Origin of the sequence: Lactococcus sp. bn62 (assembly GCF_029492705.2) — a bacterium.
Lineage (GTDB): Bacteria > Bacillota > Bacilli > Lactobacillales > Streptococcaceae > Lactococcus > Lactococcus petauri.
The window spans coordinates 457,910-573,252 of sequence record NZ_CP120417.1 but is presented as its reverse complement, the minus strand read 5'-3'; the positions used below and the strand labels follow the sequence as shown (position 1 = coordinate 573,252).

Annotated in this window: 111 protein-coding genes, 2 tRNA genes and 1 pseudogene (1 of these 114 cut by a window edge); 20 read left to right on the top strand and 94 right to left on the bottom strand. The window is 38.2% G+C overall.

Annotated features, from left to right (window positions below):
• Nucleotides 1–39 precede the first annotated feature (39 nt).
• From P3G65_RS03180 to P3G65_RS03145, 8 genes are all read right to left on the bottom strand, one after another.
• Nucleotides 40–2,250 (bottom strand): DNA internalization-related competence protein ComEC/Rec2, encoded by a 2,211-nt coding sequence (locus P3G65_RS03180; protein ID WP_019292095.1) that lies wholly within the window; start codon nt 2,248–2,250, stop codon nt 40–42.
• A 19-nt stretch (nt 2,251–2,269) separates the two neighbouring features.
• On the bottom strand, nt 2,270–2,914 hold the full coding sequence (locus tag P3G65_RS03175; RefSeq protein ID WP_019292096.1) for a helix-hairpin-helix domain-containing protein: 645 nt from the start codon (nt 2,912–2,914) through the stop codon (nt 2,270–2,272).
• Between the two features lie 57 nt (nt 2,915–2,971).
• The gene (locus P3G65_RS03170; protein WP_019292097.1) at nt 2,972–4,147 is read right to left on the bottom strand and encodes an SLC13 family permease; all 1,176 of its coding nucleotides are present in this window, start codon (nt 4,145–4,147) and stop codon (nt 2,972–2,974) included.
• A 164-nt stretch (nt 4,148–4,311) separates the two neighbouring features.
• Nucleotides 4,312–5,868 carry an ABC-F family ATP-binding cassette domain-containing protein gene (locus P3G65_RS03165; RefSeq protein ID WP_019292098.1) on the bottom strand — a complete coding sequence of 519 codons (1,557 nt, stop codon included), beginning with the start codon at nt 5,866–5,868 and terminating at the stop codon, nt 4,312–4,314.
• Nucleotides 5,869–6,014: 146 nt separating this feature from the next.
• Nucleotides 6,015–6,659: a CPBP family intramembrane glutamic endopeptidase gene (locus tag P3G65_RS03160; RefSeq protein ID WP_019292099.1), complete on the bottom strand. Its 645-nt coding sequence runs from the start codon at nt 6,657–6,659 to the stop codon at nt 6,015–6,017.
• A 669-nt stretch (nt 6,660–7,328) separates the two neighbouring features.
• Nucleotides 7,329–7,402 (bottom strand) — tRNA-Ile (locus P3G65_RS03155).
• Nucleotides 7,403–7,695: 293 nt separating this feature from the next.
• On the bottom strand, nt 7,696–7,806 hold the full coding sequence (locus P3G65_RS03150) for a hypothetical protein (RefSeq protein ID WP_207781255.1): 111 nt from the start codon (nt 7,804–7,806) through the stop codon (nt 7,696–7,698).
• A 335-nt stretch (nt 7,807–8,141) separates the two neighbouring features.
• Nucleotides 8,142–8,333 (bottom strand): hypothetical protein, encoded by a 192-nt coding sequence (locus tag P3G65_RS03145; RefSeq protein WP_014024875.1) that lies wholly within the window; start codon nt 8,331–8,333, stop codon nt 8,142–8,144.
• 405 nt (nt 8,334–8,738) lie between these two features.
• On the opposite strand from P3G65_RS03145, the gene P3G65_RS03140 reads away from it, so the two are divergent.
• Nucleotides 8,739–8,984, top strand: coding sequence for a hypothetical protein (locus P3G65_RS03140; RefSeq protein WP_019292100.1), 246 nt, complete (start codon nt 8,739–8,741; stop codon nt 8,982–8,984).
• Between the two features lie 225 nt (nt 8,985–9,209).
• Here the strand turns inward: P3G65_RS03140 and P3G65_RS03135 are convergent, their stop codons facing one another.
• Nucleotides 9,210–9,341 carry a hypothetical protein gene (locus tag P3G65_RS03135; protein WP_306723672.1) on the bottom strand — a complete coding sequence of 44 codons (132 nt, stop codon included), beginning with the start codon at nt 9,339–9,341 and terminating at the stop codon, nt 9,210–9,212.
• Between the two features lie 173 nt (nt 9,342–9,514).
• Between P3G65_RS03135 and P3G65_RS03130 the strand changes: the two are divergent.
• Nucleotides 9,515–10,672, top strand: a pseudogene (locus tag P3G65_RS03130) (IS3 family transposase).
• Nucleotides 10,673–10,682: 10 nt separating this feature from the next.
• Here the strand turns inward: P3G65_RS03130 and P3G65_RS03125 are convergent.
• The 14 genes from P3G65_RS03125 to P3G65_RS03060 all read right to left on the bottom strand — a co-directional run bounded on the left by P3G65_RS03125 (nt 10,683) and on the right by P3G65_RS03060 (nt 16,895).
• Entirely contained in the window at nt 10,683–10,814 is a 132-nt protein-coding gene (locus tag P3G65_RS03125; RefSeq protein ID WP_284071327.1) for a hypothetical protein, read from the bottom strand.
• Nucleotides 10,815–10,936: 122 nt separating this feature from the next.
• Nucleotides 10,937–11,176: a DUF1031 family protein gene (locus P3G65_RS03120; RefSeq protein ID WP_019292860.1), complete on the bottom strand. Its 240-nt coding sequence runs from the start codon at nt 11,174–11,176 to the stop codon at nt 10,937–10,939.
• The gene (locus P3G65_RS03115; RefSeq protein WP_014024918.1) at nt 11,163–11,567 is read right to left on the bottom strand and encodes a RusA family crossover junction endodeoxyribonuclease; all 405 of its coding nucleotides are present in this window, start codon (nt 11,565–11,567) and stop codon (nt 11,163–11,165) included. Before P3G65_RS03115 ends, P3G65_RS03120 begins: the two co-directional genes overlap by 14 nt.
• Entirely contained in the window at nt 11,564–11,713 is a 150-nt protein-coding gene (locus P3G65_RS03110) for a hypothetical protein (RefSeq protein WP_019291315.1), read from the bottom strand. The genes P3G65_RS03115 and P3G65_RS03110 overlap by 4 nt, the downstream gene beginning before the upstream one ends.
• Nucleotides 11,714–11,715: 2 nt before the next feature.
• Entirely contained in the window at nt 11,716–12,441 is a 726-nt protein-coding gene (locus P3G65_RS03105; RefSeq protein WP_019291316.1) for a hypothetical protein, read from the bottom strand.
• Nucleotides 12,438–13,235, bottom strand: a complete 798-nt coding sequence (locus P3G65_RS03100) for a phage replisome organiser protein (RefSeq protein ID WP_270322052.1) — start codon at nt 13,233–13,235, stop codon at nt 12,438–12,440. Before P3G65_RS03100 ends, P3G65_RS03105 begins: the two co-directional genes overlap by 4 nt.
• Nucleotides 13,235–13,465, bottom strand: coding sequence for a helix-turn-helix domain-containing protein (locus tag P3G65_RS03095; protein ID WP_019292833.1), 231 nt, complete (start codon nt 13,463–13,465; stop codon nt 13,235–13,237). Before P3G65_RS03095 ends, P3G65_RS03100 begins: the two co-directional genes overlap by 1 nt.
• A gap of 99 nt (nt 13,466–13,564) precedes the next feature.
• Entirely contained in the window at nt 13,565–14,071 is a 507-nt protein-coding gene (locus tag P3G65_RS03090) for a single-stranded DNA-binding protein (protein ID WP_019292834.1), read from the bottom strand.
• The gene (locus tag P3G65_RS03085) at nt 14,071–14,787 is read right to left on the bottom strand and encodes an AAA family ATPase (RefSeq protein WP_014024924.1); all 717 of its coding nucleotides are present in this window, start codon (nt 14,785–14,787) and stop codon (nt 14,071–14,073) included. The genes P3G65_RS03090 and P3G65_RS03085 overlap by 1 nt, the downstream gene beginning before the upstream one ends.
• Nucleotides 14,788–14,789: 2 nt before the next feature.
• Nucleotides 14,790–15,278, bottom strand: coding sequence for a siphovirus Gp157 family protein (locus P3G65_RS03080; protein WP_284071326.1), 489 nt, complete (start codon nt 15,276–15,278; stop codon nt 14,790–14,792).
• Nucleotides 15,279–15,357: 79 nt separating this feature from the next.
• Nucleotides 15,358–15,555, bottom strand: a complete 198-nt coding sequence (locus tag P3G65_RS03075) for a hypothetical protein (protein WP_019292836.1) — start codon at nt 15,553–15,555, stop codon at nt 15,358–15,360.
• Nucleotides 15,556–15,564: 9 nt separating this feature from the next.
• The gene (locus P3G65_RS03070) at nt 15,565–15,825 is read right to left on the bottom strand and encodes a hypothetical protein (protein ID WP_019292837.1); all 261 of its coding nucleotides are present in this window, start codon (nt 15,823–15,825) and stop codon (nt 15,565–15,567) included.
• A 13-nt stretch (nt 15,826–15,838) separates the two neighbouring features.
• Nucleotides 15,839–16,600, bottom strand: a complete 762-nt coding sequence (locus P3G65_RS03065) for a BRO family protein (RefSeq protein ID WP_019292838.1) — start codon at nt 16,598–16,600, stop codon at nt 15,839–15,841.
• 64 nt (nt 16,601–16,664) lie between these two features.
• On the bottom strand, nt 16,665–16,895 hold the full coding sequence (locus tag P3G65_RS03060; RefSeq protein ID WP_019292839.1) for a hypothetical protein: 231 nt from the start codon (nt 16,893–16,895) through the stop codon (nt 16,665–16,667).
• A 153-nt stretch (nt 16,896–17,048) separates the two neighbouring features.
• On the opposite strand from P3G65_RS03060, the gene P3G65_RS03055 reads away from it, so the two are divergent.
• The 5 genes from P3G65_RS03055 (at nt 17,049) to P3G65_RS03035 (ending at nt 21,109) form a co-directional block, all read left to right on the top strand.
• Nucleotides 17,049–17,501, top strand: coding sequence for an alkylphosphonate ABC transporter permease (locus P3G65_RS03055; RefSeq protein WP_270324536.1), 453 nt, complete (start codon nt 17,049–17,051; stop codon nt 17,499–17,501).
• Between the two features lie 388 nt (nt 17,502–17,889).
• Entirely contained in the window at nt 17,890–18,243 is a 354-nt protein-coding gene (locus tag P3G65_RS03050) for an XRE family transcriptional regulator (protein WP_019292841.1), read from the top strand.
• 94 nt (nt 18,244–18,337) lie between these two features.
• The gene (locus tag P3G65_RS03045) at nt 18,338–18,844 is read left to right on the top strand and encodes a hypothetical protein (protein WP_284071325.1); all 507 of its coding nucleotides are present in this window, start codon (nt 18,338–18,340) and stop codon (nt 18,842–18,844) included.
• Nucleotides 18,845–18,892: 48 nt separating this feature from the next.
• Entirely contained in the window at nt 18,893–19,846 is a 954-nt protein-coding gene (locus tag P3G65_RS03040; protein WP_258272472.1) for a hypothetical protein, read from the top strand.
• Between the two features lie 123 nt (nt 19,847–19,969).
• Nucleotides 19,970–21,109: a site-specific integrase gene (locus tag P3G65_RS03035; RefSeq protein ID WP_019292401.1), complete on the top strand. Its 1,140-nt coding sequence runs from the start codon at nt 19,970–19,972 to the stop codon at nt 21,107–21,109.
• 167 nt (nt 21,110–21,276) lie between these two features.
• Here P3G65_RS03035 and sufB read toward each other — a convergent pair whose 3' ends face one another.
• From sufB to P3G65_RS03000, 7 genes are all read right to left on the bottom strand, one after another.
• Entirely contained in the window at nt 21,277–22,674 is a 1,398-nt protein-coding gene (sufB, locus tag P3G65_RS03030) for a Fe-S cluster assembly protein SufB (protein ID WP_004259194.1), read from the bottom strand.
• Between the two features lie 24 nt (nt 22,675–22,698).
• Nucleotides 22,699–23,154 (bottom strand): Fe-S cluster assembly sulfur transfer protein SufU, encoded by a 456-nt coding sequence (gene sufU / locus P3G65_RS03025; protein WP_019292403.1) that lies wholly within the window; start codon nt 23,152–23,154, stop codon nt 22,699–22,701.
• Nucleotides 23,155–23,177: 23 nt separating this feature from the next.
• Nucleotides 23,178–24,389: a cysteine desulfurase gene (locus P3G65_RS03020; protein WP_284071324.1), complete on the bottom strand. Its 1,212-nt coding sequence runs from the start codon at nt 24,387–24,389 to the stop codon at nt 23,178–23,180.
• A complete protein-coding gene (gene sufD / locus P3G65_RS03015; RefSeq protein WP_284071323.1) occupies nt 24,389–25,645 on the bottom strand; it encodes a Fe-S cluster assembly protein SufD in 1,257 nt (418 codons plus the stop codon). Before sufD ends, P3G65_RS03020 begins: the two co-directional genes overlap by 1 nt.
• Before the next feature lie 71 nt (nt 25,646–25,716).
• Nucleotides 25,717–26,487, bottom strand: coding sequence for a Fe-S cluster assembly ATPase SufC (gene sufC, locus P3G65_RS03010; RefSeq protein ID WP_019292406.1), 771 nt, complete (start codon nt 26,485–26,487; stop codon nt 25,717–25,719).
• Nucleotides 26,488–26,564: 77 nt separating this feature from the next.
• Complete coding sequence (locus P3G65_RS03005; RefSeq protein WP_019292407.1) at nt 26,565–27,821, bottom strand: glycosyltransferase family 4 protein; 1,257 nt, start codon at nt 27,819–27,821, stop codon at nt 26,565–26,567.
• A gap of 3 nt (nt 27,822–27,824) precedes the next feature.
• On the bottom strand, nt 27,825–28,508 hold the full coding sequence (locus P3G65_RS03000) for an adaptor protein MecA (RefSeq protein ID WP_019292408.1): 684 nt from the start codon (nt 28,506–28,508) through the stop codon (nt 27,825–27,827).
• Nucleotides 28,509–28,754: 246 nt separating this feature from the next.
• On the opposite strand from P3G65_RS03000, the gene P3G65_RS02995 reads away from it, so the two are divergent.
• Nucleotides 28,755–29,663 (top strand): diacylglycerol kinase family protein, encoded by a 909-nt coding sequence (locus P3G65_RS02995; protein WP_019292409.1) that lies wholly within the window; start codon nt 28,755–28,757, stop codon nt 29,661–29,663.
• A 92-nt stretch (nt 29,664–29,755) separates the two neighbouring features.
• On the opposite strand, the gene rpoC is transcribed toward P3G65_RS02995, so the two are convergent.
• The 7 genes from rpoC to P3G65_RS02960 form a co-directional block, all read right to left on the bottom strand.
• Nucleotides 29,756–33,403, bottom strand: a complete 3,648-nt coding sequence (gene rpoC, locus P3G65_RS02990) for a DNA-directed RNA polymerase subunit beta' (protein ID WP_019292410.1) — start codon at nt 33,401–33,403, stop codon at nt 29,756–29,758.
• 319 nt (nt 33,404–33,722) lie between these two features.
• Complete coding sequence (gene rpoB / locus P3G65_RS02985) at nt 33,723–37,313, bottom strand: DNA-directed RNA polymerase subunit beta (protein ID WP_019292411.1); 3,591 nt, start codon at nt 37,311–37,313, stop codon at nt 33,723–33,725.
• 283 nt (nt 37,314–37,596) lie between these two features.
• Nucleotides 37,597–37,908 carry an MGMT family protein gene (locus P3G65_RS02980; RefSeq protein WP_019292412.1) on the bottom strand — a complete coding sequence of 104 codons (312 nt, stop codon included), beginning with the start codon at nt 37,906–37,908 and terminating at the stop codon, nt 37,597–37,599.
• Entirely contained in the window at nt 37,902–39,785 is a 1,884-nt protein-coding gene (locus P3G65_RS02975; RefSeq protein ID WP_019292413.1) for a M13-type metalloendopeptidase, read from the bottom strand. The genes P3G65_RS02980 and P3G65_RS02975 overlap by 7 nt, the downstream gene beginning before the upstream one ends.
• Nucleotides 39,786–39,881: 96 nt before the next feature.
• Nucleotides 39,882–41,600, bottom strand: coding sequence for a polysaccharide biosynthesis protein (locus P3G65_RS02970; RefSeq protein WP_019292414.1), 1,719 nt, complete (start codon nt 41,598–41,600; stop codon nt 39,882–39,884).
• Between the two features lie 113 nt (nt 41,601–41,713).
• On the bottom strand, nt 41,714–42,268 hold the full coding sequence (locus P3G65_RS02965) for a hypothetical protein (RefSeq protein ID WP_019292415.1): 555 nt from the start codon (nt 42,266–42,268) through the stop codon (nt 41,714–41,716).
• Between the two features lie 8 nt (nt 42,269–42,276).
• Nucleotides 42,277–42,777, bottom strand: coding sequence for a hypothetical protein (locus P3G65_RS02960; protein WP_019292416.1), 501 nt, complete (start codon nt 42,775–42,777; stop codon nt 42,277–42,279).
• Nucleotides 42,778–43,058: 281 nt separating this feature from the next.
• Here P3G65_RS02960 and P3G65_RS02955 point away from each other — a divergent pair, with 281 nt between their 5' ends.
• Nucleotides 43,059–43,937: a helix-turn-helix domain-containing protein gene (locus P3G65_RS02955; RefSeq protein ID WP_019292417.1), complete on the top strand. Its 879-nt coding sequence runs from the start codon at nt 43,059–43,061 to the stop codon at nt 43,935–43,937.
• Nucleotides 43,938–44,130: 193 nt separating this feature from the next.
• Nucleotides 44,131–45,582: a UDP-N-acetylmuramoyl-L-alanyl-D-glutamate--L-lysine ligase gene (locus P3G65_RS02950; RefSeq protein ID WP_019292418.1), complete on the top strand. Its 1,452-nt coding sequence runs from the start codon at nt 44,131–44,133 to the stop codon at nt 45,580–45,582.
• 61 nt (nt 45,583–45,643) lie between these two features.
• Here P3G65_RS02950 and yjeM read toward each other — a convergent pair whose 3' ends face one another.
• The 8 genes from yjeM to P3G65_RS02910 form a co-directional block, all read right to left on the bottom strand.
• The gene (yjeM, locus tag P3G65_RS02945) at nt 45,644–47,245 is read right to left on the bottom strand and encodes a glutamate/gamma-aminobutyrate family transporter YjeM (protein ID WP_019292419.1); all 1,602 of its coding nucleotides are present in this window, start codon (nt 47,243–47,245) and stop codon (nt 45,644–45,646) included.
• 341 nt (nt 47,246–47,586) lie between these two features.
• Nucleotides 47,587–48,828 carry a peptidase T gene (gene pepT / locus P3G65_RS02940; RefSeq protein WP_019292420.1) on the bottom strand — a complete coding sequence of 414 codons (1,242 nt, stop codon included), beginning with the start codon at nt 48,826–48,828 and terminating at the stop codon, nt 47,587–47,589.
• A 2-nt stretch (nt 48,829–48,830) separates the two neighbouring features.
• Nucleotides 48,831–49,595 carry a DUF1803 domain-containing protein gene (locus P3G65_RS02935; protein ID WP_019292421.1) on the bottom strand — a complete coding sequence of 255 codons (765 nt, stop codon included), beginning with the start codon at nt 49,593–49,595 and terminating at the stop codon, nt 48,831–48,833.
• Complete coding sequence (locus tag P3G65_RS02930) at nt 49,595–50,539, bottom strand: manganese-dependent inorganic pyrophosphatase (RefSeq protein WP_014024319.1); 945 nt, start codon at nt 50,537–50,539, stop codon at nt 49,595–49,597. The genes P3G65_RS02935 and P3G65_RS02930 overlap by 1 nt, the downstream gene beginning before the upstream one ends.
• A gap of 145 nt (nt 50,540–50,684) precedes the next feature.
• Nucleotides 50,685–51,479 carry a pyruvate formate-lyase-activating protein gene (pflA, locus tag P3G65_RS02925; protein ID WP_019292422.1) on the bottom strand — a complete coding sequence of 265 codons (795 nt, stop codon included), beginning with the start codon at nt 51,477–51,479 and terminating at the stop codon, nt 50,685–50,687.
• A gap of 66 nt (nt 51,480–51,545) precedes the next feature.
• Nucleotides 51,546–53,006: a DHA2 family efflux MFS transporter permease subunit gene (locus P3G65_RS02920; protein ID WP_019292423.1), complete on the bottom strand. Its 1,461-nt coding sequence runs from the start codon at nt 53,004–53,006 to the stop codon at nt 51,546–51,548.
• A gap of 112 nt (nt 53,007–53,118) precedes the next feature.
• Complete coding sequence (locus P3G65_RS02915; RefSeq protein ID WP_004259258.1) at nt 53,119–54,447, bottom strand: hemolysin family protein; 1,329 nt, start codon at nt 54,445–54,447, stop codon at nt 53,119–53,121.
• Nucleotides 54,448–54,492: 45 nt separating this feature from the next.
• On the bottom strand, nt 54,493–55,614 hold the full coding sequence (locus P3G65_RS02910; RefSeq protein WP_019292424.1) for an AI-2E family transporter: 1,122 nt from the start codon (nt 55,612–55,614) through the stop codon (nt 54,493–54,495).
• A gap of 109 nt (nt 55,615–55,723) precedes the next feature.
• Here P3G65_RS02910 and P3G65_RS02905 point away from each other — a divergent pair, with 109 nt between their 5' ends.
• On the top strand, nt 55,724–56,170 hold the full coding sequence (locus tag P3G65_RS02905; protein WP_019292425.1) for a GNAT family N-acetyltransferase: 447 nt from the start codon (nt 55,724–55,726) through the stop codon (nt 56,168–56,170).
• 97 nt (nt 56,171–56,267) lie between these two features.
• On the opposite strand, the gene P3G65_RS02900 is transcribed toward P3G65_RS02905, so the two are convergent.
• The 4 genes from P3G65_RS02900 to P3G65_RS02885 form a co-directional block, all read right to left on the bottom strand.
• Nucleotides 56,268–56,849: a uracil-DNA glycosylase family protein gene (locus P3G65_RS02900; RefSeq protein ID WP_019292426.1), complete on the bottom strand. Its 582-nt coding sequence runs from the start codon at nt 56,847–56,849 to the stop codon at nt 56,268–56,270.
• On the bottom strand, nt 56,850–57,740 hold the full coding sequence (gene rsmA, locus P3G65_RS02895) for a 16S rRNA (adenine(1518)-N(6)/adenine(1519)-N(6))-dimethyltransferase RsmA (protein ID WP_029343519.1): 891 nt from the start codon (nt 57,738–57,740) through the stop codon (nt 56,850–56,852).
• A 174-nt stretch (nt 57,741–57,914) separates the two neighbouring features.
• Nucleotides 57,915–58,790, bottom strand: a complete 876-nt coding sequence (scrK, locus tag P3G65_RS02890) for a fructokinase ScrK (protein WP_029346182.1) — start codon at nt 58,788–58,790, stop codon at nt 57,915–57,917.
• 16 nt (nt 58,791–58,806) lie between these two features.
• Nucleotides 58,807–60,744: a sucrose-specific PTS transporter subunit IIBC gene (locus tag P3G65_RS02885; RefSeq protein ID WP_019292429.1), complete on the bottom strand. Its 1,938-nt coding sequence runs from the start codon at nt 60,742–60,744 to the stop codon at nt 58,807–58,809.
• Between the two features lie 182 nt (nt 60,745–60,926).
• On the opposite strand from P3G65_RS02885, the gene P3G65_RS02880 reads away from it, so the two are divergent.
• Nucleotides 60,927–62,342 (top strand): sucrose-6-phosphate hydrolase, encoded by a 1,416-nt coding sequence (locus tag P3G65_RS02880; protein ID WP_284071322.1) that lies wholly within the window; start codon nt 60,927–60,929, stop codon nt 62,340–62,342.
• A complete protein-coding gene (locus P3G65_RS02875) occupies nt 62,342–63,313 on the top strand; it encodes a LacI family DNA-binding transcriptional regulator (protein WP_284071362.1) in 972 nt (323 codons plus the stop codon). Before P3G65_RS02880 ends, P3G65_RS02875 begins: the two co-directional genes overlap by 1 nt.
• Before the next feature lie 57 nt (nt 63,314–63,370).
• On the opposite strand, the gene P3G65_RS02870 is transcribed toward P3G65_RS02875, so the two are convergent.
• The 7 genes from P3G65_RS02870 to P3G65_RS02840 all read right to left on the bottom strand — a co-directional run bounded on the left by P3G65_RS02870 (nt 63,371) and on the right by P3G65_RS02840 (nt 68,032).
• Nucleotides 63,371–64,141 carry an ABC transporter permease gene (locus P3G65_RS02870; RefSeq protein ID WP_019292654.1) on the bottom strand — a complete coding sequence of 257 codons (771 nt, stop codon included), beginning with the start codon at nt 64,139–64,141 and terminating at the stop codon, nt 63,371–63,373.
• Nucleotides 64,134–65,057, bottom strand: coding sequence for an ABC transporter ATP-binding protein (locus tag P3G65_RS02865; RefSeq protein WP_284071321.1), 924 nt, complete (start codon nt 65,055–65,057; stop codon nt 64,134–64,136). The genes P3G65_RS02870 and P3G65_RS02865 overlap by 8 nt, the downstream gene beginning before the upstream one ends.
• Nucleotides 65,054–65,599, bottom strand: coding sequence for a ribonuclease M5 (rnmV, locus tag P3G65_RS02860; RefSeq protein ID WP_019292656.1), 546 nt, complete (start codon nt 65,597–65,599; stop codon nt 65,054–65,056). The genes P3G65_RS02865 and rnmV overlap by 4 nt, the downstream gene beginning before the upstream one ends.
• Nucleotides 65,596–66,369 carry a TatD family hydrolase gene (locus P3G65_RS02855; protein WP_019292657.1) on the bottom strand — a complete coding sequence of 258 codons (774 nt, stop codon included), beginning with the start codon at nt 66,367–66,369 and terminating at the stop codon, nt 65,596–65,598. The genes rnmV and P3G65_RS02855 overlap by 4 nt, the downstream gene beginning before the upstream one ends.
• A gap of 135 nt (nt 66,370–66,504) precedes the next feature.
• Entirely contained in the window at nt 66,505–66,903 is a 399-nt protein-coding gene (gene spx, locus P3G65_RS02850; protein ID WP_003134024.1) for a transcriptional regulator Spx, read from the bottom strand.
• A 161-nt stretch (nt 66,904–67,064) separates the two neighbouring features.
• On the bottom strand, nt 67,065–67,595 hold the full coding sequence (locus P3G65_RS02845) for a hypothetical protein (protein WP_019292658.1): 531 nt from the start codon (nt 67,593–67,595) through the stop codon (nt 67,065–67,067).
• A gap of 59 nt (nt 67,596–67,654) precedes the next feature.
• Complete coding sequence (locus tag P3G65_RS02840) at nt 67,655–68,032, bottom strand: VOC family protein (RefSeq protein WP_019292659.1); 378 nt, start codon at nt 68,030–68,032, stop codon at nt 67,655–67,657.
• 179 nt (nt 68,033–68,211) lie between these two features.
• Between P3G65_RS02840 and P3G65_RS02835 the strand changes: the two genes are divergently transcribed.
• Entirely contained in the window at nt 68,212–68,811 is a 600-nt protein-coding gene (locus tag P3G65_RS02835; RefSeq protein WP_003134020.1) for an ATP-dependent Clp protease proteolytic subunit, read from the top strand.
• A 45-nt stretch (nt 68,812–68,856) separates the two neighbouring features.
• Here P3G65_RS02835 and P3G65_RS02830 read toward each other — a convergent pair whose 3' ends face one another.
• The 28 genes from P3G65_RS02830 to P3G65_RS02695 form a co-directional block, all read right to left on the bottom strand.
• Nucleotides 68,857–72,276, bottom strand: a complete 3,420-nt coding sequence (locus tag P3G65_RS02830; protein ID WP_019292660.1) for a pyruvate carboxylase — start codon at nt 72,274–72,276, stop codon at nt 68,857–68,859.
• 316 nt (nt 72,277–72,592) lie between these two features.
• Entirely contained in the window at nt 72,593–73,816 is a 1,224-nt protein-coding gene (locus P3G65_RS02825; RefSeq protein WP_019294148.1) for an FtsW/RodA/SpoVE family cell cycle protein, read from the bottom strand.
• 132 nt (nt 73,817–73,948) lie between these two features.
• Nucleotides 73,949–74,095 carry a 50S ribosomal protein L33 gene (gene rpmG / locus P3G65_RS02820; protein ID WP_014024306.1) on the bottom strand — a complete coding sequence of 49 codons (147 nt, stop codon included), beginning with the start codon at nt 74,093–74,095 and terminating at the stop codon, nt 73,949–73,951.
• Entirely contained in the window at nt 74,092–75,282 is a 1,191-nt protein-coding gene (locus P3G65_RS02815; RefSeq protein WP_195917663.1) for a multidrug efflux MFS transporter, read from the bottom strand. Before P3G65_RS02815 ends, rpmG begins: the two co-directional genes overlap by 4 nt.
• A gap of 46 nt (nt 75,283–75,328) precedes the next feature.
• Nucleotides 75,329–75,934 (bottom strand): dephospho-CoA kinase, encoded by a 606-nt coding sequence (coaE, locus tag P3G65_RS02810; RefSeq protein ID WP_019292663.1) that lies wholly within the window; start codon nt 75,932–75,934, stop codon nt 75,329–75,331.
• 237 nt (nt 75,935–76,171) lie between these two features.
• Nucleotides 76,172–78,505: a formate C-acetyltransferase gene (pflB, locus tag P3G65_RS02805; RefSeq protein ID WP_019292664.1), complete on the bottom strand. Its 2,334-nt coding sequence runs from the start codon at nt 78,503–78,505 to the stop codon at nt 76,172–76,174.
• Between the two features lie 247 nt (nt 78,506–78,752).
• Complete coding sequence (gene hpf, locus P3G65_RS02800) at nt 78,753–79,310, bottom strand: ribosome hibernation-promoting factor, HPF/YfiA family (RefSeq protein WP_003134010.1); 558 nt, start codon at nt 79,308–79,310, stop codon at nt 78,753–78,755.
• Between the two features lie 122 nt (nt 79,311–79,432).
• The gene (locus P3G65_RS02795; protein ID WP_029343521.1) at nt 79,433–81,883 is read right to left on the bottom strand and encodes an ATP-dependent Clp protease ATP-binding subunit; all 2,451 of its coding nucleotides are present in this window, start codon (nt 81,881–81,883) and stop codon (nt 79,433–79,435) included.
• A complete protein-coding gene (locus tag P3G65_RS02790; RefSeq protein ID WP_019292666.1) occupies nt 81,873–82,325 on the bottom strand; it encodes a CtsR family transcriptional regulator in 453 nt (150 codons plus the stop codon). Before P3G65_RS02790 ends, P3G65_RS02795 begins: the two co-directional genes overlap by 11 nt.
• A gap of 119 nt (nt 82,326–82,444) precedes the next feature.
• Nucleotides 82,445–82,918 (bottom strand): transcription elongation factor GreA, encoded by a 474-nt coding sequence (gene greA / locus P3G65_RS02785; protein ID WP_019292667.1) that lies wholly within the window; start codon nt 82,916–82,918, stop codon nt 82,445–82,447.
• Nucleotides 82,919–82,942: 24 nt separating this feature from the next.
• On the bottom strand, nt 82,943–84,658 hold the full coding sequence (gene mltG, locus P3G65_RS02780; RefSeq protein WP_019335936.1) for an endolytic transglycosylase MltG: 1,716 nt from the start codon (nt 84,656–84,658) through the stop codon (nt 82,943–82,945).
• Nucleotides 84,659–84,763: 105 nt separating this feature from the next.
• Nucleotides 84,764–85,324 carry a DNA-directed RNA polymerase subunit delta gene (gene rpoE / locus P3G65_RS02775; RefSeq protein WP_003134001.1) on the bottom strand — a complete coding sequence of 187 codons (561 nt, stop codon included), beginning with the start codon at nt 85,322–85,324 and terminating at the stop codon, nt 84,764–84,766.
• A gap of 125 nt (nt 85,325–85,449) precedes the next feature.
• A complete protein-coding gene (locus P3G65_RS02770; RefSeq protein ID WP_003134000.1) occupies nt 85,450–85,962 on the bottom strand; it encodes an adenine phosphoribosyltransferase in 513 nt (170 codons plus the stop codon).
• Nucleotides 85,952–88,186, bottom strand: coding sequence for a single-stranded-DNA-specific exonuclease RecJ (recJ, locus tag P3G65_RS02765; protein WP_284071320.1), 2,235 nt, complete (start codon nt 88,184–88,186; stop codon nt 85,952–85,954). The genes P3G65_RS02770 and recJ overlap by 11 nt, the downstream gene beginning before the upstream one ends.
• Before the next feature lie 32 nt (nt 88,187–88,218).
• Nucleotides 88,219–88,866, bottom strand: a complete 648-nt coding sequence (locus P3G65_RS02760) for an SDR family oxidoreductase (protein ID WP_019335938.1) — start codon at nt 88,864–88,866, stop codon at nt 88,219–88,221.
• Nucleotides 88,847–89,779 carry a ribonuclease Z gene (gene rnz, locus P3G65_RS02755; RefSeq protein WP_195917660.1) on the bottom strand — a complete coding sequence of 311 codons (933 nt, stop codon included), beginning with the start codon at nt 89,777–89,779 and terminating at the stop codon, nt 88,847–88,849. The genes P3G65_RS02760 and rnz overlap by 20 nt, the downstream gene beginning before the upstream one ends.
• A gap of 186 nt (nt 89,780–89,965) precedes the next feature.
• A tRNA-Arg gene (locus tag P3G65_RS02750) sits at nt 89,966–90,037 on the bottom strand.
• 51 nt (nt 90,038–90,088) lie between these two features.
• Nucleotides 90,089–90,778 carry an HAD family hydrolase gene (locus tag P3G65_RS02745; RefSeq protein WP_019292623.1) on the bottom strand — a complete coding sequence of 230 codons (690 nt, stop codon included), beginning with the start codon at nt 90,776–90,778 and terminating at the stop codon, nt 90,089–90,091.
• A gap of 97 nt (nt 90,779–90,875) precedes the next feature.
• Nucleotides 90,876–91,796 carry an NAD-dependent epimerase/dehydratase family protein gene (locus tag P3G65_RS02740; protein WP_019292624.1) on the bottom strand — a complete coding sequence of 307 codons (921 nt, stop codon included), beginning with the start codon at nt 91,794–91,796 and terminating at the stop codon, nt 90,876–90,878.
• The gene (locus P3G65_RS02735; RefSeq protein ID WP_019292625.1) at nt 91,796–92,473 is read right to left on the bottom strand and encodes a type 1 glutamine amidotransferase domain-containing protein; all 678 of its coding nucleotides are present in this window, start codon (nt 92,471–92,473) and stop codon (nt 91,796–91,798) included. Before P3G65_RS02735 ends, P3G65_RS02740 begins: the two co-directional genes overlap by 1 nt.
• The gene (locus P3G65_RS02730; RefSeq protein ID WP_019292626.1) at nt 92,470–92,802 is read right to left on the bottom strand and encodes a helix-turn-helix transcriptional regulator; all 333 of its coding nucleotides are present in this window, start codon (nt 92,800–92,802) and stop codon (nt 92,470–92,472) included. Before P3G65_RS02730 ends, P3G65_RS02735 begins: the two co-directional genes overlap by 4 nt.
• A 155-nt stretch (nt 92,803–92,957) precedes the next feature.
• On the bottom strand, nt 92,958–94,241 hold the full coding sequence (gene tig / locus P3G65_RS02725; RefSeq protein WP_019292627.1) for a trigger factor: 1,284 nt from the start codon (nt 94,239–94,241) through the stop codon (nt 92,958–92,960).
• A 153-nt stretch (nt 94,242–94,394) separates the two neighbouring features.
• Complete coding sequence (locus tag P3G65_RS02720) at nt 94,395–94,580, bottom strand: DNA-directed RNA polymerase subunit beta (RefSeq protein ID WP_019292628.1); 186 nt, start codon at nt 94,578–94,580, stop codon at nt 94,395–94,397.
• On the bottom strand, nt 94,573–95,856 hold the full coding sequence (gene murA / locus P3G65_RS02715; protein ID WP_019292629.1) for a UDP-N-acetylglucosamine 1-carboxyvinyltransferase: 1,284 nt from the start codon (nt 95,854–95,856) through the stop codon (nt 94,573–94,575). The genes P3G65_RS02720 and murA overlap by 8 nt, the downstream gene beginning before the upstream one ends.
• 72 nt (nt 95,857–95,928) lie before the next feature.
• Nucleotides 95,929–96,717 carry an inositol monophosphatase family protein gene (locus tag P3G65_RS02710; RefSeq protein ID WP_019292630.1) on the bottom strand — a complete coding sequence of 263 codons (789 nt, stop codon included), beginning with the start codon at nt 96,715–96,717 and terminating at the stop codon, nt 95,929–95,931.
• Nucleotides 96,683–96,964 carry a UPF0223 family protein gene (locus P3G65_RS02705; protein ID WP_019292631.1) on the bottom strand — a complete coding sequence of 94 codons (282 nt, stop codon included), beginning with the start codon at nt 96,962–96,964 and terminating at the stop codon, nt 96,683–96,685. Before P3G65_RS02705 ends, P3G65_RS02710 begins: the two co-directional genes overlap by 35 nt.
• A gap of 23 nt (nt 96,965–96,987) precedes the next feature.
• The gene (gene spx, locus P3G65_RS02700; RefSeq protein ID WP_003133982.1) at nt 96,988–97,380 is read right to left on the bottom strand and encodes a transcriptional regulator Spx; all 393 of its coding nucleotides are present in this window, start codon (nt 97,378–97,380) and stop codon (nt 96,988–96,990) included.
• Nucleotides 97,381–97,516: 136 nt separating this feature from the next.
• Nucleotides 97,517–98,044, bottom strand: a complete 528-nt coding sequence (locus tag P3G65_RS02695) for an SLOG family protein (protein ID WP_029343522.1) — start codon at nt 98,042–98,044, stop codon at nt 97,517–97,519.
• Between the two features lie 271 nt (nt 98,045–98,315).
• Between P3G65_RS02695 and recU the strand changes: the two genes are divergently transcribed.
• Genes recU through P3G65_RS02680 form a run of 3 tightly spaced genes read left to right on the top strand, consistent with a single transcriptional unit; the run spans nt 98,316 to nt 101,712 of the window.
• The gene (recU, locus tag P3G65_RS02690; protein WP_019292633.1) at nt 98,316–98,966 is read left to right on the top strand and encodes a Holliday junction resolvase RecU; all 651 of its coding nucleotides are present in this window, start codon (nt 98,316–98,318) and stop codon (nt 98,964–98,966) included.
• 31 nt (nt 98,967–98,997) lie between these two features.
• Complete coding sequence (locus P3G65_RS02685; RefSeq protein WP_019292634.1) at nt 98,998–101,082, top strand: transglycosylase domain-containing protein; 2,085 nt, start codon at nt 98,998–99,000, stop codon at nt 101,080–101,082.
• 3 nt (nt 101,083–101,085) lie between these two features.
• A complete protein-coding gene (locus P3G65_RS02680; protein WP_019292635.1) occupies nt 101,086–101,712 on the top strand; it encodes an MBL fold metallo-hydrolase in 627 nt (208 codons plus the stop codon).
• Nucleotides 101,713–101,809: 97 nt separating this feature from the next.
• On the opposite strand, the gene P3G65_RS02675 is transcribed toward P3G65_RS02680, so the two are convergent.
• A complete protein-coding gene (locus P3G65_RS02675; protein ID WP_019292636.1) occupies nt 101,810–102,739 on the bottom strand; it encodes a glucosaminidase domain-containing protein in 930 nt (309 codons plus the stop codon).
• Nucleotides 102,740–102,923: 184 nt separating this feature from the next.
• On the opposite strand from P3G65_RS02675, the gene cysK reads away from it, so the two are divergent.
• Nucleotides 102,924–103,844, top strand: coding sequence for a cysteine synthase A (cysK, locus tag P3G65_RS02670; protein WP_019292637.1), 921 nt, complete (start codon nt 102,924–102,926; stop codon nt 103,842–103,844).
• A 111-nt stretch (nt 103,845–103,955) separates the two neighbouring features.
• On the opposite strand, the gene P3G65_RS02665 is transcribed toward cysK, so the two are convergent.
• The 5 genes from P3G65_RS02665 to P3G65_RS02645 form a co-directional block, all read right to left on the bottom strand.
• A complete protein-coding gene (locus P3G65_RS02665; RefSeq protein ID WP_029343523.1) occupies nt 103,956–105,101 on the bottom strand; it encodes a cysteine desulfurase family protein in 1,146 nt (381 codons plus the stop codon).
• Between the two features lie 243 nt (nt 105,102–105,344).
• Nucleotides 105,345–105,620 (bottom strand): HU family DNA-binding protein, encoded by a 276-nt coding sequence (locus tag P3G65_RS02660; RefSeq protein ID WP_003133973.1) that lies wholly within the window; start codon nt 105,618–105,620, stop codon nt 105,345–105,347.
• A gap of 117 nt (nt 105,621–105,737) precedes the next feature.
• Nucleotides 105,738–106,322: a YpmS family protein gene (locus P3G65_RS02655; protein WP_019292639.1), complete on the bottom strand. Its 585-nt coding sequence runs from the start codon at nt 106,320–106,322 to the stop codon at nt 105,738–105,740.
• Nucleotides 106,312–107,136 (bottom strand): SGNH/GDSL hydrolase family protein, encoded by an 825-nt coding sequence (locus P3G65_RS02650; RefSeq protein WP_029343524.1) that lies wholly within the window; start codon nt 107,134–107,136, stop codon nt 106,312–106,314. Before P3G65_RS02650 ends, P3G65_RS02655 begins: the two co-directional genes overlap by 11 nt.
• Nucleotides 107,129–107,965, bottom strand: a complete 837-nt coding sequence (locus P3G65_RS02645) for a DegV family protein (protein WP_019292641.1) — start codon at nt 107,963–107,965, stop codon at nt 107,129–107,131. Before P3G65_RS02645 ends, P3G65_RS02650 begins: the two co-directional genes overlap by 8 nt.
• Nucleotides 107,966–108,132: 167 nt before the next feature.
• On the opposite strand from P3G65_RS02645, the gene P3G65_RS02640 reads away from it, so the two are divergent.
• Nucleotides 108,133–108,786, top strand: a complete 654-nt coding sequence (locus tag P3G65_RS02640; RefSeq protein WP_019292642.1) for a hemolysin III family protein — start codon at nt 108,133–108,135, stop codon at nt 108,784–108,786.
• 9 nt (nt 108,787–108,795) lie between these two features.
• Here P3G65_RS02640 and P3G65_RS02635 read toward each other — a convergent pair whose 3' ends face one another.
• Nucleotides 108,796–111,912, bottom strand: a complete 3,117-nt coding sequence (locus tag P3G65_RS02635; RefSeq protein WP_019292643.1) for a DNA polymerase III subunit alpha — start codon at nt 111,910–111,912, stop codon at nt 108,796–108,798.
• Nucleotides 111,913–112,018: 106 nt separating this feature from the next.
• Between P3G65_RS02635 and P3G65_RS02630 the strand changes: the two genes are divergently transcribed.
• Nucleotides 112,019–112,195, top strand: a complete 177-nt coding sequence (locus tag P3G65_RS02630; protein WP_017369403.1) for a DUF2929 family protein — start codon at nt 112,019–112,021, stop codon at nt 112,193–112,195.
• 36 nt (nt 112,196–112,231) lie between these two features.
• Here P3G65_RS02630 and P3G65_RS02625 read toward each other — a convergent pair whose 3' ends face one another.
• The 3 genes from P3G65_RS02625 to P3G65_RS02615 all read right to left on the bottom strand — a co-directional run.
• On the bottom strand, nt 112,232–112,849 hold the full coding sequence (locus P3G65_RS02625; RefSeq protein ID WP_019292644.1) for a sugar O-acetyltransferase: 618 nt from the start codon (nt 112,847–112,849) through the stop codon (nt 112,232–112,234).
• Between the two features lie 105 nt (nt 112,850–112,954).
• Nucleotides 112,955–114,559, bottom strand: coding sequence for a CTP synthase (locus P3G65_RS02620; RefSeq protein ID WP_019292645.1), 1,605 nt, complete (start codon nt 114,557–114,559; stop codon nt 112,955–112,957).
• 484 nt (nt 114,560–115,043) lie between these two features.
• A protein-coding gene (locus P3G65_RS02615) for a TIGR01440 family protein (protein ID WP_019292646.1) crosses the window boundary here: on the bottom strand, nt 115,044–115,343 show its 3' portion. The gene runs 243 nt beyond the window's last position; only the last 300 of its 543 coding nucleotides appear in the window; the start codon falls outside the window, past its right edge — the gene reads right to left on this strand; its stop codon occupies nt 115,044–115,046.

The following is a 115,343-nucleotide window of genomic DNA, read 5'->3' as shown; positions in this document are numbered from 1 at the left end:
GTTTTGTCATATAGTATGTAACATTTTTTGTACCCAAACTTACTTTACTGTTTGAATTTGCCAAGTGCCTTTTTTATAAAGGAAACGGATTGCTCCTTGCTGGTCTGTCCGATAAATTTTTATTCCTCGTGCAGTTAATTGGTGAAGCGTTTCTTGACTCGGATGTTTATATCGATTATTCTTTCCAGCAGAAATAAGAGCAACCTTAGGCTTAATCGCTTCTAAAAAACCTTCCTTTGTAGAAGTCTTACTGCCATGATGTCCAACTTTTAGGATATCAACCTCTAAATGTGGATATTCTTTCTGGAGTTTAACCTCTCCCTCTTCTTCTAAGTCACCTGTAAAAAGAAATTTCTTCCCATAAAATTCACCAAACGTTACTAAAGAATTATCATTATCGCTTTTTCCTTCACCTCCTGTCGTTAGAAACCGGAGATAACTGTTAAATATGGGGAGCTTGTCTCCCTCTTGCACAATGTGAATCTGACTTTTTAAGATGCTTAGTTTTTTAACAAAATTTTTCTTCTCTAATGCACTAGCTGAGACATAAATATTTTTTATTGGTACTTTCTGAGCTACACTCTCCAAGTCACCAATATGATCCTCATCTGGATGTGTCACAATCAGAACATCTACTTTGCTCACTCCACTCGCTCTCAGATAAGGTAGAAGTGTACTTTCAGCATTGCTCTTATAAATTCCCTCCTTCCACTGCTCATCAGCTCTTATTTTTAATCTACCGCCAGTATCAATTAAGATATTTTGACTGTTCCACCTGTCTTGCAAGAGAATACTGTCTCCTTGGCCCACATCTACCATTGTAATGCTTGGGTGTTTAGGATTCTTAACAAGGAAAAAAAGAAAGAAAAGAACAATTATTACAACTAAGTTCCAGTTTCTTTTTCTGTAAAAATCGAGTGCAAGTCCACTTAGCATAAAAAGCAAAAGTAAAAAAATAAGATTTGGTTTGCCAAATACAATCGGTTTATCAAATAAACTGCCAACCAGTCTTACTATTGATTCTAAAATAATAAAAAAAGGATTAAGTAATGTAAGATCAATGCCGACTAAAGAAAGGAGAAAGACAAAAAGTAAACCTGGCAAAAGTAAAAAATCAAAAATCAGACTAAATAATAAAGTCAATATAATCGATAATGGTTGGAAAGAATGGAAGTGAAAAATCAAAAGCGGAAGTACCCCAACAGCTAGAACAGTAGAATCAAGTAATGCTCTTTTTAATCCTTTTAGTTCATTGAATTTTTGTGAAAAAAATGTGATTAAGAAAGAATAGAGCATCGTCAGTTGTCCTCCTGTTGTCAGTAGGAAATATGGACTGAATATCATTAAAAGAAGAAAAGTGATAGAAAATCTATCGCTTGAATTTTTAATAGGTATATTTTTTTGAAGAAGCGCACGTAAGATTGAGAGAGATAAGCCAGTAAGAAAAGCATAAAATATCGAAAAGGGAATTTGGATAAAATAGACCAACTTTCTTGATAAACCTAGCCTTAATAAAATATTTCGAAGAAGTTCAATAAAAAAATTCACCTGCATCCCTGACAGGGCAAATAAATGGATAATACCGAGGCTAGTATAAAGCTCCCCCATTTCTTCAAAGTCTTTATCCAACCAACCAAAAAGAAGCCCTGTCATATAGGACGACATGGGAGAAGGAAAATGTTCTTGTGTCCAAAGAATGGCTTTTCGGCGTACCAGCCGTAAATCAAAGTCATGTTTTTCTTCAAATCCTTCAATTTTTTCTATTTTAAGAAGTCGGTAAATACCTTGCGTTCTTAAATACTTTCTGTAATCAAAACTTGAAAAGTTTCTTTGCTCTTCTGGGATATCTAAAGTGCCTTCAATGTAAAAAATCCCCTTTATCCTAAGATTTTTAAAGTATTCTTTTTCTTTTTCCGAAGTCAATGTGTAAAAAGCTTGAAAATCTCTTCCGTTCACTTCTCCCCTGAAACTGAGCCTATTTCCATTCACTTGAAGAGTATCCATATAAGGGGTAATCTTCGAAATTTTTTCTGGTTGTTGTATTTCTTGTACTTCTGTCTCTTTTTTTACCATGAGTAAGAAGAAACTAAAGCACAGTAAAAGAGCTAACAAACTATAGTATTGACGATAAAAAGCGATGAAGAGACTAAACAAACTAAGAATAAGTAAAGGCCATGAAAAACTGAAAATAAGAAAATAAACAAAAACTAAGAGATAGACTAAATAGATAAGCGTAAATTTTTGTTTCATCTAACTGCCAGAGCCTTTCTTAGTCTACAGTGATTGCTTCTTTTAACTTTTCTAATGTTTTAGGACCAAAGCCACTTACCTTGGTCAATTCTTCCACTGACTCAAAAGAACTATTTTCAGAACGGTAATCCAGAATATCTTGCGCTTTTTTTGCTCCTACACCACTAAGCTGCTGCAATTCAGTTAAATCAGCTGTATTAATATTAATTTTAGTTTTTTCAGCTGTTTTACTGGTATTATCTTTGGTTTCTAACAAGTGATTTGTATCTGTTTCTCCTCTCACTGGAACATAGACCTCTGCTTCATCTTGTAATTTTTTTGCCAGATTTATTCCCTTCCTTTCTGCTTCTTCTGTAAAGCCCCCAGCACTTGCTACTGCATCAGATACACGCTTTTTGGAGGATAACTTGTAGATGCCTGGCTTTTTGACAGCACCTTTGACATCAACGACGATTTCATTCTCATCTTCGTCTTTTTCTATTTTTTTCTTTCCTGTAGCTTCTTTTTCCTTGCTCAGCTCCGCCCATTCGGAATGCTTTTCTTCTTGCTTTGGGATATCTAAAACTTTTTTATTCCAATAAAAAGCCCCTAAAATAGTTACTGCCAAAACAATTCCAACAACGATTTTCCAATTTTCTTTTACATATTCTGATATTTTTTTCATAGTTCTAAATACGAAAAAACATGCAGTTTTTCACTACATGTTTTTATAAAAATTTTTTTAAATTCCAAAACTCACGATAATCAGACCTACAACTACTAAAACAGCAAGAAAACCAGCATTTACTAAGGCAAAGTATTTTACAAATCCTGCCGTTTCACCACGTGCTTGAACGCGAATGATTTTATAGGCAATCAACGTTGCCATTGAAGCTACCATCGTCCCTATACCACCAATATCTGCTCCGATAACGACAGAAACGGCATGAGGAGTAAAAGGTGATATAAGAATTGGTGCTGCGATATTAGAGATAATCTGGCTCATAAAGACTGTGCCTAAGAAGGACATCTGTGGGCCAACAAAGGTATTGCTAATAAAGTCCGTAAGTACTTGAATATTTGCGATATTTCCTACAATCAAGAAGAAGAAAACAAAGGTAAGAAGTAAATGGTAATCAACACCCTTAAAAAGTTCGGGACGATAGAAAAGAACAATTACAGCAACAATAGCTACAGCAAGATAAAAGTTAACATAACCAAATACAGCTGCGGCCATTAAAATCATTAAAGCAATAAAGATTGAGGTTTCTAATCGATTGAACTTGTTTACTTTTGTTTCAATGACTAAGGGTTCGTTGTCAATAAATTGACAAGCCAAGTTCAAGAGCAGAAAGCCTGCGAGCCATAGTAAGCCTGTTCCTTTAAAAAATTCTAAATTTGTCAATGACTGCCCCAAATGATGTGCTGGGTTTTGATAAAAAGAATATAAATAAAGATTGTGAGGATTACCTTGCGGTAAAAGACTTGAGCCTGTATGACAAGCAGGTACAATCATCGCGGCTCCAATGTAAACAGACTTACGATTTTTTATTTCTCGAGTAATCGTCAAGTAGAGCGGTAAAATCGTCAATATGGTAAGATCATTAGTAAAAAATACGGCAAAAAAGAAGGCCAGCATTGTGGTGAATCGTACAAGCTGACGCGTTGTTTTACTTCTTTTAACCAATGTTTGGCCCATATAGGACAAAATACCAGTAGATCGAAAACCAGCAATAACTAACATTAAACCAAAAACTGTTACAATGACTTTGTTATCAAAAAATTCAGTCTGTATTCCACCCATACTCACTGAAATAACGGCGATAATAAACGATACAAGAAAGACCTTATCAACAATAAAAAACTGGGTCAACTTTTTGAAAGCATTGTCTGGCTTTCTTGTGATTTGCTGTTCCATGTTTTCTCCTTAAAAAACTGATTAATTGCACTCCTACAATTATACAACTTTTTTCCATGAAATTACGAAAAAGATTATAAAAAAACGGATTTTTTTTAGAAGAAAAAATACAGCAAGGATTATCGGTTCTAAAAAAGTTGCTTTAAATAAATAAAAAGTACTGTTTACAGTACTTTTGTCGTCCAAGATTCACAATTCCAAGTCTCAGTTGCAACATCTTGGTAGAATTCTGGTTCATGTGAAATTAAAAGAATTGTTCCCTTATATTCTTGTAAGGCACGTTTGAGTTCATCCTTGGCATCCACATCCAAATGATTGGTTGGCTCATCAAGGACAAGAACGTTACTTTCAGCATTCATTAATTTACACAAGCGAACTTTAGCTTTTTCACCACCACTTAAAACCGCAACTTTACTTTCAATATGTTTTTTTGTTAAGCCACAACGTGCCAACGCAGCCCGAACTTCCGCTTGGTTCATTGCCGGAAAAGTATCCCAAATCTCTTCTAAACATGTTTTCCCATTATCACTTTTCACTTCTTGTTCAAAATAACCAATTTCTAATTTTTCACCACGTTGAACTTCTCCGTCAATGGCTTGTATTTCTCCCAAAATGCTACGCAAGAGAGTTGTTTTACCAATCCCGTTTGCCCCTGTAAAAACTATCTTCTGGCCGCGTTCAGCCCGTAAGTTGAGTGGGCGTGACAAAGGCTCTGTATATCCAATAACTAAATCTTTAGTCTCAAAAATAAGTTTACTTGAAGTTGCACCTTTTTTGAAATCAAATTGGGGTTTTGGTCGCTCTGCACTTAATTCAATCATGTCCATTTTATCTAGTTTTTTCTGACGGGACATTGCCATATTTCTTGTCGCTACACGTGCTTTATTTCGTGCAACAAAATCCTTAAGATCTGCAATTTCTGATTGCTGGCGTTTATATGCTGCCAATTCTTGTTTTTTCTTCATTTCATAGACAGACTGGAAGGCTTCGTAATTGCCAACATAACGATCTAAGGAACCATTTTCCATATGGTAAATGATGTTAATAACAGAACTTAAGAAAGGAATGTCATGCGAGATCAAGATAAAGGCATTTTCGTAATCTAAGAGATACTGCTTAAGCCATGCAATATGCTCTTCATCCAAATAGTTTGTTGGCTCATCCAACATCAGGATTTCGGGTTTCGTCAGCAAGAGTTTTGCCAAAAGAACCTTGGTACGTTGGCCACCAGACAGATCTTCAACATCTCGCTCAAAGCCGATTTCATGAAGACCAAGTCCGCGTCCGATTTCCTCCACTTTAGAGTTAATTTGATAAAAGTCACTTTGCTCTAGAATGTCTTGTAGTTCGCCGACTTCTTCCAAAAGTTGATCCATTTCTTCTGGGGTCACATCTCCCATTTTCAAATACAGATCATTAATTTCCGCTTCAATATCAAAAAGATACTGAAAGGCACTTGAAAGAACGTCACGGATTGTTTGCCCTTTTTGTAAGACTGCATGTTGATCTAAGTAACCAACGCGAACTTTTTTTGACCATTCTACTTTACCTTCATCGGGTTGTAAAGCTCCTGTGATGATATTCATAAAGGTTGATTTACCTTCACCATTCGCACCGACCAGCCCGACATGTTCGCCTTTAAGAAGACGGAAAGACACATTTTCAAAAATCACGCGCTCACCAAAGCCATGCGATAAATTTTTTACATTGATAATACTCATATTACAGCTCTTTCTTTTTTACATACTGTTTAATAGTTTAACACAAAAAGTTAAAAGTAGGAAGTTGAGTATACCCTTAAGTAAAGATTATTCCTCATTTATTATTTCGTTCAGATAAGTAAAAACTGATCCAGAGGATCAGCTTACTATTTCTGTAAAAAAAGAGGTACTGTTAACATAACAATATCAAAGATAAGATGCACTATCCAAGAAGTCCAGATTGATTTTGTTTTCAGATAAGCATAGTTAAATATCAAACGGGCAGCTCCCTGCACGAGTAAGATTTGAACAATTGTTCTTAGTACATCCCCGCCAAAATAAGTTTGAAAATGAACCATACCGAAAATAAAAGCTGTCAGCAAGGTACTAATCCATGTCGGCCAAGCAAATTTTTTACGAAAAGTTTCCAGAAGAGTTATCGAAAAAAGTTCTTCTCCCATCAACATAAAAGGTACAAAAGGTAGGAGCGCTAGATTTCCAATGGCCTCGTTGCCATGATTTCCGGCTAAGCCAAAGATTATCTGCACCAAAGCTCCACCAATAAATGACCAAATAACATTTGCAAAAAAGCAAAGAATAATTATTTTAAGATACTTACCTTCTGGCTTTCTAAACCATTCCAGTGCGGAGTTTTTAAAGATAAGAGCAGCAGCTAAAAGGCTAAATACTAACAATGTCAACTCTTGAAAAAGACCGATATGTAAATTTACAGATCCCATAAGATAAAATCCGATATAAAGAAGGCCGAAGCCAATGAGTGCTTTTATTATCTCTTTGCTTTTTACTTCCATAGTTCTACTCCTAATTTTCATAAATATTGATGGACTTATTTTATAAGATTAATTATCGTTTGTCAATATATTTTTATTGAGATAAGATGTTTTTGTGTTGAAATTATATAACAATTCTAAAAAAACTCCTTATATAAGGAGTTTTTAGTTTGATATTGAGATTGTTTCAGACAAGATGTCTGAGAGCTGTTTCAATCGGGAAAAAGCTGTGCTTTTTCTTTATCCGATTGAACCCTCCAATCTAATTTTTCTACTATTATAATAGTAGAAAGTTATAAAAGTTGATTATATAAAGCTCCGTAAATATCAAACTTTTTCCACAAGTTGTGGAAAATATACTAAAGTTTTATACTTATGCCCCTTTTTTGCCCCCTAAATTAAAATCCCCACAGAGTGTAGGGATAAATTGAAATTATGAGATTATGTACTTAGAGTATAACAAAAAACCTCTATTGCCATAGAGATTTACCTATTAAGAACAGACGTTTATTATAGCATAAACCTTATTTTTCATGGTTCGGAAAAAATGACCGAATCAAAACAGTTATTAAAATAACGACCAGTATAATCCGGCTTACAGATTTATATTCTGTAAAATACTGAAGAAATATTGCTAATACAATAAATAAAGTCGCAAGTAATTTATAAATAAATTCAAATCTTTTCATATGGTTCTTGCTGGACTCGAACCAGCGACCGAACGGTTATGAGCCGTTAGCTCTGACCAACTGAGCTAAAGAACCTTGACGACCGCATACTGGTACGCATGCTAAGCATAGGCGAAACGCGGTCTATATCATTCGCCCGCAAACTCGCAAGCCCCAGAGAGTCATTAGCTCTCACTTATATTATAGCATATTTTGCGACCATCAAAAATGAGGGTCACAAACTCACAAACCGCATAATACCAAATATTGCTGAGGTCAGGGATAATGAAGATATTGCATAAAATTAAACAACTGGATTTAATTCGGAAAATAAAGATGTGCGAATCTATGGACGATTAAATTGCTATGTATCAACGTATATTGTGGTTTTACGGACGATTTGGTTTAATTCGGAAAATGAAAAAAGCCACTCCGAAGAGCAGCTTAACTCTAGAAATAGGATGAAATCCCACAATTATCCCGAATATATTATAGCACAAAAAAAGCGCCCCAGTTAGGAGAGGGACGCCTAGGATAAACTTATGAAAAGTTTTTTGGAATAGTTATATTATAGCACTTCATTCTTAAATCAAACAAAAATAAAATATGCCAATAACGCTTAGAGCATTTCTTTTGACAACGCTATCTTTTTTTGGTATTCTTAAACTATCAATTAAGAAGGAAACCCGAAATGGTTGGGAGAATATTTTTATTTAGTGGGTTCAATTCCCACCTCCTTCATTATTAAAATCATTCTACTAGTCCGCTGCTAGTAGGATTTTTTTTGCAAAAGAAAAACGCCCCGGAGGGTGAAGAACTATTAAATAAGAGTATATCATTTTTTATTATTCTTATTTATTTTATATGATTTTTTCTTCTTCTTTGGGAATAAATCGACTACTGTACCGGCACTTGAAAATCCTATCAGGTTAGCAGCTTGATTTTTATTAGATGATTTGTTAATCAAAGTTTTAATTGGTCCATATATTTTTCCGAAATTATAATCGGGATTAATTGATAACATCATCTTTTTTATTATACATAAGATTATTGCTAGTCTGCTTGTAACTTCATTTTTTTATTAATAAATATATAATACACTTGGAAAGTGTCATTATATGTGTTAACTTTTATCGCTAAAGGTTTGACAGATATTTTTTTGTTTTTATTAAAACACTGTTTTTTTACTCATCTATTCTTCTAAAATACAAGGTAATCATCACGTTTAAAGATATTACTTCGCCCGTTCCAGTATCTTTGATGTGAAAGCATTTTTCCCCAAAACTTATAACATCATCTAAATTATTTTCCATTACAACGAATTTAACGCTATATCCTTTGAATATTGCTAAATGTGATATAAGAACAAATTGACAATTGTTATTTTTTGTAATAATATATTACTATCTATAAAAGAATTCGGAGAAAACATATGCCTGTAAATTTCAACCATTCTACTTCTTGCCCAAGCTGTAAAAATATCATTTCGATTCCCTTATCAACCAATGATTTTTTATCAGATTATGATAATACAAGACCAATGGGAACAGAATATCAATATACCGTCACAGACTATCCTGCTACTTGTCCTAAGTGTAAAAATAACTTTGTACTGAACGGAAATATATTTGAGTATCCTGAAGGACAAATTGAGATATCTGATTTAATTGCAGAATAATATAAGAATGCCCTAAACTGGGCTTTTTTTGCGTTCAATTATCCTTCCATAAATAGAGAATCATAATTAAGAAATAAAGAAATTGTCTTGTTTCAGCCAATCCCCAATTTCTTGATACATACTCAAATATTAAGTAAAAGACAGATATACAAGTTGCTTTTATTAGTCCTATGATAATCTTATCTTTCATCTCCACCTCAATCTATATGTTTATCAAGCCATTTTTCAGTTTTTGTCATTGTTTTTTCCCTCAAATTCTGATGAGTAAGCGAACCATGCAGAAGTTGCTATAATAACAAACCATCTAAATGGTGTAGCATTTTGAATGAAGTAATCCATAACAACATAAATTGCCATTCCGATAATCATACATATAATAAATATTGTTGCTTTCTTATACATCATTCCTCCCCGAACACATTCTCCGACTCGTCAAGTTCAGAGCGGTTGAATGGAGCTATACTATAAAAGTGGACAGAAAATTGTGTGTTATAATCTGTCTATTAAGACACAAAAATGAAAGGACTTTTATGTCAGGTTTTAAACGTTACGACGAGGAATTTAAGCAATCTCTCGTTAATCTCTACCAAACAGGTAAAACTCAATCCGAACTCTGTAAAGACTATGGTGTCTCCCCTTCTGCACTTGCAAAATGGATCAACCAGTACTCTCAAGTTCGTCTTGAAGATAATACGGTCTTGACTGCTAAACAGATTCAAGAATTACAAAAAAGGAATGCCCAACTCGAAGAAGAAAATCTTATCTTAAAAAAAGCAAGTGCCATATTCATGCAAAACTCCAAGTGAGATTAAAAGCAGTCTATAGACTCCGATTTGAACACACGACAGTTATGCTCTGTCGTGTTTTACATGTCAATCGTTCCACCTACTATAACTTCATAAACAAGAAGCCCTCAAAACGTGAAATAGAAAATCAACGCTTGAGAAAATTACTCCTTGAGATTTATATGAAAGCCAAGAAAAGAATTGGAACGAGAGCTTTTAAAATTATTCTCCTGCGTGATTATGGCGTTAATATTTCTGAGGGGCGTATCTTAAGACTTCTCAAGTCTATGACACTCCCTAAAATGTCAACGATTAAACCTAGAGTTAAATCAAAACACTCTCCTGCATTTTCTTCTGATAATCTCCTTAAACAAGAATTTAATCCTAAGTCCCCGAATCAAGTATGGACAACTGATTTCACTTATATTTCTATAGGACATAGACGGCATGTTTATCTCTGCGCCATCCTTGACCTCTACTCTAGAAAATGTATTGCTTGGAAAGTAAGTGACAGGATTGATGCTAAACTTGCCTGTGACACATTAGGGATGGCTATAAATAAGAGGAAGCCTAAGGAACCAATCATTTTTCATTCGGATCAAGGTAGCCAATTTAAATCAGCTTCCTTTAGAAAAATATTAGATGAGCATCAATTGCTTGCTTCTTACTCCAAACCTGGATATCCTTATGATAATGCTGTCACTGAGGCCTTTTTCAAGTACCTCAAACAACGGGAAATAAACAGAAGAACTTATCACTCCATTCAAGAAGTTCAACTCTCTTGCTTTGAATACATCGAACAGTTTTATAACAACTATAATCCTCATTCCGCAAACAATGGTTTAACTCCAAATCAGAAAGAAGAAAACTATTTTAAGAAAATATAGCTCATTTTGTGTCTAAATATTTGACATTAGTCCAGTCGTGCAAACTGCTTGCTACTAAAATCGAAATGCTCTTTTACTTCTTGGCTGTTTCCTTTGAAAATAACTTCTCCGTACTGCCAAATTTCAACGACTATTAAATTCATTGTCCTCTCAGCCATTGAAATACTCCTCTCTTTTTTCGCTTATATTTTGCTTTTTAAGCATATTTATCTTTAATTAGATAAATTGTTCATTGGACTACCTAAACGCTCAATGTAACCGTAACTTTCATGAATTAAGGCTATTCCAGAACGATAACTACCTCTTTCAAGTTTCTATCCAGAAAATCATAGAGCTGTAACCACGTCATTTGTTGCCCCTTATTGAAAACCGTCCGAATATCTTTGTAATATTGGACTAGCTCTTGCTTATACTTCTTACGAGCATCAATATAGACAATCTTATGGCCATATCCGTCATACTTTGCTTTCTTGGCCATATTGTAGAGCTTCATTAATGGTATAGGGTTAAAAGCCGTCATCGCTTGCCTCCTCTATTTCTATATCTATCTGGTTTTTGTCTAGGTAGTATTTTTTTGCAATGAGAACTACTATCTGGCTATCATCTGTGTAATAACCTAACTTGGTCATGTAGTCTTGTAGATTTTTCATGAGATTATCCAAGTCTGGCCTTGTAGTTTTGAATTGCCACCACTTTTTCTTTTGCTTAATCGCATTCCAAAATGTCACAGTGAGCTGTAAGGGCACATCTTTATCATATGGTTTACTTGGAGCATTACGCTTTAGTGCGTTAACTAGCTCCTTGTTTTCAGTACCTTTGCGGTTATAAAAAGATATTTTTCCGTTTCTGTATCCAATACCTTTTTGTTGTTGCGTGACTGGCATCTTCTGCAAGTTGAAAGAAAACTTCATTTTCCAAGTCTCGCAATCCGCTCATGAAACTCTTTTCTAAACTCTTGTACCTCTTTTGAATTCTCATAAGCTTTAGTTAATTGTTTTTGTTCATCTCTGAATAAATTTTGTTGTATTTGTCTTTCTTCTTTACCTGGGCTCGACATTTTTATCGCTCCTTTCCAATACTAGACATTTGCATTATCTGAGCGTTATCAAATCTGAATTTAAGACGTCTCGGAAGTTGTTCTAAACGATTATCACTTTCAGGGATCGTCAAAATCATAATTGAGCAGCCATCTTTTACGCTAAATAATACATTTAGTGCTTTTTCAGCATCTTTGTTTATAAAATCAGCTAAAGAGTCAAATATTAATAAATCAGCTTGCTCGATTTCATGCACTTGTTTCATGTATTTATCACGTGCCTCATCTCCAGAAGCTCGATTTTTAGCTAGTTCAACATGCTTTCTCACATTAAGATGTTTAACTTTTTTCTGAGTGCCTACTTTTTTCACTATCCACTCAACCATTTTGTCTGTGTTCACTACACTTAATTCATCCGAAAAGTCATATTTAACAATGATGTCTTTATTTAAATCGATGTGTTTTTTCGCTTTAAATTCAGATATATAATCTTTTACTGACTTAACCGTTTTATTATGGATACCTTCAGCATTACACATTGGGCAAACTCTTACTAAATAAGGATAAGGCTCTCCAATTACTTTCCCATTACTATCTTTTGGATAAGACATAACAGGACGCTTTGAACCAATAATGTCACAACCGTGAGTCTCACAGACTCCTAGTTCCCCACCTTCTATAAAGTTTCCTGACATTTCTTTATGAGTAACTGCCCATTTTTCATTATCATCGTAAAATTGTTCTGTCAAATCATTCCTCCCAATGTTCCCTGAACAGTTTTAGGAGTTTCTTGATAATCCATAAACATCATATTTGATAAAAAATTTGCAGAATTCACACTATATTGACCTTTTATATCTTCGGGATTTTCATTCTTGTACCACTCAATATAGTTTTTAGCCCCAATAACTGCTTGTTCTTGCTGGAATGACGGTAGTTTCAAAAACTCAACTTGTGTTATTGCTTTTTTAGATAGGTTTTTACTTGAGAAATTGATAAATAAATTAAGAAACTCAGCAAGAAGAGAACTTGGCTCTTTTTCTCTGTTCTCTATATCTATATCTATCTTTAACTCTTTCTCTAACTCTATCTCTGTCTCTGGTGTACTTTTGTCGTACATTTGTACGGACTTTTGTACTTTCGTTGTTCCAAGTGCTTTCTCTTTATTAATTTTAGAGCGGTAAGCTTTTATTCTATCCGCTTCAGTTGTAGTTTTTCCTATAAAGTTTTGAATATCTAGCATATAAATTGCTCCGTTATCCATAATCTCTACAAGTCCAAGATCTATGAAAGCTTTAAGAGCTTTTTCCACTACTCCTACTGGATGTCTAACAATGGTCGATAGCATTTGCGGGTTAAATGGGATACGGTCATTAAACATTAACCGCCCCTCATACTTTAAGCTACGTAGGTACAGCTTAAGCAAAATGTTGCTATAAATAATGCCGTCCCTGTTGTCCATATTTTCTAAAATAATCATCTCATCAGAATCAAAGAAATTTTCCTTCAATCTCATGTAATAATATTTTTTGTTATCAGCCATTATTCAGCCTCTATTTCTAATGAATAACGTTTGTAAGTAGTGGAATCACCATATCTATTTTTCTGCGTGATAGGTTCTTTTTTGAAAACATAACCTTCATCTTGCAACAAACAAATTTTCTTTGGCAAATCAATAATCCCAAGCTCCGTAAAACATTCTGCACTTGTAATTGATCCAAATTCCTTTATATAATTCAATACTCTATCTTGATGCCTTAATTTTTTATTCATATTAATTCTCCATAAACAATAGGTTAGCGCTGGGTCTCCCTGAGTACATAGCGTTAGGTACTTACATGTCTTTCCTACACAAAGCCTATTGTTATCTAATTAAAACGGTAATTCATCGTCGTTGATTTCCATTGGTGATCCACCGAATAAATCTGCTTGCGATGCTGCTTGTGACTGTTGACCCCCACCCATTGAAGCGAATTCTGAGCGGCACAAGTAGTTTTTAATCTCTGTCCCTGTAGCAGCTTTTTCTTCTCCATTTTTATCGATGTAAGTTCCTGTACGCTCTTTCACAAGAATAAACACACGTTTTCCTTTGAGAAATTTAAGTGTCTGTTCGTTGTGCCCATAATCCATTGGAGCAATAGGTTGATTATTATCTTCGATACTTGCAAGAATACGTTGCAAACCGCTATCAGACCACGGTTTTCCGAACAAGAACCAGTTATTAGCCGTTTCTCCATTACTTCCCTCAATATCGAATTTAAACATTGGATCGCCATTTTTGGATTGTTGATTTTTCACATCGACAATAGTTGCGATGTGTACTCCTGCAGCAAATCCTTGACCTGTTAAGTTGCTCATTTCATTTCTGTTGTATTGCATTATTTTTGTTCTCCATTTTCTTTATTTTTTTCTACAATTTGCCCAAATTTAAATAAATCTTCTATTTTACAAGCGGTTCTATCATCAAGACGATTTTTTGCATATACTCCATCACTCCCTTCAAGTATTGCCCCTCTTCCGTGAGTTGCTGGATTTACTTGAATCCGCCCTACTACGTCAGTGAGACCTAAAAGTTGATTTAACACTTGATTACGAACCTGTGGGATATATTCCGTTAATTTTGTGCCGTCTTCCAAGTCTATATCTCGCTTGTCTTCCCAAGCGGTAACATAGATATTGATAGGCAAGGAATAAATCATTGTGATAAGCCGTAAAAAATAATTCGTATAATCTCCATAGTCTTGAATTTCGTTACGAATACCGTTCTTACTTTTAAGTCCTCGTGCCACAAACCAATCTTTTTCAAAAGCTGTGATATTATCAATAACTAACGTTTGGTATCCTTTGAGAATCCCTCTAGCTTCGTCAAGAAACTCTTTCATTGACTGGATAGGATTTTCTCGATTAAAAGAAATAACATCGACATCTTTCAAACCAGCTAAAACTCTACTTGATCCGTCTAAATCCAGAACTAACACCTTACCCGTTAGTCCTTTAATTGCACTTGTTTTCCCAAGACCTGGCTTCCCATAAAGAAGAACTCGCCATTCATGCGTACGACTTATTTCAGTCGCTTTTTTAATTTCTAATGCCATAGTTAAAACCTCAAACTTTCTGATTGTTGCAACTCAACTCCTTCAATAACTGCTCCATTCTTCAAATCTTCAAGCATTTGTTTCTTGTCAAGCTTAGGTGGCTGAGGTATAAAGTAGTTATCATAAAATTCGTTTTTCATGAAACGATCTTCATCGTCAAATTTTAATGACTTTGGATTGGGTTGAATTCTAATGTTGAATACTGCACTCGGAATTTTTCTTAATCCAACTGAATTCATACTATTTTGTAGGTAGTCTTTTAGACCTTGTTTCTTTTTAGCTACTACTTTTTTCTTGTCTTGAAGTCGTTTGATTTCAGCAGCCAAAGCTACTTCATCGGCTTCAAGGTTTTTCACAACATAACCAATATTTATGGCTTTGTCTTTAATTTCTCCTTCGATACTCTCTAAAGTATCTACCCACGTTTCGACATCCAAGTCTTCCATATCATAGACTTGTTGCCAATCGGTGGTTAAATCGTATAAACTCATTTTTAATTTCTCCAATTTTTGATATAATCAGAGTAGAATCTCGCAAAGTTTCTACTCAGCTTCTGGTTGCCGCCAGGAGCTATTTTTTATTTTTCAAATTATTTTTTAATATTTTGAGTCTTGCTATTTCGTTCTTCAATTCTTGAACTTCATTATTAAGGCCTTCAGCATAGACTATCCACGCCCCTAATGCTTCTTCACAGTTTACTAATGATTCTGATAAATATTCATTTTCTTTTTCAAGCTCTTTTTCTCGAGCTGATTTTATTCCGAACATTTTAACTCCTTATTTTTTGTAACTTCTATATCGAGTGGCTTCCTTCCATTCAACAAATTCTTGAAAGACTTCTTTGTTAATAAAAACTATTTTGTGCGTAGGATTCAAAACTCCTTTTTTGAATTCTGGTCTTTCTCTCATTTCTTTTAGCCAAGCAGTAAGTGTTGGTTTGCTTAACCCTTCCCACTTTTGCATTAAGTGCTCCTTGTCACACCACTCAGCATCTTCATTCTTATCAACTGGAAGATATGTTATTTTTGCATATGGCATATTATTTTCCTTTCTAGCTTGCTTTATATTCATTGAGTAGAAGATTAAACGTTTCCCTACCCGTTGGGGTAATCAAAGTCTGAGTGCCCTTCCATGAACTTGTAGCTCCTTTGCCTTCTTTGATTTCAAATAGGTCATTATTATATTGAGCATAAGGCATTAACTTATTCTTTTTATCCCGATAAATATACTTATTTTCAAGTAACCAATCAATGAGTTTTTTTTGACCAACTTTTAACATTTTTGCAGTATCTCTGAAATTTTTAAGAAGGTTTCTCTCCACCAAATCATCAAAATACTGAGCTTTAGGTTGCATAATTTGATTTTCGACAGTAAGCGTAGAGTTCAAAGCTCTGAGTTGCGCCTTTTCTTCTCGTTCCTGCTTGAGCTGCGTAGCAAGATTGATAAGCGTATCTGGATTAAGTAATGCTTCTTCCAGTTTCGTATCCGTCATGTATGCACCGTGCTTTCGGATGGTTGGAAGTACTTCATGAGTAATCCAGCGCTTGAATTTCCGAGCATCCTTTTTCTTACTACCAATAATAAGAGCATAGAGTCCACTTTCGTTGATGATTTTTATTCTTCTACCCTGACCCGACGATTTGTCGGTATAGTTTTGCAAGTCCTCTTCGTCAACATGACGATTAACATCTCGACTACCATTTTGGTACCCCAGAATATCAGCGACATCTTTAGCAACAAACCACGGTTCATTTTTTATAAGCACTGTTCGTACTTGTAAGTTGTTGAAATTAAAATTTTGCAATTGATTCATTCTATTTCTCCTTTTCTAATATTATTGTCTCTCATTTTTACAACGAAAAAGTAGCGTTTTTTACCTAATCTAGGTCATAATACTTAATAAGAAATGTGATAAACCATTTAACAGATTTAGTATATTTCTTATTGCCACTCAGCATTGCGCTAATATCAGTTTTAGCAAACTTATAAGGCGGTTCACTAATATTTTCGTAAGCACGAATAATATCTTTATTAGTAAACCCTTCCTTTTCTAAATGCTTAACTATCTTTAAGCGTTGTGAATTGAAACTTTCTTCTACTTCTGACATTTTTATCCTTTCTCAAATTAAATATTTCTGCTTTAGCAGTATGGGAAGTTGAGGAATCGAACCTCTTCGCCGGTCTTCCCTGTGGCTAGTGCCACGTATCATAACTCCGTGATATAATATAGGTGTCTAAACTAAAATTATATTGGAGGTTTTATGAACAAATTTAAACTTCGTAAATTCATAGAAGCATTAGCAGCCTTATTTACCTTATTAATGTTGGTAATATTGCTTTTATGGGGGGGATACATACTAGCATTAACCATTGGAATTAAGATGCCCAAAACTCCTGCTATTTCTGTTTTATTTCAAATAAATTTTATCACCATAATAAAATTTGCATTCTATATTGCAATGATAGAAATTTTTTTATTCCTAATAGTCGGATTCGGCTTTGCTGCCAATCGTAGATATAAAGACAAAAGAAATAAAGATTATTCAACTAAAGAACTTAAACTATATGAAACGATAGGGAGATTTATACTTGGTTCTTATATCCCTTGTGTAGCTTTATTTTCATTAACTGAGAATCAATTTTCATCTCTTGTCAACATTTCTGCTATTTTTACTATTTTCTTCTTCTTTTTTAACATAGGAAGAAGAGAATGAGTCTAGTACCTTATTTACCATATGGTTTATCCCCATTATTAATAGAACTAAAATCATCAACCCCCTAGCTAATTCTAATAGTGTCATAATCCACCTTTCCGCCCCATTGGGGCTTTTTTATTTTCTAAAGTTAGATAAAAAGTTAGATTATTTGTAGTTCACTCTTGACATCCAACTACATTTCGTATAGAATAAAGGCATAGAGAAAACCCTTAATTAAAACATTTGAAACTGCCGGGAAGCGTGTTTGTAGTGTTTATAGTTAAGTTATTTTTCTAACGTTTTTTCTAACTTTTTATCTTACAAGACTCATTATATACGTTTTTGTAGTCCTTGTCAAGAGTTTAACTACGTTTTTGTAAAAAAAATATTTTAGGAGACCTATATAATGCCTGATACAACTACATTCGATAGAATAAAGGAACTCGCAGAAAAAAGGGGGAAGTCGCTCCCCGCTGTATCTGCTGATTTAAAATTTAGCGACAATCTTTTCTATCGTTGGAAAACATCCAACCCTAAAGCAAGTGACTTAGCAAAAGTAGCAGATTATTTTCATGTTTCAGTTGATTATCTTCTAGGTCGTGAAGAAAACGCAGGAAATAAAGAACCTATAGATCTTGCTGATTTAGTAGATGAAAGTAAAGTTGATTGGGATGAATGGGTTTCTTTTGATGGTAAACCACTCACAGATGAAGTTAAAACAGCATTGAAACTTATTTTAGGTAAACGTCTTGAAGACTAATCGGGGGCTCTATGAACGAACAGGAACTAATAGAGCGTATAATCCTTGAAATAGAAAAATATGGAATTGAAGTTATCGGGACAACTCTTTTCCTTTGGACGCTGTAACAAACAATATAAAAAAGATAACAATTTTTAATCCCACTACGGTTAAAGCATTTAAGCTATGTCATGAATTGATGCATATCAAGAATAATGATTCTTATCGTCTAGGAGAATGTGACACTACAAGTCCTCAAGAGAAACGAACTAATAAAGAAGCAATTCTTTTTCTATGGGATATATTCATAACTGAAGGTGGGAATTTCGAACTTTTTCAGAAGTTTATTGAAATATCTGGGTGCCCTTGTGATACTTTATTTGCACTTCTTTGTAAAGTGAATGAGGAAGTCATAAAGGAATTAAAAAAAGAAGGTAACACCCAAAAAGACTTTAGTAAAATGTCACTTAAGGAATGCGTTATTGACTATATTTCACATTTTGATGTTGTGGAGCAAATCAATACTTATCAATTTCTTGAAGCATATAATTTACCTTATGAAAGTTATGATAAAGCAGTTGAGCTTTTTAAGAATATGCTCAAGCTTGATTATGCTTGTTAATATAAAAATACGTGCGCTAATCACGTTAAAAGGGCAAGGAGAAATTTTATGAAAAAATTGGAAGATTTATGGAATAACAAACTATGGTTTAAAATCCTAACTATAGTTATTGCACTTGTTGTAAGTTATTTATTTGGTGCTTTTGCTGTATTTATTGGAATATTATTATTTATATATGCAATAATTACATTAATAAGAAAATATGTTTTAAAAAAACCTACACGTTTTAAAGTTCGTTATATTTTTATTAGTTTTCTTACGTTAACAATTATTGGTAGCGCTGGATATGCACAAATGCATCCAGAAGAACTTGCTAAGTCAAGATTAGAACAGCAAAAAGCTAAAAAAGAGGCTGACGAGAAAAAAGCTGCGGAAGCTAAAAAAGCAGCTGACGAGAAAAAAGCTGCGGAAGCTAAAAAAGCAGCTGACGAGAAAAAAGCTGCGGAAGCTAAAAAAGCGGCTGACGAGAAAAAAGCTGCGGAAGCTAAAAAAGCGGCTGACGAGAAAAAAGCTGCGGAAGCTAAAAAAGCGGCTGACGAGAAAAAAGCTGCGGAAGCTAAAAAAGCGGCTGACGAGAAAAAAGCTGCGGAAGCTAAAAAAGCGGCTGACGAGAAAAAAGCTGCGGAAGCTAAAAAAGCGGCTGACGAGAAAAAAGCTGCGGAAGCTAAAAAAGCAAACGTTCAAAACGCAGTGCAAAGTTCGGTTGATTATATAAATTCTTCAGTAGCTGAAAGTGTTGGAGTAAATGATACAGTAATTAATGATTATTCTATTCAAGACTCTGGAGCAATATATTTTGATCTTAATGATATGTTTATGAGCGGGAGCATATCTGATACAGAACTAAAAGTAATGCTTAATAACATAAATTCCCGTCTCATATCTGACACTGAGTCAGCGATGGATGCTCAAATGTTTAAATATTACGTAGGTGGATACTCTGTTCAAATTGCTGAAAATAGAACAATAATGAACAAATATGAAGTTAAATTGACAAAATAATAAAAATCCGTCCTAAACTTTGGCGAGTCGCAGGACGGATTGATATAAAAAGTATTAGAAACAACACGAATTACGTGAAGTTTTCTTGTACTCTATTTTACAGAAAAAAGGAGTAGAAATCAAATGTGGGTAGAAGCTTTAGAAAATGGTAAATATAAATATTTTGAGAGATATCGTGACCCTTTAACCGAAAAGTTAAAGAAAGTATCAATTACACTCGACAAGAATACTTCAAGGGCGCAAAAGGAGGCACAACGTCTTCTCCAAGAAAAGATTGATAAGCACGTAAAAGATGCTAATGTAAGTAATATTACTTTTTGGGAACTATATGAAGAGTATTTCAAGAACTGGTCCCCAACAGTTAAAGATTCTTCAAAGCGTGGTCTAATTGCTCACGATAATAGAATAAAGGATAATATTCCGAAGTCTACACCGGCAAGAAATATTACACGTAGAACAATTCAAAAGTTAGTTAACGAAATGATGGATGAGGGCTATGCTTATAGTTACTATAATGGTTTCAAAAAACGATTCCATTCTATTCTTGATTTCGGTGTACGTATGGGGTATCTTGATAAAAATGAAGCAAGTTATGTTAAATCTCCAAAAAAAGTAAAATCATTTGAAGAAGTCCAAGAAAAAAGAGAGAGTTACCTTGAATTAAGCGAAATAAAACAATTATTAAAAATACTTAGGATTACTCCAAGAGTAGATCATTTAGCAAATTTCGTAGAATTTATGGCCTATACTGGAGCAAGATATGGAGAAACTGCTGCTTTAACTACTAAAGATATTGATTTAGAGAATGGTCTCGTAACAATAAATGGAACATATGATCGAGCATTGAAGATAAAAACTACTCCAAAAACAGACTTTTCCTACAGGACAATAACGATCCCAGATAATATTATTAAAATAATAGAATCGCAATTGGAGTTGCTAGAACTTAATAGATCAGTCAAAGGGAAAGATTTCAATAAAAATAATTATATATTCTTTAGTGTTAATGGTTCAGCAATTGATTTAGACACTTTAAATGTAGTAATACGGCGAGCAGCAGAAAAAGCAAAAATTAATAAACATTTAACTTCGCATATTTTTCGTCACTCACATGTTGCCCTACTTGCAGAATTAGGTATCCCTCTGAGTGCTGCAATGGAAAGAGTAGGACACACAGATTATAAAACTACCCTAAGTATTTACTCACATGTTACCAAATCTGTCAAAGTTGATATAGTAAAAAAATTAAATGAACTAAAATAAAAAAAGTGCCTCCTTTAATTTTGTAAGGGGCACTTTTTATTAATATTGTATTCATTAGAAGCACTGTATTTGGCGTTTTTTATTTGTTTGCCCCTTTCGTGCCCCTTTGTGTTTTTCCAATAAATTATATCAAGCGTAAAGCCAGCTATAAAGGCATCCAGAAACAATTAACCGATTGAACCCTCCATGCTGTAAGAAATCAATCGGTTGAGTTCTACTGCATACTCCATTGGAAGTTCTTTAGTAAAGGGTTCAATAAAGCCCATCACAATCATATCTGTGGCTTCTTTTTCTGTTAAACCACGGCTCATCAAATAGTATAACTGTTCTTCTGAGATTTTAGATACTTTGGCTTCATGTTCCAAGGCAACTTGTGAGTTATGAATCTCATTAAATGGAATTGTATCTGATTTTGAAATATCATCCATAATAATCGTGTCACATTCAATATGTGATTTAGAATGTGCAGAATTTTTGTTGAAGGTTACTTGTCCACGATAATTTACAGCTCCACCAGATTTAGAAATGGATTTAGAAATAATCGATGAGCTTGTATTTGGTGCATTATGAATCATTTTGGCACCTGTATCTTGCTCTTGATTTGCGTTAGCAAAGGCGATTGAAAGCATTGTACCACGTGCCCCAGGACCGTCTAAATAGACAGCTGGATACTTCATAGAGACTCGTGAGCCTAAGTTACCATCAATCCATTCCACAGTTGCATTTGCCTCTGCTTTAGCTCGTTTTGTTACCAAGTTATAGACATTATCTGACCAGTTTTGAATGGTTGAATAACGCATATATCCACCTTCTTCACAGAAGATTTCAACAACAGCAGCATGTAAGCTGGCTGATGAATATGTTGGTGCAGTACAACCTTCCACATATTGGATAGAAGCACCCTCATCAACAATGATTAAAGTACGTTCAAACTGACCAGACTTTTCGTTATTAATACGGAAATAGGCTTGGATTGGAATTTCACATTTTACACCTTTAGGCACATAAACGAAACTTCCTCCAGACCAAACTGCTGAATTCAAAGCAGCTAATTTATTGTCTGTTGGTGGCACGAGCTTTGCAAAGTATTTTTTGAAAAGCTCCGGATATTCTTTCAGAGCAGAATCGGTATCGGTAAAGACGATACCAAGTTTTTCAAATTCTTCCTTCATGTTGTGATAAACAACTTCTGACTCATACTGTGCTGATGCTCCTGCTAGGTAAGCACGCTCTGCTTCTGGGATACCAATTTTTTCAAAGGTTTCCTTAATTTCATCAGGAACTTCTTCCCAAGTACGGGCAGGTTTATCGGTGGGTTTTTGGTAATACACCACATCATCAAAATCAATGTCTGATAAATCAGGCCCCCATTCTGGGAGATCTAATTTTTTGAAGGCTTCGAAGGACTTGAGGCGGAAATCCAGCATCCATTCTGGTTCTTCTTTTGCGGCCGACATTGTACGTATCACATCTTCTGTCAGACCTGTTCCTGTAGACATGACTAATTCAGCATTATCATGAAAACCAAATTTATATTCTTCTAATACTGGAACTTCTTCTGTCATTATTTTCCTCTCTTTATTTGCATTTTAGTGAGATTCAGATACAGTCGCGGTACCATCTGTCTCAATCGCTTTTTTCAAGGCATTCCAGGCTAACGTTGAACATTTTACTCGCTGCGGAAATTTCGACACTCCTGCAAGGAATTGTGCATCTCCTAAACGCTCCTGCGCTTCTTCAACGTGTCCTGTCACCATTTCTGAAAAAATCTTTGCCAATTCCAAAGCTTCGGCTTTTGTCTTGCCAATCACAGCTTCCGTCATCATTGAGGCAGATGCTGTTGAAATTGTACAACCGTGCCCGCTAAAGGCAATATCGCTAATCTTATCTTCTGTAAACGCAACAGTCAAGCGAATGACATCTCCACAGGTTGGATTATTTAAATCAACAACACAAGCCTGTTGTAATTCACCTGCATGGCGTGGCGCAGAAGAGTGATCAAGAATTACTGCACGGTATAAATTATCTAATTTTGAAAGTGCCATTCTTTTTCTCCGTTTTTTGAATACTATAAGCCGAAAAACTCTTTTGTCTTCAAAAGAGCATCCACCAGTTTATCGCAGTCTGCTTTTGTATTATAAATATAAAAACTTGCGCGTGCTGTTGACGCTTGACCAAGATAATTAAGCAAAGGCTGTGCGCAATGATGCCCAGCACGTACAGCCACACCTTCCATATCCAAAGCTGTCGCCAAATCGTGAGGATGGAGTCCTCGGATATTAAAGGCAATCACACCACTGCGCTCTTCAACAGCTTCTGGACCATAAACTTCCAAACCTTCAATCGCTTTTAGTTTAGGCATCACATAAGCTACAAGCTCTTGCTCATACCGATGAATATTGTCCATTCCTATTGCTTCAAGGTAGTCAATAGCTGCCCCGAGTGCGATAGCTCCCGCAATATTTGGTGTGCCCGCTTCAAACTTCCATGGCAACTCCGTCCATGTCGAGTGACTTTCATAAACGAAGTCAATCATTTCTCCACCAAATTCGATAGGATTCATTTGATTAAGCAAAGTCTCTTTTCCATAAAGAACACCAATTCCTGTTGGACCACACATTTTATGCCCCGAAAAAGCAAAGAAATCTACATCCAACTCTTGGACATTAATTTTCATATGCGGAACAGACTGCGCACCATCAACGACAAAATAGGCACCGTGATGATGAACTAACTCAGCAATTTCCTTAATCGGAGTGATTGAACCTAGGACATTTGAGGCATGTGTTAAGCTTACAAATTTTGTTCTGGGCGTCAGTTTTTCTTTTAAGTCATCAACGTCTAAAGCACCGTCTTTCAGATAGACAATTTTTAGAATTGCTCCCGTTTTTTCAGCAACTTGTTGCCAAGGGACAAAGTTTGAGTGGTGCTCCGCAACGGAAATAATAATCTCATCACCTGCTGTTAAGGTTTGCTCCGCAAATTTTGAGACCCAGTTTAAACTCGTTGTTGTTCCACGAGTGAACAATACTTCTTTCGTAGACGCAGCATGAATAAACTTTCGAACCTTTTCACGTGCTGCCTCATAATCTGCAGTTGCACGCTCTGCAAGCGTATGAACCCCGCGATGAACATTGGCATTATCATGCTCATAATAGTTTGTCAAAACATCCAACACCTGCTGTGGCTTTTGGGTGGTGGCTGCATTGTCCAAGTAGACTAATGGTTCGTCATTAACTTTTTGATTAAGAATTTTAAAGTCTTTTGTTAAGTCAATCATTAGATTGCCAACTTTCTCTCGATAATTGATATAAATTCATCACGAACGGCTTTAATTGGAATTTCAGTTACAACTGCACCGAGGAAACCTCGAATAACAAGACGTTTGGCTGTTGTTTCATCTAAGCCTCGACTCATAAGGTAGTACATATCCTCAGGATCAACCTGACCAATAGAAGCTGCGTGTCCTGCAGTTACGTCATTTTCCTCAATGAGCAAAATAGGATTGGCATCACTACGAGCACTGTCTGAAAGCATCAATACTCGGCTTTCTTGTTGCGCATCCGCCCCTTTAGCCCCGCGCATGATTTGACCAATTCCATTAAAAGTTAATGTGCCTCGATCAAGAATAACACCATGTTGCAAGATATGCCCTACTGAATTACGGCCAAAGTTTGTCACACGAGTATCAATCCCTTGGATTTGTTTACCCATAGATAATCCAACAACTTTGATTTGTGAGTGGCTTCCATCACCTTTTAAATCGCTGTCAAAATCACAAATAACATTGCCATCATTCATTGTTCCGATAGACCAATCAATTGTAGCATTATTTGCTAAATGCCCGCGACGACTGATATAAGCTGTGACATGTTCTCCTAAACGGTCAATAGCCGCAAATTTCACTTGCGCACCTTCAAGGGCAATAACTTCGATAGAAAGATTACCTGTGACCTTAACGTTGCCATCACCGATACTTTCCAAACGTTCCAAATAATCAAGCTTACTGTTACGACCAGCAATAATTAAGATGTGTTTATTGAAAGGCAAATCTGACTCAGAATCCTGATAGAACTTTGCTTCTACAGGCACGTCAATTTCAACATTGTCCGGAATATAAAGAACCGCGCCAGAGTTGAAACTGGCAACATTGCTTGCTGCTAAACGATCTTCTGTATAACTCACAGCTTTGCCGAAATAAGTTTCGACTATCTCAGGAATTTCTTCCATCGCTGAAGCAAAATCAGTGAAAACAACACCTTTTTCAGCCAAATCTGGACGCATTTGCTCCATAACATTTTGGCTGCCTACTTGTACCAAAAGTGGGTGATTTGGTAATTCTGTAAAGCTTGGAACGTTTCCACTTGGCTCAGAATCCCCTATTTCTGTATTATCCAAGCCCCAACGATTGAATTTCACACGCTCAATATTGGGCATCTCTAACCCTGTCATAGCCTCAAAGGCGGTTTGACGAAGCTCTGATAACCAGTTTGGTTCAGCATGCATGAGCGAGAAATTTTTTATTTTTTCATTCATTTAATTGTATCTCCATGATGTATTTGGTGATGTATGACTTTCTGTCCCTTAACACCTCATACGACCTCAACCTATGCTTCTTCCTTATATTCAATCCCTAATTCTTCAGAGATTTTAGCATATCCTTCTTTTTCAAGACGTTTCGCAAGTTCGGCTCCGCCTGTCATAACAACGCGGCCTTCCATCATGATGTGAACGACATCTGGGGTAATATAGTCGAGTAAACGTTGATAGTGGGTGATGATAAGGGCACCAAAATTATCGCCACGCATAGCGTTCACGCCTTTTGAGACTACTTTAAGCGCATCGATGTCAAGCCCAGAGTCAATTTCATCCAAAATAGCAAAAGTTGGTTCTAACATCAAGAGTTGGAGGATTTCATTACGTTTCTTCTCCCCACCAGAGAAGCCTTCATTGAGGTAACGCTCTGCCATCTCTTCTTTCATGTTAAGTAATTCCATATTTTTATCCAATTTTTTAATGAAATCCATAACAGAAATTTTGTCATCTTCTGCACGTTTAGCATTAATGGCTGCACGCATAAATTCAGCGTTTGTAATTCCTGGAATTTCAGAAGGGTACTGCATCGCAAGGAATAATCCAAGGCGAGCGCGTTCATCGACTTCTAATTCAAGGACATTTTCACCGTCAAATAGAATTTCTCCTTCAGTGACTGTGTAACTTGGATTTCCCATAATTGCTGCTGACAAGGTTGATTTCCCTGTACCGTTTGGACCCATGATTGCATGTACTTCATTGGTATTAATAGTGAGGTTTACACCTTTAAGGATTTCTTTGTCTTCAATGCTCACATGAAGATTTTTAATTTCTAAAGTTGCCATTCTAACTCCTTCAATTCATAAGTAAAATATCTTTTACACTTCACCCTCCATTATAACAAAAAAAACAGACGAAAAGCTCATTTCCGTTCTGTTTTGTCGTGTTTATATTTTCTTTTATGTTTCTTACTTATAACTTGCTCTCGATACTCCGAACTGCCAATGAACCTCAAAACATTGAGGAAAGGTTGACGGTCTTTGCCAAGTATACCGACCAAGTCAATAAACAGCCCCAGTCCAAGCAGCAAAGCAATAATTAAGAATATACCACCGATCCGGCTGGAAACTTGTAGGATCAAGGAAATAAAGGCAAAAATTCCAGCTATGCCATAAATAACTAATACAGCGCCTCGATGAGTGAAGCCAATGTACATCAAACGGTGGTGCAGGTGCATTTTATCCGCACTAGAAATTCTTTGATTATTCAGTTTTCGCCGCACCATTGCCACGATTGTATCTGTTAATGGAACACCTAAAATCAAAAGTGGTGTTAGAACAGCTACTGCCGTTGCATTCTTTAAACCTTGCAGGGACACAACCGATATCATAAATCCCAAAAACAGTGCACCAGTATCTCCTAGATAGATAATCGCTGGATGATAGTTATATGGGAAGAAGCCCATAATGGCGGCAACTAAGGTAAAAATGGTAATAGGCAAGAAGATACTTGAACCTGGTAAAAAGAAGTAAGACACAATCCCCATGGTAAAGAGTGAAATCACGGAGACACCACTGGCTAAACCATCTAGGCCATCGATCAGATTAACCGCATTTGTAATCGACACAATCCAAAAAACGGTAAAAATAAAGGATAACCAAGCGGGAAACTCAAGAAAAGGACCACCGAAAGGAATTTTAAGATTGTCAAAGCGTGCATGAGTAAAAAACCATGTGATTGAAGCAGCGAGAAGCAACCCAGCCATCTTCATCTTAGGGGAGATTTCTTTGATGTCATCAATCAATCCCGTAAGGACAACAATACCACCTGCTACAATAAAAGGTGCAATGTAGTTGATATAAGTCACAAAATGAGGCTTAATTCCTTCCGCCAACTGTTTGGGGCTCATTAGGGGAAGTTGTGGGTAAACGATCATCGGGAGGATAAAAAGTGTCGCAATTGCAAAGGATGCAAAAATAGCTAGTCCCCCTGCCGAGGGCATTATTTTAGTATTGACACGTCGCTTGTTAGGCTTATCTACAGCTCCAATTCGGCGTGAAACAAAGGTCATTAATGGGGTGAAAATCAAGGACATTCCAAATGTCACGAAGAGCACAATGAAGAACTCTACTGTGAAGGGAATCCCCTTAATCGGGATTTCTTTTATGGTATCTATCATATCTTAAATTTTTGAGAGAACTTCCAAAGCACGTGTATTGATTAGTATCTCGCCGTATTCTTGTAGTGTTTCGCGACTGTTGATTGTTTCCTGTCCGTATTCTAACATTCGGGCACGCATCGAACTTACTGCTGTCTTTCCTTTTGACTTTTGATTGTCCAAAATAATCAAATAAAACTTATCTTCATAGCTATAAAGTTCAGATTCCTCTGCATCAATTTTAACATTTTTTACTGCTGTCAAAAGTTGAGACATGTTTTCAAATTCTAGAGAATAGAAGACAAAATCTGGATCTGGTTTATTTTCTACTTTTGTTTCTTTTGTTTCAGTTGTACTTGTATCTGCCATTGTTCCGCCATTTTGTTTTAAATCTTCCACACGTCCAAAGAAATCCGTCATAAGCTGCTCAAATTCTTCGGGATCATCAGGGAGATTATTGGGATCAATATCAATATTTTCTTCAGTAACAATAATATTCACCCCTTTAGGGAAAGGTTGAATTTGGAAAGTTAAAAGTCCTGATGAGAACCTTTCCTCAAGTCCTAGTTCTTCTACTAATTCATAAAAAAGATTTTCAACCATTGACTGGTTCGTAAAAAAATCAGAGAGTTTGACATCATGATCAACCAAATCTTGAAAGGTTAGGCTAATCTTTATCGTTTTTTCGTTTATTTCTTCATATTGCATATTTTTAACCTATTATTCTTCATTAACCTGCATGAGAACCATAACTTTTAGTTTTCATTGCAGAAATATTTTTAATTATATTTAACTGTTTCTTCTAATTATAACATATAAAAGGCTGTTCGCGTTTTTTGCCATTCACTCGAAAACTTTCTTTTTTTACTTTGTTACTCTTACGAAATTTTTTGTATCATTGGAAATTGTTATGTTATTTACCTCTAAAATATATTTTTTTGATAAAATAGTTCTATGATTTATTACATTCTTGCCAATCCCAATGCCGGTTCACGCAAAGGGGAGCGTTCATTGAAACTTTTATTGCCCTATCTCGAAAAAGAGGGCCTCTCTTACAAACTCTTTGCGACCGAACATACTGGGCAAGAAGCAGCTTTTATCCAAAAAATCTTGGAAGAGAAATCAGCAGAAGACCGGCTTGTCATCTTAGGTGGTGATGGTACCATTTCTTTGGCTCTCAATGCTTTACCTGATAATCTGTCCTTTGGTTACATTCCTTCTGGTTCAGGTAATGATTTTGCCCGCAGTTTGGGGCTTTCTTTTGATCCTATCCAAGCCTTCGAAAATATTCGCCAAGATAAGACCAAAGACTTTTATGTTATCCATTATAAATCGCAATCGTTTTCTGGCTACGCGCTCAATAATGTAGGAATCGGTTTAGATGCAGCCATTGTCAAAGCAACTAACAGTGGACGTATGAAAAGCATACTTAATGCACTCAAGTTAGGAAGGCTTTCTTACTTTCTGACCGCCCTTCATGTTTTATTTAGCAAAAAACCGTTTGAGCTTAGCGTTTATAACATGAAAAATGCTTTTAAGTTTGATAATGCCTTTCTCTTGACCTTTACTAAGCATCCCTATTTTGGCGGTGGTATTCAAATTGCACCTGAAGCGACTAATCTCAGCCAAGAAATTCATTTGGTTGAGTTGGACAGATATAGTATCCCGAAAATATTTTCGTTAATTCCTAGTCTGCTTAAGGGAAAACATTTAGACAATAACCTTTTCCATCATAGTGTTTCCACAGCAGCTGCAGTAACATCGCAGTCCGTTCAACCCGTTCAAATCGATGGAGAGTCTTTTACTATCCAAGCCAATGACACTTTGACTCTAACTTCTGAAAAAAGAAAGATTATTTGTTAATAATAAAACGGAAGACTATCTTTTCAATAAGAGTTCATCTTCCGTTTTTCTTTTACAAAAAAATAGCGATATAATCATCGCTATTTTTTATTTTATTTTACTTCTTCAATTTCAGTTTCTGAAACAGTGACCTCAGGAGCATTTGACAAATCTGACAATGGCTCAAGATTACGGTAACGGAACATACCTGTACCGGCAGGAATAATCTTACCGATAATGACATTTTCCTTAAGACCAAGTAAGTGGTCTTCTTTACCATGGATTGCAGCATCGGTCAAGACACGTGTTGTTTCTTGGAAGGATGCAGCAGACAAGAATGAATTTGTTTCCAATGATGCTTTGGTAATCCCCATAAGAACAGGTCGTGCTGTCGCTGGTGTTTTACCAGAAAGGAGGGCTTCTTCATTGATTTTTTCAAAGTCAGAAATATCCATAAGTCCACCAGGCAAGATATCCACATCACCAGTATCCATTACACGGACTTTACGAAGCATTTGGCGAACCATAACCTCGATGTGTTTATCCCCGATTTCAACCCCTTGTGAACGGTAAGTTTTTTGAACTTCACCGAGCAAGTAAGTTTCAACGGATAAAGCATCACGTACTTGGAGCAAGTGCTTAGGTTCAATTGAACCTTGGATCAATTGGTGACCACGGTGGATAAATTCACCTTCTTCAACCATGAGCACATCAGCCATTGATACTGTGTATGAACGTGTATCTGTTTTACCTTTGACTGTGATTTCACGTGTACGTGTCGCAGCATCTTCCACAATAGATTCAACCGTACCAGTAACTTCGGTAATGATTGCTTCCCCTTTAGGGTTACGTGCTTCAAAGATTTCTTGTACACGAGGCAAACCTTGAGTGATATCTGAGCTTGACGCAACACCACCCGTGTGGAATGTACGCATTGTCAACTGTGTACCAGGTTCACCGATTGATTGAGCGGCGATTGTACCAACAGCTTCACCAACTTCAACGGCTTCACCTGTTGCCAAGTTTTTACCGTAACAGTGTTTACATACACCATGTGGTGTTTTACATGTAAATACTGAACGGATTGTAACTTCTTTGATACCTGCAGCAACGATTTGCTTCGCGATATCTTCTGTAATCAATTGATCATCGCCAATAATTACTTCACCAGTTTCTGGATGTACAACTGTTTTACGTGTGTAACGTCCTTCGAGACGTTCAACCAACGGTTCTACCATTTCTTTACCAGTGGCAATATCAGAAATCAAGAGTCCACGATCTGTACCACAATCCACTTCACGGATGATAACATCTTGAGCAACGTCAACCAAACGACGTGTAAGATAACCAGAATCGGCAGTCTTAAGGGCTGTATCGGTCATACCTTTACGCGCACCGTGAGTTGAGAAGAACATTTCCAAGACAGAAAGACCTTCACGGAAGTTAGAAATGATAGGCAATTCCATGATACGACCATTAGGAGCAGCCATCAAACCACGCATACCGGCCAATTGTGAGAAGTTGGAAATGTTACCACGGGCACCAGAGTCCATCATCATAACGATCGGGTTAGTCAAATCTTGTTCTTCAATCAAGCGTTTTTCAAGTGTATCTTTTGCACCACGCCAAACATCAGTAACCGCATTGTAGCGCTCATCATCAGTAATCAAACCACGACGGAATTGTTTAGTGATTTGTTCTACACGTTTGTGTGCAGCACCAATGATTTCTGCTTTTTCAGGAACCACTGGGATATCCGCAATACCAACTGTTAAACCAGCCAATGTTGATTGGTGGTAACCTAAGTTCTTGAGCAAGTCAAGGAACTCAGAAGTTGTTGTTGTGCGGTAACGTTTGAAGACTTCAGCGATAATATTACCCAAGTGTTTTTTCTTGAATGGCAATACTGTATCAATTTCAGCTAAACGTTTATGGATATCTTCACCAGGTTCCATGAAGAAACGGTCGTCCGTTTGAGTTGTGATGTTCTCATCGGTATTTTCATTCAAGTAAGGCATACCTTCTGGATAAATTTCATTTCCTTCAGGCATAATTGAGTTGAACATTACTTTACCGACAGTTGTAATCAAGATTTTACCTTTTTGGAATTCTGTCCAAGGTTTATTCATTGATTGTGTTGCAATACCGATACGTGTATGCAAGTGGACATATCCGTTACGCATTGCAATTTCAACTTCTTCAGGATTAGAGAAGATCATACCTTCTCCTTCACGTCCTTTTGCTTCCATTGTCAAGTAGTAGTTACCCAAGACCATATCTTGAGAAGGTGTAACGACTGGTTTACCATCTTTAGGGTTAAGGATGTGTTCAGCAGCAAGCATAAGCAAACGTGCTTCGGCTTGCGCTTCTTCTGACAATGGCACGTGAATCGCCATTTGGTCACCGTCAAAGTCGGCATTGTAGGCTTCACAAGCCAGCGGGTGCAAACGCATTGCACGTCCATCAATAAGTACTGGCTCGAACGCTTGAATACCTAAGCGGTGAAGCGTCGGTGCGCGGTTAAGAAGAACAGGGTGTTCTTTAACAACTTCTTCAAGGACATCCCAAACTTCAGCATCTTGGCGTTCAACTTTACGTTTAGCCGCACGGATGTTGGCAGCCATTTCACGTTTAACCAATTCGGACATTACGAATGGTTTGAAGAGTTCGATAGCCATTTCACGTGGGACACCACATTGGTACATTTTAAGTGTTGGACCAACTGCAATAACTGAACGACCTGAGTAGTCAACACGTTTACCCAACAAGTTTTGACGGAAACGCCCTTGTTTACCTTTCAGCATATGGCTGAGAGATTTAAGTGGACGATTACCGGCACCTGTGATTGGACGACCACGACGACCGTTGTCAATCAATGTATCAACAGCTTCTTGCAACATACGTTTTTCATTTTGGACGATAATATTAGGGGCATTAAGCTCCATCAAACGTTTCAAACGATTGTTACGGTTGATAACACGACGATAAAGGTCATTCAAATCAGATGTGGCAAAACGTCCACCATCCAATTGAACCATTGGACGAAGATCTGGTGGAATAACTGGAAGCACATTAAGTACCATCCAAGCTAATTTGTTACCAGATTTTTTGAAGGCTGTTAATACGTCTAAACGACGAATGATTTTAACACGACGTTGTCCGCTAACATTTTTCAATTCTTCTTTAAGTTCAGCAACTTCTGCATCAATATCAACATCGTTAAGCAAATCTTGGATAGCTTCAGCACCCATTTTCGCAACAAATGAACCAAAACCATTTTTCAAAAGTTGTTCACGATATTCACGCTCTGTCAAAAGTTGTTTCTTTTCAAGATCTGTTTCCTTAGGATCAATAACGACATAACTTGCGAAGTAAATAACTTCTTCAAGAGCACGTGGGCTCATATCAAGTGCAAGCCCCATACGTGATGGAATCCCTTTGAAATACCAGATGTGTGAAGTTGGTGCTGCCAACTCGATGTGCCCCATACGTTCACGACGTGATTTAGCTGTCGTTACTTGAACACCACAGAGTTCGCAGACTTGGTTTTTGTAGAAAACGCCTTTAAGCTTACCACAAGCACATTCCCAGTCCTTTTGTGGACCAAAGATACGCTCATCGAAGAGACCTTCGCGTTCAGGTTTTTGCGTACGATAGTTGATGGTTTCTGGTTTTTTGACTTCACCAAATGACCAGTAACGAATTTTTTGTGGAGATGCGATACCAATTCGCATGCTCTCAAATTTATTTACATCGACCAATGTTTTCTCCACTTTCTTTGTATTTATTTCTTTTCTGTTGAATGTTTGGCTCTTGACAAACATTACTGTGAAGACCGCTAGCTGTATCTTTTAAAACACAATCTTGCCCGAAAATCTTCAATCTAACGGATCAAAGCTCATGTGATAGGCAGCAATGTAGGACTTATTTTTAAAATAGAAGTTATCCATCCAAATACAGTTCTACATTACCGCCTAGCACACTTGCACAGTGGTTTACCTTAAAAGGTTTTTATCTTAAATTTATTACGAAAAGCTATTTCTTATTCCTAATAAACTTCTTGTTCACAGAAAAGAACAATTATTTTTCTTCTTTTGCTTCGCTAATCAATGCTTGTTCAGTTTCCACTGCTTCAGTAACAATTTGCTCCTGAGCTTCAAGCATTTCTGGCGTAATGTCAATATTTTCTTGACGAACTTCGATTTCATCATCAAGTTCACGAAGGTCAAGGACATTTTTCTCACCATCAAGGACTTTAAGATCCATACCAAGTGCTTGCAATTCTTTTACAAGGACACGGAATGATTCAGGAAGACCTGGTTTAGGAATACGTTCACCCTTAACGATAGCTTCATAAGCACGTGTACGTCCAATAACATCATCTGACTTGTAAGTCAAAATTTCTTGGAGAACATTTGCCGCACCATAAGCTTCAAGGGCCCAAACTTCCATTTCCCCGAAACGTTGTCCACCGAACTGCGCTTTACCACCGAGCGGTTGTTGTGTAACGAGTGAGTAAGGACCAACACTACGTGCGTGAAGTTTATCATCAACCATGTGGTGAAGTTTGATCATGTACATGACACCGACAGAGATACGGTTATCAAAAGCTTCACCTGTACGTCCATCATAAAGTACTGTTTTGGCATCATCAGCCATTCCAGCTTCCTTAACGGTATTCCAGATATCTTCATCACTTGCACCATCGAAGACCGGTGATGCAATGTGAATACCCAATGTACGTGCAGCCATACCTAAGTGAAGTTCCATAACTTGTCCGATATTCATACGAGAAGGGACACCCAATGGATTCAACATGATATCGATTGGTGTACCATCTGGCAAGTAAGGCATATCCTCTACAGGAACGATATTTGAAACGACACCTTTGTTACCGTGACGTCCGGCCATCTTATCCCCAACGTGGATTTTACGTTTTTGTGAGATGAAGACACGAACCAACTTGTTCACACCTGATGGCAATTCATCACCATTTTCACGTGTGAATACACGTACATCGTGAACGATACCGCCACCACCGTGAGGAACACGGAGTGATGTATCACGAACTTCACGTGCTTTTTCACCAAAGATAGCACGAAGAAGACGTTCTTCAGGTGTAGGATCAGTTTCACCTTTTGGTGTTACTTTACCAACGAGCAAGTCCCCATCTTCAACCTCAGCACCAATACGGATAATACCGTCTTCGTCCAAGTTTTTGAGGGCTTCATCACCAATATTTGGAATTTCGCGTGTAATTTCTTCAGGGCCAAGCTTTGTATCGCGTGTTTCTGATTCATACTCTTCGATAGCAATAGATGTATAAACGTCATCTTTAATCAAACGTTCAGACATGATAATGGCATCCTCGAAGTTATAACCTTCCCAAGTCATATAAGCAACGAGTGGGTTTTGGCCAAGCGCCATTTCCCCATTTTCCATTGATGGTCCATCACCAATGATGTCGCCGGCTTCAACTTTATCACCAAGTTCAGCAAGTGGACGTTGGTTATATGAAGTTCCTGAGTTTGAACGACGGTACTTCATAATGTTATAGATATCAAGTTCACCTGATGTTCGACGTACACGGATTTCGTCAGCATCTACATATTCAACGGTACCATCATGTTTAGCGATCACAGCAGCACCTGAATCACGTGCTGTTTGATGTTCCATACCTGTACCAATCCAAGGTGCATGTGGATCAATCAATGGAACGGCTTGACGTTGCATGTTGGCACCCATAAGGGCACGGTTGGAGTCATCGTTTTCCAAGAAAGGAATACAAGCAGCTGCTACGGCGATAACCTGTTTAGGAGAAACGTCCATATAGTCTGCAGTTGAAGCATCAACTTCAATATTGTTACCAACGTGACGGGCCATTACTGTTTCGTTGACAAATTTGTTGTCATCAGTCAATGGTGAGTTAGCTTGGGCAACAGTGTAGTTGTCCTCTTCGTCAGCTGTTAAATACTCTACTTCATCCGTAACTGTTCCCGTTGCACGATCAATACGACGGTATGGTGACATGATGAAACCATATTCATTGATTTTGGCATAAGAAGACAAGTTATTGATCAACCCGATATTTGGACCCTCAGGTGTTTCAATCGGACACATACGGCCATAGTGAGTGTAGTGAACGTCACGTACTTCATATGAAGCACGGTCACGTGAGATACCACCAGGACCTAAGGCAGAGAAACGACGTTTGTGTGAAAGCTCTGACAAAGGATTGTGTTGGTCCATAAATTGTGACAACTGTGAAGAACCAAAGAATTCTTTGATTGCAGCAGTTACAGGACGGATGTTAATCAATCCTTGAGGTGTCATATTTTCATTTTCAGAAGATGACATACGTTCACGGATAACACGTTCCATACGTGAAAGACCGATACGGACTTGGTTTTGAAGCAATTCACCAACTGAACGGATACGACGGTTTCCTAAGTGGTCAATATCGTCTACTTTACCAATACCTTCAGAAAGACCTAACCAGTAGTTGATGTTAGCAATCACATCAGCTGGCATCAACACACGATTTTCTGCAGGAATTTGACCATTAGAAATCAATGTCACGACACGTTCTGGATCTTTTGGAGAGTAAACTTTCAATGTTTGAAGTTCAATTGGCTCAGGAATAACAGCATCGTCAGATGGTTGATAAACTGTTGTATTGAGACCATTATCCAAAAGGTTTTCGATAGAATCTAAAACATCACGTGTTACAAGAGCATCAGATTCAACGAGAATTTCTCCTGTTTCAGGATCAACGATTGGCTCTGCCAAAGTCAAACCGAGAATACGGTTTTTAAGCGCAAGCTTTTTATTAAATTTATAACGACCTACAGGTGCAAAGTCGTAACGACGTGGGTCGAAGAAACGTGCAATTAAAAGTCCACGAGAGCTGTCCGCTGTTTTAGGTTCACCAGGACGGAGGCGGTCATAGATGTCTTTAAGTGCTTCTTCAACACGTGTGTCTGATGGGTTTTTGTGAACGTCTTTGCCCAATGTTGTATTGAGGAGTTCACTTGGTCCCATAAGTTCAAGGATTTCATCGTCACTACCAAAACCAAGAGCACGCAACATTGTTGTAAATGTTAACTTACGTGTACGGTCAATACGTACATAACCAACACCTTTAGCGTCTGTATCTAATTCAAACCACGCACCACGGTTAGGAATAGTTGTATGACCATAAGATTCCAAACCATTTTTATCTGTTTTAAGGTGGAAGTATGAACCCGGGCTACGTACCAACTGGCTGACGATCAAACGTTCAGAACCGTTGTTGATGAATGTACCCATTTCAGTCATAAGTGGGAAATCACCGAAGAAAACTTCTTGTGTTTTCAATTCGCCTGTTTCTTTATTTACAAGGCGGAAAGTCACATGAATCGGTGCAGAATAGTTTGCATCGTGAGCACGGGCTTCATCCACAGTGTATTTAGGGGCTTTCATTTCATATCCAACAAATTCAAGCTCCATTGTGCCCGCAAAGTTGTCAATTGGAAACATTTCTTTGAAGACGTTAGCCAAACCTTCGTCAAGGAAGTTTTGATAACTTGCTGTTTGAACTTCGATCAAGTTCGGCAAACCAATTACTTCTTTGATTCGTGAAAAACTGCGTCTTGTACGGTGTTTACCGTATTTTACGTCATGTCCTGCCAAGTTGATTCTCCTCATTCTATTTTTCCAGTTTTTCTGGATGTGTTATACAAGATTTGTCGATTTTAAGTTTCTTATGAAAAGTTCTGAAAAGTCAGTAGTTTGTCTTTTTCATTACTTTTTAGATTTTTTACAGTTCAGAAACGGCAAAAAAGCAACGAAAACTTGACGTTTCGTTGCTTACAAAACCCGTGGGGACAATATTTCCCACAGAATTTGTCGACAAACCATTACCCTATATTATATCATTTATCGACTGTCTTTACAAGGTCTAAATGCCCTTGAATTACTTTTCTTTCAGCTTAACTTTACCTCTATCCGTCACCTCAACACCTTCTAATTTTAACAAACGAATTTGTTCTAGACGCCCTTCACCGTGCATCCCTATAGTGCCATCTGATCTGATGATTCGCCACCAAGGTAAGTGATGGCTTTCCGATAGACCGTGAAGCGCTCTGGCAACTTGCCGCGCACCATTTATAAGGCCTGCCCGTAGTGCAATATCTCTGTATGAACTCACTTGTCCATAGGGTACCGCTTTGATTTCTTTAAGTATCCGCTGCGTTTCCGGCTTAAGGTCTTCAAAGTCCTTTACCATATTTTCACACGTTGCTCAGGCGCGCGATACATCCCGTCGCTTTCTTGCACCTCAAAAGTCTGATAAAATTCTTCTAAGTTTGTCGGTGGAATATTGGCGCGCAATTTTGCTGGGGCATGAACATCCATTGAAAGAAGCATTTGCTGGAATTCCATGCTGGCTTTCATACGCCAAATTTTCCCCCATTGGCTAAAGAAATCTGTAAGATTAACATCCTCTTCTTTTTGCGCAGCAGTCATCGCTGCCGTGATTCCTCCTTGGTCGGCAATATTTTCCGAAACAATCAACTTGCCGTTTGCTGGACCAGCTTCAGTTGCTCGTCCATCAAAAGCTGCAATCATTTCTTCTTGTTTCTTCTCAAAAGCTTCATAGTCTTCGTCTGTCCACCATTTATTGAGATTGCCATACTTGTCAAACTGTGCTCCATTATTGTCAAAAGCATGTGAAATTTCATGGGCAATTACTGCACCAATACCACCGTAATTTTGACTAGCTGACTGTTCAAGACTGTAGAAAGGTGCCTGTAAGATAGCTGCCGGAAAAACAATCGTATTGCTGTCGGGACTATAATAAGCATTAACCATATGAGCCGGCATATGCCACAAGCTCTTATCAACTTCTTCACTAAATTTTTCATAGTGACGTGCAGTGAGCAATTCATCAAAATGACAGGCATCTTCGTAGAGACTCCCATTTCCAACTTTAAAACGACTATATATTTCTGGAAGTTTGTCCGGGTAGCCTATGAACACAGTAATTGCACTCAATTTTTCAATAGCCTTATCAATCGTTGCACGACTGAGCCATTCATTTTTATCTAAGCGTTCTTGATAAACTTTAATCATCTCAGAAGTCATGTGCTTAACGTCTGATTTAGCTTCTTCTCCAAAATATTTTAGACCGTAATAAAGGCCAATCACTTGACTGAAATAACTCTCCGTTATATCGAGCTGATGTTTTTCTTGACTCCTTGCCTCTGATACATTCGATAAAAAACGTCCATATGCAGACCCTAAAAGTCGTAATTCATCTGAAAGTAAGCCAGTTGCCTTACGCGCGATTTTCACCAACATCCACGCTTTAATTAAAGGCCAATTTTCTTCGTTGATGATATGGTCAAAAGAGTCATAAAAACGACTTTCAAAGACAACGATTTTCTCCGGTTCAGTGCTAACCAAGCCCTTAATAAATGAGTCAAAATCTATATTTTTAAAATGTCCTACAAACTCCTTAAAAGGAACCGGATTATAAAGCTCCGCATATTTAGCCCACTCTTCCGCAGTATTTGCTGATTCCACCAAAAGGCCATCAAAAGCCACTGCTTTAGCCGCGATTTCTTGGGCATCTTTTTGTCCAAAATGCTCTAATATTTCCTTGGAGTTTTCCTGCCAAAAACTCAAAAGTTCAGCTTTACGAGGATGACTTTCCTCATAGTAAGTAGTATCAGGCAAAATAAGTCCAGGACCAGTGAAGCCCAGAGAGTGGTGCACTGCATCTTTCATATCTGCATCAACGCTGATTGAGAAAGGTAATGGGGCTTGAGAATGAAAAATCAAATCAAGTAAATGCGTACGAAAATCCTCGAATGAGTTAAGATTTGTTACCTTATCCATCTCTCTAATAACGGCAGAGAAATCGTTTTTGTTACGACTTTTCCAATCTCCTGCCTTATTGTAAAACTTTATAGCCTCTAGCAGTTCAGGATTATCTTCTGGAAGTTCCACAGACATGCGCTGCAAATCGGCTGTTAAGTTTTTTTCATTTTCCAATACCAATTCGTCAAAAGCAGAGATACGAGGTTTATCAGCTGGTATCTGTACCTGTTCAAGCCATTCGGCATTTACTGTTGCAAATAAATCATCTTGTATTCGTGTCATTATAACCTCCTGAAAACGTTTTTTATATTATAACATAAAAGAAAAAGCAAACTTCCGAACAGCTCTGCATTCTGAAATTCGCTTTATTTATTTTTTTTAAATATGAAGTTTTTGACGAAGTCTTGTGCCTCGGCTCCCCATTAATTTTTCAAGTAAGCCAGCTTTGGCTGCAATATAAATGTAGGTGAAGAATCCACCGCCACCAGCTACAGCTATCACGAGCAAGGCTTTGAAATGACCTGGAGAAAGTGGCATCAAAATCAACGAAATCAACCCATAAAGAACCAGAGTCACAACGGCCATAATAGCCGTAATAATTGAGATTCCAATAATTCCTTTCAAAGTACTTTTAACTCGGAAACCCGTAACTTCATGAATCTTGCGAATAATAATCCATGTGCCATATCCAAAAGCAATAGTCGTTGCCACAAGCGGACCATAAGAGTGGAAAATCATAATTGACGGCACTTGCAAAATCAATTTGATCACTAAAGTAATAATGAAGTAACGCATCGCTACTTTAGAATAATGCAAAGCTTGCAAGATTGGGGCAACCATCGTGTACAAAGCCAGCAAGAAGCTTTGGAGGACAGCCCAGATAAACAGTGCAAGCTGCAAGCTATTTACTGAACCATAAAACAGTGTATAGATTGGTGCAGCTAAAATTGTCATGCCTAGGACCGCAGGCAACATAAAGGCCACAAACAGTTGAAAATCGTAAGAAATCAAATGCGCTGTTTCTTTATAATTCTTCTTAACAAAGTTAGAGGCAATAAGTGGCAGAGCCACAGCTCCTAAAGTCATCGCTTCACCAATGAGAATCATTGTCAACTTGTCGGTATTAGCAGAAAAGTATGAGAAGAAAACTAAAAGCTGTGTATCACTATAGTCAGATACCCACCGCATGACCGTAACAAAGGTCGCTTGGTCCACAATTTTAAAAATTTGAATAGCTGAGCCAATAACGACAAACGGGATAGCTTGATAGATGGTTTGTGAAAGCAGGCGCCAAGCACTAATTTTTGTAATACTTGGGCCTGGGTTAATAATCTTGCCAAGCATATTGTTTTTGATCAAATACCAGAGCAAGACAGCACATGAGCCCAACATACCGATAAAGGCTGCTGTTGTGGATTGGACAACTGCTTGTGTCCAATCTCCACCTGAGAAGCCAAGCTTCATAATCATAAACGTAAATACTAACATCCAAATTACACGGACAACCTGTTCATAAATTTGGCTCAAAGCTATCGGCTTCATATCATTAAGCCCTTGGAAATATCCTCGAATGACTGACATGGCCGGGAAAATTAGAATGGCGAGCGAAAGCGAGCGCATCACCTCTGTTAGGTTTTCTCCTCCACCTGACATAGCTGCTAATGCTGGTGCACCGATATACATCACACCAGCTGCTACAATACCAAGCCCAACCATAAAAATAAAGATATGACGAACTAAACGATTGCTTAGATTTTCATCTCCCATCGCATTATAATGGGCTACCTCACGCGCAATAGCTACAGGAAGACCTGCAGTTGAAATCAAGAGAAAGAGCGCGTAAATATTATACCCCATTGAGAAAAGGGCATTGGCTTCATTATTGTGTTCTCCCATCCACGCAAACCACGGAATGATGTAAATCGCACCCAGAAGACGTGATAAAATATCCGCTAAAGTAAACCACAAGGTCCCGCGCATCATTGTATCCTGCTGTGCTGCTTTATTGTCTCGAATCTCTTTACGCTTGGTTTCCGCATCCATTTGCTGGAGCTTTTCTTCCATGCTGAGATTATCAGTCATTTCTGTACTATTCATTTTTCTATTTTACCATGAAGTAGGGATTTTTGACAATAAAAGTTTATAACACTCCTTGGACAAAATAAGTTCTATTTCGAACTACAAATTCTAGATGGATAAGTTTAGTTCCTTTATTTACTAGAACCGTGAGATATAATTAACTTGAAATTCCAGAACGTTTGACATAAAAGTAGCACAGAAAAAAATGTCACGGTATAAAAATTAAAATAAGTTATAAGCAGGATAAAAGCTAAGCCCAGAAGTCCTCTAAAAAAATACTCCTTTATCTGTCGTTGGATATACATTAACTTTAACATGCGTATACTGATAAAATAAGCCCGGATTACCGTATTCGTCATCATTAAGAAGACTATTGCCAAGACTACGGTTAAATCCATGGACGAAGCTACAGTAAAACAAGATAGGGCCATCAGGTAAGAAAGAGCCTGAATTTTTGGCAGTTGTTTTTTGTAATAGCTCAGCTCCACTGTTCTTTCCATGAATGCCACGTTTTGGAAGATGAATATACCAATGTAATTCAGAATGAAACTGCTCTGAATTACCGCAAGAAACCCTAAAAGTGAATCAAAATCCGTGAATACACTTTCCTCTGAAACAAAGATGAGAAAACTACCACCAAGGAAAACCAGAGCGCTAAAAATATAAGTTTGGTTATTTTTATTCATAAGGATGATTAATAAAAAAGTCGGAAATTTCCCATTGTATAGATGGCTGCTCCTGCTGAAACACCAATAACAGCGCCAACGGCCCAGTTCCAAGCTGCAACTGTTGCTATTTTAGCCGCAATGACTCTATAGCTATAGACATATACGCCACGCGCGATAGCCTTAATTTGTGTCCAACCAAACCCTACCGCAGTTAAAGCCCTGCGCATCCCTGCTGAACGATGCCACAAGCCTTCCAAATTCCTTCCGACCATTCGGATAGAAAAAGCACGCGGTGCCAATAATGGCACGTTTTGACTTGCCATCAATTCTTTTTCTTTTTGTTGTAAAAAAGCCAAGTCAGACTCGTCAAATGTAATCTGTTCAAGCGAATTCCAATTTTCACTTTGTTGTTGATTTAGTTGAATATCATTCGCTTGTACTAGCCCTGTCACAGACGGCCCAACTGTCGAAAATAAGAGAGTGAGTGCAATCATACCAACTATCCCTTTTTTAGTTTGTTTTTTCATTAAATTTTCCTTTCTGTGGTTATGATTTTTTTATGTGTGAATTTTTCAGCAAAGATACGAATAATACTTGAAGTACTTGATTAACCCTACCCATTTATATCGCTTATAGTTAGTCTATAACAACATTACAGCTAAAGACAGTTATAACTTAGGCTTAAATTACTATATATTGACAGTTCTTTGTCGACTTAGTTAATAGAAAAATTGCCATAAACAAGCTTTTTCTTGCTCTTTTACCACAGTTTCAAAGCATAAAGATATTAAAAATATAGGAGTCTTTTATGAAAAAAACACTGCCCATCGGAGAAATATATCGTTATTTTCGTACCTCTAAAAATTTCGCCCTTAAGGAAGCGGCGAAGGACTGCATCTCCACTTCCCAACTTTCTAATTTTGAAAATGGACGCAGTTATGTTTCTTGCATTGTTTTGCTCTATCTCTTGAATAATATAAATGTAGCACCTCACGAATTTTTCCATCATCTTAATACCCAACTCAATCCTTTGGACTGGTTTGAAGAACGTGATATGGCTCATCTAAACAGTAATACGCTCCATCTTCAAAAAATTATCCAAAAATATGAAAAATCACTTATACAAAGCTCATCTTCCACTCAAAGATTAAACTTGGATAAATTTCGCTTAGAGGCAACCATGAAGCAGATAGATCCCCATTATCACCTCTCTTCTAAAAGTCTTACTGTCATTAAACACTACTTAATTAACATCAAAATATGGGGCGAATATGAATTTGATTTGTTGAGTGACATAGCTGGATTTCTAGACTTAGGTACCTTATCAAAGTTTAGCCATAAAATACTCAAAACAGCACGATGCAGAAACATTCATCCTCTTACCCAAAAAGCTCAAATAAAAACTGGAATAATCTTCCTCGAGATTTTTATTAAAAATAGACAGAAATATTTAGCAGAAGAGTTACTTGATTTTATTGCTTCTTTAAACATTCCAGAAATCGATCTTTTTGAAAGAGTAAATTTCATATATCAAAAAGCGCATTTTGAAGTGGTTTTTGGAGATACGAGCGCTATAGAAACAATGAAAAAATGTCAATATATTTTTGAACGATGTGAATCCTATCAAATTGCTCTGAAACTTGAACAGGAAATTAAAAGCTTAGAGACTGTGGTAAAAACAAGATAAACGCTTCCTATAGCACTATCCTCTCTTGTTCACGAAACATAAAGCGATTATCAAGTTACAAAAATATAAGTGAAAATGGTATAATTAAGCCTACGAATAAGAAAAAAGCACCTATCCACATTTAAGTGAAGTGCCTTATAATTTAGCTCTCTTCCGGAGTTAAATGGTATAAATAAAGGAGGCAGAAAAACCCATGCTCAAAATACAAGATGTTTTAGAAATTCTGAAAAAAGACGAAAACTTTCACGAAATTGTCTTTAAAAAGGAATATTACTATAACTGGGAAGAAGATTTCACCTTCGATCAATTAAGCTATGATAGCCGAAACACTTCTGCATCAACCCTATTTTTTGCGAAAGGTCTAAATTTTAAAGCAGAATATCTAGAAAACATAGCAGCACCTTTCTACATTTCTGAAATAGATTATGAAGTGGAAATACCTGCAATCATTGTTTCAAATGTGAAGCGTGCAATGAGTCTCTTAGCTCAATCATTTTATGATTATCCACAAAATGAACTCCAAATATTAGCTTTGACCGGAACAAAAGGAAAAACAACTTCTGCTTACTTCGCTAAATCAATCTTAGATGAAATGAACGGACAAAAAACAGCCTTACTTTCTACAGCAGAAACAACTCTTGATGGGAAAAATTTCTTCAAATCTGAGTTAACTACACCCGAAAGTCTTGACTTACTCAAAATGATGCGCCAAGCTGCGGATAATGGAATGACACACCTTGTGATGGAAGTAAGCTCACAAGCTTATAAAACTGAACGTGTCTATGCTATTAACTTCGATGTTGGTGTCTTCCTTAATATCTCTCCCGATCACATCGGACCTGTCGAACATCCTACACTTGAAGATTATTTTTACTGCAAGCGACAACTTTTACATCATTCCGGTTACTTTGTAGCCAACAGTGAAATGACCCATTTTAATGTAATTAAGCAAGAGTTAGCAGATCTTAAAATCCCGCATGATTTTTACGGTGAAAAATCTGACAATCAAATCATCGAATCTCATGCACACGATTTTACAACAAGTGGTAAAATAGCTGACCATTTTGACATTCGTTTACTTGGAAAATTTAACCAAGAAAACGCCTTAGCAACAGCTTTAGCAACCCAACATCTAGGAGCCACAATCGAACAAATTAAAAACGGCTTAGCAAAAGCCGTAGTACCTGGACGCATGGAGATGTTAACTACAAAAAATGGTGCAAGAATTTATGTTGATTACGCCCATAACGGTATTAGTTTGCAAAACTTAGTGTCTGTTGTTGAACCTCATCATAACGGTAAAATCGTCTTGGTTTTAGGAGCTACGGGTAATAAAGGTGAAAGTCGTCGTAAGGATTTTGGCCAAGTTATCGAAGCACACGAACGCTTAGAAGTCATTCTCACTCAAGATGATTCTAACCACGAAGATCCTAAAGCCATTGCTGATGAAATTGCAAGTTATGTTTCACGCTCCTGTGATTTTGAAGCAGATCGTGCAGAGGCAATAAAACAAGCCATTCAACGTGTGACAGATCAAAATGATGCTGTTATTATTGCTGGAAAGGGTGCAGACAAGTTCCAGTTAGTCAATGATAAACGTGAACCTTATCCTGGTGATAGAGCCGTAGCAGAAAAATTTATTTAAAAATTGCCTCATCGGCATTTTATGTTTTGGAATAAAAAAAAGCAGCCTAAGCTGCTATTTTTTATTTAGCATTATGTAATTCATCTTCAGAAAGTTCTGTTAATGAGGCATATTCTGCAGGGTAACGTTTTTTGTAGCGATTCATCATAAAGAAGGCTACCAAACCAAAGATAACTGGACCAGCAATCATTGATACAACTGTTTGGATTGTATCTCCAAGGACTGCAGAGCGTTCAGCAACTGGCAAAGCAAAGTAATCTGTGATAGGTTGGATTACTGTGAAGGCATTTGCAAAAGCAACAACAAGAAATGTTACCGTTACAGCCGCCATCGCTACACCTTTAGATTTATAAAGCGTAAATGGTTTTTCAATATTATCATTGAGTTTGAATTTTGCATAGGCAATAACGATAAAGAGGTAAGGCAATGTCATCGCAACGTTGGCCATGTTTGTCAAGATTGCAAAGAATTTCGCCGCTGCTTCTGCACCACCACCAAGGTTGATGAGCATGTTCAGCAAGATGATAACAAAGACAATTACGAATTGGATAACCATCGCAAATTTTGGCATACCTGATTCTTTATCAAGTTGTCCATAGCGACCAGGCCAAAGTTTATCTGGTGTACCAGAAATAATTTGTTTAACTGGGCTGTAGATCAATGTAAAGAAAGCACCCATTAATGAAAGCAACATTGCAAGACCCATGTAACGGGCAAGAATTGAACCGATAACTACCGCACCTGAATGACTCATACCAAAAGCAGCACCAAGCGCTTCACCAAGGTATTGCATTGTTACATAACCTGCATTACCAAGGTTAATTGTTCCAGCTTTTACGCCTTCGTAAAATGCACCGCCTGTTTGGTAATTCATGAAGAAACCAACACAGAGAATCATTACAGAATAACCGATTGCAATGATAAGCGCTGACGTTACAACACCACGAGGGAAATTTTTCTCAGGTTGGTCTGTTTCATCAACCAAACCACCAACTGCTTCAACACCACCATAAGCAAAGATAGCAAATACCATGAAGGCAATAAAGCCAATTGCAGAACTGTTATTGAAGTTAGGATTAAGGCTGGTTACAAAAGCTTCAGCAGTAATTGGCGTTGTTGGATGTCCATTAAGAATAAGGACTAAGAGTGCGCAAATCAAGAGAATCGCATTCAATGAAAGAACAGCAATACCACCAAGTGTAGCGAATTTTTTGACTGCATCCAAACCACGAAGTGCAAAGAAAGTGATTGCAGCAACCCAAATCATAGCAATGATTGAGAGAATCCATGGATCTGGCACATGAAGCGAGTTACCAAAAATCATGTTTGTGATTGGTACCATGATACCATTTGAAACGTTGACCATCCATACCAAATATGAAGCGTACCACATAAATGTTCCGACGAAGGCGAAAGTTGGACCAACTGCTTTCTCCATCCAAGAATAGATCCCACCTTTTTCTTCTTTGAAAGCTGAACCAAGTTCAGTTACCATGAAGGCAAAGGGCAGGAAGAAGAATAATCCACCCACGATATACCATGGAATTGCAGCATAACCCATCATGTAGAATGCACGTGGGATGTTGTTAAATCCATATACTGATGTGAAGATCATCAGGCATAAGCCGACAAGAGAAAGTTTCCCTTTTGCTTTATCAGACATCAAATGTCCTCCTTTTTTTATAATCAGATTGACTGATTGAAAATATTTGTAAATCAAGTAACTTAAAGTACTTGTATAATTACCATAAGTAAAGGCGAGTGGGAAGTTTGACCAGAACTCTCAACAGTGAATTATATTGTCTTTTATAAAAGATAGAATAGAACAATCATAACTAGAATTCGTTATAATTGTGCGACAATTCTAAGAAAAACCTAAAACAGGTCGCCCAAAGGCGACTTGTTTATTGGTTTATTTAATTAAGAAAAGTAAATTCTCTCGAAAAAATCACTGTTGGAAAGCTATTCCTCCCAACCTTAAGAACCATTTTAGCTTATTATGCTTTATTTTTCAACTTTATTATTGAGTTTAAGCATTTCGAGCAGTACATCTACTGCTTTTTCCATAGTTTGTAAGCTTACAAACTCAAAACGACCGTGCATGTTTTCACCACCAGCAAAGATGTTCGGTGTTGGCAAGCCCATAAATGAAATCTTAGAACCATCTGTCCCACCGCGAACAGGTTCGATTTTTGGCTCGATATCCAAGTTTTTCATTGCTTCTTCGGCTAAATCAATGATTGACATGTCTTTCTCAATAACTTGAGCCATGTTGTAATATTGATCTTTGATTGTGGCTTTTACGCGTTCAGAGCCAAGTTCAGCATTCATTTTATCAGCAATTTCTTGCATCAAGGCTTTGCGCTCATTAAATTTATCTTCTGCATGGTCACGAATAATATATTGTGCGCGTGCTTCTTCGACAGTTCCGTCTAATTTCAAAAGGTGGAAGAAACCTTCACGACCTTCTGTTTTTTCGGGACGATCAAATTCTGGCAATTGCGCATGGTAATCCATTGCTAATTGCAAAGCGTTAACCATTGTATTTTTGGCTGTACCTGGGTGAACATTTTTACCTTGAAACTCTAAAACAGCACCGGCAGCTGAGAATGTTTCATATTCCAATTCACCAAGGGGTCCACCGTCAACTGTATAAGCAAAGTCAACATTGAAATCTTCAACATCAAAACGGTCAGCCCCTGTACCGATTTCTTCGTCTGGACCAAAACCAATACGGATTTCACCATGTTCAAAATCAGGATTGATATTGATTAAATAATCAGCCAAAGTCATGATTTCAGCAATCCCCGACTTGTCATCAGCACCCAAAAGTGTTGTACCATCTGTATGAATCAAAGTTTGACCTTTGTAGTTTTTCAAGTTTGGGAATTCTGCTGGATCAAGACTGAAACCAGAATCACCAAGTTTAATCACAGACTCTCCATCATAGTTTTCAAGAATTTGCGGATTGATACCTTCTGCATTAAAGTCTGCTGTATCCATGTGAGAAATCAGACCGATTTTACGGACATTTTTGTCTGTAGTTGCTGGGATAGTCCCTACAACATAACCGTTTGATTCAAGATAGTGTACATCTTGAATACCAATTTCGCGCATCTCATCTGCCATTTTATGAGCAAAATCAACAAGAGCAGGAACAGATGGTACAGTTGTTGAATTTTCATCTGAACGTGTGTTTACTTTAACATAATCAAGGAAACGGGGTAACAATTTTTCGTATTTCATTTTTATCCTCCTATGGAAATGAAGTTCTTTAATACCTTTGTTTGTTGGATTTGGGCAGAGATGAAGTCTTGAGGAGAATCATAATGAATTTCTTCAAGTTGAAGTGTATCGTCAAACGCAAGATTTGACGTAAACTCTCGTTCACCTACTGCGGAGATGTAGCCATATTTTTCTAAGGCTCTGATGAAAATATCTGGACGTGCTTTGACAATATCTTTACGCGTAAATTTGAGCAAAAAACTGGTCATGTATTTCAGAGCATACTCTGGATCAACATCGCCCATAAGCTGATATACTTCTTGTTCAAGTATTGTAAGCGGTAAGTGATGCGCCACCTTGTAAAAATAGTTAAATAAGCTATCTGTGGTCAAATCATACCGACTTGAAAAATGTAGCGTGATTGTATTGGTTTTATTTTGAAGTTTTTGCTGGACAATAGACTGCTCCAGTCTCTGCTCCACTTGACTTCCAACTGCCACAAAAAATGGTTTCTCATAGATATTAACAGCTACAGGCATTGTTTTTGAAGAAAGATCAAAGTCAGCATCAGTAAAAACTTTAAAATTATTGCCATAACGTTTATCCTTGCGCCAGATAAAACCAGCAGCAATAAAGCTATCAAGCTGGCGATCTAAGTTTTTCTCTTGTTCAAAAACTTTATGAATTTGGCGTAAGGTTACCTCTTCATGCACGTGCAGGTAATTAATCAGTTTTAAGAAAAAAGGCTGACAAGTCAGCCTATTTTCATTAAAAACGCGAATAGGCATTATTTGTTAAACTCTTCAGTAAGTTGTGGTACAACTTGCTTTTTACGTGAAACGGCACCAGCTAAGAAAGCATGGTCGTCTTCTAACGTAAAGTGGAAAGCTGCTTCAACTTTATCTTTGTGGCTACCGATTTCGACAATTTCTGAGTTAGAATTTACGATATCTGTAATCATGAAGACAAAGTCATCATAATGTTCAACTTCCATTGCTTTCTTGATGGCTACTTTGACATCGTGTAAGCGTGAAAGTACATCTTGAATTTCAACTGTATTTACCTGAGCGATACGGATACGACTGCCATTAAGTTCAAATGTTTTTGCATCAATATCAATGAGTTCATCTGCTGACTTGTTGTCCAAGTTTGTGCCAGCTTTAAGCATAGCCATACCATATTCTTGGAGATCAACACCAGCAATTTTTGCCAATTCTTCTGCAACTTTATGGTCAGTTGCATGTGTTGTTGGTGATTTCAAAAGCAAGGTATCTGAAATCAAACCTGAAAGCAAGAGACCTGCTACTTCACGGGGAATCTCAACACCCGCTTCAAGGAATTTGCGGTAAACAATTGAAGAAGCTGAGCCAACAGGTTCAATTGTCATGAACAAAGGAGAAGCAGTATTGAAGTTAGCCACACGGTGGTGGTCCACCACACCAAAGATATTTAATGAAGCAATATCTGCGATTGATTGTTGGAACTCATTGTGATCCGTCAAGATAACTGTATCCACGCCTTCAGCTGCTGCTGATGTTACAACACGTGGTGCTTCTACACCAAAATAGTCCAACGCAAATTGCGTTTCTTCATTAGGTGTACCTAATGCAACACACTCTGTATTCAAAGCGCCAACTGGACGATGGTTGCTCAAATATGAGAAACCATAAGATGATGCGATTGCGTCTGTATCTGGTTTTTGATGACCAAAGACAAAAATTTTATCTGACATTTCTTTTACCTCATTTATATATTTATATTCGCTTCATTATATCAAAAAAAGAGGATTTACGCACGCTTTCAATCTATTACTGGAAGTGTTCTTGCCTTAATCTTGGCACCGAAAAAACTTGAAAGCCAAATGCGGCCTTCAAGTTTTATCTAATTCTCTCTAAATATTCTTGATAAGTTTCTGTACCCATGATTGATTTTGCATTGGACACACGTTCTTTTGTCGGCGGTTTAACACCAGCAAGTGGATATTTCCAGCCTAGTTCGCGCCATTTGAATTCCCCCATCGTATGATAAGGTAAGATTTCAAATTTCAGAACATTATCCAAGGTTTTAACAAATTCCCCTAGCTTTTCTAAATCTTCATCAATATCCGTTTCACCTGGTACAAGCACGTGACGGATCCACATGGCTTGCCCCTTGTCAGAAAGGTAGCGGGCAAATTCTAAAATATTTTCATTAGGGTGTCCCGTCAAGGCCTTGTGACGTTTTGAATCAATTTCTTTCAAGTCCAGCAAGACAAGATCTGTGACTTCAAGAAGTTCATCAATACGAGAGGTGATATATTCATCCGTTCTAAATGGCCGTGCTGAAGTGTCTAATGTGGTATGGATACCCAAACTTTTAGCGTATTGGAAAAGAGCGATGACGAAGTCAATTTGCAACATGGCTTCCCCACCAGATACAGTGATACCTCCTTTTTCGCCCCAAAAACCACGGAAACGAAGTGCTTCGTCCATCACATCTTCTACCGTACGTGTCGTTGCTTTTTCGTTTTTCAACGCCCAAGTATCTGGGTTATGACAATATTTGCAGCGCATTTGACAACCTTGCATAAAAACAATGAAACGTACTCCTGGACCATCTACAGATCCAAAGGATTCGGTAGAGTGAATCAGGCCGGTTACTTTTTTGGCTTCTTCAATATATGTATCAGTCATAAGCTTTTCCTCTTCTTCAGTATGCTTTTATCATACCTCAAATCTCTCTTATTATCAAATCCTTTTCTAGGCTCTTAATTTTCCATCATCAAACAGGTTAACCACAAAAGTAATCACGCAGAGAAGCAAGGCCAAGAAGAAAACATTATGCAAAGCTCCAAGAACGATTTGTTCTAATTGACCATGAATTTTCTCGGGAACGACTACGTTGGAAGCTGTACTAATAAATTCGTTGACATTCTTAAAGCTGACTTCTGGAAATTTACTGAGCCCCGCATTGATACCTAAGGAAAAAGCTAGCCCCAATATCCCGGTCATCATTGCCTGACCCAAAGTTCGTCCTAGCACAACGAGAGAACTTGCTTGACCAACCATTTCAGCAGGAACCATTTTTTGTGCCAAAAGTGTCGTTGTTGAAAGTATAACCCCCATCACACTTCCTGTAAAAGCAGAAATAATGTAAAAACCTTCGATTGGGAAAGCAACACTTGAAAGAACCAAGGGAATGTAGACAAGGATAAGAATACCCACTAAAACGGCATAAAGTCTCTTCGGCGCAAAACGTCGTAAAAGAAAACCAACAAAGAAACTGGTTACCATCCAAAACAATGATGTAGGTGTTAATGCAAGACCTGCAACAAAGGCTGGAACGCGGTAAATGGCTTGTAGCCAAATAGGAAAATAAATATTGAAAGCAATCAAGCAGCCACTTAAAAGCATTGAAATAATAATCTGAATACTGAAAGTCCTTGTTTTAAACATTTCTAAATTAAATAAAGGATCGACTGCTTTTTTCTCTGTACGAATAAAAATGATGCTGGCCGCAACAATCAAGAAGAGGAGCACAACTTCTAATAGCCAATTGATTGTGGAAGCTGACATTTCTTGAAACATCAGTAATAATGAAACTAAAAGTACAGATAGAGAGACAATACCTGCCCAGTCCATCGGTTGTTTTGCTGTTTTTTCGTGTACATCCTTATAACCAAAAATTGTAAGTAAAAGTGTGATCAATCCCAAGGGCACATTGATGAAGAAAACCCAGTGCCAGCCCAACGTATCAACAATCCATCCGCCAAGCAACGGGCCTACTAAAGCCGAAATCGCCCAAGCTGTATTATTCAACGCCATAATTTTTGCACGCTCTTCAAAATCAAATAAATCAGCAATAATTGTGAAGGTTAAAGGCATCACAGCTCCTGCACCGATACCTTGAATCGCTCGAAAAATAATGAGGAACAGCATGTTGGGGGCAATACCACAAAGTATCGAACCAATCACAAAAGAGACAAGTCCAAAGATAAAAATATTTTTTCGCCCCAGATTATCCGCAAGTTTTCCATAGATTGGTGTTGCAATAGCCGAAATAAGTAAATAAATAGCAAATACCCAGCTTTGGAGTTCTAGTCCTTTCAACTGAGAAATGATGGTTGGCATAGCTGTGGTCACAATCGTAACCTCAACAGATGTCATAAATGTTGCAATAAAAATAGCTATAACAATAGCCAAATGTTCTTTTCTTTTCATATTCCCTCCTCTGTTCTATATCTTCATTTCTTTTACATTTTATCATAGTTTTTTTCAGAAAGTCAGGACAGTAAAATAAAAAGATAGATTAATTTTAATCTATCTTTTACTTTTATTCAGGAAGCTCTACATCGAACTCCACACGAAGTTTTAATATACGATTTCCATCTACTTCCAGACTTGTGAGTGAGAAATGATCTTCTAAGTTGTCAATCTTACACATCACTTGTTGTCCTTTTTCTGGAATTTGTCCTGTTTCTGAGAGGAAGAAACCAGCCATTGTGTCTACATCCTTGTTGACCAAATGTGTGCCAAACTCGTCATTAAAGTCATTGATGGTCATTTTACCTTGAACCACATACATGTTCTCACCGATCTTATGAACTTCTGCTTCTGCAATATCCGTTTCGTCTTCAATCTCTCCGACGATTTCTTCAATCAAATCTTCAAGTGTGACGATACCTTCAACGCCCCCATATTCATTCAGCAAAATAGCCATTTGATTTTGGGTGTTACGCATCTGGAGCATCAAGTCATCCACAAAGACTGTTTCAGGAACAAAGAGTGGTTCTTGCAACATCTCACGGAAATCAATGTTATCAAAACCGTCAGCAAAGCCTCGAGCTAAGATACGTTTGGTGTGAATAATCCCTAAGATGTTGTCTTTATCATCATCATAAACAGGCACACGAGAGTATGACTCGCTGAGCATTTTCTCAATATTTTCACGCGGATCATCATTGATATCAATCATGAAGGCATCCGTACGTGGAACCATAATTTCACGTGCTACAAGTTCATCAAGACTGAAAACACCTGTAATCATTTCACGTTCAGAATCATCTAAGGCCGTTTCATCCGTGTGCACGAGATACTCAATCTCATCACGTGTCATGTCATCATCACTGCTGTCAAACTTGATTGGGAAAATTCTTGCCAGCCCATTAATCGTAATGGTCAACAACCAAATGAAAGGTTTTAAAACTACACCAATCGCCATCAAGGGACGAACCATTTTCAAAGCTGCTTTTTCTTTAAGAGCCTGAGCGATACGTTTAGGGAAAAGCTCACCAAATACAATCGTAAAGAAAGTCAAAATAACCAAGATAATGATTTTACTTAAGGTTTGGGCAAAGCTTGTATCACCAAACAACGGTGCCAGCTGTGCAGCTAATGTATCAGCCAAACTTGCCCCCGCTACGATATTCAAGAAGGTAATCCCAACTTGAACGGTGGACAGGAAGTGTGTCGGATTATCGATTACACTAAGCAAATATTGATACTGCTCATCGCCTTCACTCGCCTTTTGCTCTACACGCGATCGCGATAGAGAAACGAGTGCCATCTCACTTGCTGAGAAGAATGCATTCAAAGCAGTAAGAAAAACAAGTAATAAAATCTGTAAAATTATCGAGGTGCTCTCGGGGTCAGGGTGTGCCATTTTTACTCCTATTTTTTAGTAATATGAAAACTATTATATCATAGTTTAATCGTTTTGAAATATTTTTTTCTTTTCTTGCTCACGATGATTATGCCATAAGCCAGCAAGGAACTTCACAATTTCTTTAACTAATGAGTAGACAGGTACGGCAATAATCATACCTAGAATCCCATATAAACTTCCTGAAACCAACATCAAAACCATAACCGTCACAGGGTGAACGCGTACAGCATTCCCAACGATTTTAGGATAAACAAGGTTCCCGTCAATCTGTTGCAGGATTAAAACATAAGCGACAGCGAGTACAGCTGTCCAAGGTTGAGTAAATGCCAAAGTAAAAATTACCGGCAAAACTCCGATATAGGGTCCTGCATAAGGAATTAAGTTGGTAATAGCCGAAAAGCTGGCAAACAAGAAGGCGTAAGGAATACCGAACAACATGTAACCTACAAAGACAAAGATGAAAACCAAGAGCGAATCCAAAGCCACGCCCGAAATATAACGAGAAATTGTCGCATTCATCTTCTCGAGGAGCTCAACAAAACCAAGTGGATCTTCACGAAAAATTGTACGTTTTAAAGAAGGAAGCAATTTTTCACCATCTTTTAGCATATAGTAAAGTAGGATAGGAACTAAGATAGCAACCATAACCACAGAGGAAATGATACTTACGATGCTTCCAACACTGTCCGTTAAATTTTTAAGCAAATTATTCAGAATATCAGTATAAGATAAATTAATATTACTAATCATGCCATTAATGTCCAGCTGACGGTAAATGTGAGCAAAACGTGGATCATTTTGTAAAGATTCAATCCAATGACGAAACTCAGGAAATGCTTTCGTACTGGCATCAATCAAGCTACTTAACTGCGAAACGACATTAGGGATGATGGATGCAATACTCCAAACCACAAGTCCAAGCAAAGTAATCAAAACAATCAAAATCGCAAAGAAACGTTTAATTTTCCAACGGGTTTCCATATAAGTCACTACAGGTTTGAAGATGTAGTAAAGAAAACCCGCGATGATGAAGGGAATAAAGAGCAGGGCCAAAAGAGTTTTGACCGGTTGGAAGAGAAATTCCAGTTGCATGAGCATAAAAATAAGCAGGGTCGCTGCTAAAATTTCTACTGTCCAAAAAAATAATTTACTGTTTTTAAACATAATATCCTACTAATAAGGGCAAACGAAGCCCTTTCTTTTTTTTTAAAGCTATTTATATTATAATTGAAATAAGATTTTTACGCAAATTCAAGATTTCGGGAGGAAATTTATGCAAATCAAGCAAACCCGTGACACCATGTCGGAAATATACTGTGATGCATTACGTATTCGTAACACTGTTTTTGTAAAGGAGCAAGGTGTTCCTTTTGATTTAGAAGTTGGCAGTCCTATTGATGAGGCACATTCCGTGCACTTTGTAGGTTACGAAAATGGTAAAGCCTTAGCGACTGTTCGTCTTTTGGTGGATAGCGAAGATAAGAAACACGCTGTGGTCCAACGAATGGCCGTTCTAAAAGAGGAACGTGGCAAAGGTTATGCAAATGTCCTCTTACAAAGTCTTCTTGATTTTTGCAATCAAGCAGGAATTACTCTTTTAACTTTGCATGCACAACTTAGCGCCAAAGGCCTCTATGAAAAATTCGACTTTCAAGTGCAAGGCGAAACCTTTACAGAAGCTGGAATCGAGCATGTTACCATGTTTTTTGAAATTAAATAAAAAAATAAGCGCTCACCTATTCACCGTTGGAGAGCGCTTTCCTTTATTTATATGCATTATATTAACTCTTCCTTAAACAAAACTAAACCTCCTTGCTTCAAGCAAGGAGGTTTTTTACTCTTATTTTTAGCTCCGGCAAGACCTGTGCCTCAAACCATGGATTTTTCCGCAACCAAATATTATTACGTGGTGAAGGATGCACAAGTGGAAAATATTCCGGTAGATAATTCTCAAAATCACGCACAACATCAGTAATACGTGTTTTCTTCGGCACATTAAGATAGTAAGGAATCGCGTAAGAACCAATGAGGACAATAAGCTCCAACTGCGGCATTTCTTTAATCAATAAAGGATGCCATTTTTCCGCAAAGCCTTTGCGGGGTGGTAAGTCACCAGATTTTCCTTTACCTGGAAAGTAAAAGTCCATAGGCAAGATGGCAAGCTTAGATGAGCTGTAAAATTCTTCATAAGAAATCCCTAGCCATTCACGAAGACGATCCCCAGAAGGATCGTTCCAAAAAAGACGGCTCTCCTGTGCTCGAATTCCTGGTGCTTGACCTACAATAAGGATTTTTGCTTCATGGTGTACGGAGTAGAGCGGGGCAATACCTTGTGCAGTATACAAAGTATTTTGCGGATCTTCTTTTATGGCTTGAAAAATTTTTGACAGCTTATCCATTTATTCTCCTTCTTTGAGAGGAAGTAGAGCATCGGCTAATCGTGCGAATTCTGGTATTGAAAGTGCTTCGGCACGAATGGTAGGCGAAATATCCGCCTGGGCCAAAAGTTCAGTTATTTCTGGTTTTTTATCCTTACCAAAAGCAGATTGTAAGTTGTTCATCAAGGTTTTACGACGGTGAACAAAGGTTGAGTGCATGGTTTTAAAGAAGAAATCTTCATCCTTCACAGCAACCAAAGGCTGCTCGCGGCGTGTCATCTTCAATATAGCTGAATCTACATTAGGCGCTGGAACAAAAACTGTGCGCGGCACAGTGAAAGCGACTTGTGCTTCCATATAATATTGCACCGCTATCGAAAGCGAGCCGTAAGCCTTTGTGCTTGGTTTAGCCGCAATACGATCCGCAACCTCTTTTTGCATCATCACTACAAACTCAGTAAAGGGAATCTTAGATTCAATCAAGTGCATGAGAATTGGTGTTGTAATGTAATAAGGAAGATTTGCTACGACTTTTATAGGCAAGTCAGGATTTTTGAAATTCTTGATGTGCTCACGCATATCAACTTTCAAAACATCAGCATTTACAAGTTGAAAGTTATCATACGGCGCCAAAGTTTCTTCCAAAATTGGAATCAAAGTTTTGTCAATTTCAAAAGCCATTACTTCTGCTGCCTCTTCAAGTAAATACTGCGTGAGTGAACCAATACCTGGTCCAATCTCAATCACGTTTACTTGTTCTGAAAGTTCAGCAGTTGCCGTAATTTTTGTCAAAATATTATGGTCCGTCAAAAAGTTTTGACCAAATTTTTTCTTAAAGTTAAAGTCATGCCGACGAAGAATATCCTGTGTGCGAATGACATTTGAGATACGATCTATATTTGAAGTTGTCATAGCTTTATTATAGCAGAAAAGCCGACGAACTGCTTTTAAAGAAAAAACAGAAATCAAAGAATTTCCGTTTTATCTTTTTATAGCCGTAAATGCAAATAAGCTAAGCAAAACATACTTTTTCTCCTTAACTTTAGCTTGTGAGCCACGAATACTATTTAGAGAAAGCCCAACATCTCACTCCACAAGCTCTAAGGCTGCTTTACCTAAAGCAAAGTTCCCAAGGGTTGCGGAGCCATTTTCCGAAACACTCGGCAGTCGCAAATATTCATCTATCGGACATGGGAGAGCAACGTAATGATTCAGAAGTTTCACAAATTCTTTTTGAACATGTGCGAGCATATTGGGCTGCTCCATAATCCCACCGCCTAGTATAATAGCATCAGGTGCTAATGTTAAAGTTGCATTAAGCACGCCTTGCGCGATATAGTAGGCCAAGATTTCCCACTCAAGACTGTCTGCAGGAAGTTCTTCACCCGAAATCCCTGTTCTGGCCTCAAGACTTGGACCTGAAGCCAGTCCTTCCAAACAATCACCATGAAACGGACAAATACCTTTAAAATAAAGATCGTTTGGATGGCGTTTAACCATTTGATGGCCCATTTCAGCATGGCTTGTAGCACCAATAAAGTGACCGCCTTGAATAGCGCCACCGCCAATCCCTGTACCAATAGTAAAGTAGACTAGATTTTCAAGAGCAGTATTCATCATTTCACCATAAGCCGATGCATTTACGTCAGTAGTAAAAGCTATAGGAACATGAAGTGCCTCTTCTAAAAGCCCAACCAAATCCGTATTTGCCCAACCTGCCTTCGGTGTTGATGTAATATAGCCGTAAGTTTTACTCTTGATATTAATATCAATGGGACCAAATGATCCCAAGCCAATTGCCACAACATTTTTTGATTTAAAGTAATCCACTGTAGCAGCAATTGTTTCCTCGGGTGTTGTGGTAGATATTCTAATTTTATCTACAAGCTCGAACTGATCATCCGCAACGGCGAGCACAAACTTTGTCCCACCAGCTTCTATAGATCCATAATACATTGTCAACTTCTACTCCCTTTCTTCAAATTAATGAAAGAATTTTTTCCTGTTTTACTACTTCTGCATATTCCTTTAACACTAAAATATCGTTATAATCAGACGAATTTGTAATCATCATCATTACCATATCCTCCAACCCAGCTTCCTTGATAGTCTTTCTGTTAAATGTTCCAAGCAAGTCTCCTTTTTTAACTTTTTGGCCTGCCTTCACATTTTGGCTAAAGCCTTTGCCCTTCAACGTGACCGTATCAATACCAATGTGAATCAAGATTTCTGCTCCACTTTCGGTTTTCATCCCATAGGCATGACCCGTTTCGTAAGCAATCACAATTTCTCCATCTGCTGGCGCAAAGACATGATCATCTGCAGGTTGGATAGCGACACCTTTGCCCATTTTTTCTGTGGAGAAGACAGGATCATTGACCTGCGAGAGTGGAAAAGCTGTGCCATTGATTGGTACGAAAATTGCTTCCTTTTCAGAGTTTTCTATATCTTGCATTTCAGAAATTGGATTCTCTACCTGAGGCTTCTCAATTTTTTTGTTTTCAACTTGTCGTCCGTAAATCAAAGTAACAATGAATGCAAGGATAAAGCTAATCAAAATAGCGAACATAAACTGCAGATTGTAGCCTGCTTTAATGGAGATAAACCCAATCAAACCGGCAGAGCCTAAGCTTACACCCAGCACATGGAAAAGCCCCATAAATAATGAACCAACAGCGGAAGCACCAAGTGCAATAAAGAATGGATATTTAAGTTTTAGGTTGATCCCAAAGAGGGCAGGCTCAGTTATCCCTAAAAGGGCGGAAAAACCAGCTGGAGCTGCGAGCGCCTTTGTTTTAATATTTTTTGTCAGGAAGAAGATCGCGAAGGTTGCACCTGCTTGTGCCATGTTGGCTGCGGCTGCAACCGGAAAAATAAAGTCCCCACCAATACCCGAATGCTGATAGTTAGTGATAAGCATGGTTTCAATTGCTGAAAAGCTTTGGTGTAAACCTGTCAAAACAATCAGTGAGTAAAAGCCGCCAAATATGAACATCCCTAAGGCACCTAAGGTGTCATAAAGGCCAACCAAGCCATCTGTTAAACCATTTGATACAAAACGAAGTGCAGGACCAATTATGGTAAAAGTGAGAAATCCTGTAATAATTACCGAAAGCAATGGTGTGAAAGTGAAGTCAACTGCGTTGTTCAAATGTTTATGGAAAAAGTTTTCCAGCTTTGCAAGGACAAAAGATACCCCAATAACAGGAAGTACTTGACCTTGATAACCTGCCTGAGCAACATTTAAACCAAATATATTCCAGTAGGTCATTTCATTGTTTGCAATAGCTGTGGCCACCGCATAACCATTGACAAGCGATGGCATCACCATTATCATCCCGATAACAGCACCAAGATAGGGATTTCCTCCGAAACGTTTGGTAGCCGAAAATCCTATAAGAACAGGCATAAAGGCAAATGGTGCTGCACTCATAGCATTGACAATATCTGCAAATCCTTTCCAAGCTGGAAACATTTCAACAACTGATTTTGCTGCAAAAAGATTCTCAGCGGTAAGAGCGTTATTGAGTGCCATCAATAAACCACCTGCAACAAGAGCGGGAATCAAAGGAACAAAGATATCTGAAAGAAGTTTGACTAATGCCATCACAGGATTTGGTTTGCTTTGGCTGTTTACAATCTCTTTTAAATCAGCTGTCGACGCCTCTTTTACTCCTGTAAGTTTGACAAATTCCTCATAGACTTTATTGACATCACCAGGTCCCACAATGATTTGATATTGTCCCGCCGTCTCAAAAGTTCCTTTGAGATCTGGGTCATTGTCTAAGGCTTCTTGATGAATCAATGAGCTGTCTTTCAGTACAAGGCGCAAGCGGGTTGCGCAATGTGCTGCTGCTTGAATATTCTCTTCTCCCACAGCAGAAATAATCCGTTCAGCAACTTGTTTGTGGTTCATAGTTTTCTCCTAAAATTTATTTTGGTGTCGCTTACATAACACATTTAATCACTTTACAAAAAATATGTCAAGCGTTTAACATAAAATAAAACATTACTTAAAATAATCAAGTCTATAAATTGACTTTTACATGAAAAACGTTTATCATAAAAATAAAATATGACGATAAGGAAATACAAGAAATGACATGGACTACCACTGAACGATACCGTGCTTATGAAAGCTATTCTGAGGATGAATTAAAGACCTTACGCGAACGTGTTGCTCAATCCCCTTGGCACTCAACTTTTCATATTGAGCCAGAAACCGGTCTTCTCAATGACCCCAATGGTTTTTCATTTTTTAATGGCAAATGGCATCTCTTTTACCAACATTTTCCATTTGGCGCTGTGCATGGTTTGAAGTCATGGGTACATTTGACTTCTACAGATTTGGTGCACTTTGAAAAATCAGGACTCATTCTCTACCCTGATACGAAATTTGAGAACGCTGGTGCTTTTTCTGGTTCTGCTTTTCCTCTTGATGATGCACTTTTTATCATGTACACAGGAAATCATCGTAAAGAGGATTGGACACGCATACCTTATCAACTTGGTGCTAAGTTGGATAAAGAAAATCAGCTAGAAAAGTTGCCAGAGCCTATAATCTATCCCAATTTCTCAGAAACAACTGATCACTTTCGAGATCCACAAATTTTTCAACACCAAAAGAAACACTATATGCTGATTGGTGCACAATCTGTCGCCGAAGAAGGAAAAATAAAGATTTATCGCTCTAAAAATGAGCAATTAACAGCTTGGGAGGACTTAGGATTTTTGAATTTTACTTCAGAAAAGATGGGCTATATGATCGAATGTCCCAATCTTATCTTTATAAATAACACACCGGTCCTCATCTTCTGCCCCCAAGGCTTGGATCAATCAATCTGCTCTTATGGCAATATTTATCCCAATACCTATCTTATTGCCGATTCTTTTTCTGTTGATAAAGAAGTCCGGTTAATGGGCGACAATAGGATAGAAAATCTTGATTATGGCTTTGACTGTTATGCCACACAGGCTTTTAATGCTCCTGACGGCTCTGCTTATGCTATTTCTTGGTTAGGTTTACCAGATACAACTTATCCGACAGATCAGTTTGGCGTGCAAGGCGCCTTGTCTATGGTCAAAAAACTAAGTATTAAAGACGGAAAGCTTTATCAAACTCCTGTAGATGAAATGAAAACTCTACGCAAAAAGAAAAAAGAGTTTTTACTCAAAGAAGAGCTGATTTCGACTCATAATGTTTTTGAAATGGAAATTGACCTCAAGTCTGAAGAATCACACCATTTGAATATCATGGCAAACGCTTCTCATGAAAGTGCACTGGAAATCCATATTGACAAGGAAAATGATTGTTTCACGGTTAAAAGAAATTATGAAAAAAGGACAGTAAATGTTAAAATAGAAAAAGTTAATCTATTTATAGATAAATCTATTTTTGAAATTTTTATTAATGATGGAGAGAAAGTCTTATCGGGGCGTGTATTTCCTAACAAAGAACAGTATTTTATACAAAGTGAAAAACCGATAAATATTAAAATGTGGGAACTGAATTAGTGGTTAAACTTGAAGATGTTGCAAAAAAAGCGGGTGTAAGTTTGACAACCGCTTCGCGTGTGATTAATAACAAAGGGTACTTAAGCGACACAACTATTGCTAAGGTTGAGGCCGCAATGCGTGACTTACATTATGTCCCAAATGCTGCAGCCCGCTCTTTACAAGGGAAATCTTTAAAATTAATTGGACTCGTTTTTCCTAATATCCAGAATGTATTCTATGCAGAATTAATCGAAAAAATTGAACAGGCGCTCTTTCGAAGAGGTTATAAAGCCATGCTGGCAACAACTGAGCACGACGAAAGGAAAGAAAGAGATTATTTAACTTTACTTCTTTCTAACCAAGTGGATGGCATCATTTATGGAAGTCATAATTTAAGTACTAACGATTATACTGCAATCCACGCACCTATCGTATCTTTTGACCGCATCCTCACTGCACAAACTACTATCGTTAGTTCAGATAATTTGCAAGGCGGTCGTTTAGCAACAGAAACTTTGATAAAAAACGGGAACAAAAAAATTGCTATTTTTACCGGCAGTGACAATACTAATTCGCCCACGCGCCTCAGACGCGAAGGCTATCTCTCTGTGATGAAAAAGCATGACTTAGAACCTCATGTGATTAAAATCCCAACAAGTTTAACTTTTCTGAATAAAAAAGAAGAAATCAAGAGAATTTTAAAAAAATCTGACTTTGACGGGATTTTCTGCACAGATGACTTAACAGCACTTCTTGTGAAAAATCTAGCGGCGGCAATGAACAAAGATATAAGTATCATTGGCTTTGACGGCACAGAGTTTATCAGGGAATATCATCCAGACTTGACGACAGTGAAGCAACCCATTACAGATTTGGCGGAGCTTTTAGTCGACTTAGTTATTCGTAAACTCCAAGGAGAAACAGTCGAAAACTCATATAAACTTCCTATAACTTTACATCAAGGACGAAAGCCTTTCGAAGAAGAATAAAAAAAGCGAAAACCAATCGGTTTTCGCTTTTTTATTCTAACTTTCTTTATCTTACTTTCAAGATCTCAAACCACGACCACGTTCAATAAAGTAATAGCAAACGGCATAGAGAGCAATGACAAAACCAAGTAGCACAAGCAAGCTAATCCACAGGGCAACATCTTGCACACCTAAAAAGCCATAACGGAAACCTGAAATCATATATACGATCGGGTTGACTTTCGAAATGTCCTGCCAAATTGGGGGTAACATAGAGATAGCATAGAAGACACCACCGAGATAAGTCAAAGGTTGTAAGACAAATGTTGGCACGATCGAAACATCATCAAAAGAACGCGCAAAGACACCATTAAGAAGCCCAGCCAAGGAAAAGAGGAAAGCCGTCAACAACAGAGTTACAATAATTACGAGCCAAGACTTCACAACTAAAGGAACAAAAAGCAACGAAATGATAGTCACTAACGTCCCAACGAAAATACCTCGAAGACTTCCGCCGGCCACAAAGCCTAAAATAATCACATGTGTAGGCACTGGAGCGACGAGTAATTCTTCAATATTTTTTTGAAATTTTTGCGAAAAGAAACTCGAAGAAACGTTCGCATAAGAGCTAGTAATAACAGACATCATGATAAGTCCGGGCACGATAAATTGCATATAAGAAAAACCATGCATATCACCGATTCGTGAACCAATCATTTTACCAAAGATAATAAAATAAAGTGTGGTCGTAATCACTGGTGGCACAAGAGTTTGCACCCAAATACGCATAAAACGTGTGACTTCCTTGATAGCAAGAGATTTTCCTGCAGTCCAGTAGAGTTTAAACATTTTTTCCCTCCTCATGAGTAAGCTTAACAAAAAGCTCTTCTAGACGGTTTGATTTATTGCGCATGGAGAGGACCTGAACACCTTGTGCAGTTAGTTGCTCAAAAGCAACATTGATGCCCTGGTTGCGTTCAATCTTAAGCTCCAAGGTCTGGGAATCCACCAATTTCATCTCATATCCAATAAGCTCTGGTGCTTGCCCTTCCGCTTTAATATCGAGAATAAATGTTTCCGACTGTAATTTCGATAGTAAGTTTTTCATACTTGTATCTTCAATTACTTGTCCAGATTGGATAATTCCAATATTTCGGCAAAGCATTTCTGCTTCTTCCAAATAGTGTGTCGTCAGAATAATTGTTGTACCTGAAGCATTGAGTTGTGCGAGAAATTCCCACATTGAGCGGCGCACATCAATATCAACACCCGCTGTTGGCTCATCCAAAATCAAGAGCTTAGGCTCATGCATCAAGGCACGCGCAATCATCAAACGACGTTTCATCCCACCAGAAAGACGTCCTGCACGGTCATTACGCTTTTCCCAAAGTTCCAACTGTGTGAGATACTTTTCTGAGCGTTTGAGCGCTTCCTTACGAGGAACACCATAGTATCCGGCTTGATTGACTAAGATTTGTTGAACCGTTTCAAACTGATTAAAGTTAAACTCTTGGGGCACAAGTCCGAGTTGTTGCTTAGCCTGCACTAGATTTTTATAAATATCATAGTCAAAGACTTTAACTGTTCCAGACGTTTTATTCACGAGTGAAGTAATAATACCGATAGTAGTTGATTTCCCTGCCCCATTAGGACCAAGCAAGGCATAAAAATCTCCTTCTTCAACTGCTAAATCAATACCTTTTAAGGCTTCCGTACCGGAATCATATACTTTTCTTAAGTTTTTTATTTCAAGTGCTTTTTTCATTTATAGCCCTTCATTATTTCTTCTATTTGTTGAAGCTCAATCCCAAACATGTTAAGTCTTTTGAGGATTTGCTTGCCATTAGCATAACCTATGCGGAGTTCTTCACAGAGATATTCCCGACGTTGGCGACTATCAGAGCGGAGGACAAGACCAAAGTTAATAAGATCTGCTTGAACCACAGTCGGCTCGATATTCGCGCCTCCTGTCAAGTGTCCCAAAGCTTTTTGCAAATCTTCATACTTGGCATGTTCTACTCCGAGAGAACCTTTACCTTTAGGTCGTGCTTCTTCACGTTTCAAAAAGGCATGCTGCGCCTCAGGAATAGCTTGCATAATAATCTTACGGATGCGTTCCCCTTGAAAATCTGGATCAGTAAAAACAACAAGCCCTCGTTTCTCTTGGAGGACCTTTAACCGCTCGATATCAGTCGCGTCTATACTACTTCCACCAGTTTCATAGGTATCCAGATCATAAAAGCGCTTCAGGTTTCTTGTGTCATCTCGCCCTTCAACGACGATAACTTTTTCGATTTTTTCTTTCATGAGGTCAAACCAAAAACTTTCAGTGCATTTGCATAGGTTTGCTCAGCCACTTCTTCCAAGCTAAGTCCACGAAGTTCCGCAATTTTCTCTGCTGTATAACGTGTGTAGCCTGGCTGATTTTCCTTACCGCGATAAGGCATTGGTGAAAGATAAGGGGCATCAGTTTCCACAAGTATGCGATCTAAAGGAAGCTTTGTAGCTGCTTCTTGGACATCAAGAGCCTTTTTAAATGTCACAACACCTGAGAAAGAAAGCATTAGACCAAGCTCCAGAAACTGTCGGGACTCTTCATAGGTACCAGAAAAGCTGTGCATGATTCCTCCACGAGAGCCAACGCCCTCAGACTTTATAATTTCATAAGTATCAGCTAAAGCATCACGTGTGTGTACCACAAAAGGAACATCTGCTTCTTTTGAAATTTGAATTTGGCGCCGAAAACTTTGTTCTTGCAGTTCTTTTGATTCGACCATCCAATGATAATCTAAGCCAATTTCGCCCACTGCAAGCACCTTATTTTTTTGCAAATTTTCCAGCAGATACTGCTCTGCAGCTTGATCAAAGCTTCCACATTCATCTGGATGCCAACCAATCGTAGCATAGCATTCTTCATGTTCTGTAGCAAGCTTTATCGCCCAATCATTTGTTTTACGATCCACTCCGACAATATTCATGCGATGAACCCCTAGCTCATGTGCCTGAGTAATAATTTCCTTTTCTCTACCAATAAATTCATCTGAATTGAGGTGTGTGTGCGTGTCAAAAATATCCATTCTTCTATTATAACCCAAAATAAAGCAAATCTTATCTTAGAAAAACCGCTCTATTTTAAAAAGAAAATTTTCCTTTACTAAAAGCATGCAGCAAAAAACACCCGCTCGGGGTGTTTATAATAATTGCATTTGCTTTTAGATGGCATTGCGCAAACGAGCGCCGCCATTTTCTAAAATACGTACTGTACGCGGTAAAAAAGCACGGATTTCTTCTTCGTTGTATCCCACATGTAGACGTTTTTCATCCATAATGATTGGACGGCGCATGATTTGCGGATTTTCTGAAATGATTTTGATGGCTGCTGAAAGCGACAAGTCTTCAAAATCAACGCCTAAGGTCTTCACAAAGCGATTACGGCTAGAAATAAGCCCTTCCACACCATCATCACACTTTTCAAGAATACGACTAATTTCTTCTGCTGAAAGTGGGTCGCCAATGAGGTTACGTTCTTGAAATGGAATATTGTGATAAGTAAGCCAAGTTTTAGCTTTTTTACAACTCGTACAAGATGGGGCCGTATAAATAGTAAGCATCCCTCTCTCCTTTATATTAATATGGAACAATCCATGATCTTATTTATAATACCTAGCGGTATTAGCATTTGCTATTATAGCACAATTGACAGACAAAAAAAAGACCCTTTCCCTTTTTATTCTAAAAAAATCTGTCCTATTGGACAGATTAAAAAAAGTATTTAAATGTTATAATACTGGCGTTTTAACATAGATGGATAAATGTTCTTTGCTTCTTCCAGTTCTTTTTTCTTATTCTCAATATCTTCCGTAATTTCGACCGAAAAATTTTCAAAAATAGGACGTGCTTCTTTGAAAATATAGCCGCCATTTTTCAAATCTTGTTCATCTTCGAAAACAGCCAAATGGTGGGATAGATTTTTAAAGAAAGTACTTAAGAAATAAGCGGGGATGTACAAATTATACATTGAAGTATAATTTTTCAAAAAATTATAGTCGTAAAACGGCACTTTTACATCACTACGGGGATTAACGATTTCTTCATCATCTCCAATAATCGGACGGTTCAAGATTTCGATAATTTTTTGATTCAAGGTGTTTCTGACTTCAATTTCGCGTAAGAGTTTCTCAATGGCTAAGCGCTTCTTATAGCGATTTTCGTCAAAACGTTTGTAGATATACATGCCCGCAATAAAAAGCCAAGCACCCGCAATCATAGCAATAATCATAGAAATAATAAGTTCTGAATTCATACTATTATTATAACAAAATGACTAATGTTTTAAAACTCATTTCTCCAGAATTTATATAGCTAAGCTGTTATTTCGATCTTATTTCCCTCAGGATCGAGAATAACGGCTTCATAATAGCCATCGCCAGTTCTCCGTGGTCCAGATAAAACTTCAAAACCTTGTTCTAAAAATTCTTGAGCCCGCTTGTCTACCTCGGCTTCATCTCCCACCTGTAAAGCAAGATGAGCAAAACCCAGACCTTCAGGCATTATCTTTTCAATATCTGCACGATGCATGAGCTCTACACGTGCCCCTTCTTCAAAACTCATAAAATATGAAGTAAAGCCTGTTTTAGAGTTGTGATATTGCTGACCCGCCCTTGCAGAAAAAAAGGTTTCATAAAAATGCCTCATCTTCCCTAAGTCTCTTACCCAAATTCCGATATGTTCAACTTTCATCTTTTTATCTCCTTGACTCTATTATAATATACTCCGACAGATAAAAGTGTTCCTTTCTTTGAAACATTTTACTTTTGAAAAGATATCTTCATTTCCTCCTTTTTAATCGTACTTATTTTTTGACCTTTTTTGACCTTTGATTTATAATAGAATAAAACATTGAAAAAGGAGACTTATCTATGGGATATTTAGTACCTACTGTCATCGAGCAATCAAGCCGTGGTGAACGCGCATATGACATTTATAGCCGTCTACTGAAAGACCGTATCATCATGTTGACAGGCCAAGTTGAGGATGGTATGGCCAACTCAATCATCGCACAACTCCTCTTCTTGGATGCCCAAGACAGCACAAAGGATATTTACCTCTACATTAACACACCTGGTGGTTCTGTTTCTGCTGGACTTGCAATTGTTGATACTATGAACTTCATCAAATCTGACGTTCAAACAATTGTTATGGGTATTGCTGCATCTATGGGTACAATCATTGCTTCTAGTGGTACAAAAGGCAAACGTTTCATGTTGCCGCATGCTGAATACATGATCCACCAACCTATGGGCGGTACTGGTGGTGGTACACAACAAACCGATATGGCTATCGCAGCAGAACACTTGCTCAAAACACGTCGTACTTTAGAAAAGATTTTGGCCGAAAACTCTGGTCAGTCTATGGAAAAAGTACATGCTGATGCAGAACGTGACAACTGGATGACAGCCCAAGAAACATTGGATTATGGTTTCATTGACGAAATCATGGAAGCCAACAGCTTAAAGTAAAGTAAAACAAAAAAACGTTCAACCTAAGAGTTGAACGTTTTTCTTTTATTGCTCACGTAGTTCGATAAGAAGATCTTTCGTCTGAATCGCTTCTCCTGCTACGGCATGAATTTCTTCAATCGTAGCATCAAACGGTGCTTCGATGGTCGTCTCCATCTTCATTGCTTCTGTAACCATCAGTGCTTGTCCTTTTTTGACCTGATCTCCTTTTTTCACTAGGATATCCAAAACAGATCCCGGCATGGTTGCACCAATTTGTTGTGGATCGGTGCTGTCAGCCTTACGCTTCGCAACAATTTGTGTTTTGATCGATTGATCATTTACACTAATTTCACGTCTTTGACCATTAAGGTTAAAGAAGAGCACACGATTTCCTAAAACATCTGGCTCACCAATCTCATCAAGACGAATAATCAGAGTTTTACCTTTCTCAATCTGCACCTCGATTTGCTCACCCATACGCATACCATGGAGGAAGGTTTCCGTATCAAGCAAGGTTACTGAGCCAAAAGCATCTTGCATTTTTTGATAATCCAAGAAGACTTGTGGGTACATAATGTAGCTTAAAACTTCATGTTCTTCAGCTGGGTAACCTAATATGTCTGAGAGTTCCTTTTCCACTTGTGCAAAGTCAACGGCTGGCGCGTGAAGACCGGGACGATCTGTTAACGCTTGTTTACCTTTGAGAACCAGCGATTGAAGTTTCTCTGGGAAACCACCTACAGGTTGACCTAAATCTCCTTGGAAGAAGGAAACAACTGACTCTGGGAAGTTTAATTCTGCGCCTTTTGCATAAACATCTTCTTCTGTGAGATCATTTTGCACCATAAAGAGTGCCATGTCACCCACAACTTTCGAACTTGGAGTCACTTTAATAATGTCACCAAACATCATGTTCACTTTGCTATACATAGCTTTGACTTCATCAAAACGAGCATCTAAGCCAACTGCAGCAGATTGTGCTTTAAGATTGGTATATTGTCCCCCTGGCATCTCATGTCTGTAAACTTCTGTTTGCGGGCTCGTAATTCCAGCTTCAAAAGGTGCATAATAACGACGCGTATCTTCCCAATAATGGTCAATTTGTTCCGCGTTAGCAATATTCAAAGCCGCATGACGTCCACCATGCTCCAAGGCATAATAGAGTGACTGCATAGAAGGCTGCGATGTGCCACCAGCAAGTGATGCGGTCGCCACATCGACGATATCTACACCTGCCTTAATCGCACCTGAATAGGTAATAATACCATTACCTGCCGTATCATGTGTATGCAAATGAATCGGCAAATCAACTGTTTCTTTCAGTGCTGTTATCAGTACATAGGCAGCTTGTGGCTTCAGAAGACCAGCCATATCCTTAATTGCAAGAATATGAGCACCGCTAGCTTCCAATTCTTTAGCTAGGTCTTTATAATACTTCAAGTCATATTTTTGACGTGTTTTATCTAAGATATCGCCAGTATAACAAATCGTTGCTTCAGCAATTTTACCCGTGTCACGTACAGTTTGGATAGATTTTTCCATTTGCGGCAGCCAGTTAAGACTGTCAAAAATACGGAAAACATCGATTCCCTCAGCTGCTGCTTTTTGAATAAACTCCTGAATAACATTATCAGGATAATTTTGATAACCTACTGCATTTGAGCCGCGGAACAGCATTTGGAAAAGTGTATTGGGCATCTGTTCACGCAATTTTCTTAAGCGATACCAAGGTGATTCATTTAAGAAACGGTAGGCGACATCGAAAGTTGCCCCGCCCCACATCTCTACAGAGAATAGGTCAGAAAGACCTTGATCTACAGAGGTTGCAATCCCCTTCATATCTTGTAGACGCAAGCGTGTGGCTAAAAGACTTTGGTGTGCATCCCGAAAAGTTGTATCTGTGAGCAAAACTTCATGTGAACCTTTAACAAAGTCTACTACGGCTGCAGCACCTTCTTGATCAAGGATATTCTTTGTTGTTGTTTTCTGGAGAAGCTCAATTTCAGGTTGACGAGCAGGTTCAAAATAACGCTTCTCTGTTTTGTCAATTCCTGGGAATCCATTCACGGTAATATTCGAAATATATTTCAAGATTTTTGTACCGCGATTACGTTTGCGAGAAAACTTGAAGAGTTGCGGTGTATTGTCAATAAAGGTTGTCGTTGCTTGACCACTGGTAAACTGCTCGTCCTCAATAACGTTTTCCAAAAACGGAATATTCGTTTTTACCCCACGAATGCGGAATTCACGCAAGACACGCTGCATCTTATGCACCGCCTCTTCAAAATCTGTCGCATGAGTACAAACCTTGACTAAAAGACTATCGAAATAAGGCGTCACTTCATATCCTGCATAAGCATTACCTACATCAAGACGTACACCAAATCCGCCTGGTGAGCGGTATGTGTTAATTTTTCCTGTATCTGGAAGGAAATTATTTTCGGGATCTTCAGTCGTGATACGGCACTGGATGGCTGCACCTAGACATGGAATTTCATCCTGTGCAGGAATTTTGATATCTTGATGCAAATCCTGGCCTTGAGCAATAAGAATTTGTGCTGTAACAATATCTACACCAGTAATCATCTCCGTAATCGTATGTTCTACTTGGACCCGTGGGTTAACTTCAATAAAGTAAAATTGGTTATCTTTAACTAAAAACTCAACTGTCCCTGCATTAACATAACCCACAGCTTGGCAAAGTTGGACAGCTGCTTGACAGATTTCATTTCTAAATTCTGGTTCTAAGCCTACAGCTGGTGCAATTTCGATGACTTTTTGATTACGGCGTTGCACAGAACAATCTCGCTCATGAAGATGAACAATATTGCCATGTGTATCTCCCAAAATCTGTACTTCGATATGTTTTGGATTTTCAATATATTTTTCAACGTAAATTTCTGCTGAACCAAAAGCTGTTTGTGCTTCAGACTTGGCACGCGCATAACCGTCACGCATCTCTTCGTCATTGCGAGCAACACGCATTCCACGTCCACCACCACCGAGTGCTGCTTTTATCATGACAGGATAACCGTATGTTTCAGCAAAGGCAAGAGCCCCATCTAAGTCAACAGCGCCATCAGTTCCTGGTATACCCTGAATTTGCGCTAAATCCGCTGCTTTCTTGGCTTTAATCTTGTCGCCAAAAATATCCAAATGTTCTAAATCTGGCCCTACAAAAACTAAGCCAGCTTCACGGACCTTAGTCGCAAATTCTAAGTTTTCAGAAAGTAAACCATATCCTGGGTGAATTGCATCTGCTCCTGCATCTAGAGCAATACGAATAATATCATCCGCATCAAGGTAAGCATCTATCGGTTTTTTACCTTGTCCGACTAAGTATGCTTCGTCTGCTTTGAAACGGTGTACCGAGTACTCATCTTCTTTTGCATAGATGGCTACAGTGGACAAACCCAGTTCATTACAGGCACGAAAAACACGAATGGCAATTTCACCACGGTTGGCAACGAGCAGTTTTTTCATACAATCCCCTATCTTTATTTCCTAAATATGTTGTGTAATATGGTTGACGATACCTTATAATTCAATTTCCTTCTTGCTTTAGCAAGATAGAGGCATGAGTATTACGACCTGACGCAGTAAAAACATTTTTTGCGAAGGAAGTAGTAAGACTCTAGCAAATCTCCATAAGAGTTTGCGTTTGGCTCTTCTTGCTTTAGCAAGATAGAGGCATTGAGTATTAGAAAGCATCAGCAACCAAATTATGAATTTTCACAACATACAAACTTTATAAAAAAAGCTAATTTGATTAGCTTTTTCTTAACTTTAGCATTTAATATTAAACATTTCTAGCATATGTACTTGAAAGCTCTCTGACTTCTCTACGTTTTTCATCTGCCGAAATGTTGAGTACGAAAGCAATCCCCAAAGACAACACAAGGAATGATGATCCTCCTTGCGATAGGAATGGGAATGTTACCCCTGTTTCCGGAATAATTCCAAAGGCTCCCCCAATATTGATAAATACTGAAATCAAAAGGGTAGAACCAATACCGATACAGATCATCGAATTAAACGCACTTTTTGCACGGATACCGACCATTAAGATACGAACAATCATAAAGAACAATACGCCGAGAACAAGAATCCCTCCGATTAGACCCAGCTCCTCAATGACAATCGAGAAGATAAAGTCCGTGTGCGCTTCAGGTAGAAAACCGTTTTTCTCAATAGAGTTTCCGAGTCCACGACCAAACCATCCGCCATTACTTACGGCGTAATAGGAGTTGGCCATTTGGTGACCATATGTTGACAAGCCTCCGAAAGGATTAACCATTGCCTTAAAACGTGCATTGACATAGTGTCCCGGGATAACATCGCCACCTACGGCATAAAGGTAGGCAATAAAGGCAACCATAGCTCCCAAAATTATCTTGCCATAGCCACTAAACCAACGCCAAGAGATTCCACTCGAAGCAATCATTACTCCTGTAATCATCGCCATAATAGAAGCATTACCCAAGTCTGGCATGATAACCAAAATCCCTAACATTACGAGAATCGCAGAGCGCCATCCACCAAATAGTTTTTGCCAAATGGTTTTCCCTTTGAAAATTGCTGCGATATCTTTTTCATATATTTCATCCTGCTTTTCGGAAAAGACAGAAGCCAGATACCACACAACGAAAAATTTTGCATATTCAGCAGGTTGAATCGTTCCCACACCTGGGATGGGAATCCAGCCGTGTGCGCCATTTGCAGAAGTATTTGGACCGACACGCGAATAAATCATGGCTGAGATCAAAAGAAATAAAACCCAGCCAATCATTTTTTTACTCTTAAGAGCTCGGAGTTTCATCCGATAAATCACTGCAATAGCAACAAAACTCAGCAACATGAACGCGCCTTGGTTGATTGCCATTTTATAAGGTGAAAGTCCCTTCGCCAGCTGATATGGGACTGTTGCTGAAAAAACCATCACGATACCTACAGCTGACATTATCAGGTAGGGAATCAAAATAGAATAGTTCAGGAAGTTTGCTTTCTTCAATCCATCATTCATTTTATGTTATCATTTCATTTCTATTATTTTTTAACATTTTTTATTATACCATTTTTTCAGTTTCATTTTTACAGATGTGCAATTATTTTAAAAATAAATGGTTTTTCTAGAATGAAAAATACTTCATAGCACTTAAACTTCTCGGTGTAATGTAACCATGCGCTCTTTTGGACAAAACTTCATCGTTTCGACTTTATCAGGGTTGCTGCTTTTATTCTTACTGCTAATATAATTTTTACTCTTACAACTTGTGCAAGCTAAAGTTATTTTCACTCTCATTCTATGATGCTCCGTTTTCTTAAATATTTCCGGAAATTAGCCAAGGACCAAAAGAAATTAACAACTACGAAAAGACTTGTCACAATAAACGCCATCCGATAGGAAACCCAACCTGCAATTGCTGATCCAACGATCGGACCTACAACAACACCAAAGTTAGAAAACATTTGGTTATAGGCGAAGATCCGTGACACACCTTCCTTAGGGGTGATTTTAGCCAAAAGGGAATTGACGGAAGGCATCAGAGCACCCGTGCCGAACCCCAGCATAAATCTTAAGATTCCTAATTGAAGAGGGGTTTCTACAAAAGCCATCGGTAAATACATAGCGAAACTAAAAGCTAAACCGATTAAAATCAGTCGATGTGCGCCATATTTGTCTCCTAATTTACCCAATGTACTAGAAGACATCATTGCAGATAAGCCAACTGCAGATACAATAAGACCTGAGATAAACATTAAGTTATTTGTATTTGTAGTCAATGTTTTGATGTAAAGGGTCACAAATGGTTCTATTGATTGTGTGGTGACTTGGATAATGAAGCTGGTAATAAGTAAGCCAAAAAGGATATGCTTGTTACTTACACGATTGACAATTTCCTTTGTAGATAACATATCATCTTTCGTTACAGGTTCAAAGTTTTCATGAACAAAAAAGACAGTCAGAATTGTTGCAAGAGCTAGCAGACTCCCAACGATAAGGAAGACATTCGCCATCCCAAACCATTGTGCCAATAAACCACCGATAGAAGGGCCAATCAAAGTTCCCGTAATCATTGCAGTGGATAAGACGCCCAGGGCATAACCTGAACGTTCTTTCGGTGCTTGAGAAGCGATCATTGCTGTCGAGTTGGGAATAAATCCTGAAAAGAAGCCCATAAGACTGCGCATGAGCAAGAGCCACCAATAGCCACCCATATGATGAGAAAAAGCAATCGCAGACATGGTAAAGGTCATGGCAAAAGAAGCTCTGACCATCATGGGTTTCCGGCCGTATTTGTCCGCTAATTTTCCCCACATAGGAGCAACTAAGCCTGAGACCAAAGCTGTCGAAGCAAAAGCAATACCAGAAAACAGCTCTACATTAGAACCTGTCACTCCTAGGCTTTGAATATAAAGGGGCAAAAATGGCATCACCAGTGAAAAAGATGAGCCCACAATAAAACAGCCAATCCATGTGATCCACAAATTTTGTTTCCAATTAACTTTTCTGTTTTTTGTTGATTTACTCGTTTTAATCCCTCTTTTCTACTGCTTTTAACAGTTCTGTGATTTTTTCATAAGTTTCAGGAATTGTTCCTGAACTGTCAATAATACGTGTGGCATACTTCTTCTTTTCTGACAAAGGCATTTGAGCTTTGATACGCGCTTCTGCCTCTTCTTTTGTCATATTATCCCGACTCATGATACGCTCAATTTGGATGCTTTCTGGAACAGCGACTAACCATATTTCATCAAAACCATCATAAGCCTGTTCGATGAGTAAGGGAATATCCATAATTATGGCCTTTTGAACCTTATCATCCTTCAAAAGTGCTTCACGTCTCTTATAGAGTTCTTGGCGAATAATATGATTTTGGAGCAAAGCTAGTTTTTCTCGCGCTTCATCATTTGAGAAAATTAAGTCGCCCAACTTTCGCCGAACCAAAAGTCCTTTCTCATCAAAGTAGGCAGGGCCAAATTCTTGTAGAATCGACTGATATAAGGAGCCACCTGGGGCTTGTAATTCACGAACCACTTGATCCGCATCAATGATCGGATAGCCCTGAGAACGCAAAAAATCAACCGCCGTTGATTTCCCAGAAGCTATTCCACCTGTCAAACCGATTACTTTCTTCATAGCTTTATTATAGCACAACTCATGATACGATATTCAGTAATTACGCCCCCATGAAGCAAAAACGATATTTTTCCAGTCCAGAAAGGGCTTCGGACTGTTGTAATTGTCCATTCACTACCTCTTCCACTGCAGAAAGTAAGTATTATCGTTAAAAAAAAACAGAATTTGCTTAATTTATATAAATAAGCAAAAAACAACCTTCCCAAAGGAGAGATTGTTTCTACATTTCAATAGATATTAAATGTTTGATGTGTGCATTACTTCATCATCATCTTGTGAAAGAACTTCGTGGAACACACGTTCAGTCAATTCTTGTTTTTGTTCTGGTGTGAGGTATTTAGTGTTTACACAGTAACCAGAGATACGTACGATAACGTCTTCACCAGCCATAATTTTGCTGTAAACATCTTTAAGGTCCATAACGTTAAGGTTAACGTGTTGTCCACCTTGTCCGAAGTAACCGTCAAGGATTTGAACCAAGTTATCTACTTGTTCGTCACGTGTTTTACCAAGTGCACGTGGAGAAACTTGAGTTGTCAATGAGATACCGTCATTTGCATGAGCAAATTCAAGTTTCGCCAAAGAGTTCAAGTTTTGGAGCCATCCACCGCGCGCTTTGTTTGATGGGTTAGCACCCGGTGAGAAGAATTCTACTTTAGATTTGTTCACTGAACCATCTTCATTGAGGAATACACCTTTATGAACTGGTGAGTTACCTGTTTGTTTAGAGTAAGCCACGTTTGAAGTGATTGTCAAGAGTGAAACTGTAGCTTCAGCATTTTTGTAAAGTTTGTGTGAAGCGAGTTTTTCGTAGTACATCTTCATCAAAAGTTTAGCGATATCGTCTACACGGTCATCATCTTCACCGTAACGTGGGAAGTCGCCTTCAACTTCGTAGTCATAGATGTAGCCGTTTTCATCACGAATAGTTTTAACTTTCGCATATTTGATTGCTGAAAGTGAGTCAACTGTATTGGCGAAACCACAGATACCGAAGCCCATGTTCGCACGAACACGTGTTGGCAAGAAGGCCATTTGTACAGCTTCATAGTTGTATTTATCAGTCATATAGTGGATGATGTTCATTGCATCCACATAAGTATCAGTCAACCAAGTCAATGATTTGTCAAAGTTTTCCATAACTGTATCATAGTCAAGAATTTCGTCAGTTACAGGTTCGATGTCGAACACTTTGTAGTCTTTATGAACATCGTCATATCCACCGTTCAAACCAGTAAGCATCGCTTTCAGAACGTTAACACGCGCTCCGAAGTATTGGAGGTTGTGACGTTCGTTTTCATTTTCTGGGTCAAGTGGTGATACACAACATGAGATACAAGACATTTCGCCGTAGCCTTCTTTAGCCATTGTTTCTACACCTTCATATTGAATAGAAGAGTGTTTATGAGACATTGACATTGCATAACGTTTGAAGGCATGCGGTAATTTATCAGACCAAAGTACTGTCAAGTTTGGTTCTGGAGCGTTACCGATTGTATCCAATGTGTTAAGGAAACGGTAGTCCATTTTTGTAACACGGTGACGACCGTCATTACCCATACCTGCCATTGATGTTGTGATGAATGTTGGGTCACCAGAGTAAAGTTCATCATAAGCAGCAGCACGCGCGAATTTCATTGTACGAAGTTTCAATACGAAATCATCAACGAATTCTTGAATTTCTTGTTCAGTGAAAGTACCACGTTCAAGGTCACGTTCAGCAAAGATATCAAGAACGATTGGCACACGTCCAAGTGATGTAGCCGCACCATTGATAACACGACATACAGCCATGTAAGCAATGTTGATCCATTGGATAGCTTCTTTAGTGTTCAGGGCTGGGCGACGAACGTCAAGTCCATAAAGATCACCAAATTTAGCAACTTGATCAAGTGCTTGGTATTGCATATTGATTTCTTCTTTAAGACGGATAGTTTCTTCTGTGATTTCAGTGATTGCATCCCATTCGCGTGCTTTTTCTTTCATCAAGTAGTCTGCACCGTAAAGTGCAAGACGTGCGTAAACACCGATGATACGTCCACGTGAATAAGCATCTGGCAAACCAGTTACTGTGTGTGCGTGACGTGCTTTACGGATAGCTGATGTATAAGCACGGAAGATACCATCATTTACAGAAGTCATTGTTGTATCCAACACTTCGTGCAATTCAGGATCAACGCTGAGTCCGTGTTCTGTCAAGATTTTTTCTGCTACACGAAGACCACCTTTTGGCATGAAGTTCAAACGGAAAAGTTCACTGTTTTGCATACCGTAGATTAATTCGAGATCTTTGTTTTCAGGATCGATGTAACCAGCAGGAATTTTGTGAATAGAAGTCACACGATCAGTATCGAATGGGAATCCTACTTCTTCATAGTGCGCTTTTGTTGTTTCGATAATATCTTTTACTTTAAGCGTACGTTCTGTTGGTCCTTCGAGGAAACTTTCGTCTCCATCATAAGGTTTGTAGTTGGCTTGAACAAAGCGCGTAACGCTTGCTTTATCTTGCCAGTCTGATCCTTTGAAACCTTCCCAGGCTTGCTCAAAGATTTCTTTAGTTTCTGTTTTCATGTAGAAAATCTCCTTTGGTCTTTCTGTTTCAGATTACGCTTTTATTATATCATACAGTTTACTAATTTCAAGGGATATATGGGAATGTTTGCACTTTCTTTACTAGTACAGTTTGAATTTTAAGTTAAACTGTTATATTTATGGTAAACGATTACAGATGCAAAATGTCACAGAAGTACAGAGATAACAAAAAAAGCCAAGCTTTTTTGCTTGACTTTTTTCTTGATACAGTTTCTGTACTTAAATCTTATTTGGTTTCGATTAAACCAATGTTGCCATCTTCACGGCGGTAAACGACATTAGTACTGTCTGTATCTGCATCTGTAAAGATATAGAAATCATGTCCTAACATGTCCATTTGAAGGACTGCTTCTTCAGCATCCATTGGTTTCAAGGAAACATGTTTTGTACGAACAATCTTTACTTGATCTTCATTTACTTCTTCAGCTTCATCAAGTGGTGCAAACTCGTCTCCGAAAGCTTGTCCGGTAGGAACATTAATCTTAGATTTACGGTTTACACGTGTTTTATACTTGCGAATTTGACGTTCTAGTTTTTCTTCAACAAAGTCAATAGCTGCATACATGTCAGCTGCTGTATCTTCTGCACGCAAAGTTACATTTTTAGCAGGAACTGTAACTTCTGCTTTGTAACGTTTGTCGGAGTAAACTTTAAGATTTACATAGGCTGTTACTTCATGACCATCGTTAAAGTATTTTTCAAGTTTTCCAACCTTATCTTCAACATATGAGCGGATTGAATCTGTTAACTCAAAATTTTCACCACGGATATTATATTTGATCATAGAGTCTACCTTAACGGCTCTTGTATTGAACCTTCACTGTTTTGCAGGCGCTGGACAGTCAAGTTTTAAGAACCGTCCTTTCTTTATTTCTAATTTAATTATAATATATAATCGCTTACAAGTCAATCAATAACACTTATTCTAATCTTTTTATTAGAAGAACCAATCGAAATCGTATCCCCTGGATGAATTTCGCCGGCAAGCAATTGTTCACTGAGCGTGTCTTCAACCTCACGTTGCAGAGCTTTACGCAATGGGCGGGCACCGTATTCAGGATCAAATCCTTTATCAGCAATAACTTTCAAAGCAGCAGGTGTAAATTTTACTTTGATATTTTGATCTTTCAAACGCGATACAAGAGATTTACTCATGATTTTCACGACTTGTTCAATCTCTTTTTCTGTCAGTGAATGGAAAACGATAGTTTCATCGATACGATTGAGAAATTCTGGACGGTACTGTTTCTTCAGCTCTTCCATGATTCTTGCTTTCATAGCTGGATAATCCGTTGAAATTGATTTAGCCCCAAAACCAACCGTTTTATCATCACGAATAGCCGTTGCACCCAAGTTAGATGTCATAATGATGATCGTATTTCTGAAATCAACTTTACGTCCTTTGGTATCTGTAACGAAACCATCATCCAAAATTTGTAACATGATATTGAAAATATCAGGGTGGGCCTTTTCGACTTCATCAAGGAGAATAACAGAATAAGGCTTATTACGGACTTGCTCTGTCAATTGCCCACCTTCATCGTAACCTACATATCCAGGAGGTGCTCCGATAAGACGCGATGTCGAGAATTTTTCCATAAATTCACTCATGTCTACACGAATCATATTTTCTTCACTGCCAAAAACACTTTCCGCTAAAGCCTTAGCAAGCTCTGTCTTCCCAACTCCTGTCGGACCAAGGAACATAAATGAGCCCAAAGGACGTCTCGTATCGGCAATCCCTGAACGTGCACGTCTAATGGCACGAGAAACAGCAGAAATCGCTTCTTCCTGTCCAACCACACGTTTATGTAACTCTTTTTCTAAGTTAATCAGACGTTCACTTTCTGTCTTCGTCATCTGTTGGAGTGGGATTCCTGTAAGGTTAGAAACGACAGCATAAACATCGCTTTCCTCCACCAAAGGATTATCATTTTCCGATACTGTAAAATTATCAATCTTGTGCGTTAATTTTTCAATATCTTTTTCAATCCCTTGCGCTTCAACAATATCAAGAGCAACAACTGCTTTTTGTAATCTCAGTTCTTCCGCTTTTAATTCTGCTTTTAACTCGTCTAACTTGGTATAATTTGTTTTACTCGTGATTTTAACTTTGGCTGCTGCTTCATCAAGAAGATCAATAGCTTTGTCTGGGAGACGACGACTAGGCATATAGCGATTACTCAAGCTGACAGCACGCTCCAAAGCCCCTTCTTCAAATTTGACTATATGGTAAGCCTCAAATTTTTCTTTCAAACCTTGTAAAATCGCAACCGTTTCCTCTTCTGAGGGTTCTTCGACATTGACACGGGCAAAACGGCGTTCTAGGGCTTCATCTTTTTCAATATATTTTTGATATTCTTGATAAGTGGTAGCACCGATGAGTTGGAACTCGCCCCGTGCTAATGCTGGTTTTAAAATGTTTGAGGCATCGTTGACCGAGTCCATGCCGCCACCAGCCCCAATGATTGTATGCAGTTCATCGATAAAGACGATAACATCTTTATCGTGTGTCACTTCATCAACAATAGCCGTTAAACGATCTTCAAATTCACCACGGAATTTTGTCCCCGCTACGACCATCGCCATATTTAAAGCCATAATGCGGCTACCACGTAAACCTACAGGAACATTTCCTGCAGCCACACGTGTCGCAAAGCCTTCAATAATCGCTGACTTACCAACACCTGGCTCACCAACAAGAACGGGATTATTTTTTGTTCGCCGGCTCAAAATGTGGATAAGACGTTCAACTTCACGCTCTCTTCCAATCATGGGATCAAGCTTGCCTTCACGGGCTGCTTTTGTCAAATCTGTTGATACCGTGTCTAAAGTAGGTGTCGTCGTTGTTTCGGACACTTTCCCCGACAGGTTTCTTTTCGAAGCTGGTGTCACCGCTTTACGGCGCTCTGGTACACGTAGATATGCTTTTTGCTCTAGCTTTTTGCGGAGGTTAACGATATTGATGTCTTGCTCACGTAAAAGTTGTCCTGCAAAGCTGGCTTCATTTGCCAACAGCATATATAAGAGATGCTCGGTTCCGATGCGGTTTTTATCATTATTTTGAGCTAGTGCTCGTGCTTGCTCAATAATCGTTTCGACTCTTGGACTAAGCTTTATTTCTGATTTTTTTGTCTTCACTTGACTTGAAAAATCTTCGATGTCGATTAACATTTCTTCCAAATCAATCTTTTCTGAATTAAGTAGCGTAAATGCCAATGAAGCCGGGACCTCAGCCAAGGCAGCCAATAGGTGCGAGCTTTCAACCCACGCGTAGTTAAACTTGTGCGCATAGTCGACAGACTTCTCAAGCACTTTTACGACTTGTGGTGTAAAGTCCTTTTCATTAAATTTCATCATCACGATCCAATCTCTGTAGTATTTTTATCATCATTTGTGCTCGACAACTGTTAGAAATATCACTATCAGCTAAAAGCAAAAGGAGAAGATTTCCTTCTCGTTCAGTCAAAATGTTTTCATCAAATAAAAGTTGCAAGACATCTTGTGCCATACTTTCGGTCAAGTTGGCAGGCAACTTCTGTGCTAAATCAAGCAAGAATTCATGCTTTGCCGAATAATGGTATTTGAATATTTTGATATAGCCGCCACCACCACGCTTCGACTCAACATCAAAGCCTTTAGATGGGGTGAAACGGGTTTTAATCACATAGTTAATTTGCGAAGGAACCACGTCAAATTGACTGGCTAAATCTGCACGTTTAATCTCAATCTCACGTGCCTCTTCTAGCAGTTTTCGCAAATAAGCTTCGATAATATCTGAAGTATTTTGGGCAGACATAGAACCTCCAATCTTTGACCTTTATTGACTATTATATCGAAAATTTTAATTTTTTACCAAAAATAGTGGCTGAAACGTCTCTAAAATAAAAAAATCCGCTAAAAGCAGATTTTTTTATTTTATTTGACATCAACAATCTTAACTTCGATTTCACCCATAGGCAACGGAATTTTCACAACATCGCCAACTTTACGGCCAATCAAGGCTTGAGCGATTGGAGATTCATTTGAAATTTTGCCTGAAAATGGATCTGCTTCAGCAGTACCGACGATTTCGTACTCTTCTTCTTCGTCATCTCCAACTTCTTGGAAAACAACTGATTTACCAAGAGCAACTTCATTTTTGTCAATATTAGCATTGTCTACGATTTCAGCATAACGAATCATTGTTTCCACAGTTGAGATACGACCTTCAATAAAGGCTTGTTCATCTTTTGCTGCTTCGTATTCTGAGTTTTCTGAAAGGTCACCGTAGCTACGTGCAATTTTGATGCGTTCAATAACTTCAGGGCGTTTAACCAATTTAAGGTTATCTAATTCTTGTTCTAATTTTTCCAGACCTTCTTTGGTCATGGGGAAAGTTTTTTCTACCATTTTTTATCCTTTTTAAATTTCTAATTAATTACCCGACGCAATCGCATCATTGACATACTTTTGAACATTGATGTTTTGTTCTTCAAGTGTTTGCGCAAAGTAAATCTTACCTTCAACGTCTGCTACGAAATAAAGATAATCATTCGCAGTCGGGTTAAGCACTGCTTTGATTGACGACAAGCTTGGACTTACGATTGGTCCAGGACCAAAACCTGGATACAAGTAAGTATTGAAAGGTGAGTCTAATTGTGTATTAATTGCAGCTTGCTGATCAAGCGACGTATCCTTACCTAGCTTACCTTCAGCATAAAAGATTCCTGTATTAGAATCCATCGTCATCCCTAAATCTTTACGGTTAAAGAAGACCTGTGCAACGTTACGGCGATCATCATCGCTATTCGCTTCTTTTTCGACAATGGCAGCCAAACTCAAGGTTTCATTGACCGTAAGTCCGTTCGCTTGTATTTGTTCATACAAAGGTTCCAGCTGTGTATTAGTTGTTGAAAGCATGGTCTCAATTAAGCTTTCAACAGTTGTCTTTTTCGTATACTCATAAGTTGCTGGGAAGAGGTAACCTTCAAGTTGATACTTCACACCACTGTCTTTACTTGGTAAGCTTGCAAGAAGTTTTGGAAACTTCTCTTTCATTTTTTCGATGAACGCTTGATCCTGTACAGTCTTCATAAACTCATCTTTAGTAAAAGGTGTTTTTTCATCTTTATCCGCAGAATTCACTGTAACAGCTTGAGCAATTTGTTCCAATGTATAACCTTCAGGAATCAAAATTTTGCCCAGAGTTGGTTCCACAGGATGTTCGGTTCCTCCTTGCTCCAAAAGACTTGCAATATCCGACAAGTTCATGCTAGGCGCCAAGTTGTAGTAGCCGCTCTTAAAGCCACTGAAATTTTTAAATTTAGTATAGTATTGGAAAACCATACCATTTTTGATAATACCTTCTCGTTGTAAGATATCTCCGATTTGTTTACTGCTTGCTCCCGCTGGAATGTTAATGGCGCGTTTGGTTGTATTTGCAGTATTGAGCGGTTGTACACCTTCTTTGATGAAATTATAACCGTAAAAACCAGTCCCTGCCGCAGCCAGAATTAAAACAGCTACGATAACAGCAATAATCTTTCCAGAAGAAACTTTCTTCTTCGATTTTTTCGCTTTCGACTTGGGCTGCATTTCTTCAGCTTCCGCATCCGATTTTACTGCTGCACGACGACTTCTTTGTCTGTGAGTCGTCTCTTCGGCAAGAGACTCTGCAGCATCACTTGCTTGTGCTTCAGGTCGCTCATATTCATCAACAACTTCTTTATCAGACTCTTTTGTCTTGCGTCTAAGTCGTGAATAACTTTGTCCTTGGCTCGCTTGGAGCATTTGCTCGCGAACACTTGCAAAGTCTGGACGTTCTTCATGTGCTGATGCTTCTGTTTCCACTTGATCAGAAACAGCTTTTTCAGGAAATTCTACATCTTCGGAAATTTTAGCTTGTTCCTCTACTTCTGGATTTTCCAGTTCTTCTGTCAACTTAAATGGTGTTGGACGTTGAATATCCGAAAAATCAGCACGTTCTCGCCGAGTATGTCTACTCGGGGTTGAAGAAAGTTCTTTGTTGGATTCACGGGCATAGTTTTCAAAAGTCCCATCCGTGTTGGCTCGATTTCCTTCTTCAAGTTCACGCAAGATTTTATCTTTGAAACTTTCTCTCGAAAACTTCTCCGTATCTTTTTCTACCAAGGTTAATCCTCCTTATCACGCCACCCTCTTTTTTTAAATAGTGAAGCGTAAGTTTGTTGGGTAATATTCACAAAAGCGAGGTCAGGGACCTCACTCTTTTAGATTTTAATTCTCTTCTGAGTCGCTGTCATCATCATCGTCGTCCTCTTCATCGAGTTCAACGTCTTCATCCACGTTATCCAGTTCAACTTCAGCAAGTTCAGCATCATAAGCTTGAACCTCATCTTTTTCATCATCTGGATTCTCATCATCATAAGTCATGTCATCTGCATCGTTTCCTTTGTCGATGTGTTCATCTTCAGGATCCACTTCATCTTCGATACCGAATGCATTAACTTTTGTACGTTTTTTAGTTGTTTTTTCTTCTTCGTCGTCAATTTCATCAAGAGCAATTACTTCCTCATCGATTTCGTCGATCGCGTACCATGAGCGCAGTGCCCAAATGTTATTTCCTAATGGAATAAAGCTTCCATCTGTATTCATTTCTGTGTAAAAACGTGCAATTGTGGCTTTGATTTCATTGTCCGACTTTTTCAAGTAGTCTTGAACGGCGTTCAAGATTTCTGCAAAAGCCATTTCCTTACCATTTTGTTCCAAAATTGCATGAGCAACTTCAATCATTGAAAGTTCTTCGATATTTTGTCCTTCTAATGCTTCAATTTTCAAACTTTTTTGCTCTCTTTCAGATTTTCTTTTTCTATATTATATTAAATTCGCTTCATTGTCAATATGTAAACGGATTTAAACTGTTTCATTATATGTCGTTTTCCGTCTTGCTTGGTAGGATGAAATTAATAATGCATCAATACCTTATAATCATAGTTACCGAGTTTTTCACGCCCTTTAAGGTCATCAAGTTCAATAAAGAAGGCACACCCAACAACGATACCACCCAAACGCTCAATCATCTCAATAGTAGCTTTTACTGTTCCACCTGTTGCCAAGAGATCATCTACAATCAGAACACGTTGTCCTGGCTTAATAGAGTCAGCATGCATTGTCAATGTATCTGTACCATACTCTTTTTCATAGTCTGCTGAAATAACTTCACGCGGTAATTTTCCTGGTTTACGCACAGGCGCAAAACCAACACCAAGTGCAAAAGCAACAGGACATCCAACGATGAATCCACGCGCTTCTGGGCCAACAATTACATCAATTTCTTTATCGCGTGCATATTGCACAATTTCAGTAACTGCATAGTTGTAGGCATTTCCATCAGCCATAAGTGGTGAGATATCGCGGAAAACGATACCTTCTGTTGGGTAATTTTCAATCGTTGCAATGTAATCTTTAAGTTGCATGTGCATCTTCCTCTTTTAATTTTTTATAAATTTCTTTGACAGGGGATAAGGCGAAAAGTTCTTGAAAAGCAACAATTTCTTGAAGCTCTTGGTAAATATTACTTTCAGAAATATCACGCTTTTCGGCGGCTTTATTCACACTCATCATGCCATTGTCAATAGTGACAAAATTCAGTTCTTCAAATATTTGAATCATCTTTATCAGTAAAATATCGGGTATCTTCAAATAATTTGCTAAGTCTTTCAATTTAAAACGTATATCAAACTCAGGATACTGATAAATTGCTTTATAGAAGCGCGCAAACTGCTCACGCGTCCCCGCTCCCGTCAAATAATAATTTTTCTTGATTGTATTTTTGAAATAAATCAATTCAAATTCCTGCTCATGTATTAATTCCGTCAAAGCAGATAAGGCTTCCTTATCAGTTGGGGCTTCCTCAATAATAAGCACTTCTTCTATTGTACCATTTTTCACTTCATTATGGACAAAACGTATTGTATTTTTAGGCAATTCAACTTGTCGACTTCGAATATCCAGAAGCTCAACACCATTTACTCTAGCATCAGCCACCATAAGCTGAACAGTTGTTGTACCATTCCAAGTGTTGCTAGACAAGGTACCGACAAGTTCTGTATCACTTTGTTCAAATTCTAGGCTTTCAGCTCCATGCCCAAAGTAAACCGCGTCTAAAGCTTGTCCATTTTGTACTAATTTAAGTTTGAGATGACTATTGTCTTTTCCCATACTACGTGCCTGCTCAACCTGATAATCCGTAAGGAGAAAATGAGGCTTCGGATTGTCCATACCATAAGGAGATAACTTTTCTAAACTTCTAATCGTTTCTAAGCTAATCTCGTCAAACTGCAAACTGCCCTGAACTTCTAGTGAACTTTTTTCTGACATATCGATATCGTTTTCTTGAATAAAGTCGAGCATCACTTGCTTGATTGCTTCAACATTCTCCAAAGCAAAAGTCATCCCAGCAGCCTGTTTGTGGCCACCAAAAGCCATAAAAAGTTCACGGTGTTCGTTGAGTGCTTCAAATATATTAAAATTTTCAATCGAACGTGCTGATCCTCGAAGAACTCCCTCTTCTTCTGCCAACATAATAATAGGTTTGTGAAATTGCTCAAGTAAACGTCCGGCAACGATACCTAAAACACCTTTATGCCAATCCTTATGATGCAGAATTTGTATGGGCTCGTCCGTTATCATTGTGAGGGCTTGATTGAAGATATTTTCTACGATTACTTTACGCTCGCTATTTTTTTCATCAATCATCTGCGCAATTTCGGCAGCCACTTCTTCATCCCAGCCTGTTAATAGTTCAATCGCTGAGTTTGGGTCATCTAAGCGCCCCAGAGCATTCAAACGAGGGGCAATTTGAAAACCAATCGTTTCCTCATTCACCTTTTCAAAATCAGTTCCTGAGAGACGCATGAGTTCCATCAAGCCTGCACGCTCAGTATTCGCTAATACTTTTAGTCCATGACTCACCAAAATACGATTTTCATCAGTAAGACTAACCATATCCGCAATTGTTCCGATTGCCACCAAATCAAGCATATCTGAAGGAATATAGTCTAAAAGAGCTGTTGCGACTTTAAAAGCTACTCCTACTCCAGCCAAATACTTAAAAGGATAGTTTGATTCTGGGTGTTCAGGATGTACAATTGCAAAAGCTTCTGGCAGTACTTCTGGCATGCTGTGATGGTCAGTTACAATAACATCAACATTTTGACTTTGTGCATAGGCGATGGCTTCATGACCAGCCACACCATTATCCACAGTTATAATCAAATCAATATCTTCATTTTGAATGAAATATTTATAGACATCAAGATTTGGCCCGTAACCATCCGTAAAGCGGTTAGGAAGATAGACCTGAACTTCCGCTCCTAATTCATCTAAAGCTGATTTCATGACGGAGCTTGCCGTCATACCATCCGCATCATAATCACCGTATATTAAGATATTTTGCCCATTTTCAATTGCAGTCAAAATTCTTTGAACGGCTTTTTCCATATCGTGCAACAAAAACGGATCATGTAATTGCTGAAGATCAGGATTCAAGTAAGCTTGAATCTCCTCTTCTGCCCTTATGCCGCGTTGCCACAAAATTTGCGCTGCCAGTGTATCTAATTTATATTTTTTACTTAACTTAAGAAACTCATCCGGTAAGTCTGACTCAGTTAACTTCCATATATATTTTGATTTAATCAAGTTTCCTCCACTTCGACTGCTTATTTGAAGATTTATTTATAATTAAAAAACCTATTTCCTATATTATCTACAAGACTTGGGAAAAGTGCACGAACTTTCGCAACGAAAGCCAGCTGGACAGGTAAGTTCAATTCTCTTTTATTTTTCCCTAAAACCTGCTCAATCTTATCCGCAACATATTCTGCACTGACCACATTTTCGCCCACTTTTTCCAAATAGTCCATATTGTCTTTGTGAAATTTTGTGCGGACCGGCCCTGTATTGACTGTTGTCACGATAAGATCTGGTTTTTCTAAACGTAAAGCATCAGAAAAAGCGAGAACAGCGGCTTTGGAAGCTGCATATACGGTCGATTTCGCTGTAGGTAACTTTCCTGCTATGGATGCAATATTAATTACTTGCAACTGTGGTTGCAAATCACGCGTCCGCTTAATCAGATCTAACGTATTAACCTTAAACATTTCATCAATTTGCTCATCCGTTAAGTTACTTAACTCTGTAAACTCTCCAAAACCTGCATTATTAATGAGAATATCTACTTTTTCAGGCATGACTGGCTGAGGAAGCGAGCGACTGATCAAGATAAGGTTATGATCCTCTAAACGCTGAACAAGTGCTTGTGCAATATCACCGCTAGCTCCTGTAATTACAATATTCTTTTTACTCAACTTTTTCTTCATAAAAATCTTTTGCCACATACGAATTAGGATGAACAGATCGTGCTTCTTGCGCAAGCTGAGCCACAAGTGGGCCAATATAGCGTGCACTAATATGCGTGAGCACCAAACGTTTTACGCCAGCTTCCTGAGCAACATCTGCTGCTTGTTTTGAGGTCGAATGTCCGTGTCGGCGGGCCATTTTTGCCTCTTTTGCTTCATAAGTTGCTTCATGAACTAAAAGATCTGCCCCAACCGCTAAACGAACAGCGCTTGGTGTACGTCGGGTATCTCCAAGAATAGTGACAACTTTCCCCTGCTTGTCTGCGCCAATATAGTCCTCTGGATGAAAAACTTTCCCATCATGCTCTACTGTTTCACCATTCTTTATTTTGCCAAAGAGGGGACCGAAAGGTAGACCTGATGCCTTCAAAGCCGCTGCATCTAGTTCTCCAGGACGATCTTTTTCGACTACACGATAGCCGAGACAAAAAATTGTATGATCTAAGGTATCAGCATATACTTCAAAGGTTTGATCTTCAAATATCTTACCAGGCGTTTCAATTTCATGAAAGTGAATCTTGTATCCAAGACGCGATCCCGACATGCGCAGAGCCGTCATCACAAAGTCTTTCAGACCTTTTGGTCCATATAATTCCAAGTCCGTATGTTCCTCATCTTTACTTGAACCTTGGAAAGAACGACTAGATAGAAAACCCGGTAGACCAAAAATATGATCGCCATGCAAATGTGTAATAAAAATCTTGGTGATTTTTCTTGGTTTAATTGATGTTTCTAAAATTTGATGTTGGGTCGCTTCGCCACAATCGAATAGCCATATTTCGTTACGTTCATCGAGTAACTTCAAAGCGATAGCCTGTGTTTTTCGCGTTCGTGATGGCTGGCCCGCGCCCGTCCCTAAAAATTGAATATCCATATCTTCCTCAATATTCTAATTATGTTCTTTCCTATCCATTATTGGAATCAAATAAAAAACATTTTCTACTTTGATGCTTGTCTCTCATAGTTTCCACCTGTTCATTAAGTCAGAAAAGAGAATATCAAAATGTAAAAAACATTGTGCTTCTCACAATGTCTTACAGCGCTCAAAATAAAAAATTTATCCGTCTGGAGGGAATCGAACCCCCATCGCAAGAACCGGAATCTTGCGTGATATCCATTACACTACAGACGGCACTGATAACTCTATCATTTTACAGGAAAACAAAGGAAATTTCAAGTTTCTTTATTTCAAAAAATCTTCAAGGAAATCTTCGATGCTTTCATAGGTTTTATCTGCGATTTCCTTATCGTCATGTCCTATGTAAGCAGTGGCTAAACCAAGTTTTTGTGCTGGAAGAATGTCATGTTCAAGGAGATCTCCAACCATAAGTGTTGCTTCACGATCGAAGCCTTCCTTATCTAAAATATTATAAAAAGCTGCTTGATCAGGTTTGGTTAAGCCAGTTTCGGCCGAAATATAAACTGGAAACAGATTTTCAAAGCCAAAACGTTTAATTTTTTCTCTTTGCTCTCCACTCTCCCCATTGCTTAAAATAGCAATATTATAATTTTGAGAGAGTTCTAGCATTTTAGATAATAAATTCTGATCAACTTCTATCTCTTCAAGTAAAGCTGTCAAAAAAATGTCAAAGAACAGGCGCACAAAGTTTTCTTTATAGTGAATTGCGTAGTAATCCAAGACCTGGCGCACACGCTCTTCGCGCAGCTGCTCAATCGTCATTTTCCCTTCGTGAACTAAAGGCCAGAGTTGCTCATCCACTTCACGATACTTTGCCATAAAATCATCTATAGAAAATTCATCCTGAAAATCAATCAAGTCCAAAAAAACTTTCCGGTGTGCTGTTTCCCAATATTTTTTAAAAGGAAAGAGTGTATTGTCCCAGTCAAAAATAATATTTTTTATCTCTTTCATACTTCTCAATCCCTTTCCTCTTTCTTTAAAAGTTTATCATTTTGCCTTCTGGATATCAAATGAATTAAGACGATCCATCAGGAAGTTTTTCATAAGGCTATTTCTCTAAAAGCACCTGTTTTACACCTGCTTCAAAGCTTGTTACTTCAAACTCTGGAAAATGTTTTTTAAACTTGTCTGAATTAAATACATTGTCCTCTGCATAACGCGGAAGAAGCTCTTGCAATTCTTTCGCTTTTTGGCTGAAAAGGGCCGCCAATTTGAATTGCCACATCTTAATTATTGTGTATTGAAGTTTTTTTCCTGTGATTTCTTCTGAAAGTGTAATGATGTCCTGATAAGTCAAGCTTGGTGCGCATGGCAAATGCCAAGTTTGACCATAAGCATCCGCATCATTCCCTATGAGAGCCATTGCACGGCTAGCATCGGGTGTCCAAATCAAGGTTCTCAAACGAGTAGCACTCAAGGGAATTTTTATTTTTCTATTCTCTTTAATTGCATTGAAGACCATTGTATTTGTTATACTCTGCGTCTGACCTGGGCCATAAAACTCCGGCGCGCGGCAGATTACAGCTTCGAGCGAATGGTGCTCTATCTCCTCAATTATCATTTCTGCTAATCGGGCACGTACCGTGGATTTTCTTCCCGTCGGTTCAAATTTAGTGTCTTCATATTGTATTTCCGCATTTTTAGGGTACATATAGGTATTATCAAAGAAAACCAATTTACTTTGGTGCAGCTTACAAGCGTCAATGACATTTTTCATCATCAGAGGAAATTGTTCTTCCCAAAGCTCAGAATTCATCGGTAAACCGGCTGTAAAATAAACAATCTCACTGCCAGCAATCGCTGCATGCGCTTCCTCAGCCTTCAGTAAATCAGCCGAAAACAAGCTATCTGTTGGGTTTACTTTACGTGGTTTTCTACTCACAAGCCTAATATCTTTTGTATATTTTTTAAAAAGTTCCTTGGCCAGCTCTTGACCAATCTGTCCATTACTTCCTAGTATTGTTTGCATTATGCAATCTCCTTTATAAGCATTTTAGCGACTGACCTTACAGAAAACGGATTTTGTCCCGTGATAAGTTGCCCATCTTGGAGGGCAAAATCTTTATAGAATCTTTTTTTGCACCATGTTGCCCCACGGCTTTTGGCTACCTCTTCATTGAGAAAAGGAACGATTTTTTTCTTGCCTGCAAGAACTTCTTCAGCTGTTGTAAAACCCGTTATCTTTTTCCCTGAAATGATGTATTGACCTTCTTGGTTCTTAAGATTAAGTAAACCGGCGATACCATGACAAACGGAAGTGAGATAACCACCATGCGCATAAATAGCTTGGGCGATACCTTTTATTTCTGGATTATCTGGAAAGTCCCACATCACACCGTGGCCACCTGTGAAATATATGGCACGATAGTCTTGCGAGATTACTTCCTCAGGTTTCAAAGTCTTTTTTAAAGCTCTTTCGACAAAGTCTTGCCGCTCATAAATGTTCCAAATGGCTTCATCCATATACTTCATACTCCGTGGGTCAAGTGGAACATAGCCACCATTTGGGCTAACAAAGTCATAAGCAATACCATGTTTTTGGAGTTCATCAACAAATTCTGCACTCTCGCCCAGCCAAAGCCCTGTCGCTTCATTGGTATTCTTATAACGCTTAATATTTGTTTCGACAATCAAAACTTTATTCATTTTTCTTGCTTTCCTTTCATTATCCTTGTTACTTCATCCAGAAAATGTTGTAATTTCATAATTTCTGATGTATCATGTTCAAGATAGTAAAAGTTTCTTGTTCCTTCTGAACGATAATTAACTATCTTTGCTTGTCTTAAGATTTTCAAATGATGTGAAATAGCGGGGCGCGATAAGCCTGTTGCTTCGATTAAATCTCCAACTTGTATGCCTTTGCAATCACTCTTCTCCAGTAACTTAATAATAATTGCTTGTCTCTTTTCATCACCTAAGGCAATTAAAAAGTCGCTGACTTCACTTAGTTCAAGTTTTAAATGTTCAAATTTCATTATTACTCCTTATTAGTTTATGTTTTTAAACCATTAAACCATTATCTAACCTTACTGTCAAAAAATTGGATTGACAACCTATTCGTTTTTTTTTTAAGAAAATAAAAAAACTCACAGCACCAAAGGCTATGAGTTTTTATTTTTATATAAAACAATTATTTAACTTTAACTGAATCTGTAATTGCTTCAACAGCTTTCTTCATTGCGATATCGTGTTGGAGCATGTCAACTGGAAGAAGTTTTTCAACTTGTTCAACAGGCATGTTATATTGTGCAGCCAAGTCAGCAATCTCAGCTTTAACTTCTTCATCTGTAGTTTCGAAGTTTTCTGCTTTAGCAATTGCTTCAATAACAAGGTTTGTACGCACACGTTTACCAGCATCTTCTTGGTATTGTTCGTGCAATTGCTCTTCAGTAGTACCTGTGATTTGGAAGTACATTTCTGGAGAGATACCTTGTTGTTGCATTCCACCAAGGAATTCGTTCATTGCGCGGTGAACTTCTTCGTGAATCATTTCTTCAGGAATTTCTTTGATTTCAGCATTTGCTACAGCTGTTTCGATAGCTGCAGTTTCAACAGCATCGTTATAAGCTTCAGCTTTAGCATCTTCAAGTTCTTTACGGAATTTAGCTTTGAGCTCATCCAAAGTTTCAACTTCTTCGTCAATATCTTTTGCTAATTCATCATCAAGTTCTGGAACTTCTTTTGCTTTAACTTCGTTAACTTTAGTTGCGAAAACTGCTTCTTTACCTGCAAGATCTGTAGCTTGGTAGTCTTCTGGGAAAGTCACTTTCACATCGATTTCTTCGCCAGCTGAAGTGCCAACAAGTTGTTCTTCAAAACCAGGAATAAATTGCCCTGAACCAAGTTCTAAACTGTGGTTCGCACCTTTTCCGCCTTCAAATTCAACACCATCGATAGAACCAACAAAGTCGATAACTACTGTATCTCCGTTTTCAGCTTTACCTTCTTTAACAGTTAATTCAGCAAGGTTGTTTTGTTCTTGTGTCAAACGTGCTTCAACTTCTTCATCAGCAACATCTTTAGTTGCTTCTACTGAAACTTCCAAGTTTTTGTAGTCACCAAGTTCTACTTCAGGTTTAACAGTTACTTCAGCTGTCAATTCCCAGTCAGAACCTTTTTCCATTTTAGTGACATCAATTTTTGGTTGAGCAACAGGTTCGATACCTGCTTCTTTTACAGCTGCATCATAAGCAGTTGGCAATACGGCATTCAAAGCTTCTTCGAAAAGAGCTTCTTCACCATACATGCGGTTAAACATTTGACGGCTGATTTTACCTTTACGGAAACCAGGCACTGAGATATTACCTTTTACTTTATTGAAAGCTTTGTCAAGACCGTTTTTGATTGTTTCTTGGTCGATTGAAAATGAGAGTGTACCAGTGTTAACACCAGTTTTTTCAAAACTTGCAGTCATTAATTATTTCTCCTTATTTATGAGCCTTGAGCTCAGAAATTTCATACCTTTCTAGAATAGCATAAAAACTGAGTGAATTCAACTTTTTGAACAATTATTTTTCGCGCTTTTCTTTGAGTTTAAGTCAAAAAAAAAGCTTGCAAAAGCAAACTTTTATGGATTTAAACGTTGTATGACTTCTTGCCATAGGTCGCCACTAAAAACACGGGACGCTTGTCCGCCGCCTAGCACACCATAGCCTAACATCAAGCCCGCTGCACCTGCTATAAGGACAAGTACAAGAACTAAAAAGACTAATGAAAGGCGAACGCCTAATACTTTAATCGTTTTTTTAATCATCAATTTCCTCAAGTTCTGGAACACGTTCAATATCTGCTCCAAGTGATTTTAATTTTTCATGGAAGCGGTAATAACCACGATCAAGGTGACTTAATTTACGTACTGTAGTTTGACCTTGCGCAACCATACCAAGCAAAATTAATGCTGCACTTGCACGTAAATCTGTTGATTTAACTTGTGCACCTTGTAATTTTCGTGTGCCTTGGATGATGGCTGTGTTACGTGTAATATCGACCGTTAAGCCCATACGACGCATTTCTTCTAAATGTTGGAAACGATTTTCAAAAACCGTTTCAATCATTGTTGATTCACCCTTAGCGATAGCTTGAGCCGCAGTCATTTGCGATTGCATGTCTGTTGGGAAACCAGGATGTGGTAAAGTTTTTACATTTGTTGCTTTTAAGATTTCAGGACCTAGAACACGAAGTCCTTCATCTTCTTGGACAAACTCCACACCCATCTCAATCAATTTAGAAATTAAGGGACGGTTGTGCTCACGAACCGCATCTTTGATTAACACATCGCCTTGTGTCATTGCCGCTGCTACCATGAAGGTTCCAGCTTCGATACGGTCTTGTACAACTGCGTGGTTAGCTCCATGCATTTTTTCAACACCTTTGATAATAATTGTATCTGTACCAGCACCTTTGACATTTGCACCCATCTTATTGAGCCAATTTGCAAGGTCAACAATTTCAGGCTCGCGTGCTGCATTTTCTAAAGTTGTTGTTCCTTCTGCTAGAGTTGCAGCCATCATCAAGTTTTGTGTGGCACCTACTGATGGGAAGTCCAAATAGATATGTGCACCACGTAGCTTTTCAGCCTTAGCTTCAATGTAACCCGCTTCTTGAGTAATTTCCGCCCCCATCAATTCAAAGCCACGCAAGTGGAGATCGATAGGACGCGAACCAATTGAGCAACCTCCGGGCATTGAGACACGAGCATGCCCGTTTCGAGCTAAAATTGGACCCATTACAACGATAGAGGCACGCATTTTGCTTACAAATTCGTAGGGTGCTTTTGTTTTTACTTTAGAAGCTGCTTGTGCGTGAACCGTCTTGCTTTCTTCTGAAAACTCTAAGTCAACTCCAAGATGATCCACTAAATTGTTCATCATGTAAACATCGCTCAAGATAGGAACATTACGAAGAATAATTTCTCCCTCGCTTGGCAAAAGTGTCGCTGCAAGCAAAGGCAAAACAGCATTTTTTGCTCCTTCAATTTCTACAGTTCCTTTAAGGCGGGTATTTCCACCCTTGACAATTATTTTATCCATTTATACATTCCTATAATTTCTTTATTCTGAAAGACACCCTAAATTATAGCACAATGAATCTTTTCGTCAACTTTACAGGATTATGTCTGTCCTTTGTATTAGTTGTTCAACTAAATGTGCAGGCAGGCTATAAACGTACTGACGGTCTATAAGATTGGGTTTTGCTCCCTCAAAGGTTTTGGTCACAAAACCGAGCTTTTCGGTCAAAATACCTCCTGCGGCATAATCCCAAGGTTGTAAAAGGCTAAAATAAGCGACAGTTTTTCCTTCAAGAAGGTCCGCATAGGCCATTCCTGCGCTACCTAACATCCTTACTCCTAAAGTAGTTAAACTAAAGTCCGTTAGTTTATATAAGTTTTTACGATAAATCATTGAATTGATTGAAAGCAGACTTTTTTCAAATGCTTGCGGTTTATAGGAAAGTTTTCTATCGTTGCAATATACTTCTTGCGCGTTATTCCAATAAAGTTTGTCCGCCATTACATCAAGAATTAATCCAAATTGGGGCTGCCCTTTTTCATAATAAGCCAGCATCACAGCAAAGTTATCCTGCTGCACCACGAAATTTATCGTACCATCAATAGGATCTAAAACCCAAAAATTGTCTTGACTACGGTCAAAAGCTGCTGTATTTCGTCCGGCTTCTTCGGCTAAAATTTTATCCTCAGGATAATTCTTCATAATTTCTTCAATGATGATTTCTTGAACCCGCTGATCAAAATTTGTCACCAAATCACTAAAATTACTTTTTTGCGAAACTTCCAAAGTTTGATGAATATTATCACGAAGAAAAGCACCGGCTTCTCTCACCCAAGTTTTTGCTTGTTTAAGCTTTTTCAAAGCGAACAAATTGTCTTTCACTCGCTTGTACCTCCTTGACGGCACGATAAAGCGAATAACCACTGCTTTCTTCGAATTCTCGCCCCAGCTGTTTTTCTTGCATCTTGGAAGGTACAATTTTCTTGAATGTTTTATAAGCCTCCAAGAATTCTTCTTTGTCCACTTTACTCTCATAAAAATTTTCCACTTGATTGAAAAAAGAGAGCACTGCAGTCATTTCAGCAGTACTCCAACTTAAATCAAGTGGATATTGATAATTAGCTTTCATTATTTCCACTCTCCCTTATTCATTTAGAAGTCGTTTACGGCACGTTTCATTTCCGCACGACGATAATGACGAGGTAAGAAAGCACGAATCTCGTCTTCATTAAAACCAATTTGTAACAAACGATCATCTGTGATAATCGGACGACGTAAAAGGTTTGGATACTCTGTTACAAGATTAATCAACTCGTTAATGGTCAACTCATCAAGATCCAAAGCAAGCTTTTGAAATATTTTTGACCGAATTGAAATAATATCTTCCGTTCCGTTTTCTGTTTTTGACAAAATTTTACGTAAGTCATCATTTGTCATCGGCTGTGTCAAAATGTTGTGCTCCGTATAAGGGACACTGTGTTTGTCCAACCATGCACGTGCCTTACGGCAACTAGTACATGAAGGCGATAAGTATAAATCAACCACTTTCTTTCCCCATTCTATCTAGGCTGTAACCAATTATTAAACTTGAGCAGCGCTATTATTTGTTACTTATTATACCAAAAATTACAGATTAAAAAAAGTGCGTTTTTTTACTATTGTGTAAGAATTTGTGTCTATGTTACATATTGTTCATATCGTCACAAATTTCTTGTAAATCTTCAAATCTAATCAATTCCATATTATAATTTGATGTCTTTTGCATCTTATCCGTAATAAAATGGAGCTTAGTTTCGTTTTCTTCGTCATATAAAACTAAAGAACCATCTGAATTTTCGAGCAAAAAATCGTTATACTGACGAAATTGACTTGGATTTTCGTAATCTTCGTAAGCATATTTAACATAATCTACATCTTTAAATTCACGCAATTTTGCTTGATTCGCCTCGTTCCAGTTTTTTCCCTGCGTTTCAAAGGGAAAAATACTTGCAATATGGAACTCGTATTCTGTTTGTAATTCTTTAGAAACTTGTAATGCCCAATATTCAAAGCCTAAATTACCCGTGAAAATAACCCATTTCAATCCTTTGTCCAGATACGCTTCCAATCTTCTTTTAAAGGCTTTTTTGATAATTTTGATTTTGATATCCTTCTCATCAAAAATCCCTAAATCAAAAGCTGTGTAACCTGTAATAAGCAATGTTTTCATAACGGGTCCTTCCTTGCACAATATAAGACATCATATTTTTTCTTTTCTTGATTATCAAAAAACATCTTTTCTCCTCGTTTATACTTTTTATACGACTTAAGAAAAATAAAGGAGCTATTTTTATAGCTGTTATTAAAATTTGAAAGTAAAAAAACTAGCCACAAACTCTACAATAAAATACCATTTTAACTGTAATAATCCAAAAGACAAATAATTTGCTATAATTACATTATACAATAGAAGTAACAATTTAATATATGGAAAAACACACATGCTAAAATATCCTCAAGGATTAAATAAACAAATAAAAAATTTTTCAGGAAAACAAACAGAGAAAAAAGTGGTGCATAACGCTGCGAAAAGTACTCCGAATATGGTAAAATCTAAATCGGCAGTAAAATTTGGTAAACGTGGTATGAACTTTGAAGCAGAGATCAATGCGACTAATGATTATTATCTTGCACATGATATCGCTGTGATTCATAAAAAACCCACTCCTATCCAAATTGTAAAGGTTGACTATCCCCAACGTAGCCGTGCTAAAATTACCGAAGCCTACTTTAGACAGGCTTCAACTACAGATTATTCTGGCGTCTATCAGGGAAGATATATTGATTTTGAAGCTAAGGAAACCCATCAGAAGACAAGTTTTCCTCTGAAAAATTTTCATGAGCATCAAATCGTCCATATGTCCAAAGTCCTTGAACAAAAAGGCATTGCCTTTGTGCTCTTACACTTTGCCTCTTTGGACGAAACTTACTACTTGCCATCTGAGAATTTGATTCGTTTTTATCAAGAAAAAAAAGGCTTAAAGTCTATTCCTCTTGATTATATTAAGCAACATGCTTATCAAATCCCATCAAATCAGATTCCTAGAATCCCTTACTTGGATATCGTTAATCAACTTTGCGAGGTGAATTAAAATTCCTACTAACAAACGAAAAAAATCAAAAATGAATCGAAATAAAAACACTGCAGTTAAAAGATCTCTCATTTCAACATTGAAATGGGCTTTAATTCTGATTTTTTCAACAATTATTCTGACTTTTGTTGCTGCTGGTGCGCTCTTTATTTATTACGCAAAAGATGCGCCGAAATTAGATATGAGCAAATTAGAGTCACCCCCATCAACGGTCGTTTATGACAAGGATGAGAAAGTAATTGCTACTCTTGGTGCGGAACAACGTGATTTAGTACAGACTGATAATATACCTGTCATGCTTGTTAATGCTGTAACCTCGATTGAGGACCGCCGCTTTTTCAATACACGTGGTGTTGACCCAATACGTATTGCTGGTTCTTTAGTCAATAACTTACGTGGTGGACATATGCAAGGTGGTTCTACCTTAGATATGCAGTTGATTAAACTGTCTTTCTTCTCTACTGACTCAGCTGACCAAAACATGAAAGTCAAAATTCAAGAAGCTTGGCTTGCCTTACAGCTGGACCAAAAATGGTCAAAAGAGCAAATCTTTACTGCTTATGTCAATAAAGTCAATATGGCGAATGGTTATTACGGTATGGGGACAGCTTCTCAAGCTTACTATAATAAACCGTTAACAGACTTGTCTATCGCACAGTTAGCCCTACTTGCGGGTATGCCACAAGCACCAAATACTTATAATCCTTATAAAAACCCAGAAGCTGCGAAATATCGTCGCGATTTGGTAATCAATGCGATGTACCGCAATGGTAAAATCACTGAGAAACAAAGAGATGAAGCCATCAATACACCAATCGATGATGGTCTTCAAGACTTGAAGAGCGGTGTGAACATTCCTGAATATGCCAATGACTTCATCAATGAAGCCATCAAGCAAGCCAATCGAGAAACAGGAACAGATGCGCCAAATGCTGGCTTAAAGATTTATACTACGCTTGACAGCAAAGCGCAGGAAAATCTATTCAACATTGTCAATACCAATGATTCTGTACCATTCACTGATGACGAACTTCAAGTTGCTTCAACTTTGATTGATACACAGACAGGTGGCGTTGCTGCCCAAATCGGTGGACGTAAGCAAGAAATCGTTCCTTTTGGCTCAAATCAAGCTACAGAACCCACTCGTGACTGGGGCTCAACGATGAAGCCACTCATCGACTACGCACCTGCCTTTGAAAATGGCATTTATACAAGCACTGCCCAAACCATTTCCGACTCAGGTCCTTACTTCTATCCCGATGCTCAAAATATTCAACTGAACAACTGGGACAATCAGTATCTAGGAAACATCTCCGTACGACAAGCTTTAGCTCTTTCACGTAATATCCCGGCTATTAAAACTTTAGCTGCTGTAGGATTAGATAATGCGACTGCTTTTGCCAATAAACTTGGCTTTAAGTACCCTGTACAAACTGGTACCGATAGCGAAGGAAGAGCCATCTATGAGCCCGGAAATATGGTCTTCTCAAATGGTATTTCTAGTAATTCAATCAGCACAGATTCTCAATATGGTGCAAGTTCTGAACGTATGGCTGCTGCCTATGCTGCTTTTTCGAACGATGGTATCTACACAAAACCTTACTATGTTTCGAAAATTGTAATGCCTGACGGCTCGACAAAAACTTATGAGCCAGAGCGCACGCGTGCGATGAAGTCTTCAACTGCTTATCTTATTACTGATATCCTCAAAGATGTTATCAAAGGAAATGACGGCACAATACCTGCTCTTTCTACAGGTCTTTATGCACAAACTCCTGGCCTTCCTGAAGCAGGGAAAACAGGAACTTCCAACTACGATGATGCTGAATATCCTAAAGCTCTTGAAACAGCTGGAATCACTCAAGCTCAGCTCCAAGGTGGTTCAATGGCACCAGACGAAAACTTTGTTGGTTACACACCACAATATTCTATGGCTGTATGGACCGGTTATAAAAATAGACTACAACCTGTCTATGGCGAAAATATGTATATCGCTGCTAAAGTTTTCAAAGCAATGATGACAGATTTATATCCTGATCCAACATCTGTTGCAGACTGGCAAATGCCAAGCGATGTCGTAAAACAAGGTTCTGACCTTAGTGTAACAGGAAATTAATTTATGATAATCGAGAAAATCGTTAGTGAAATTGCTCAGGAAAATGCTTATATCCTGAGCAATTCTGCTTTTAGTATACTTATTGATCCTGGCAGTCAACCAGAAAAAATTATTGCAAAACTTCAAGAGATTGACAAGCCTTTAACTGCTATTCTCTTGACTCATGCACATTTTGACCATATCATGGGGCTTGATACCCTCAAGCAAGCCTATCCTAATGCTCAAGTTTATCTACATGAAAATGAAAAAGAGTGGCTCAAAAACCCCGAGCTTAATGCTTCAGCTTTAATGCTCCCCTTTCCTGTCACTTGTAAGACTAATATAGATGAATATTATGTCTGTGATACTCCTTATAATCTCTCTGGGCTAAAATTCCACGTACGCCACACACCCGGGCATTCTATTGGAGGAATTAGTCTTGTTTTCGAAGAAGAGGAGCTTATTTTTTCCGGTGATGCACTTTTTGCTGGTGCGATTGGAAGAACAGATCTTCCAAGTGGGAATCACACACAATTACTACAGTCCATTGAGGCAGAACTTTTTAGCCTTCCCGACGATTATACGGTTTATCCAGGGCACGGTCCAAGCACAACGATTGGAAATGAAAAACTTTATAATCCATTTTTCTAATATAAAAAGCCCCATTGGGCTTTTTTATATTCAGCTTAGTAAGCTTTCAGAATTTCCCTCAAAAAAACATCTCTATATTAATATAGAGATGTTTTTATTATACAGATAATGTTTGGCCAGGATAGATATTTCCTGTAATACCGTTCATTGCGGCAAGTTCATCTGCTGTTCTTCCATAAACAGAGGCAATTGATGTTAAAGTATCACCTGATTGAACAGTATAAGAACTAGAAACGGTGCTTGTTGCCATCGTTGAAGCACTTGTAGTTGAAGTTGTCGTCGTTGCACTAGTCCCAGCTGTTGGTATCTGTAGAACTTGACCTTGCATGATGTGATCTGTAGCTGAGAGACCATTTTGGGAAAGAATTGCATCCATTGATACACCATAGTGTGCTGCAATATCATAGACTGTATCACCTTCTTGAACAGTATAAGTTTGTGTACCGTATGAACTTGTATCTGTAGAAGTTGTAGTTGTCACATAGCTTGTTGTTGAAGTTGTAGCGACTTCTCCGCCATCATAAGCTGTTAAACCATATTGCGCGATAACAGCATTTAATTTTGAGGCATAATTTGGATCTGTAGCATAGCGTCCTTGCAACCAAGCGGTTGCATCTTGATAAGAGCTTGTATTTTCACGCCAAACACCTGAATACAAGAAAGAGCCACGTAATAAACGTGCTTGTGCAGCACAAGCCTCTGCAACTGAAGCATAAGCTTGGAAAGGTTCCACGACATTATGCATTTGTCCGTCAAGAAATTCTTGTGTAGGCAAATAAACTGGATTTCCTGAAGTGTATTTCACACCGAAAATATTATTATAATTTACAGCTAGTGCACTTTGTCCAGCACTGCTTTCCAAAATACCTTGGGCAATCATAACAGAGGGGTAAAGACCATATTCGTTTGCGACTGGAGTTGCTGCTTCAGCCAACTCTTGTACTGACATTGCTTGTGCTTTCACAGCCCCAAGACTTGTAAGGGCTACAGCAGCTGCGCCAAATAAAAATTTGTGTTTTGTATTCATCTTATAAAAACTCCATAAATAAAATATTCATTATTTCTAAGTATATACTATTTATTATCTAATGTAAAACTATATAATCCTTGATATTATATTTTTATAGCGCTTATTCGCTTTTTTTATGTAAAACTGATAAAGTAGGTTTTATAATAAGAAGCAGGATCATCAAAGATAAAAGGAGAACTCTATGTCTAAAATTTATGAAAACATTACTGAACTCATTGGGCAAACACCCATTATCAAGCTTCGCAATCTTCCTGAAGACAGTGCTGAGGTTTACGTTAAACTTGAGGCATTTAATCCTGGAGGATCAGTAAAAGACCGTATTGCCCTCAATATGATTCGGCAAGCAGAGCGGGATGGACTACTAAAAGAAGGTGGGACTATTATTGAACCAACTTCTGGAAATACTGGAATCGGACTTGCTTTTGTCGGAGCTGCTTTAGGCTACAAAGTTGTGATTGTCATGCCTGAAACCTTCTCACTTGAACGCCGTAAATTAATTCAAGCTTACGGTGCTGAACTTATTTTAACTCCAGCTGCTGGAGGAATGAATGAAGCTATTGCTACAGCAGAGCATCTTGCAGAAGAAAAAGGATGGTTCCTTCCACTTCAGTTTGACAACCCGGCTAACCCAGCTGCTCACGAAGCCACAACAGCTGTAGAAATACTGGACGTTTTTGGTGAAACAGGTTTGGATGCTTTTGTGGCTGGTGCGGGAACCGGTGGAACTATTTCTGGGGTTTCTCATGTACTGAAAAAAGCGAATCCTAAGCTCAAAAGTTATGCGGTAGAACCTGCAAGTTCTCCTGTCTTAACAGGCGGGCAACCACAGCCCCATAAACTTCAAGGAATTGGTGTTCCTTTTATCCCTAAAGCTTTGGACACTTCTTCTTATGATGGAGTAATTGATGTCCCTGTGGAAGAAGCTTTTACTACTGCTCGCGAAATTGGTTTTAGCCAGGGCTTCCTTGTAGGGATTTCAAGTGGTGCAGCGATTTGGGCTGCTCTTGAAGTTGCGAAAAAATTAGGTAAAGGAAAGAAAGTATTGACCTTGTCTGCTGACAATGGCGAGCGCTACCTCTCTACAGAACTCTATGATTTTTAATTCTTAAACTCTTAACTTAAGAGAAACATCAATAGTTTTATTTTAGCCACCTCTTTACTTAAACAACAGATAAAAAAGCTCCGACACTTAATCGGGGCTTTTATTCTTTTATCAATTCGCTACTTTAAGCATTTCTTGATAAATATTGCGGAAGATTGTAAGAAAGGCTTCAATCTCTAACATATTATTTGTATGGTCCAGACTAACACGTACAGCGCTGGTTGCAAGATCAGGTTTGACATGCATAGCCATGAGTGTGCCGGCAGCAGCATTTTTCTTCGAAGAACATGCAGATGTTGTTGAGATGAAAATCTCATGTTTTTCAAAAGCATGAACAACAACTTCTCCTCTAACTCCACGAATTCCAAAGGTCAATATATTGGGAGCAAAGTCATCCATTTCTGAAAAAAGGATAATTTTTTCTTGCTTAGAGAGTTCCTCAAAGATGATTGCTTTCATTTGACGAATTTTCTCAACTTTATGATCAAAATCAGATAGTGCAAGACGAAGAGCCTTAGCTGTAGCAGCGATACCAGCAACATTTTCAGTCGTCGAACGCTTGTTATTTTCCTGACCACCGCCATGTAAAAGAGGGGCTAAGCGTTTCCCTGATTTAATATAAAGAAAACCGACACCACGTGGCCCGTGGAATTTGTGCGCTGAAAATGTTGCAAAGTCCACACGTTCCAACATAAAGTCCTCAACAGCTATTTTACCAATGGCTTGGACAGCATCAATGTGGAAAGAAATGGTAGGACGATTTTCCAAGAGTTTAGCGATTTCTTTGATCGGTTGAATAGAGCCTATCTCGTTATTTACGGCCATGACAGATACCAAAATTGTATCTTCGCGGATTAATGCCTCAAGTTCTGAAACTTTAACAAATCCCCGTTCATCAACAGGTGCTTCATCAATTTCAAATCCTTGCGTAGCTAACCATGCTGCAGTATTTTTAACTGCAGGATGTTCTATGGCTGAGATAATGATGTGCTTCCCAAATCTTTCTTTTTCATATGCCACACCTTTTAAGACCCAGTTATCGCCTTCTGTTCCACCACTTGTGAAGTAAATTTCCTCTGTATTAACATGAAGTAGATCCGCGATTTGACGGCGTGAAGCCTCCAAAAGACGTGTTGCAGTTGTTCCTAAACTGTGCAAGCTCGAGGGATTTCCCATAATTTTAGTGGCTACATCTGTATATGTGCGTAAAACTTCTGGATTTATAGCGGTAGTGGCTGAATTATCAAAGTAAATGATTTTAGTTTCCCCATTTCTGAATAACATTTAGCAGCTTCCTTAGCTTAAGCAGCGGAAGCATTTTTTCATCCTTACATTCTATCACTTTTTTCTCGCTTTTTACAGCTTGAAAATCATTATATACTCAACTGTTATCTTCATTCTGTTTTACTGCAAGTAAACATGCAAGAGCTACAAATTTTTATAATCAAAGACAATAAAAAATACCATGGTTAACCACGGTATCAGTATTTCTACGCTAGATTATTTAACAGCGTCTTTCAAAGCTTTACCAGCTTTAAATGCAGGAACTGTAGTTGCTGCGATTTGGATAGCTGCACCAGTTTGTGGGTTGCGTCCTTCGCGAGCTGCACGTTCACGAGTTTCGAAAGTACCGAAACCGATAAGTTGAACTTTTTCTCCTTTTGCGAGGAATTCAGTTACTGATTCACCGAAAGCGTTAACTGCTTTTTCAGCATCTTTTTTAGTCAATCCAGCTTTTGCTGCAACTTCAGCAATAAGATCTTGTTTGTTAGCCATTTTAAAAATGTCCTCCATATTTTGTTTTACCTGTTCTTATTAGGCACTTTTCATTTTATCAAATGTTGTGAACCTTTGCAAGCCTAAACAGCGTTTTTCTGCGGTTTTTAGCTGATTTTAAGGTTGAATCATCAAATTAAAAGTAAAGTTTCCACTGACTAAATCTAGCTGATTTGCTTTTAAATATAAATTATCTGCTAAAGTAAGTTGTGGCAGATGTAATATGACTTGATCCTTCGTCGGTAAGACTTCTACAAAGGCTGGAAGCTTAATGCTTGACTTCACATAAGCAAGAACAGCACTTGTTGGTAAGTTCAACGACCCTGCCGAAACACTCTTCACCTGAAGTGCAACAGAACCATCATTTAAAGCCAAAGGCTCAAAGTAAATATAGAGTGGAATTTTTTGTCCAAAAAGTTGGTAAGAAGCTTCTAAAACAGCTTGACTATTTGATAGATAGAATTTATAACTCATGTCTGAAGTCTGAAAATCTTGCAGATAAGTATTAATAAGCTGGTTTAACTGGTCCCGATTAGTCGTTATTTTAGCGACTTCTGTCGTCTCTTTAGGCTTACTTACTTGTCTCAAAGATTGTTGGTCCCGCACATTAAATACGCGACTCGAAATAAAAGCAAAAGTTCCAAGATTAATTGCTAATAGAGCAAGAAAGAGCCATTTCCAGATTGTTTTTTTATTTTTCATTGATCACCTGATATTCTTTAAATACTGCATCAGCCATGATTTGATAGCCAATATTGTTGGGGTGGAAACTATCTGCTGTGTAAAGGAGATCATTGATTTGAGACTGACTTTCAGAAATCCCTTTCTCCCCTCCGATTCCTTTGTAAAGCAAATCGTTAATGGCAATAAAACTCGTATTTTTTTCTTCTTTTACCGTCTCCTCTGTTGCGATATTCCAATTATTAATGATTGTTTGCAAGGCTGTTATATTAGGAAAATTCATATAGAAAGGATTATAAATCCCTAAAACATAGACATGAGCCTTAGGATTATTTAGCCGAATAGTCTCAAAGATTTTTTTCAGCTCATTTTGATAATTACGCGCAGGTTGTTCAAAGTCTTTTTCTTTAAGTTTTGAAAGACGAGCAGCATTATCTCGGATAACTTTCATAACATCATTCCCACCAACAGTCAAAGTGATAAAATCTGCATTTTTTATAGCAGTTTGGATTTCTCTGTCCTGCATTTTTTCATAGATTTGGGTACTTGTATCACCTGCATGACCAAAGTTTTGTGACTCTACTTTTCCTGTGGTTTGGTTTTCTACCTCTTTTGCTAAAAGAGGGACGAAGCCACCTTGGCCTGTTGCATCACCAACACCTTCTGTTAATGAGTCTCCCAATGCCACGTAATTCACGATTTTATCTTGATCCTGTACTTCTTCTTTTAAACGGTTGCCAGCTGGAGTACTCATCAAGGAAAGCAAACAGAATACAAGTAAACTTGCTAGCAAAAAGCCAGCAAGTTCAAGAATAATTTTCAGTTTTTTATTCATAATCAATCATTACAGCCCAAGCACCCGGTCCTGTATGAGTAGCAATAGTAGAGTTAGTATCGAGGATAGAAATTGGTTTTTCAACAAATTTTTGCAAAGCTTCCTTCGCTTTATTAGAAAAATCAAGTCCTTCTACATGTGAAATGCCAATCTCACGAATTTTACGTCCAGAGTTTGCGATGTGTTCTACCGTTTCATCTAACCATTTGGTAAATGTCTTATTCCCACGTCCTCGTGTCATTACACCTAGCTCACGGTTTTTTAGTTCCATCACGATACGTACATGCAAGAGACTTCCCACGATTCCGGTTGTACGACTGATACGTCCGCCTTTAACCAGGTTTTCGAGCGTCGAAATCCCAATAAACAGTTCTGTATTTTCACGTACGTGATTAATTCTCTTCAAGATTTCTTCTTTTCCAAGACCTTCTTTAGCCAATCGTGCGGCTTCCACTACTTGGAATTTCAAACCTTGGTCCGTAAAATCACTATCAAGAACTGTTACATCACGGCCAGATAGCATTGCCCCTTGACGTGCTGCTTGTACTGTACCGCTTAAACTTTCAGTGATGTGGATGGAAATAATCGCATCTTCTTCACTGGCAATTTCTTCATATTTTTCTGCAAAGACCCCTACAGGAGGTTGGCTTGTTTTAGGCAATGCCTTAGAAGCCTTCATTTTTTCCATAAATGAGTCCAAGGGTAAGTCTGAATCAAGGTAAGTTGTCCCGTCAATAGTTACCGACAATGGAACTACAGTAATATCAAGTTCTTCTACTAATTCTGGTTCAATAGTTATTGATGAATCTGTCACAATTTTAATTGTCATATTTTCTCCAAATCAAAATAAAAAGACTTCGATTTCTTTTCTAAACAATCTATGTTAATATATATTAATATTATACCAAATGAACTGCAATTTCGCTAATCCTCTTTTTCAAATTTATAAATATTTTGATTTTAGAAAGCGAAATTATTATGGAAAGAAGGAGATCAATGGAAAAGCCAGCTTCTCGCGCTTATCAAATTGTCGACCAGGTCTTTAATGCCATCACACACGGAGTCGGAACTGGTCTTGCTATTACAGGACTTGTTTTACTCATACTTAAAGGAGTAGCCAATCATTCACCGATACAGATTGTTGCTTTCTCAATTTATGGAGCCTCTCTTGTACTACTTTTTCTCTTTTCAACTTTGGCACACAGCCTACACTTTACACGCGCTCAAAAAGTTTTTCAAGTTTTTGATCATAGCGGTATCTTTTTACTCATCGCAGGAACTTATACCCCTTATTGCCTCGTTACATTAGGAAATTGGCTAGGCTGGGGAATGTTAGCACTTGTTTGGCTTTGTGCGATCTTGGGAATAGTCGTTACAGCTATCTACCTCCCACGATGGAATACCGTGCCTAGAGGTTCAACTGTCCTTTATATTGTTATGGGATGGGTCATCCTCTTTGCCATTTACCCTCTCTGGCAGCTTCTGCCTGCCTATGGCTTCTGGTTTCTCGTCGGAGGAGGCGTAATTTACTCTGTCGGAGCAATTATATACCGTTATAAATTCCCTTTCGCTCACGTGGTCTGGCATCTTTTTGTTCTTGGTGCTGCAATGCTGATGTGGTTCTCCATCTATGGTTATGTGGGATCATAAGAAAAAACGCTATTTATAAACAGCGTTTAAGACATAGGTTTTCAACTTGTTCAAAAGTAAATCATTTTCTTCCACATAGACTTGAGTCTGTGTGGTTTTTTTTGTGTCAGCAAAATGCAAAATGACTTGTATTCCTCCAGGAAACTCCCGTAAAATTCGAGAAATATGCGTATTATGACTTGCATCTTCAAGATTCAACCAAAGTTTACGGTCTGTCTCTTCTACTTCGATGACACGATCAGCTAGCATCTGTAAAGCATCATTTCTTTCAGAAACTTTGCCAGAAATTAAATAAAATTTTCCTTTTTCGAGATTTGCCATAAACCGCCGATAATTTTCTGGGAAAAGTGTAATGTCAAAATTTTCCTTACTGTCAGTTGTTGATAGGAAAGCCATTGTCTCTCCTGTCTTTGTACGATGGGTACGCACAGCAAGCAGCTCGACTAAAACAGTCGCTCGCTTATTTTTTTGCAAATCAGTCAGTGCTGTAAAATTTGTTTTCAGTTTAAGTGCTAAAGTTTGCAAGGGGTGTGGCGTAATCCCTACACCTAAAAACTGCTTTTCATACTCGTATTTCTCGTATTGCAGATAATCTTCTGCATCTTGAAAAGAGAATTTTAAGGCAGATGCACCGAAGAGATCCAGTTGAATATTTTGACTATAATCAATGAGAGTTGATAAGTTTTGAGCCAGCTTCCCTCTGTTCATGTCTTGGTCATCAAAAGCTCCAATCTGTACAAGTGGTAGCAAATAATCTTCTTTCTGGAAATTTTGAGGTAAACTTTTCACCAAATCTGCTAAATCACTAAAGGGCCTATGTTCAACAATCCAAAATGCCATATCTCGTGGAATGCTCCGTACATTTGCTAAGCCCAAGGCGATTTTACCATTTTCTACTCTGTCATGATAAGGCATCCGATTGATGGAAGGTTGCTCCATTTGAAAATCATTACCCAAAGCATCTTGAATCATGCTCTCTCTTTTACGGTCTCGAAGCTGAACCTCATAAAATTCATCGGGATAATTCGCCTTGAAATAAGCGATTTGAAAAGCTAGAGCAGCATAAGCATAGGCATGAGAACGATTAAAACCATAATTAGCAAAACGTTCAATCAGACGATATATCTCCATCGCTTGTGCTTCAGTGTGCCCCAACTTTAAGCTTCCTGCTAAAAATTCGGCTTGGAGTTCTTCAAATTCTTTTCCTTTTTTCTTTGAGATTGCACGGCGGAGCAAGTCAGCCTTACCCAAAGAGAAACCGGCAAAGCGTTGTGCAACTTGCATGATCTGTTCCTGATAAATCATAATACCATAGGTTGGCGCTAATATTTCTGTCAGTGTCTCGTCAATGACTTCTACTTTTTCCTGTCCATGTCGGCGGGCAACGAATTGGGGAATAAACTGTGAAGGGCCTGGACGGAAAATAGATGTCGCATCAACAATATCCTCAAACTTTGTTGGAGCTAAATTACGCAAAAAACGTCTCATCTGTGGATTCTCAAATTGAAAAATACCTAGAGTATTTCCAGCACGGAAAAGTGCTAACGTTTTGTCATCTTCTAAATCTATGTGCAAAGGATCGATGTGAACATTTTTTCGTTTTTGTACTAATTCACATAATCGCTCAATTATCGTTAAATTTCGTAAACCCAAAAAGTCGATTTTCAACAGACCAATTGCTTCAACATCCGGTGCCTCATATTGTGTCAAGGCCAAATCATCGGATGGTTTTAGAGGCACGTAATTGACCAAGGATTTTTGGCTTAACACCACGCCCGAAGCGTGTGTCGATGTTTGACGCGGTAAGCCTTCAATACGAGTAGCTATCTCATACACCTTCTGCAATCGACTGTCGCGTAATATTTCAGCCTTAAGTTTAGGATTTTCCTCGTACTCATCACGAAGCGAACCAAACCGTTGTCTCAACATGCGTGTGAGAGAAGAAAGCTCAGCTTCGTTCATCCCAAAAGCCTTTCCGACATCACGTAAAGCTTGTCGTTTACCTAAGGTCGAGAAAGTCACGATCTGCGCCACATGGTCGCTACCATAACGCCGCTTCATATAAGCAAGCAACTCGGACCGTTTGGTATCAGGCATATCAATATCGATATCGGGCATTGCTACACGTTCCGGATTAAGGAAACGTTCAAAGAAGAGATTATTTGCCACCGGATCAACATGAGTGATACCTAAGGTATAAGCCACCAATGAACCAGCAGCAGAGCCACGCCCCATGCCGCAATAGATGTCGTTTTCACTTGCATAGCGTAATAAGTCGGCAACGATAAGGAAATAGTCATCGAAGCCCATTTGATGGATGACCGATAGTTCATGATTGAGACGTGCACGATAGTCTTCTCCTGTAGGCAGATTGACTTCTGCTCTTTCACGAAGAAGCTCTGCTGCATTTCTTTGTTTATCAAACTGAGGCAAGCCTAACTTCTCACTAAAGTCATACGCAATATTTGCAACTAAGTTTTCAAGATTATCTAAGGCTTGAGGATAATTCTTAGCATATAATTTTTCGTAAATTTCTGGTCTCTGCAAAAGTTGGTCATTTGACAAAGTCAACTCTTGATTGTAAGGTATTAAATCACGAATCGCATGTAGAACTTCAAGGCTTTCATTATCGACCTGTGACAAGTAGCGCACAGGCTGAAAAGGAAGGTACGGAAACTGAAGCGAAGTTCCTCCGACACCTGTAGGCAAGATGCCAATATATACTTCTGCTTGAATCTGTGAAAGGGCTGAGAGATTCGCATAAGACTCTGGTACCACTAAAACGACATCATTTAAAAAACTCTCAATATCAGAAAAACGGTGACGACCGTAATTATGACTGGAAGAGATTTTTAAAAGATTTTTATACCCCTCAGTATTTTTAGCAATAAAACTAAAGGATACAGGTAAACTGTCCAGCTCAAAAACAAGCTCAACCCCAATAATGGGCTGTATGTTTCTCTTTTGTGCTTCAATCGCAAAGTGATAAGCACCATGTAAATTTCCGACATCACAAATGCCAAGCTGTTTATAGCCCATTTTTTCTGCCACATTCAGATAATCATCTACTCGGACAACACTATCTAAAAAACTGTACTCTGTTTTGGTGTTGAGTTGTGCAAACATTTGGCCCCTTTCTCCTTTGTTTTTATACTTTTTTCGCATAATTCTTGAATTTTAGCTCTAATAGTATTATACTTTATTTTGAAGAAAAATCGAAAGAAGAATTATTATGAAAGTACTTGTAACTCTTTTCTGGTCAGCCGTTATCGGCGAAGTTGTAGGTTACATCATGACCGCACTCGCTGGGGTAGCTGACAAGCCGTTTAGCACTTTGGTTGTCTCACTGGTATTCGGACTTTTTGTTTTACTCATTAGTAAAGTCGGAGTTGTGGAACCAAAGCATTAATCTCTCTTTCAAAGACCGATCAAAAAAAGCAGGTTTTCAATCTGCTTTTTTTGTGTCATAATAATCCTTTTCTTGTAGCTCCCAGTACTCTTGATCTGTCTCACTAATTTCTCTTAAAATACGTGCCGGATTTCCCACAGCGATAACATGTGCGGGCAGATCCTTAGTAACTACTGCTCCTGACCCTACAATCGTTCCTTCACCAATACTAACACCTGGATTCACAATAACACCTGCACCGAGCCATACACGATCGCCAATAGTGATTGGTTTTGCATATTCAAGCCCTCGAACCCGAACAGCTGCATCGATAGGATGCAATGGTGTAATCAGGCTTACGCGAGGTCCAAACATCACATCGTCTCCAATAGTGATTGGTGCAACATCCAAAAAAATACAATCCACATTGGCATAAAAATTTTCACCAATGTGTGTGTTAAAACCATAATCGACTTGAAGTGGCGGATTCACATAAATAGATTTTCCTGTACTCCCAAACAATTGTTTCTCTAAAGCAATAATTTCTTTTTGATCCATTAGGCTGGTTTGATTTATCTTTTGGGCAAGTACTCTTCCTGGTTGTGGATCATACTCTTTTTCAATCTTAGATGCTCTATAAAGTTGCCCTGAAATCATACGTTGATACTCTGACATGGCTTCTCCTCTCAATATTGCATCCAGTATATCAAATTATGATAGGAAAAAATATTAAAAAGTAAGCACTAAAAAAATCCCCACCTTAAGTAGGGATTTTTATTTTCACATATTTTCCACTGCAGCTTTAACAAAGGCTTGATAAAGCTCTTCTGGACGGTTTGGACGTGATTGTAATTCTGGGTGATATTGACAAGCAACGAAGAATTTTTTATCGGTTAACTCAACGATTTCGACCAAACGGTTGTCTGGGGAAACACCAGAGAATGTAAAGCCTGCCGCTTCAAATTGTTCACGATATTTATTATTAAATTCATAGCGGTGACGGTGACGACGTTGAACGACATCCGCATCGTTATATGCCGCACGTGCTTTAGTGTTTGCTTTTAGTTTTGATGGGTAGAGTCCTAAGCGCAAGGTTCCTCCCATGTCTTCAACATCAACTTGGTCACGCATGATATCGATAATTGGATATGGTGTTTCTGGGTTTAATTCGTAAGAATGTGCCCCTTTCATGCCTAAAACATTGCGTGCAAACTCCACGCAAGTCATTTGCATACCAAGACAAATACCCAACATTGGTACATCATTTTCCCGGGCATAACGGATAGCTGAAATCTTACCTTCTGAACCACGTTCACCAAATCCACCAGGGACGATAATACCATGTGCATCTTTCAAACGTGCAGCAGCATTACTATCATCTAAGTCATTTGCATTCACCCAGTCCAATTCAATGTCACTATCTGCTGGATATCCCGCATGTTTCAAGGCTTCTGTCACTGAGATATAGGCATCTGGCAACTCTACGTATTTACCAACCAAAGCGATTTTGACTTTTTTCTTAAGGTTCATCACATGGTCAACCATTGCTGCCCATTCGGTCATATCAGCTGCAGGGGCGTCAAGTTTCAAATGATCACAAACGATTTGATCCATGTTTTGCTCTTGCAAGTTTAATGGAATTTGGTAGAGATGTTCCACATCAAGAGACTGGATAACTGCTTCAGGATCAACATCACAATACATGGCTACTTTGTCGCGCATTTCGCGTGTGATTGGAACTTCTGTACGAAGCACCAACATATTGGCCTGGATACCATATTCACGCAATGTTTTTGTCGCATTTTGTGCAATTTTCGTTTTCAACTCCCCAGCTGCACGCAAGTGGAGGATTGGCACAGTGTGAATGTACATCACATTATCTGAACCAACTTCGGCTTTCATTTGACGTAGGGCTTCAATGAATGGGAGGGATTCCATATCACCTACTGTACCACCAACCTCAGTGATGATAACATCAGCGTCAGTCATTGTTGCTGCATGCTTAATTTTTTCTTTTAATGTATCTGTAACGTGAGGCACCATTTGAACTGTCGCTCCAAGGTACTCCCCTTTACGCTCTTTACGTAAAATTTCAGAGTAAACTTTACCTGAAGTTACATTTGAGTATTTATTAAGATTGATATCAATAAAACGTTCATAGTGCCCAAGGTCAAGGTCTGTTTCAGCGCCATCATCTGTAACAAAAACCTCACCGTGTTGATAAGGGCTCATTGTCCCTGGGTCAATATTAAGATACGGATCAAATTTTTGTACAGTTACTTTAAGGCCACGGTTTTTGAGCAAACGTCCCAAAGACGCTGCAACAATACCCTTACCCATTGATGATGTACCACCACCTGTGACGAAAATATACTTAGTTGCCAATGCGAAATCTCCTCTGTTTTCTATATTAAGCCTGGGAAAATATAATGGAAAAATAGTTGCTTTTTTATTTTTCCTAATGAGGCGCTTAGGCAAAGCTCCGTAGAGCTTGCCATCCATCATTTAGTGGTTTTAGCCACAAATGTTGGTAGCGAAACAAAAAAATAAGCTCCCTTTTGTAAGGGAGCTTCTGACTTTACCGCAAAAAGCGGTGCCCGAATATTATTCTATATGATTTTGATTTTTTTGTCAAGGTCCTAGATTTTATCTGGAGCAAAAAAGAGGATAAGAACATCTATCCTCCTTTTAGAAATTAGTGAATATCAGTAGGACTCGCGAGCAACTGGTTTCCCTCTGAGGTCATCTACTTCGACTTTAAATGTCATCTGCACCTCCCTCTTTATTGTTAAATACATTTTCTCACACTTTGTCCTTATTACCAACTCATATGCAAAATTTCCAGTGAGGCACTTATCCAGACTTTTACTTACTCATAACTTGCACGTTCCCCACCAATAAGCTTAGGACGTGATTTGAGAGCTGTGACATGCGCTCCGCCAAGTTCTTTCAAGACAGGTCGCACAGGGATTTGGACATGCTTTACGTGCATTCCAATAGCTGTATCGCCAATATCGAGTCCAGCATATGCCGTGATATGCTCCACTTCTACTGGTGCCTTAAATAGCTTATAAGCTGCGACTTGTCCACTCCCTCCTGCATGAAGCTGTGGAACAACCGAAACGATTTCCAAATCTTTTTTGTCCGCCAATTCTTGCTCTATAAGTAA

Bases quoted from the DNA above. Each gene is read 5' to 3' on its own strand.
- P3G65_RS03180 (WP_019292095.1), bottom strand. From the start codon at position 2,250: ATGAAACAAAAATTTACGCTTATCTATTTAGTCTATCTCTTAGTTTTT.
- P3G65_RS03175 (WP_019292096.1), bottom strand. From the start codon at position 2,914: ATGAAAAAAATATCAGAATATGTAAAAGAAAATTGGAAAATCGTTGTT.
- P3G65_RS03170 (WP_019292097.1), bottom strand. From the start codon at position 4,147: ATGGAACAGCAAATCACAAGAAAGCCAGACAATGCTTTCAAAAAGTTG.
- P3G65_RS03165 (WP_019292098.1), bottom strand. From the start codon at position 5,868: ATGAGTATTATCAATGTAAAAAATTTATCGCATGGCTTTGGTGAGCGC.
- P3G65_RS03160 (WP_019292099.1), bottom strand. From the start codon at position 6,659: ATGGAAGTAAAAAGCAAAGAGATAATAAAAGCACTCATTGGCTTCGGC.
- P3G65_RS03145 (WP_014024875.1), bottom strand. From the start codon at position 8,333: ATGATGTTATCAATTAATCCCGATTATAATTTCGGAAAAATATATGGA.
- P3G65_RS03140 (WP_019292100.1), top strand. From the start codon at position 8,739: ATGCCTGTAAATTTCAACCATTCTACTTCTTGCCCAAGCTGTAAAAAT.
- P3G65_RS03135 (WP_306723672.1), bottom strand. From the start codon at position 9,341: ATGGCAATTTATGTTGTTATGGATTACTTCATTCAAAATGCTACACCA.
- P3G65_RS03125 (WP_284071327.1), bottom strand. From the start codon at position 10,814: ATGGCTGAGAGGACAATGAATTTAATAGTCGTTGAAATTTGGCAGTAC.
- P3G65_RS03120 (WP_019292860.1), bottom strand. From the start codon at position 11,176: ATGACGGCTTTTAACCCTATACCATTAATGAAGCTCTACAATATGGCC.
- P3G65_RS03115 (WP_014024918.1), bottom strand. From the start codon at position 11,567: ATGAAGTTTTCTTTCAACTTGCAGAAGATGCCAGTCACGCAACAACAA.
- P3G65_RS03110 (WP_019291315.1), bottom strand. From the start codon at position 11,713: ATGTCGAGCCCAGGTAAAGAAGAAAGACAAATACAACAAAATTTATTC.
- P3G65_RS03100 (WP_270322052.1), bottom strand. From the start codon at position 13,235: ATGGCTGATAACAAAAAATATTATTACATGAGATTGAAGGAAAATTTC.
- P3G65_RS03095 (WP_019292833.1), bottom strand. From the start codon at position 13,465: ATGAATAAAAAATTAAGGCATCAAGATAGAGTATTGAATTATATAAAG.
- P3G65_RS03090 (WP_019292834.1), bottom strand. From the start codon at position 14,071: ATGCAATACAACAGAAATGAAATGAGCAACTTAACAGGTCAAGGATTT.
- P3G65_RS03085 (WP_014024924.1), bottom strand. From the start codon at position 14,787: ATGGCATTAGAAATTAAAAAAGCGACTGAAATAAGTCGTACGCATGAA.
- P3G65_RS03080 (WP_284071326.1), bottom strand. From the start codon at position 15,278: ATGAGTTTATACGATTTAACCACCGATTGGCAACAAGTCTATGATATG.
- P3G65_RS03075 (WP_019292836.1), bottom strand. From the start codon at position 15,555: ATGTTCGGAATAAAATCAGCTCGAGAAAAAGAGCTTGAAAAAGAAAAT.
- P3G65_RS03070 (WP_019292837.1), bottom strand. From the start codon at position 15,825: ATGCCATATGCAAAAATAACATATCTTCCAGTTGATAAGAATGAAGAT.
- P3G65_RS03065 (WP_019292838.1), bottom strand. From the start codon at position 16,600: ATGAATCAATTGCAAAATTTTAATTTCAACAACTTACAAGTACGAACA.
- P3G65_RS03060 (WP_019292839.1), bottom strand. From the start codon at position 16,895: ATGTCAGAAGTAGAAGAAAGTTTCAATTCACAACGCTTAAAGATAGTT.
- P3G65_RS03055 (WP_270324536.1), top strand. From the start codon at position 17,049: ATGAACAAATTTAAACTTCGTAAATTCATAGAAGCATTAGCAGCCTTA.
- P3G65_RS03050 (WP_019292841.1), top strand. From the start codon at position 17,890: ATGCCTGATACAACTACATTCGATAGAATAAAGGAACTCGCAGAAAAA.
- P3G65_RS03040 (WP_258272472.1), top strand. From the start codon at position 18,893: ATGAAAAAATTGGAAGATTTATGGAATAACAAACTATGGTTTAAAATC.
- P3G65_RS03035 (WP_019292401.1), top strand. From the start codon at position 19,970: ATGTGGGTAGAAGCTTTAGAAAATGGTAAATATAAATATTTTGAGAGA.
- sufB (WP_004259194.1), bottom strand. From the start codon at position 22,674: ATGACAGAAGAAGTTCCAGTATTAGAAGAATATAAATTTGGTTTTCAT.
- sufU (WP_019292403.1), bottom strand. From the start codon at position 23,154: ATGGCACTTTCAAAATTAGATAATTTATACCGTGCAGTAATTCTTGAT.
- P3G65_RS03020 (WP_284071324.1), bottom strand. From the start codon at position 24,389: ATGATTGACTTAACAAAAGACTTTAAAATTCTTAATCAAAAAGTTAAT.
- sufD (WP_284071323.1), bottom strand. From the start codon at position 25,645: ATGAATGAAAAAATAAAAAATTTCTCGCTCATGCATGCTGAACCAAAC.
- sufC (WP_019292406.1), bottom strand. From the start codon at position 26,487: ATGGCAACTTTAGAAATTAAAAATCTTCATGTGAGCATTGAAGACAAA.
- P3G65_RS03005 (WP_019292407.1), bottom strand. From the start codon at position 27,821: ATGATAGATACCATAAAAGAAATCCCGATTAAGGGGATTCCCTTCACA.
- P3G65_RS03000 (WP_019292408.1), bottom strand. From the start codon at position 28,508: ATGCAATATGAAGAAATAAACGAAAAAACGATAAAGATTAGCCTAACC.
- P3G65_RS02995 (WP_019292409.1), top strand. From the start codon at position 28,755: ATGATTTATTACATTCTTGCCAATCCCAATGCCGGTTCACGCAAAGGG.
- P3G65_RS02980 (WP_019292412.1), bottom strand. From the start codon at position 37,908: ATGGTAAAGGACTTTGAAGACCTTAAGCCGGAAACGCAGCGGATACTT.
- P3G65_RS02975 (WP_019292413.1), bottom strand. From the start codon at position 39,785: ATGACACGAATACAAGATGATTTATTTGCAACAGTAAATGCCGAATGG.
- P3G65_RS02970 (WP_019292414.1), bottom strand. From the start codon at position 41,600: ATGAATAGTACAGAAATGACTGATAATCTCAGCATGGAAGAAAAGCTC.
- P3G65_RS02965 (WP_019292415.1), bottom strand. From the start codon at position 42,268: ATGAATAAAAATAACCAAACTTATATTTTTAGCGCTCTGGTTTTCCTT.
- P3G65_RS02960 (WP_019292416.1), bottom strand. From the start codon at position 42,777: ATGAAAAAACAAACTAAAAAAGGGATAGTTGGTATGATTGCACTCACT.
- P3G65_RS02955 (WP_019292417.1), top strand. From the start codon at position 43,059: ATGAAAAAAACACTGCCCATCGGAGAAATATATCGTTATTTTCGTACC.
- P3G65_RS02950 (WP_019292418.1), top strand. From the start codon at position 44,131: ATGCTCAAAATACAAGATGTTTTAGAAATTCTGAAAAAAGACGAAAAC.
- yjeM (WP_019292419.1), bottom strand. From the start codon at position 47,245: ATGTCTGATAAAGCAAAAGGGAAACTTTCTCTTGTCGGCTTATGCCTG.
- pepT (WP_019292420.1), bottom strand. From the start codon at position 48,828: ATGAAATACGAAAAATTGTTACCCCGTTTCCTTGATTATGTTAAAGTA.
- P3G65_RS02935 (WP_019292421.1), bottom strand. From the start codon at position 49,595: ATGCCTATTCGCGTTTTTAATGAAAATAGGCTGACTTGTCAGCCTTTT.
- P3G65_RS02930 (WP_014024319.1), bottom strand. From the start codon at position 50,539: ATGTCAGATAAAATTTTTGTCTTTGGTCATCAAAAACCAGATACAGAC.
- pflA (WP_019292422.1), bottom strand. From the start codon at position 51,479: ATGACTGATACATATATTGAAGAAGCCAAAAAAGTAACCGGCCTGATT.
- P3G65_RS02920 (WP_019292423.1), bottom strand. From the start codon at position 53,006: ATGAAAAGAAAAGAACATTTGGCTATTGTTATAGCTATTTTTATTGCA.
- P3G65_RS02915 (WP_004259258.1), bottom strand. From the start codon at position 54,447: ATGGCACACCCTGACCCCGAGAGCACCTCGATAATTTTACAGATTTTA.
- P3G65_RS02910 (WP_019292424.1), bottom strand. From the start codon at position 55,614: ATGTTTAAAAACAGTAAATTATTTTTTTGGACAGTAGAAATTTTAGCA.
- P3G65_RS02905 (WP_019292425.1), top strand. From the start codon at position 55,724: ATGCAAATCAAGCAAACCCGTGACACCATGTCGGAAATATACTGTGAT.
- P3G65_RS02900 (WP_019292426.1), bottom strand. From the start codon at position 56,849: ATGGATAAGCTGTCAAAAATTTTTCAAGCCATAAAAGAAGATCCGCAA.
- rsmA (WP_029343519.1), bottom strand. From the start codon at position 57,740: ATGACAACTTCAAATATAGATCGTATCTCAAATGTCATTCGCACACAG.
- P3G65_RS02885 (WP_019292429.1), bottom strand. From the start codon at position 60,744: ATGAACCACAAACAAGTTGCTGAACGGATTATTTCTGCTGTGGGAGAA.
- P3G65_RS02880 (WP_284071322.1), top strand. From the start codon at position 60,927: ATGACATGGACTACCACTGAACGATACCGTGCTTATGAAAGCTATTCT.
- P3G65_RS02870 (WP_019292654.1), bottom strand. From the start codon at position 64,141: ATGTTTAAACTCTACTGGACTGCAGGAAAATCTCTTGCTATCAAGGAA.
- P3G65_RS02865 (WP_284071321.1), bottom strand. From the start codon at position 65,057: ATGAAAAAAGCACTTGAAATAAAAAACTTAAGAAAAGTATATGATTCC.
- rnmV (WP_019292656.1), bottom strand. From the start codon at position 65,599: ATGAAAGAAAAAATCGAAAAAGTTATCGTCGTTGAAGGGCGAGATGAC.
- P3G65_RS02855 (WP_019292657.1), bottom strand. From the start codon at position 66,369: ATGGATATTTTTGACACGCACACACACCTCAATTCAGATGAATTTATT.
- spx (WP_003134024.1), bottom strand. From the start codon at position 66,903: ATGCTTACTATTTATACGGCCCCATCTTGTACGAGTTGTAAAAAAGCT.
- P3G65_RS02845 (WP_019292658.1), bottom strand. From the start codon at position 67,595: ATGAATTCAGAACTTATTATTTCTATGATTATTGCTATGATTGCGGGT.
- P3G65_RS02840 (WP_019292659.1), bottom strand. From the start codon at position 68,032: ATGAAAGTTGAACATATCGGAATTTGGGTAAGAGACTTAGGGAAGATG.
- P3G65_RS02835 (WP_003134020.1), top strand. From the start codon at position 68,212: ATGGGATATTTAGTACCTACTGTCATCGAGCAATCAAGCCGTGGTGAA.
- P3G65_RS02830 (WP_019292660.1), bottom strand. From the start codon at position 72,276: ATGAAAAAACTGCTCGTTGCCAACCGTGGTGAAATTGCCATTCGTGTT.
- P3G65_RS02825 (WP_019294148.1), bottom strand. From the start codon at position 73,816: ATGAATGATGGATTGAAGAAAGCAAACTTCCTGAACTATTCTATTTTG.
- rpmG (WP_014024306.1), bottom strand. From the start codon at position 74,095: ATGAGAGTGAAAATAACTTTAGCTTGCACAAGTTGTAAGAGTAAAAAT.
- coaE (WP_019292663.1), bottom strand. From the start codon at position 75,934: ATGAAGAAAGTAATCGGTTTGACAGGTGGAATAGCTTCTGGGAAATCA.
- pflB (WP_019292664.1), bottom strand. From the start codon at position 78,505: ATGAAAACAGAAACTAAAGAAATCTTTGAGCAAGCCTGGGAAGGTTTC.
- hpf (WP_003134010.1), bottom strand. From the start codon at position 79,310: ATGATCAAATATAATATCCGTGGTGAAAATTTTGAGTTAACAGATTCA.
- P3G65_RS02795 (WP_029343521.1), bottom strand. From the start codon at position 81,883: ATGAAATTTAATGAAAAGGACTTTACACCACAAGTCGTAAAAGTGCTT.
- P3G65_RS02790 (WP_019292666.1), bottom strand. From the start codon at position 82,325: ATGTCTGCCCAAAATACTTCAGATATTATCGAAGCTTATTTGCGAAAA.
- greA (WP_019292667.1), bottom strand. From the start codon at position 82,918: ATGGTAGAAAAAACTTTCCCCATGACCAAAGAAGGTCTGGAAAAATTA.
- P3G65_RS02770 (WP_003134000.1), bottom strand. From the start codon at position 85,962: ATGCAACTTAAAGATTACATTGCAACGATTGAAAATTACCCAACAGAA.
- P3G65_RS02760 (WP_019335938.1), bottom strand. From the start codon at position 88,866: ATGAAGAAAAAGTTGAGTAAAAAGAATATTGTAATTACAGGAGCTAGC.
- rnz (WP_195917660.1), bottom strand. From the start codon at position 89,779: ATGGATATTCAATTTTTAGGGACGGGCGCGGGCCAGCCATCACGAACG.
- P3G65_RS02745 (WP_019292623.1), bottom strand. From the start codon at position 90,778: ATGAAAGAGATAAAAAATATTATTTTTGACTGGGACAATACACTCTTT.
- P3G65_RS02740 (WP_019292624.1), bottom strand. From the start codon at position 91,796: ATGCAAACAATACTAGGAAGTAATGGACAGATTGGTCAAGAGCTGGCC.
- P3G65_RS02735 (WP_019292625.1), bottom strand. From the start codon at position 92,473: ATGAATAAAGTTTTGATTGTCGAAACAAATATTAAGCGTTATAAGAAT.
- P3G65_RS02730 (WP_019292626.1), bottom strand. From the start codon at position 92,802: ATGAAATTTGAACATTTAAAACTTGAACTAAGTGAAGTCAGCGACTTT.
- tig (WP_019292627.1), bottom strand. From the start codon at position 94,241: ATGACTGCAAGTTTTGAAAAAACTGGTGTTAACACTGGTACACTCTCA.
- P3G65_RS02720 (WP_019292628.1), bottom strand. From the start codon at position 94,580: ATGATTAAAAAAACGATTAAAGTATTAGGCGTTCGCCTTTCATTAGTC.
- murA (WP_019292629.1), bottom strand. From the start codon at position 95,856: ATGGATAAAATAATTGTCAAGGGTGGAAATACCCGCCTTAAAGGAACT.
- P3G65_RS02705 (WP_019292631.1), bottom strand. From the start codon at position 96,964: ATGAAAGCTAATTATCAATATCCACTTGATTTAAGTTGGAGTACTGCT.
- P3G65_RS02695 (WP_029343522.1), bottom strand. From the start codon at position 98,044: ATGAAAACATTGCTTATTACAGGTTACACAGCTTTTGATTTAGGGATT.
- recU (WP_019292633.1), top strand. From the start codon at position 98,316: ATGCTAAAATATCCTCAAGGATTAAATAAACAAATAAAAAATTTTTCA.
- P3G65_RS02685 (WP_019292634.1), top strand. From the start codon at position 98,998: ATGAATCGAAATAAAAACACTGCAGTTAAAAGATCTCTCATTTCAACA.
- P3G65_RS02680 (WP_019292635.1), top strand. From the start codon at position 101,086: ATGATAATCGAGAAAATCGTTAGTGAAATTGCTCAGGAAAATGCTTAT.
- P3G65_RS02675 (WP_019292636.1), bottom strand. From the start codon at position 102,739: ATGAATACAAAACACAAATTTTTATTTGGCGCAGCTGCTGTAGCCCTT.
- cysK (WP_019292637.1), top strand. From the start codon at position 102,924: ATGTCTAAAATTTATGAAAACATTACTGAACTCATTGGGCAAACACCC.
- P3G65_RS02660 (WP_003133973.1), bottom strand. From the start codon at position 105,620: ATGGCTAACAAACAAGATCTTATTGCTGAAGTTGCAGCAAAAGCTGGA.
- P3G65_RS02655 (WP_019292639.1), bottom strand. From the start codon at position 106,322: ATGAAAAATAAAAAAACAATCTGGAAATGGCTCTTTCTTGCTCTATTA.
- P3G65_RS02650 (WP_029343524.1), bottom strand. From the start codon at position 107,136: ATGAATAAAAAACTGAAAATTATTCTTGAACTTGCTGGCTTTTTGCTA.
- P3G65_RS02645 (WP_019292641.1), bottom strand. From the start codon at position 107,965: ATGACAATTAAAATTGTGACAGATTCATCAATAACTATTGAACCAGAA.
- P3G65_RS02640 (WP_019292642.1), top strand. From the start codon at position 108,133: ATGGAAAAGCCAGCTTCTCGCGCTTATCAAATTGTCGACCAGGTCTTT.
- P3G65_RS02635 (WP_019292643.1), bottom strand. From the start codon at position 111,912: ATGTTTGCACAACTCAACACCAAAACAGAGTACAGTTTTTTAGATAGT.
- P3G65_RS02630 (WP_017369403.1), top strand. From the start codon at position 112,019: ATGAAAGTACTTGTAACTCTTTTCTGGTCAGCCGTTATCGGCGAAGTT.
- P3G65_RS02625 (WP_019292644.1), bottom strand. From the start codon at position 112,849: ATGTCAGAGTATCAACGTATGATTTCAGGGCAACTTTATAGAGCATCT.